The organism is Marinobacter pelagius (assembly GCF_003315345.1).
In the GTDB taxonomy this organism is placed as follows: Bacteria; Pseudomonadota; Gammaproteobacteria; order Pseudomonadales; family Oleiphilaceae; genus Marinobacter; species Marinobacter pelagius_A.
In genome coordinates, this window is the sequence record NZ_QNRO01000020.1 from 1 (window position 1) to 82,595 (window position 82,595).

At 58.2% G+C, this 82,595-nt stretch carries 70 protein-coding genes, 4 tRNA genes and 2 pseudogenes; 20 read left to right on the forward strand and 56 right to left on the reverse strand.

The window, feature by feature from the left end; all coding sequences use genetic code 11:
- The first annotated feature begins 113 nt into the window (after window positions 1-113).
- Entirely contained in the window at window positions 114-479 is a 366-nt protein-coding gene (merD, locus tag DET50_RS15155) for a mercury resistance co-regulator MerD (RefSeq protein WP_003465059.1), read from the forward strand.
- Window positions 476-712, forward strand: coding sequence for a broad-spectrum mercury transporter MerE (merE, locus tag DET50_RS15160; protein ID WP_001087809.1), 237 nt, complete (start codon window positions 476-478; stop codon window positions 710-712). The genes merD and merE overlap by 4 nt, the downstream gene beginning before the upstream one ends.
- Before the next feature lie 52 nt (window positions 713-764).
- Here merE and DET50_RS15165 read toward each other — a convergent pair whose 3' ends face one another.
- The 12 genes and pseudogenes from DET50_RS15165 to DET50_RS15220 form a co-directional block, all read right to left on the reverse strand.
- Window positions 765-1,379: a recombinase family protein gene (locus tag DET50_RS15165; protein ID WP_000904941.1), complete on the reverse strand. Its 615-nt coding sequence runs from the start codon at window positions 1,377-1,379 to the stop codon at window positions 765-767.
- Between the two features lie 60 nt (window positions 1,380-1,439).
- Entirely contained in the window at window positions 1,440-2,657 is a 1,218-nt protein-coding gene (locus DET50_RS15170) for a TniQ family protein (RefSeq protein ID WP_003465063.1), read from the reverse strand.
- Window positions 2,654-3,562 carry a TniB family NTP-binding protein gene (locus tag DET50_RS15175; RefSeq protein WP_003465065.1) on the reverse strand — a complete coding sequence of 303 codons (909 nt, stop codon included), beginning with the start codon at window positions 3,560-3,562 and terminating at the stop codon, window positions 2,654-2,656. Before DET50_RS15175 ends, DET50_RS15170 begins: the two co-directional genes overlap by 4 nt.
- A 2-nt stretch (window positions 3,563-3,564) precedes the next feature.
- Window positions 3,565-5,244, reverse strand: coding sequence for a Mu transposase C-terminal domain-containing protein (locus tag DET50_RS15180; protein ID WP_003465068.1), 1,680 nt, complete (start codon window positions 5,242-5,244; stop codon window positions 3,565-3,567).
- A gap of 342 nt (window positions 5,245-5,586) precedes the next feature.
- Entirely contained in the window at window positions 5,587-6,462 is an 876-nt protein-coding gene (ttcA, locus tag DET50_RS15185) for a tRNA 2-thiocytidine(32) synthetase TtcA (protein ID WP_113863609.1), read from the reverse strand.
- Window positions 6,462-6,875 (reverse strand): hypothetical protein, encoded by a 414-nt coding sequence (locus DET50_RS15190; protein WP_113863610.1) that lies wholly within the window; start codon window positions 6,873-6,875, stop codon window positions 6,462-6,464. Before DET50_RS15190 ends, ttcA begins: the two co-directional genes overlap by 1 nt.
- 166 nt (window positions 6,876-7,041) lie before the next feature.
- Window positions 7,042-7,371, reverse strand: coding sequence for an ATP-binding domain-containing protein (locus tag DET50_RS19655; protein WP_309472657.1), 330 nt, complete (start codon window positions 7,369-7,371; stop codon window positions 7,042-7,044).
- 276 nt (window positions 7,372-7,647) lie between these two features.
- Window positions 7,648-7,902, reverse strand: coding sequence for a VPA1267 family protein (locus DET50_RS19660; RefSeq protein WP_258546139.1), 255 nt, complete (start codon window positions 7,900-7,902; stop codon window positions 7,648-7,650).
- Window positions 7,899-10,295 carry a hypothetical protein gene (locus DET50_RS19365; protein WP_147252221.1) on the reverse strand — a complete coding sequence of 799 codons (2,397 nt, stop codon included), beginning with the start codon at window positions 10,293-10,295 and terminating at the stop codon, window positions 7,899-7,901. The genes DET50_RS19660 and DET50_RS19365 overlap by 4 nt, the downstream gene beginning before the upstream one ends.
- Window positions 10,282-11,955, reverse strand: coding sequence for a hypothetical protein (locus tag DET50_RS15210; protein ID WP_113863612.1), 1,674 nt, complete (start codon window positions 11,953-11,955; stop codon window positions 10,282-10,284). Before DET50_RS15210 ends, DET50_RS19365 begins: the two co-directional genes overlap by 14 nt.
- Entirely contained in the window at window positions 11,939-13,204 is a 1,266-nt protein-coding gene (locus DET50_RS15215) for a site-specific integrase (RefSeq protein ID WP_113863613.1), read from the reverse strand. Before DET50_RS15215 ends, DET50_RS15210 begins: the two co-directional genes overlap by 17 nt.
- A 164-nt stretch (window positions 13,205-13,368) precedes the next feature.
- Window positions 13,369-13,551: pseudogene (locus DET50_RS15220) on the reverse strand (tRNA 2-thiocytidine(32) synthetase TtcA); the annotation flags it as partial.
- Between the two features lie 154 nt (window positions 13,552-13,705).
- Between DET50_RS15220 and DET50_RS15225 the strand changes: the two are divergent.
- Window positions 13,706-14,362, forward strand: a complete 657-nt coding sequence (locus DET50_RS15225) for a DNA-J related domain-containing protein (RefSeq protein ID WP_113863614.1) — start codon at window positions 13,706-13,708, stop codon at window positions 14,360-14,362.
- A gap of 24 nt (window positions 14,363-14,386) precedes the next feature.
- Entirely contained in the window at window positions 14,387-15,409 is a 1,023-nt protein-coding gene (locus DET50_RS15230) for a polysaccharide deacetylase family protein (RefSeq protein ID WP_113863615.1), read from the forward strand.
- A gap of 12 nt (window positions 15,410-15,421) precedes the next feature.
- Here the strand turns inward: DET50_RS15230 and DET50_RS15235 are convergent, their stop codons facing one another.
- From DET50_RS15235 to DET50_RS19665, 10 genes and pseudogenes are all read right to left on the reverse strand, one after another.
- Complete coding sequence (locus tag DET50_RS15235; RefSeq protein WP_113863616.1) at window positions 15,422-16,471, reverse strand: MalM family protein; 1,050 nt, start codon at window positions 16,469-16,471, stop codon at window positions 15,422-15,424.
- Between the two features lie 31 nt (window positions 16,472-16,502).
- Entirely contained in the window at window positions 16,503-18,128 is a 1,626-nt protein-coding gene (locus DET50_RS15240; protein ID WP_113863617.1) for an OmpP1/FadL family transporter, read from the reverse strand.
- Window positions 18,129-18,166: 38 nt separating this feature from the next.
- On the reverse strand, window positions 18,167-19,177 hold the full coding sequence (locus tag DET50_RS15245; RefSeq protein WP_113863618.1) for a transporter: 1,011 nt from the start codon (window positions 19,175-19,177) through the stop codon (window positions 18,167-18,169).
- A 56-nt stretch (window positions 19,178-19,233) separates the two neighbouring features.
- Window positions 19,234-20,034, reverse strand: coding sequence for a C39 family peptidase (locus DET50_RS15250; RefSeq protein ID WP_113863619.1), 801 nt, complete (start codon window positions 20,032-20,034; stop codon window positions 19,234-19,236).
- A 241-nt stretch (window positions 20,035-20,275) separates the two neighbouring features.
- Window positions 20,276-21,739, reverse strand: coding sequence for an SLC13 family permease (locus DET50_RS15255; RefSeq protein WP_113863620.1), 1,464 nt, complete (start codon window positions 21,737-21,739; stop codon window positions 20,276-20,278).
- Between the two features lie 47 nt (window positions 21,740-21,786).
- Window positions 21,787-22,401, reverse strand: coding sequence for a DUF2238 domain-containing protein (locus DET50_RS15260; RefSeq protein WP_113863621.1), 615 nt, complete (start codon window positions 22,399-22,401; stop codon window positions 21,787-21,789).
- A gap of 65 nt (window positions 22,402-22,466) precedes the next feature.
- Window positions 22,467-22,703 (reverse strand): hypothetical protein, encoded by a 237-nt coding sequence (locus tag DET50_RS15265; RefSeq protein ID WP_113863622.1) that lies wholly within the window; start codon window positions 22,701-22,703, stop codon window positions 22,467-22,469.
- A 77-nt stretch (window positions 22,704-22,780) separates the two neighbouring features.
- Window positions 22,781-23,995: an efflux RND transporter periplasmic adaptor subunit gene (locus DET50_RS15270; protein WP_113863623.1), complete on the reverse strand. Its 1,215-nt coding sequence runs from the start codon at window positions 23,993-23,995 to the stop codon at window positions 22,781-22,783.
- Window positions 23,996-24,039: 44 nt separating this feature from the next.
- Window positions 24,040-26,415 (reverse strand): ABC transporter permease, encoded by a 2,376-nt coding sequence (locus tag DET50_RS15275; protein ID WP_113863624.1) that lies wholly within the window; start codon window positions 26,413-26,415, stop codon window positions 24,040-24,042.
- Window positions 26,406-26,507: pseudogene (locus DET50_RS19665) on the reverse strand (TraR/DksA C4-type zinc finger protein); the annotation flags it as partial. The gene DET50_RS15275 and the pseudogene DET50_RS19665, both read right to left, overlap by 10 nt.
- A 158-nt stretch (window positions 26,508-26,665) precedes the next feature.
- On the opposite strand from DET50_RS19665, the gene DET50_RS15285 reads away from it, so the two are divergent.
- Complete coding sequence (locus DET50_RS15285; protein ID WP_113863625.1) at window positions 26,666-26,998, forward strand: phasin family protein; 333 nt, start codon at window positions 26,666-26,668, stop codon at window positions 26,996-26,998.
- A 9-nt stretch (window positions 26,999-27,007) separates the two neighbouring features.
- Window positions 27,008-28,810 carry a PHA/PHB synthase family protein gene (locus tag DET50_RS15290; RefSeq protein ID WP_113863626.1) on the forward strand — a complete coding sequence of 601 codons (1,803 nt, stop codon included), beginning with the start codon at window positions 27,008-27,010 and terminating at the stop codon, window positions 28,808-28,810.
- Window positions 28,811-28,907: 97 nt separating this feature from the next.
- Here DET50_RS15290 and DET50_RS15295 read toward each other — a convergent pair whose 3' ends face one another.
- The 3 genes from DET50_RS15295 to DET50_RS15305 all read right to left on the reverse strand — a co-directional run bounded on the left by DET50_RS15295 (window position 28,908) and on the right by DET50_RS15305 (window position 31,284).
- A complete protein-coding gene (locus tag DET50_RS15295) occupies window positions 28,908-29,618 on the reverse strand; it encodes an ABC transporter ATP-binding protein (protein ID WP_113863627.1) in 711 nt (236 codons plus the stop codon).
- Between the two features lie 32 nt (window positions 29,619-29,650).
- Window positions 29,651-29,971 (reverse strand): TraR/DksA family transcriptional regulator, encoded by a 321-nt coding sequence (locus DET50_RS15300; RefSeq protein ID WP_113863628.1) that lies wholly within the window; start codon window positions 29,969-29,971, stop codon window positions 29,651-29,653.
- Between the two features lie 188 nt (window positions 29,972-30,159).
- Window positions 30,160-31,284 carry an esterase/lipase family protein gene (locus DET50_RS15305; protein WP_113863629.1) on the reverse strand — a complete coding sequence of 375 codons (1,125 nt, stop codon included), beginning with the start codon at window positions 31,282-31,284 and terminating at the stop codon, window positions 30,160-30,162.
- Window positions 31,285-31,548: 264 nt separating this feature from the next.
- On the opposite strand from DET50_RS15305, the gene DET50_RS15310 reads away from it, so the two are divergent.
- From DET50_RS15310 to glpD, 4 genes are all read left to right on the forward strand, one after another.
- Window positions 31,549-32,586, forward strand: a complete 1,038-nt coding sequence (locus DET50_RS15310; RefSeq protein WP_147252222.1) for a hypothetical protein — start codon at window positions 31,549-31,551, stop codon at window positions 32,584-32,586.
- Between the two features lie 115 nt (window positions 32,587-32,701).
- Window positions 32,702-33,586, forward strand: coding sequence for an aldo/keto reductase (locus DET50_RS15315; RefSeq protein ID WP_258546140.1), 885 nt, complete (start codon window positions 32,702-32,704; stop codon window positions 33,584-33,586).
- A 178-nt stretch (window positions 33,587-33,764) separates the two neighbouring features.
- A complete protein-coding gene (locus DET50_RS15320; protein ID WP_113863631.1) occupies window positions 33,765-35,015 on the forward strand; it encodes a substrate-binding protein in 1,251 nt (416 codons plus the stop codon).
- Between the two features lie 183 nt (window positions 35,016-35,198).
- The gene (gene glpD / locus DET50_RS15325; RefSeq protein ID WP_113863632.1) at window positions 35,199-36,740 is read left to right on the forward strand and encodes a glycerol-3-phosphate dehydrogenase; all 1,542 of its coding nucleotides are present in this window, start codon (window positions 35,199-35,201) and stop codon (window positions 36,738-36,740) included.
- Here the strand turns inward: glpD and DET50_RS15330 are convergent.
- Genes DET50_RS15330 through edd form a run of 3 tightly spaced genes read right to left on the reverse strand, consistent with a single transcriptional unit; the run spans window position 36,734 to window position 40,154 of the window.
- On the reverse strand, window positions 36,734-37,345 hold the full coding sequence (locus tag DET50_RS15330) for a uracil-DNA glycosylase family protein (protein ID WP_113863633.1): 612 nt from the start codon (window positions 37,343-37,345) through the stop codon (window positions 36,734-36,736). The genes glpD and DET50_RS15330 overlap by 7 nt on opposite strands.
- A 26-nt stretch (window positions 37,346-37,371) precedes the next feature.
- Complete coding sequence (locus DET50_RS15335) at window positions 37,372-38,337, reverse strand: glucokinase (RefSeq protein WP_113863634.1); 966 nt, start codon at window positions 38,335-38,337, stop codon at window positions 37,372-37,374.
- Window positions 38,334-40,154: a phosphogluconate dehydratase gene (edd, locus tag DET50_RS15340; protein ID WP_113863635.1), complete on the reverse strand. Its 1,821-nt coding sequence runs from the start codon at window positions 40,152-40,154 to the stop codon at window positions 38,334-38,336. The genes DET50_RS15335 and edd overlap by 4 nt, the downstream gene beginning before the upstream one ends.
- A 167-nt stretch (window positions 40,155-40,321) precedes the next feature.
- Between edd and gap the strand changes: the two genes are divergently transcribed.
- Window positions 40,322-41,326: a type I glyceraldehyde-3-phosphate dehydrogenase gene (gene gap / locus DET50_RS15345; RefSeq protein WP_113863636.1), complete on the forward strand. Its 1,005-nt coding sequence runs from the start codon at window positions 40,322-40,324 to the stop codon at window positions 41,324-41,326.
- Window positions 41,327-41,348: 22 nt separating this feature from the next.
- A complete protein-coding gene (gene pyk / locus DET50_RS15350; protein WP_113863637.1) occupies window positions 41,349-42,797 on the forward strand; it encodes a pyruvate kinase in 1,449 nt (482 codons plus the stop codon).
- 63 nt (window positions 42,798-42,860) lie between these two features.
- On the opposite strand, the gene DET50_RS15355 is transcribed toward pyk, so the two are convergent.
- From DET50_RS15355 to zwf, 3 genes are read right to left on the reverse strand one after another with little or no spacing between them, the layout of a single operon-like run.
- Window positions 42,861-43,508 (reverse strand): bifunctional 4-hydroxy-2-oxoglutarate aldolase/2-dehydro-3-deoxy-phosphogluconate aldolase, encoded by a 648-nt coding sequence (locus tag DET50_RS15355; protein WP_113863638.1) that lies wholly within the window; start codon window positions 43,506-43,508, stop codon window positions 42,861-42,863.
- A 42-nt stretch (window positions 43,509-43,550) separates the two neighbouring features.
- A complete protein-coding gene (gene pgl, locus DET50_RS15360) occupies window positions 43,551-44,264 on the reverse strand; it encodes a 6-phosphogluconolactonase (protein ID WP_113863666.1) in 714 nt (237 codons plus the stop codon).
- Entirely contained in the window at window positions 44,257-45,732 is a 1,476-nt protein-coding gene (gene zwf / locus DET50_RS15365) for a glucose-6-phosphate dehydrogenase (RefSeq protein WP_113863639.1), read from the reverse strand. The genes pgl and zwf overlap by 8 nt, the downstream gene beginning before the upstream one ends.
- A gap of 216 nt (window positions 45,733-45,948) precedes the next feature.
- Here zwf and DET50_RS15370 point away from each other — a divergent pair, with 216 nt between their 5' ends.
- Window positions 45,949-46,821, forward strand: coding sequence for a MurR/RpiR family transcriptional regulator (locus DET50_RS15370; RefSeq protein WP_113863640.1), 873 nt, complete (start codon window positions 45,949-45,951; stop codon window positions 46,819-46,821).
- Window positions 46,822-46,945: 124 nt separating this feature from the next.
- Here DET50_RS15370 and DET50_RS15375 read toward each other — a convergent pair whose 3' ends face one another.
- The 10 genes from DET50_RS15375 to DET50_RS15420 all read right to left on the reverse strand — a co-directional run bounded on the left by DET50_RS15375 (window position 46,946) and on the right by DET50_RS15420 (window position 56,238).
- A complete protein-coding gene (locus DET50_RS15375; RefSeq protein WP_113863641.1) occupies window positions 46,946-48,799 on the reverse strand; it encodes a SurA N-terminal domain-containing protein in 1,854 nt (617 codons plus the stop codon).
- 126 nt (window positions 48,800-48,925) lie between these two features.
- Complete coding sequence (locus DET50_RS15380; RefSeq protein ID WP_008174603.1) at window positions 48,926-49,198, reverse strand: HU family DNA-binding protein; 273 nt, start codon at window positions 49,196-49,198, stop codon at window positions 48,926-48,928.
- A 238-nt stretch (window positions 49,199-49,436) separates the two neighbouring features.
- Window positions 49,437-51,854, reverse strand: coding sequence for an endopeptidase La (gene lon, locus DET50_RS15385; protein ID WP_113863642.1), 2,418 nt, complete (start codon window positions 51,852-51,854; stop codon window positions 49,437-49,439).
- A gap of 173 nt (window positions 51,855-52,027) precedes the next feature.
- The gene (gene clpX, locus DET50_RS15390) at window positions 52,028-53,311 is read right to left on the reverse strand and encodes an ATP-dependent Clp protease ATP-binding subunit ClpX (protein ID WP_113863643.1); all 1,284 of its coding nucleotides are present in this window, start codon (window positions 53,309-53,311) and stop codon (window positions 52,028-52,030) included.
- 76 nt (window positions 53,312-53,387) lie between these two features.
- Window positions 53,388-54,023: an ATP-dependent Clp endopeptidase proteolytic subunit ClpP gene (clpP, locus tag DET50_RS15395; protein ID WP_092000058.1), complete on the reverse strand. Its 636-nt coding sequence runs from the start codon at window positions 54,021-54,023 to the stop codon at window positions 53,388-53,390.
- Window positions 54,024-54,194: 171 nt separating this feature from the next.
- Complete coding sequence (tig, locus tag DET50_RS15400) at window positions 54,195-55,499, reverse strand: trigger factor (RefSeq protein WP_113863644.1); 1,305 nt, start codon at window positions 55,497-55,499, stop codon at window positions 54,195-54,197.
- A gap of 219 nt (window positions 55,500-55,718) precedes the next feature.
- Window positions 55,719-55,803, reverse strand: a tRNA-Leu gene (locus tag DET50_RS15405).
- A gap of 75 nt (window positions 55,804-55,878) precedes the next feature.
- A tRNA-His gene (locus DET50_RS15410) sits at window positions 55,879-55,954 on the reverse strand.
- 98 nt (window positions 55,955-56,052) lie between these two features.
- Window positions 56,053-56,129 (reverse strand) — tRNA-Arg (locus DET50_RS15415).
- 32 nt (window positions 56,130-56,161) lie between these two features.
- A tRNA-Pro gene (locus DET50_RS15420) sits at window positions 56,162-56,238 on the reverse strand.
- Between the two features lie 219 nt (window positions 56,239-56,457).
- Here DET50_RS15420 and folD point away from each other — a divergent pair.
- Window positions 56,458-57,315, forward strand: a complete 858-nt coding sequence (gene folD, locus DET50_RS15425) for a bifunctional methylenetetrahydrofolate dehydrogenase/methenyltetrahydrofolate cyclohydrolase FolD (RefSeq protein WP_113863645.1) — start codon at window positions 56,458-56,460, stop codon at window positions 57,313-57,315.
- 83 nt (window positions 57,316-57,398) lie between these two features.
- Here folD and DET50_RS15430 read toward each other — a convergent pair whose 3' ends face one another.
- The 3 genes from DET50_RS15430 to DET50_RS15440 all read right to left on the reverse strand — a co-directional run bounded on the left by DET50_RS15430 (window position 57,399) and on the right by DET50_RS15440 (window position 62,706).
- Window positions 57,399-59,579, reverse strand: coding sequence for a malate synthase G (locus tag DET50_RS15430; RefSeq protein WP_113863646.1), 2,181 nt, complete (start codon window positions 59,577-59,579; stop codon window positions 57,399-57,401).
- 62 nt (window positions 59,580-59,641) lie between these two features.
- Window positions 59,642-61,030: a cysteine--tRNA ligase gene (gene cysS, locus DET50_RS15435; protein WP_113863647.1), complete on the reverse strand. Its 1,389-nt coding sequence runs from the start codon at window positions 61,028-61,030 to the stop codon at window positions 59,642-59,644.
- Window positions 61,027-62,706 carry a glutamine--tRNA ligase/YqeY domain fusion protein gene (locus tag DET50_RS15440; RefSeq protein WP_113863648.1) on the reverse strand — a complete coding sequence of 560 codons (1,680 nt, stop codon included), beginning with the start codon at window positions 62,704-62,706 and terminating at the stop codon, window positions 61,027-61,029. The genes cysS and DET50_RS15440 overlap by 4 nt, the downstream gene beginning before the upstream one ends.
- A gap of 136 nt (window positions 62,707-62,842) precedes the next feature.
- On the opposite strand from DET50_RS15440, the gene DET50_RS15445 reads away from it, so the two are divergent.
- Together DET50_RS15445 and lpxH are read left to right on the forward strand one after the other, a co-directional pair.
- On the forward strand, window positions 62,843-63,343 hold the full coding sequence (locus tag DET50_RS15445; RefSeq protein ID WP_113863649.1) for a peptidylprolyl isomerase: 501 nt from the start codon (window positions 62,843-62,845) through the stop codon (window positions 63,341-63,343).
- Window positions 63,340-64,065, forward strand: coding sequence for a UDP-2,3-diacylglucosamine diphosphatase (gene lpxH / locus DET50_RS15450; protein WP_113863650.1), 726 nt, complete (start codon window positions 63,340-63,342; stop codon window positions 64,063-64,065). Before DET50_RS15445 ends, lpxH begins: the two co-directional genes overlap by 4 nt.
- Here the strand turns inward: lpxH and DET50_RS15455 are convergent.
- Window positions 64,060-64,956 (reverse strand): hypothetical protein, encoded by an 897-nt coding sequence (locus DET50_RS15455; RefSeq protein WP_113863651.1) that lies wholly within the window; start codon window positions 64,954-64,956, stop codon window positions 64,060-64,062. The genes lpxH and DET50_RS15455 overlap by 6 nt on opposite strands.
- A complete protein-coding gene (locus DET50_RS15460; RefSeq protein ID WP_113863652.1) occupies window positions 64,932-65,483 on the reverse strand; it encodes a peroxiredoxin in 552 nt (183 codons plus the stop codon). The genes DET50_RS15455 and DET50_RS15460 overlap by 25 nt, the downstream gene beginning before the upstream one ends.
- A gap of 285 nt (window positions 65,484-65,768) precedes the next feature.
- Between DET50_RS15460 and DET50_RS15465 the strand changes: the two genes are divergently transcribed.
- Window positions 65,769-66,332 carry an outer membrane beta-barrel protein gene (locus DET50_RS15465; RefSeq protein ID WP_181799996.1) on the forward strand — a complete coding sequence of 188 codons (564 nt, stop codon included), beginning with the start codon at window positions 65,769-65,771 and terminating at the stop codon, window positions 66,330-66,332.
- Between the two features lie 52 nt (window positions 66,333-66,384).
- On the opposite strand, the gene DET50_RS15470 is transcribed toward DET50_RS15465, so the two are convergent.
- From DET50_RS15470 to DET50_RS15485, 4 genes are read right to left on the reverse strand one after another with little or no spacing between them, the layout of a single operon-like run.
- Entirely contained in the window at window positions 66,385-66,777 is a 393-nt protein-coding gene (locus DET50_RS15470) for an acyl-CoA thioesterase (protein ID WP_113863654.1), read from the reverse strand.
- Window positions 66,778-66,809: 32 nt separating this feature from the next.
- Window positions 66,810-68,018, reverse strand: a complete 1,209-nt coding sequence (locus DET50_RS15475; RefSeq protein ID WP_113863655.1) for an ABC transporter permease — start codon at window positions 68,016-68,018, stop codon at window positions 66,810-66,812.
- Complete coding sequence (locus DET50_RS15480) at window positions 68,015-68,761, reverse strand: ABC transporter ATP-binding protein (RefSeq protein ID WP_113863656.1); 747 nt, start codon at window positions 68,759-68,761, stop codon at window positions 68,015-68,017. Before DET50_RS15480 ends, DET50_RS15475 begins: the two co-directional genes overlap by 4 nt.
- On the reverse strand, window positions 68,758-70,008 hold the full coding sequence (locus tag DET50_RS15485) for an efflux RND transporter periplasmic adaptor subunit (protein ID WP_181799997.1): 1,251 nt from the start codon (window positions 70,006-70,008) through the stop codon (window positions 68,758-68,760). Before DET50_RS15485 ends, DET50_RS15480 begins: the two co-directional genes overlap by 4 nt.
- Before the next feature lie 355 nt (window positions 70,009-70,363).
- Here DET50_RS15485 and DET50_RS15490 point away from each other — a divergent pair, with 355 nt between their 5' ends.
- A complete protein-coding gene (locus DET50_RS15490; RefSeq protein ID WP_113863658.1) occupies window positions 70,364-71,242 on the forward strand; it encodes an ion transporter in 879 nt (292 codons plus the stop codon).
- A gap of 44 nt (window positions 71,243-71,286) precedes the next feature.
- On the opposite strand, the gene DET50_RS15495 is transcribed toward DET50_RS15490, so the two are convergent.
- Window positions 71,287-72,057, reverse strand: a complete 771-nt coding sequence (locus tag DET50_RS15495) for a ferredoxin--NADP reductase (RefSeq protein WP_092000112.1) — start codon at window positions 72,055-72,057, stop codon at window positions 71,287-71,289.
- 142 nt (window positions 72,058-72,199) lie between these two features.
- Here DET50_RS15495 and DET50_RS15500 point away from each other — a divergent pair, with 142 nt between their 5' ends.
- Window positions 72,200-73,084: a LysR family transcriptional regulator gene (locus DET50_RS15500; protein WP_113863659.1), complete on the forward strand. Its 885-nt coding sequence runs from the start codon at window positions 72,200-72,202 to the stop codon at window positions 73,082-73,084.
- A gap of 104 nt (window positions 73,085-73,188) precedes the next feature.
- Here DET50_RS15500 and DET50_RS15505 read toward each other — a convergent pair whose 3' ends face one another.
- Window positions 73,189-73,794 (reverse strand): MiaE family protein, encoded by a 606-nt coding sequence (locus tag DET50_RS15505; protein WP_113863660.1) that lies wholly within the window; start codon window positions 73,792-73,794, stop codon window positions 73,189-73,191.
- A 258-nt stretch (window positions 73,795-74,052) separates the two neighbouring features.
- Here DET50_RS15505 and acnB point away from each other — a divergent pair, with 258 nt between their 5' ends.
- Window positions 74,053-76,647: a bifunctional aconitate hydratase 2/2-methylisocitrate dehydratase gene (acnB, locus tag DET50_RS15510; RefSeq protein ID WP_113863667.1), complete on the forward strand. Its 2,595-nt coding sequence runs from the start codon at window positions 74,053-74,055 to the stop codon at window positions 76,645-76,647.
- A gap of 81 nt (window positions 76,648-76,728) precedes the next feature.
- On the opposite strand, the gene DET50_RS15515 is transcribed toward acnB, so the two are convergent.
- The 4 genes from DET50_RS15515 to putP all read right to left on the reverse strand — a co-directional run bounded on the left by DET50_RS15515 (window position 76,729) and on the right by putP (window position 82,330).
- Window positions 76,729-77,475, reverse strand: coding sequence for a sulfite exporter TauE/SafE family protein (locus tag DET50_RS15515; protein WP_113863661.1), 747 nt, complete (start codon window positions 77,473-77,475; stop codon window positions 76,729-76,731).
- A 13-nt stretch (window positions 77,476-77,488) separates the two neighbouring features.
- Window positions 77,489-79,639: a TRAP transporter permease gene (locus tag DET50_RS15520; RefSeq protein ID WP_113863662.1), complete on the reverse strand. Its 2,151-nt coding sequence runs from the start codon at window positions 79,637-79,639 to the stop codon at window positions 77,489-77,491.
- Window positions 79,640-79,641: 2 nt separating this feature from the next.
- On the reverse strand, window positions 79,642-80,652 hold the full coding sequence (locus DET50_RS15525; protein WP_113863663.1) for a TAXI family TRAP transporter solute-binding subunit: 1,011 nt from the start codon (window positions 80,650-80,652) through the stop codon (window positions 79,642-79,644).
- Between the two features lie 187 nt (window positions 80,653-80,839).
- Complete coding sequence (gene putP, locus DET50_RS15530) at window positions 80,840-82,330, reverse strand: sodium/proline symporter PutP (protein WP_404932750.1); 1,491 nt, start codon at window positions 82,328-82,330, stop codon at window positions 80,840-80,842.
- Window positions 82,331-82,595 lie beyond the last annotated feature (265 nt).

Below are 82,595 nucleotides of genomic sequence, written 5' to 3' on the forward strand. Positions count from 1 at the left end.
GGAACTCAACTACGGAGTCGATCTATCAACCATCTGAGGGTGGTATCAGATTGATGGGGTGAAGGTGCCCCATCAACCATTAAATCCGTATACCCAAAAAAAGGAGGTTTTCAATGAGCGCCTACACCGTGTCCCGGCTGGCCCTTGATGCCGGGGTGAGCGTGCATATCGTGCGCGACTACCTGCTGCGCGGATTGCTGCGTCCGGTGGCGTGCACCCCGGGCGGCTATGGCCTGTTCGATGATGCCGCCTTGCAACGGCTGTGCTTCGTGCGGGCGGCCTTCGAGGCGGGCATCGGCCTGGACGCGCTGGCGCGGCTGTGCCGGGCGCTGGATGCTGCGGACGGCGATGAAGCGGCCGCGCAGCTTGCCGTTCTGCGCCAGTTCGTCGAGCGTCGGCGCGAAGCGTTGGCCGATCTGGAGGTGCAGTTGGCCACCATGCCGACCGAGCCGGCACAGCACGCGGAGAGTCTGCCATGAACAGCCCCGAGCGCTTGCCGTCCGAGACGCACAAACCGATCACCGGCTACCTGTGGGGCGCGCTGGCCGTGCTCACCTGTCCCTGCCATTTGCCGATTCTCGCCATTGTGCTGGCCGGCACGACGGCCGGCGCGTTCATCGGAGAGTACTGGGGTATCGCAGCCCTCACGCTGACCGGTTTGTTCGTCCTGTCTGTGACACGACTGCTGCGGGCCTTCAAAGATCGATCATGAGCGCTTCCCATTGAGACAAACCACGCTGTCGCTACGTTGCCTCATGCCGGCATCAAATTCGGCTGAGTAGCTTCTCGCCATCTGGACGTAGCTCACCCTTGGGTGAAACATGCCGATACAGGGTCTGCCGCGTGACGCCAAGTTCCTGGCACAGGTCGCCGACCTTGGTCTCTGGCTGACCCATTGCCGCCATCGCCAGCCGCAGCTTGGCGGCGGTCATCTTGAACGGCCGGCCGCCTTTCCGCCCGCGCGCGCGGGCCGAGGCTAGGCCGGCAATCGTGCGCTCCGCGATCAACTCGCGCTCGAACTCGGCCAGGGCGGCGAAGATGCCAAAGACCAGCTTGCCGGCGGCGGTCGTGGTGTCGATGGCCGCGCCGTGCCCGGTTAATACCTTCAAGCCGATGCCGCGCCCAGTCAGGTCGTGCACGGTGTTGATGAGATGTCGCAGGTCGCGTCCGAGCCGATCCAGTTTCCACACGACCAGTGTGTCGCCAGTTCGCAACGCCTTCAGGCAGCTCGTCAAGCCGGGCCGATCCTCGCGCATGCCGGATGCCTGGTCCTCGTAAAGATGTACTGGATCGACCCCGGCGGCAATCAGCGCGTCGCGCTGCAAATCGGTAGCCTGGGAGCCGTCCGCCTTCGATACCCGCATGTAGCCTATCAGCATGTCGTACCTGTCACATATACGTTCGATTATGTGACAGTGTGAGCCAGAAAGTTCTCGCCGTCAAAAACTGTCACTTAACCCGTCATTTAGTCTAAGACCTGCAAACGGCCATTCAGGCTCGTAATGTGACAAAAACTCCGGCGGGATGCCCTCCTTGGTGAACGTGGCGCGCAAACGTTCCAGGGATTCGGGGTCGCGTCGCCCGTAGGACGCCAGTGTGAACAGCAAGCGGGCCGTCTCCGGGTTGTGTCGCGCTTCAATGATGGCCTCATCGATGGCCTGGGCTGCTCGTTGCCAGTGGTTGATGGGTTCCGGCTTCGGCACCTTCGCCGGCAGGCCGTTGGTGAAACCAGTGTGCGGCTCCGTCTGAAACAGCGCGGCCTGTTCCCCGCGCGGGATCAGCGCCTTTGACTCGATCAGCGTGATGGCGGTGGCCGCCGCCTCCAGCATCTGCCACTGCACCGCCGGGGCCAGAATCTCGTAGGGACGCCACAGACTCTGCCCGGCGCGCAGCGGATGGCCGCAGCGCTCCCAGACATGGCGGATGCTCGCCGAGCAACTGCCGCAGTGCGAGAGCGGCGTGTTCAGCTCATCAAGCAGGGTGCGCAGCAGCCGGAACCACAAGCCGGCGTGGACACGCCGACGCGGCAGCTCCACAAAACCCGTCGTCAGCGCCTGCCAGGTGCGCCGGTCCATGCAGGCGATTGCGTCATCGGCAGGGCGCGGCGCAGCATCGGCGATTTCCCACTGAAGATACCGGCCGGGCATGCCCCAGTAGGACTCCAGCCAGCAGCCATGCTGCGGGCAGCTCAGCATCAAGGGGAGCTGCCAGACGAGTAGCACAGCTTGATTCGTTGGATCGTTCAGACACTGCGGACACGCCCGGCGAATCGTCTGGCTCGGTAGCCAGGCACGCCAGCGAGTGATGGACCGCACCTTGCGGGTGCGCTTGGGCAGGAGCACCGCGCATTGGAATGTATAGGTTTCCAAGGCTGCTGGTACCGAATCGTCGAGACTGTCGAGCAGCCACGGCACCCAGCCTGCAAGACTCATGCTGCGCAACCGCTCCAGCTCGACGCCACTGCGCTGGCAGAGCGCCGTCAGCAACGACAAGGATGGTGCGGTATCCAGGTCATCAAGTTGGCTGTGACCAAGATCGTGGGCCAGCAGCTCGTGCACGTCCATCTGGTAGCAGGCGGCGACCCGGTTGAGCCATGAGGACAGGGCTTCGCCTTCCTTGGGTGCCGGATGCAGCGGCCAGCGCGGCGCGGACTTCACATCAGTTCCCGCTCGAACTGTCGCCGCCGCTCACTGGGGCCGATGTAGTCGGCCATGCTGAGCGTGCGGTGGTTGATCGCTTCCTCGCCACTCTCCACGGCGGCGACGGCCGCCGCCACCAGCAGATGTGCAAGCTCGCCGATGGTGCCTTCGCTCCGGGTGAGCAGGTAGCGGGCCATGTCCAGCGTGGCAATCGGGGATGGCCGCCGTAGCGGGAGTGACGCCGCGAAGCTGGCCAGCAGCGAGCAGCAGTCCTCATTGGCCTCCCACGGCGGCAGCAGCATCGGCTCGAAGCGGTTTTCCAACTGATCGTCCGAACGGATGGCCAGGTACGCCTCGCGCGTGCCGACCCCGACCAGGGGGATACGCAGCTCGTTGCCGAGGAAGCGCAGCAGGTTGAGGAACTCGCGCCGGTTAACGCTGTTGCCAGCCAGTACATTGTGCAGTTCGTCGATCACCAGCATGCGCACGCCGACCTTGCGCAGCAGGGCCAGCGCCAGTTGCTCCATTTCCGGCAGCCGTGGGCGCGGGCGCAGCGGCGCGCCCATCGCAGCCAGCAGCGCGACATAGAAGCGGATCACCGATGGCTCTGACGGCATCTGCACGACCAGCACCGGGATATGTTCTTGGTCAGCGTCGGTGCCGACCGGGTGCGCCCGCCGGAATTTCTCGACGATCATCGACTTGCCGTTGTTGGTGGGGCCGACCAGCAGCAGGTTTGGCATGCGTTGCTTGTTCGGCCACGCATACAGAGTTTCCAGCCGGTTCAGCGCCTCGACCGCGCGCGGGTAGCCGATCCAGCGGTCGGCGCGAATGCGCTGGATGCGCTCGTCTGCCGGCAGCCTGGCCAAACCCTGTGCCGCTGGCAGCAGGTGGGACAGGTCAATGACGGGATATTCGTCCACGGCTACCACTCCTCGATCTGATCGAACGGTTTGGCCGGCGGCAGGTTGTCTGCCTGCGGGTCAGCCATGTCCACATCCGGCGGTATGGGCTTGGCCGGTGGCTCCGACGTCTTGAGGTGCTGGCGGCGATCAGCGTCGCGCCGCGCCTTGCGCGTGGCCTTCTGGGCGGTGGTCACGATCTCGCGCATCTGCCCGATCATGCGGAACAGCGCCGACTCGTCCACCTGCTCGCGCCCGAGCTGACGCAATTTGGCCAGCGCCTGGCGTTGTTCCCAGAGGGTGACGGCCGGATGGGACAAGGTGCGGTAGTGGATCTCCAGATAGTGCTGACCTTCCGGTTCCAGTACCCAGATGCGGCTGATGTCGCGCGGATCGCGCCGGATCAGGAAGGCGGGCAAGCGCTCGCGCCGGGCAATCCACGGCTTGAGGGCGTCGGCGTAGTAGTGGATGTGGTCGATGACAAAGCCGGTGCGGGTCAGGGTGCGGCGGATCACCGGCAGGAAATCGACCAAAAACGCGGTGGGGCGGGTAACGACGGCCGGGACGCCAACGCGCTCCACGGCCTCGGCCCAGCGCGCGGCCGGCGGCTGGAGCAGGCCGTTGTGCACGGAGCCGTGATAGGTGCCTACCGCCAACGCGAGCCAGCGCTCCAGCTCGCGCAGCGTCAGGGTGGCCATCTTCTCGGAATCGTACTCGCCGCGCTGGCCGGGATTGGAGAAGGTCGTCCCCGGTAATTCGTCGTGGATCATCTGCATCGCCGTGCCGATGATCCGTTCCACGATGCCGCCGTAGTGCGGCTGGCCTGGTGGGCGATAGTCCAGCCGGATGCCATGCTGTTCGCAGCCACGGCGCAGCGCTTCGCTTTTGAACTCGGCCGCGTTGTCCAGATAGAGCAGCCTGGGCTTGCCGCTCATCGGCCAGTCCATTTCCACATTCAGCCCTTCCAGCCAGGGCCGCTTGTCGCAGGCGGCATGCGCGAGGCATAGGCCGACCGAGACGGCGGACGGCGCTTCCAGCGTGACCACCATGCCGAGTACGCAGCGCGTGAACACGTCGATGGCGAGGGTCAAATATGGGCGGCCAATCGGTTGCCGGTCGCGCTCGTCGACCACGATCAGGTCGATGACGGTGTGGTCGATCTGCACCTGTTCCAGCGGCATGGTGACTTCGGGCGGAATGCCACCCGCGCCTTGCAAGGGACGGGCAGCGTCCTGCCCGCCCCGGCTGCGGGCTATTTTCGCCGGGTGTAGTCCGGCAATCCGCTGGGCCACGGTGTTGCGCGCCGGCACCGGCAGCTTCTGGGTTTTGCACGCCTGCGCGACTTCGCGGTGGAACGCCGCCAGGCTGCGTTTCTGCTTGGTCAGGAAGCGCTTTTGCAGCAGCTCGCGGATGATGCGCTCGACCGGTTCCGGCAAGCGCCCCTTGCCTTTGCCGCCGCCGGATCGGCCGGGCGTCAGGTCTGTTACCAGGCCAGTACCCTGCCGGGCGCGACGGATCAGGACATATACCTGTCGCCGGGACAGGCCCAGCGCTTGGGCTGCCTCATCGGCGGCTTCATGCCCGACCACCTCAAGCGCTGCCAGTGGCCCGATGATTTCCGTCCGGTGCCGGGCTTGCGCCCATGCCTCGTCGGGCAGGGTGGCCACGCCTTGCGCGGCAATCGGTGGAGTGTCTGATGTCATGCCCAAACCTCGCTTTGGTGCACACGAGTATTGAGCATAGTCGAGATTGGTGCAGACGACTCCTGATATTGGGCTGTCAGGAGCCGTATGCACACCAGGCGTTACATCCAGTCAGATGGTGCGGTCGTCTTCTGAAAACGACATTTGGGCGTGGCGGATGAAGCGTCCAACAAACGACCCTTTCTTTTATTCAGGGGCAATTCCCGGTTGAGACGGAACCTAAAATATATTCAAATTGCACCGGTTTTCTTTGGGAACCCAAAGCCTTAATCAGTCGCGTATCAAAAGACGCCTAACCCCGCCTCCACTTCCGTCTTGGCAAGCGCAGCACTGGCCGACTGTCTAGCCGTTGGTGACATCCAAAAGCTTGATTAGGTTTGATGATGAAATTTCGACACTCCCATATTCGTATGGTCTTCTATCATCAGCTCTATCTAGCTTGAGGTTTGAAAAGTCGAACATGGAGGAGTCGGCAAGCTGGCTAGGACTCACGTTACAGATACTGTTGAAAATGCTTTCCACTCGCTTTGGGTGAGATTTATCCCATTCGGCCAGCATACCTTTAACCATTTTGCGTTGTAGATTTTCCTGGGAGCCACACAAGTTACACGGAATGATAGGATAGCTCTTCATCTCAGCGTACCGTTCGATATCCTTCTCGCGGCAATACGCCAAGGGCCGTATAACAATATTTCGCCCATCATCGCTTAATAATTTTGGCGGCATGGCTTTAAGCCTGCCATTATTGAACATGTTCATAAGAAGAGTCTCGACAATGTCATCCATGTGATGACCAAGCGCAATTTTCGTTGCACTTATCTCTTCTGCAAATTCGTAAAGCGAGCCGCGACGTAATCTCGAACAAAGGGCGCAAGTGGTTTTCCCTTCTGGAACCTTTTGCATGACGATCGAGTAAGTGTCCTTATCTATGACGTAATAATCGATACCTCTACTTTCGAGATATTGAGGTAGCACATGCTCAGGGAAGCCAGGCTGCTTTTGATCCAGATTTACGGCAATCACCTCGAAATGAATCGGAGCAACTTTTTTGAGGTGCAGCAACAAGTCCAAAAGCACGAAACTGTCTTTCCCCCCCGATATTGCACACAAAATGACATCGCCATCCTCAATCATATTGAAATTGTGGATAGCCTTTGACGCTAGACCGCGTAGACGCTTTTCTAGCTTCAACTGATTTTTCGAAAACTGCTCTTTCATTAGATTTGATCTTCCGGTCTATTAGAAATCAGTAAGTCAATGTTGCCCTTGAGAGATGGGATTTCCGCAGCATTCTGGAGGATTCGTTGCAAAAACCTTTTTTGCTCGTTTATCGTTTTCCGTGCGATCTCAAGCTCTGTTTCAAGCCTCCGCACCTTATCCGCGAGTTCCACGCCAGAACCCGTTATCACTCGCTCAGGTTTGTTATCACCACAACGCAACATTTCTTTTTTTTGTTTATACGCGGTGTAGATCCCAACATAATCCTCAAGTGTTTGCCGGGTTACTCTAATGCCAAGCTCTATCTCTATCCGTTGAACTAGAGCGTTCCACGTGAGCTTTCCTTCCCACAGTCGTATCATTCGTTCAATACTGAACTGAATATTTTCAGTTATTTTTAATCTTGCAGGCATCTTTCTCTTAACCCTAGCTCTGTTCAACCTGAATCCAAGAAAATAACAGCCTAGACTCTGCCCTCTCTCGCTACGCTCGATTAACCCTAGGTATTTAAGGACCAGCGATGATAGTTTAACATCAAGGTGGGGTACAGGCTGAGGAGCCGATGGCCGCGACCGGCGATTAGGGGTATCTTACGCTAACATCAGCCAACCCCCGAGCCCCTTTCCCCTCTAGGAGATAGTCTTTCAATTCACTCGCTCGCCTGTTGGCATTGCTCACTGACTTCGTAATCGAAGCAAAATCGGTGGCTTTTCCCACGATATGAACTTCGGCCTCTGCGCGAGTAACGGCGGTGTAGAGCCTTGCATGGCCTGAGATACGAACATTTTGGAGCGCGACCACGACTCTAGGGAACTGACTACCTTGGGCTTTGTGCAGCGTTATAGCGTCACCAAGCTCCATGCAGTCGAAGATTTTTTCCGTGATGGGAATTTGCTCCCTGGTATCCATCTTCACCACCCCATAGTTGTCCTGGTCGCCCTGTTAGCCTCGTTCGGTCGAGGACAAAACCCAAAGTGACCCATTCTGGTGCCAATGTTGTAGTTGTTCTTGGTGAAAAGAATCGGGTCTGTCAGCATCTAAAAGACCTGACCACAACGCTTGGGCCTCGCTCCCAGGATTGCCACCCGAGTTTTCAGCTCAGTATTTTCCTGCTCCAACACGGAGTGTCGCTTCGACTCCAAAGAGCGCTCATTGGCGATGGTGTCGTATAGCTTGGGAGCATACTTATGATTTTGTGTGGTCTCCCTCAGCAGTGGGATAACACCGATCACGCAACTCCTGAACAAGTGTCTCAAGGGCCGCTGTGATGGCCGGATTGTGGCGCAAAGCGCTCTTGCCTATGCCACTCGCCATTGCGACCTCACCCCAATTTAGCTGACCTCGATGAATAATTTGCTTGAAGTCGTCGTCTGTTTGCGTGGCCGCCCAGCCCTGAAAGGCTGTGAGATTTTGCTGTGATTTTTGTGCCCCGTTCTTCAATTATTTCCCACGCCAAATGAAGCAAGAATAGACTTCATGCTCTCTGGAACCCCTGCACTTTTTGTTTCCTCGGTCTCCTCTAATTCTTGCAAAAGCACTTTTTCAGAGGGCAACCTCGTAGCCTGTCGCAAAACCGCTTTTGTATCTTTGTCAGTGATGAAGATATGTCGACGATCGGCTGAAATTCGAACCAAATCGCCAAATTTACCTGTTCTCAAAATCTCAATTAACTGCCCCATCAACGAAACACCAATGGAGTGCGTTATCCACCATTTTTTTCGCGCTTCGGAGAAGAATTGCCCACGTTCACCGGTCATTCGGTGAAGGCGCACAACCTGGAACTCATAATCCTTTTCTAACAACTCGATGGCTTTCAGATCACCACAGACATAGCAAGAACTCTCACATCCAAAGCATCCGCTTAAAAAGTCATTAATGTAATTACAAGGAGTAACACTTAATTCCTGAACACAAACCCCGGTACTTGTCGTGCTGGCGGGAAGCCCCCCTTCATTTGTAAGAGTCTTTGCGGATATGACACGGATGTCCCTGACATCTTCGTCAAGATCCAATGTGGAGATTAACCTTTCTGCCTTCTCCTCCTCGGTGGTGTGAACGTATTCCAAGGTTTGCTTGATACTCGTTCTTCCAGACCAAGACGCGATAACAGAGAGAGGAATCCCGCCTTTTTCGGCATTGGTATTCGCAAAATGTCGGAGCGAATGAAGCCTCAAATGTTGCATCCCGTAGCCATACTTATAAAAGATGTTACGTATATTAGGACGAAACCTATTTCCACCTGAACCAAGCGATGTTACGAAATGCACTTTTACTTTGTTCAACGGAAAAATTATAAACTCACACCCCATATTATGCTTTGGCGATGGAAAACCATGTTTTGAGAAAGCAATACAAAAAAGAGCTTTTTCTATATCAATACTCTTATCACCATCGCAATAATCGAAAGGAAAATTACCAAACACGCTACGTTGATACCGCACAATGGAATCTTGTATCGTTCCTGCCTCTACAACAACATTATCTGAATCAAGGCCAATCTGCTTGCGCATCGTTTCATTAATACCAGAAATATTAAGCAACTGTAAGACAGTATGAGAGCTTTGAACACTGCTATCTTTCTTAATAAAAACTGTATTGTTAATAACACAATCTTCCGGATCAATATCGCAAATAAACTTCTCAACGATTAAATCTGACCTATTAGTATATCGCTTTAATTCAGGAATCCAGCGTCTCCTAAAGCGATAGCGTCTGGGGTGTCCAGGATCGTTAACCTTGACGTCCTGTTGTGGATTCTTTATTACTCCCACTTTATGGTCTACGGGATAAAAACCAAGCGCGTAGGCAACAGAGAAGAGATTGGGTTTTTTTGAGAAATCTATTCGCGACTTTATTTTTCTATCAACAACAAATCCTTTAAGGATAGCCTCCCACCCACAAGAGGTATCCTTATAAAATCTCAACAAATGTCGTTCCGGCTTAAACTGATAATTAAGAAACGCTACTGCTTTGCTGACTTCCGGAGCAAGCACACTTAATATATGGTTTTGATTATCTGAAAAACCTTTGCTCCCAGGCCAATCGAGGTAGGAAACGGGCTTACCAGATTCCGAGTGAACCGTTTTAACCAACTGGTTCGGCAGTAAAGGTACTTCAGCATTCGTTCTATTAGGCGAAGCTAGCCCCAGAACTGCAACCGTAATAGAGACTGCATCAGGAACATCTATGGACTCTCCTTCTTTCAAGCGCCCCTGATCATCTACCCCTGAAAAGACCGTGTTAAATATACCGCCAAGAGCATGGATTAAAGACTCAGGAGTCATTTTTAGAACGCCCGCACTGCGTTCCGTGACGCTATCTGCACTTCTTTGTCGGTCTTTATGGGTTGGTCTTCGACCAGAGGGTATAAGCCTGTGTTTACGCGCGAAATCCCAGAACTTATTCGATTCTTTTATATCATCCCAGAATTTAATTGGAACCCTCTCTATTCCGCCCAGGCGGTCCGCTTCGGTGAGTATTTTGGACGCTACCACGACGCGATATTGCTTGCTGTTATTAACGATTGAAAGATTTTGAACATCGATTGCATAAATCTTCAAAAGTTTTTCGTGCTCGACTGACAGTAATTTACCTGAATCAATATTTTCCCTTTTGCAGAACCGATCTTTGGTCAGCCTCTTCTTTCCTTCGACATGAGCTATAAATATATATCTGTGCAATGTTCCTAGCGTGGGATCTTTAAAATACCAAACAAGATCTACCCAAGTTGCTGGTGTGTGCTTGTCAGGACTGAATACTGTGCGAGCAGACTCAAGAGAATAAGACTCAATAAGACTCTGGAGCCGTTGCCTATATGTATTAATTGCATGCATTAGAATCACCGAGCGGATACTTGCGATTTTTCATTTCATCACAAATTTCGATTGTAGCTCGAATGTATCTTATCGCTTTATCCAGTCTTTTTATCGATCCGTCGTTAGTGGAAGTTTGTCCACTATATTCAATTATAAAATCGCGCTTCGCTTGAGCCTTTTCCAGTTCAGCATGATGATCAGCTTCCAGTAGAGGACGGAAACTTACGCAACCATAACAAGGAATAGGTCGAACCATGCGAAGCTTGTGATCACATGTGTTGCAATTTGACTCTTTTTCAACACCTACAGCCTCACCCAATTCGTTCTCTATTGCTATATCATCATTTTCTACGAATGGCTTCGGCTCAAAGGCTTTTCGTAAAAGGGCATTAGCTGCATAGTGTTCATCAATAAACTGTCGTTCCTTTAAGCCTAGTTGTAAGTATTTCCTGGCCGCGACAGTCGTTACGTTTGTAATTTTTGCTATTTCGCCTAAAGGCTTTTCCGAAAGAGCTGCATTACACAGCCATGTGTGCCTTAACCTATTATTGGTACCAACAACAAAATCCTGTCTGTCGGAGCTTCCTTTTCCGTAGACCCGAGCCGCGGAAGAAATAGTTTGTTCGCCCACATGAAAAGCCTGAGTATTAGCGTTGTGTAACTCTTTGACGATATCTTTATCCGCCCAGTCAGCAAGAAAGAGTTCAACATCAGGTATTAGTGGGCAATTAATTAACACACGTTGGATCCCGTCCTCCGTTATCTTAGACCCTGACTTTTTTATCGCAAGCCTTAATCCGTTTTCGAATAACATCCTGTATTTTAATAAAATTTTGGAGAATTCCGGCGTAACTGGAATTGACCATTTTTCGGGGTATGCACGAAAAGTAGACTCGGCGCCGCCTTGCTTAACTTTGAAACTTCTTATATGAAGATGGTCAACACCCATATAAATTGGCGGTTGATGGCCGTCTGAAAAAGAGTGACCTACAGGTAAGATGTCACGCCATTTCAGCATTGCAATTTGAGCTGGCCTTCTAGCAATTTGAGCCATCAATCGATAGGCTACGATTTTTCTTATTGATATAAAGCGCAGTTCAGATCTAGCTTGAGTTGAAAAATACTCCAGGTCATTTATTGGCGAATCTGGGATCTGATTACAATAGTGCCTGAGATTCTCTAATATTGAATCCAATTCATAATCACTCAGACGCCCTTTCGTGGAGTGAAGAGCGGAGAATTCGTTTTTATACTGATAGTTCTCAACCTCAAACAAGTACGGTTTTAGTGTCTGATTTTGTAAGGTATTAACACAAGTATTTAGGAAGCCTCGCAAAGTCTTTTTAACTGGTTCTTTCAACCCGATCCATAAATGCTTAAATTCGTCAATTGACATTGACTCTTTATCAAAAACTTCGCGCAAAGCAAAAACTTTGGTGCACACTGACTTTGCTGCCTGAACCTCACTTATATGGATCAGTCCTTCCATTATTGCGAAACGAAGCTCTGACTCATGACTCAATTCGTGAAGCCAGGTAAGATCTACCGTTCTTCCTTTTCCGGTGATAGCCAGTTTCCACTTGGTTGATGAGGTATCGACAAGAAGCCCGGCCTGAGATGTAAAGCTGCTTGGAAGCTCTTCAACTACAGCTGCCCCGCCTTTATTTTTTTGTTCCATCCACTTTTTCCTGATGCTCGAGCATTAGATTGATAGCTGCCATTTGCTCAAATTTGTCGTTATAGATCCGCCCCATATCTGACTCGGGATGCCACCCCATTGCATTTCGTCGCATATCCTCCATAAAATCTCGGTCCAGGCCCTTCTCGCGGCCTTTCTCACTAAAACGTTCGTTCCATTTGTGCCTTAATAAGTGTGGATTAATATCAAAACCAGTTTTCCGAGACACTTTCGCTGAAATGTAATTGACCATTTCTCTTGTAAGCGGTTGACCAGCTGTTTTTTTGCTATCCTTTTCAGCCACAAACAGGAAGTCATGCTGTCGGGCTTTCTCGAAATTGTTCCTTACATGCTGCACGTAAAACGAGATTTCCCCCATCAGTTCCGGCTTGATTCCCGAAAAATGAGATCGTCCCGATTTTTTGTTAGGCTTGTTTAACCTCGAATCAGTAGGATCATCAGGGGTAGAGTAAACCCTGATCAGTGTTCCAGAACCATGGAACAAGCAGTCTGAAATCTTGATTTTGCAAATTTCACTCCTTCTCATTCCTGTTTGATTCATGATGGATAGGATTAGGTAATTTCGGAACTTACTGGCTTTAAAGGGGTTATCTTTACTTGAAGGCTTAATCACTTCCAGGAAACGTTCGTAATACTCATCAGGTATAACTTTCTCCGACAGTTCAACAGAAGAGAAAGTTGTTTTCGTAGCTTTGGCTGACTTATATCGCTCTTTTGCCTTCAAGCGTGCCACGAGCCTATCTTTTCTGTATCTCAGTTCCTGTGAGGCTCGGTCACCGTGGAAATAGTCTGTGAGGTAGGTGATGTACTTCCTGAGAGTTCTAACCCGACCAGCTGTAGTTTCCACATCTACTTTGTTGTTTGTAAATTGAGACGCTGCCACGGCGTTGCGAAATTTTTTGCTATCTAACCTTATTGAAATCACTGATATTTTTTCACGAATCTCAAATGAGTCTCTTCTTAACCTCATGACTCCATAGAAAGAACTGATTTCAGAGGGCGTAAGAAACTCCCCAGATGCTACTCGACCTTCCACATCGATTGAAACTGAATCGAAGTAATCCAGTGTGAGTTTTAGTTCCTGAGCTACACGCAGTTTTGTGGAGAAGCTTGCACTCAAAAACTCATCGTAAATGAACGCATTGGCAAGCGCCCTCACGGGAATCTCATGCTCACCGACTAATGCAACAAATCGTTTCGCACCAACCTTATATTGACTCACCTTCATAGTTTACAATTCTTTTTAGGCAATTAAGTTTTGCACTTAAAGATAGCAAACTTTACAAAGTAAGCAAAAATATAATGGAAATCTGACTTGAAAGACTAAGTTGGCGGGAGCTAGCGACTAGCGATACTCGATTTGATTGGTTACAAAGTGGTTTTTGAACACAACTTGCCACCGGACAGGCAGCACATAACCTTGTCACCGGCTTCAATCATCGAGAAATCAGCAATCGCCTGCCCCATTTCACGGCGCAAACGTTTCTGCAGTTTGTTCAGCTCCAGTTTCTGGCGCCGATCCTGCTCGGAAGCGGGCAACTGGTCAGCGGATTTGGCGATCATAGCTTCGGACATAAAAACCACGTTCGTAAGGTCAATGAGGGTGCGATTATACGCATCACCGAGTATCAGGGACAGGATACCGGATAAGGAGATACTGCAACCCGCGGTCACACGGAGGCTCCCGGAGACCTTCCCTGAAGCCGCACTCTCCCCTACCATAGCCTCCATGACAGATACCGCCCTGACCGATCACAAGGACACCGAAGCGTCGCATCGTTTGCTCGATCACCAGGTCCAGCACCTGCTCGTGGCAGTGGAGCACGAACTGCGCAAGGCGCCCCGGGGCACCAGTGAACTGGCGCTGATCCGCGCACTCCAGGCGCCTCCCTGGGAACTGATCGGCGAGGTCAGCTTCCGCGACCCTGAAAGCCTCTATCCCGTTCACTTTCTGCTGTTCCACGTGCTCTACCGGCTCCGGGACCAACTGGCCGGGACCGGGGAGAGCCTGGAAATCTCGCCGCTGGAAATCCGGCTGAAACCACAAACGGTCGTTTCCGGCACCGGCCCGCCGGATCAGGAAGACGGGCTACGCCGCTTCTATCTTGATCTGGACCAGTACCGGATGTCCGGAGACCGCATCCGCAGAATGATGGATGACTTCTGGGCAAGGCGCCCTACATGCTCTCCGGAGTCGTCCGAGCTGCTACGGGCGGCAGAGGTACTCGGTTTCGACTCCCTACCGGGCGATTTTGCCACCGTCAAAAGTCGCTTCCGACGGTTCATTATGGCCGTGCATCCCGACCGCGGGGGCGACACCGCCTCAGTGCAGGAACTCAACCAGGCCTTCTCCGTGCTCAAATCCCACTTCCGGCTGTCGGCCTGATCCACCGCAAGACCAGAGGAATCCATGCTGACCAAAAATCTTGTCTTCGCCTTGCTCACGTTTACGCTCAGCACATCGGTGCAGGCCGATCTGGTGGTATTGCAATACCACCACGTGAGCGATGCCACACCTCCGTCCACCAGCACCTCAGTTTCCCTGTTTGAGGGGCAATTGCAGATGATCGAGGACCTCGGGCTGGAAGTTGTTCCATTGCTGGCCGGAACCCGGGACGCCCGGGAAGAGAGCAGGAAAGAAAATACCGTTGCCCTGACCTTCGATGATGCCTACGAATCCGTTTATACCACCGCAGCACCGATGCTGGCGGACCGGGGCTACCCTTATACGGTTTTCGTCAACACCAACGCCGTCGGCCGCACCGGTTACATGACCTGGGATCAGCTGGAAGAACTGGCGAGCCGCGAAGGTGTGACCCTGGCCAACCACAGTACCGATCACGGGCACCTTGCCCGGAAACCCGATGAACCGGCAGATCAGTGGCAACAGCGGATCGAACACAGCCTGGATGGCGCCCAACGGGAGCTGAAGCAACGACTGGGGGTCGACACCCCGATGTTTGCCTACCCATACGGGGAATTCGATTCCACGCTGGAGGAGCAAATCTCGGACCAGGGGTGGTACGGCTATAGCCAGCATTCCGGGCCCATTGGCGTCCATTCCGCCCCGACCCGGCTGCCACGGTTTCCCATGGCCAATGCCTACGGACAGCTCGGTAGCCTGAAGAACAAATTGCTCAGCCGCGCCTTTCCCGTCGAGACTGCCGACCTCCCGGATGGCGTCATCACCAGCAATCCGCCGGTGCTCGAATTTGCCTTGCCGGAGACCATGACCCCTGACCGGCTCACCTGTTTCGCCTCAGGCATGGGAAGGATCGAGATCGAAACTGTTGAGGATGGAATGGTCAGAGTCCAGGCGCCGGAAGCGTTCAGCAGCCGCCGCTTTCGCTACAACTGCACCCATCCCGCCGGCGATGGCCGGTTCTACTGGCTGTCCCAGCCCTGGCTGGACCTGAGCCAGCCGGAGAACTGAGCAGCAACCTGGCTAATCCTCGACAACCAGTTCGAGCCCAAGCTCGCCGGTGCTGACGTGGGGGATGGATTGCGGGCCCTGCCCGGTTTCCAGCACAGTCTGGCCATCGAGGTCCTGGGCGCGGGTGAAGATGACCATCCAGCGTTCACCCCGGGCCGGGAAAGCCGGGATCCAGGCCTGCAGATAGGCGCGGGAATGCCAGCTTTCGGGTTCAAACCCCATTGCCATGTCGGTCACCACCCGGACAGGCCGCAGCTCCTCATCCAGGAAGGCCAGTGACGGCACAAACAGTCCATCGCGGGCAAAAGAGCGCAGTCTGAAGACAAAATCCGGGTACTGCCGGGCATCGGGCAAGGCAACAAGGGCGAAGGGGCTGGTTCCGGTGGCAAAATCATGGCGCTCCGACGCGTCACTGATATCCACTTCAAACTCGCGGCCACTGATCCAGGAGTGGCGATCCCGTGTGCTGAGGTTCTGACAACAGCTGCCGGCAAACTGGCTGAAAAAGCTGGCTTCCTCTTCCACGCCCAGAATGGCCATGGCGTCCGGATCGTAACCCTCCACGGGCGTCTCAGGTACCGGAGCGGCACCGGGCTGATGGATGGAGGCAGGGGTGATTTCAACGGGCGGCTGCACCCGCCCTTTCTGGATATCGGTGCGGGTATCCGGCGTGTAGTAGCTCACCCGGATGTTGCCTTCGGCATCCCGCCAGGTGAAATAGGGCCGGCGCTCCCCGGGCCGGACATAGCCGTCGCGGGCCAGTTGTTCGGCGTCGGGATAGTTTTCCAGGGTATATTCCTCCTCCGGCTGGAGCGCCGGAGGCGTGGCCGGCTCCTCCTGGCCGGACGAATCCTCGGGCGCTGCCGCTGACCCGGCTTCGCTATCCCTGGCCCCGTCGGATGTTTTTTCCGGAATCGGCGAATAACGCACCTGTCCCTGCTCATCCACCCAGGTGAAGTAACCCTCCCGCTCACTGACCGGCGCACCGCCAACCTGGCACCCGGCCAGTACGGCGATGGCAGCAGCAACAATCGGAATCCGGTACCAGGGTCTTCGGGTCACAGGGCTTACCTTTCGGTGTCCACACGGTTAATCAGAATTTCGTACGGAAACTCAGACCGGCCATCACAACGCGCAGCGAGGTCTTGATGTCGAGACCGGCGTAAGGGTTGTAGATGATATTGGTGATGTTATCGCAGTTCACGTTACAGCTGGTATCCGCCGGAATGGTCTCGATGGAGTGCAGGTAACTGAGATTCATGTCGATCTCGGTATCCTTGTCCCACTGGTAGCCCAGGCCCACGCTGTACAGGTTCGCACCACCGAACGGCGCCATCACCTGACGCTGATCGTCGGGAATAACCGAATCCCGGATCTCAACGCCGGCTCGCAGGTCCAGCCGTGAAGAGACATGCAGCTCGGCACCGAAGGCCCAGTTCCACTGACTCTTGAAGCCCAGCGGCAGGCGCAGGGTGTTGGGTGTGGCGTTGTCCGGCGACAGAATCCGCGCGGCATTCAGGAACTCCAGATTCCGGTCGAAACGGAACACGAACGCATCCCACTGGGCGTAGTCAGTCCAGCCGATGTCGGCATTGAGAGTGAGCTTCGGGTGGACATCCACACTGATGCCGGTCTGGAAATGCTGGGGATAGACCAGATCCATGCTGACGTTACCGGCCTCCCGGGGCGCACCGGATGGCAGGCTGAGAATCGCCGAGGTGATCGCCCCCAGGACCGAGCCGTTGACACTCTGCCAGAATCCCGACCAGTCGTCGGTATACTCGATCTCGAAGGTGCCCTTCATGTTCATTTCGGCTTCGGAGGTGTAACTCGCCCCCCAACTGAACCAGTCCGTGGGCTCCCACATCACCCCCAGGGCATAGGTGGGTGACAGGGTCTCCTGAACGTTGATATTCAAAGCACCGATATCGTCCCAGGGCCCGACATTACCGCCACACAACGCCAGCCAGGGCTGGAGGGGCTCGTCCCCGCTCTCGCAGTTGAAGGCGTCCTGCAATATTTCGGCAACCCCGAGCAGCATGTTCGGTGCCCGCATGTACTGGTCGGCGGCAATCCCCATATGGGACAGATGGATTCCGGCACCCACCGACCATTCGTCATTGATCTCGTAGCCAACCGTCGGCGACAGATAGGTCGTCCGCTGCAACGCGGTGGCCTGGGGCTGATAGCGGCCCGGGTCGTCCTTGTCACGATAGAAGCCGGCCGCCAGGGGCAGGTAGAAGGCGTTGGCAAAGGTAAGTTTAGACCCCGGCGGGTTGACACTGATTCCGGCCGAGGGCGCGATGGCCGGCCCCGGGGGTGCCCTGAGAATCCCGTAACCGGGCAGGTACAGGGCAACGTTATTGGTATGACTGTGGGTATTGGCGACCGGATCACGCTGTTCACCGGTCAACGGATCCGTTTCCAGGCCATCGATACCGAAGATCTCATAGCCTTCCGGGGCCGTGAAATCGGCATCAATGTCCAGGTAGACGCTCATCAGGTTCACTTCGAGCTGACGACCGTCCAGCCTGGTAAGGCCCGCCGGATTATAATGGATGGCCATCACGCCCGGCGGATCGGCCGTGACCGCATTGCCCAGTGCCAGCGCCTTGGGGTGAATAGTCAGATTCTGAGCCAACTGGGCCTGGGCGCCAAACGAGATGGTCGTGGCAATTACCGCCCCGAGAATCTGCCGTTTATGGCTGTTATGTCCCATGAATTCCTTCCCTTCCCGTGGTTCGTGGACCGCAATACTCACTCTTTGAGGCCAGAGAAGTTGATGGGCAGGGATACCCCGATAGAGAAGTCGGGCGCGTCTTCGGTAAGGCCGATGCCCAGACTGGTATTCACGATGGTGGTATCACTGACCCGGGTACCAAGCGACATGCTCAGGAAACCGGTCATCTGGTCCTGGGCCACGGCCTGTTCACCGTTTGAGAAGGTCAGGATGGTTTCGTCGCTATAGCTCAACTGGGCAGAGATGCTCAGGGAGATGTCGTAGGAAAGCGAGTAGGCAAAACCGGCTGAACCGGACAGACCGAATCCGGGCTCGACCTCAACCAGCAATCGGGCGCCCCGCACCTGGTTCAGATCCTCGGCCGGCAGGTTGTAGTTGGCACTGACCGACCCGAAAATCACAACCGGATCCAGTACCTTGGAGAGGCTCACACCGCCACCTGCGGAATAGTATCCGCTGCCCGTGGACAGCTGTTCCTTGATGTCGATTTCGTAGGGGCTGACCCCGGTCTTGGTGGTCAGTGTGCCGAAAAAGGTGGTCGACATCTTGCCCGGCACATAGGCGAATGGCTGCCAGCGACCGGTGAAGGAGACGTCACCGAAATCGTAGATGCTCAGCTCATCCTGGGTATCATATTTGACCACCAGGGGGATACGGGTGCCGATGGTCAGGTTATCCAGCAGACCGTAATCGTAGGAAAAGGCATTGGTGAAGTCATGGGTGGCCGACGGCACCACATCCAGATTGCGCACCGAACCATTGGTGATCGCCAGGTCCAGGCGCTGGTCCGCGGTGTAGGAATAGTCAAACGAGTAGTTCAGCGAGTGGGTGCCCTTCTTCTGCAGAGAGTAGTTCTTCTCGGCAGCCTGAAACACTTCTTCCAGCTGTTTGGAGGCGTCTTCATCGCCCTCCTGCCTGGCCAGCGCTTCCCGCGCCTGGTCCACGCTTTCCTCCTGTGCCAGCACTGTGCCTGGAAACAGCGCTGTGGCGGAAACAAGGATAAAACCTCGCACAAACCAACGATTCATCCTGACTCCCTTATTTTATTTGTAGTGATTCTGTGCCGGGCCTTGCGCCCGGAGAATTAGTTACGGCGGTAATGCAATTGTTTTCGGGTGTTTTCGACACTACCGTCCGGATTGTTTTTCTGGCGTTCGAGCAAGTTGTTGATGCGTCTCTCCGTGGCTTCGTGGAACACCGGAATTCGTTCCAGAGCCAGCAGGGTCATTGTCTGGTCATCGATGAAGCGCAGGTCTTCCTCTTTCAGCTCGAGGTTATCGAGGGGTTTATCGCTACCGGGAAAGACAATGAACAGCACGTTGTCGTCCCACTTCTCCTCGAACTGAGCGAGGGTGAAAGAGATGTTGCCCACCGAGGGGTCCGCCAGGTAAACCCGGCCATCCCGGATGGTGCGCAGCACTACGAAGTGCTTGAAACCGGCGTGATGGATCGGAACGATGGCCGGGTGATCCAGGTCGGCCAGATCCTCGATGGTCGCCCGGAAGCCGCCGGACGGATAACCCAGCGCCGTCACCAACCTTTTCATGTCCAGCATGGAAAAGGCGCGGCGCTGAACGATCCTTTCACTTTCGCCGTAATGCAGCAGCCCTTCCATCACCTGCCGTTCCGACAGGGTACGGCCGAGGTAGTAATTCAGCACGGTGGTCAGGGCCGCACTGCCGCAGCTGTAGTCGTAGGCCTGCCGGACGATGTTTCGGTACTTCTGCTCAACCAGGGGCTCTATCCGGAAATCCGAGCGCAGCTTTACGGGACTTGCATCCACGTCCTGCTCGATCACAATGGAGCCTTTCTCGAACGGCTCGACCAAGGTTGCTTCCTGCACCATGGCGAATGTAAGAATGGATCCGGCGAGCACCAGCAGCATGTCAGATGAAGTCCCTGTTTTTATGACCCGCAGCAAGCATCGGGTTACATGTTGTTACGGTAAGATACCGAAATACCGGGCCCCTTAAAGATAACTGTGCCTCAAATCTGCCTCTGCAGAAGCTTCCTTGAAGTAACGTCTTGAGACCTGGTTCATGGCAGGAACAGCAACGCCCCCGGAGGCCGATGAGCCTTCCAGGGGGTGCTCAGCAAGGTTCAGGGGGAAAGCATCCCCCGGATTGTCAGAGGGTAAAGACGATCCCCAGCAGGGCGTAACACAACAGCGTCACCACCACGATGCCCATCAGGTTGAGGGCGAAGCCGGCACTGATCATGTCGCCGATCTTCATGTCGCCACTGGAAAACACGATGGCATTGGGCGGCGTTGCCACCGGCATCATGAATGCGCAGCTGGCGGCAATGGCGGCCGGCACGGTGAGCAACAGCGGTGACACGCCCTGAGACATGGCCAGCGCCCCCAGCAGCGGCAAGAAAGCCGCAGCCGTGGCGGTGTTGCTGGTCACCTCGGTCAGGAAGATGATCACCCCTGCGACAATGGCAATCAGTAGCAGCGTCGGCAGCGTCCCGGCGGCACCCAGGGAGCCGGCAATCCACTCGGCGAGGCCCGAACTGCTGATAACACCCGCCATTGCCAGGCCGCCACCGAACAGCAGCAGAACACCCCAGGGAATGCCCTTGGCGGTCTCCCAGTCCATCAGGAACTGGCGTTCCCGGGTATCTACCGGTATCAGGAACATGGCAATCGCCGCCGCAATTGCAATGCCGGTATCGCTGAGCCAGGGCATCGGCCCGTCGGATAGCAGGGGCCGGAATATCCAGGTGGCTGCGGTGATCAGGAACACCGCCCCGATCAGTTTCTCGCCTTTGCCCAGCGGCCCCAGTGCTGCCAGCTCGTCGCGGATGAGGTCACCGCTGTCGCCCTGATGGGCCAGACCGAAATCACGTCGGGTCAGCCACCACCACGCAAGCGCCAGCATGACGACCGTCACCGGCACCCCTATCAACATCCATTGGGCAAAACCCACCGAGATGCCCTGATTTTCGCTCAGGTAGGCCGCCAGCAAGGCGTTCGGCGGTGTCCCGATCAGGGTTGCGATACCACCGATACTGGCGGAGTATGCGATGGCCAGTAACAGCGCCGTGGCGTAACGCCGAACACCGTCGGGGTTGGAACCGTCGGCCATGGCAATCACGGAGAGGCCTATGGGCAGCATCATGATCGCAGTGGCGGTGTTACTCACCCACATGCTGAGAAATGCGGTGGCAAGCATGAACCCGGCGATCTGGCGCTTCGGCTTGTCGCCGACCGCTTTCAGGGTCAACAGGGCAATGCGACGGTGCAGGTTCCAGCGCTGCATGGTCAGGCCGAGGGTGAAGCCACCGAGAAACAGGAAAATAATCGGATGGGCATAGGGCGATGTGGCCGCCGAAACCGACCCCAACCCCAGCGCTGGCACCAGCACGATGGGCAGCATCGCCGTGGCGGGGATCGGAATGGCCTCGGTGCTCCACCAGGTGGCCATCAACAGCATAAGGCCAAGAGCAGCCCAGGCTTCCTGGCCCATGGTTTCAGGGGCCGGGAAAAACAACGTCATCAACAGAAACAAGGCACCGACCACCAGGCCAATCAACTGACTTTTCGGCAGTCCCCGGGACTGGTTCGCGCCGTTTCGGGATTCAGACATAACAACAGGTTTCCGTCAGGTTCAATACAGGTCAGTTTCAATCGGGTTCAGGAGGCCACACGGGCAAGCTGCCGGTCATGGACACGGCCAAGCAGCACCAGCGCCAGAATGGCGCCGGACAGGGCCCAGGCCATATCCGACTGGGTATCCCAGACATAACCCTGGGTACCCAGGAAGGCCTCGGCCGCCTCATCACTCAGCAGCGCCACCCACCATTCGATCAACTCGTACAATGCACTGACGGCAAGACAGAAGCAGACGATGAAGAACGAGGACCAGCCGGACCGGGCGAAGACCTCCAGCCTGAGGACCACCTCGCGGGCAATCATCGCCGGGATGAAGCCCTGGGCAAGGTGCCCGAGTTTGTCGTAATTGTTGCGCTCCCAGCCAAACCAGTCGCCCAAGTGATTGAACAGGGGCACTTCAGCATAGGTGTAGTGACCACCCACCATCAGGATGACGGCATGCACCAGGATCAGCCAGTAAGCCAGTGAGGTCAGGGGAAAGCGGAAATAGCACCAGGCAACAAGTATGAAGCCGATGGCGGCGGGCAGCACTTCCAGGACCCAGGTCGCCCGGTCCTTGGGGCCAATACCCGACCAGACGAATACTGCCAGAAAGATTCCCACCCAGGCCAGAACAGCCATCGGTTTCTGCGCCATACACTGCACTCTCTTGTCGGTATTTTCGGGTTTATGGTCGCATTGTACGCCCGCAGCCTTAAAAATCAGTGCTGCCCGGCCCGCTCCAGTGACATCACCGGCTCATCCTGCTGCTGGCTCTCGTATACCAGTTTCAGGAATCGCAATGGCAGATTATAGAAGGCCATGTTTCGAATGTGGGCGCCGGCAACGGCGACAGCGTGGATTCGGCCATCACGGATGCCAGCATCCGCGATGCGGGACGGATTCGGGCTGCCATCAAAATAGCGGCCTCCCACAATCAGGGTATCGTACTGACTCACGGCAGGGGCTCCTGTCCTGTTCTTGTTGTTGATCCCAGCCTAGCCCACAACGTGACAACCAATCATCTTTTGTCTTGTCAGCGGGCACGGATCCGGACACCCTCCTCCAGTTGCCGGTCCGGGTGCCTTACCACCCGGTCGCCAACTTTCAGGCCATCGAGAATCCGGGTTTTCAGCCCGTTGCTCTGGCCGGTCTGCACCGGCTGACGATGGACGGTATCGTCCCGGGCAAGGAAGACCCAGCTCTGGCCTTCGGAGCTGAAAATGGCGGATGACGGGGCCCATAGCACGTCTTCGTCAGACCAGAGTATGAAGCTGGCATCCACCCGGTAGCCGTCACCGAGGGATTGCCACTGCTCGATAGGACTGGTGATATCTGCCACCACCTGCACCCGTTGCTCCTCTACCCCCAGGGCAGAAATATCCTCGAACCCTACCGGCTCTACTCGCCGGACCACACCCTTCAGCTCCGGCCCGCCCCAGCCGCTGAAGCGAACTTCTATGCCGGGCTGCAGTTTCACCGCGTCAAAGCTGAGCACGTCAATGACCACCTCCAGGGCCGCCGGGTCTCCGACCTCGGCAATGGGACTCCCCGCCTGAATCACACCTTCACTCTTGCGCACGACCGAAAGCACTGCACCGGCGACCGGAGACGTCACCGCCACCCGCTCCTTCGGCTGTTCACCACTGCTGTGGGCGGCTGACACTTCCAGTCGGGTACGCGCCGCTGCCAGCTCGTGGGCCATCACTTCCTGATCAAAGCGGGCGGAGCGCAGAATGGCCTGTGCCCGATCCGCTGTGGCTCTCGCCTGTTCAATCTCCTCCTCGGAGACAAAGCCGTTTTCACTCCTGGACCGCAGTGACTCAAGGCGCTCCAGCTCCTGGCGGGCAAAACGGGCCTCGGCCTCAGCCGCCTCAACCTTCTGCTGCGACGAATGCAGCGCAGACCGGGCCGATTCCACTTTCGCCTCGGCTTCAGCCCGGCTTCTGGCATCCAGGATGGCCGAGGGCATCGGATCCACTTCGGTCAGGGTCTGCCCTGTTTTTACAGAGTCACCCACGTCAGGCAAGACCCGGTGCAGATAGCCGGAGACCGGTGCCGAAATCAGGTACCGGTCCTTGACCCGGGCCTTGCCCTCCTCGGTGATGGAGACCTCCAGCGGTCCGCGACTGACCTTCGCCAGATCCACCCAGACCGGATCGGGCCGGAAGGCAAAGGCGATCGCTGCCACCGCCAGCACCGCTACCAATCCCCAGAACAGCCATTTTCCCGACAACCGTTTATTGCTCACAGCACCCCGCCCGAACGTTGATCCATCTGATGTTCTCCTGATTATTATTCACGGGTTTTGAGGACCGCTATCAGGTCCAGGTTGCGCAGACGCCACCAGGCGATCACACCCGAAGCGATAGCAGAAACCACAACCACCGCCGAAGAAATCGCCAGTGTCTGCGCAGTGATGGTCAGCGGCACCCGGTAGAGCTCGGTCTGCATTGCCGTAATAATGGCCCAGGACAAACCATACCCCGCAAGCCAGCCCAGCGGGATTCCCAGCACCAGCATCACCGCCACTTCCGCCAGCAGAATATGATTCACCTCATTATGGGTGTATCCCAGGACCCGCAGGCTTGCCAGCTCCCGGCCTTTCTCCGCCAGGGAAATCCGCACGGTGTTGTAGACCACGCCGAAGGCAATGATGCCGCCCAGCATGCTGATGAAAAGGGTAAACGTCAGGAAGGTTTTTGCCAGTGTTTCGTAAAAACTGTCGAGCATCCCCTGACGAATACTGATGCCGAGTATGCGGGGCGTTTCCCGCAGTTCGCGGTAGGTTTCCTGAGCTCGCAGGGGGTCAATGTTCAGCAGAATCTGATTGACCAGTTGCCCCTCACCCAGCGCACGGTTCAGGGACGCCAGCCGCATGTAGGCCCCCACCCCGAGGAACTCGCTGGTGATACCGGCAACCGGCAATTCGACGCGGCGGCGATCGCCCTCGAGAATTTCGATCTCAAGCGTCTGACCCGTGCTCACATCCAGTCGTCTGGCCAGAAAATCCGTCAACAGCAGCCCGGCCTCCGGCAGGGAAACCGGCTCCAGTTCCTTGTCGATCACAAACTGGAGGCTGGCCTGATCAGGCATGCCGGTGATTGCGCCGCGCCATTCCCTGTGCCCGTTCACCAGCCGAGCGGTTACCACCCGACGTCCCTCCGCGTAACGGATACCCGGCTGCCTCTGCAGGTCATACACCGCCGGTGAATTGACCGGGTCAATCAGGGTAGCGGTGACATCCTGTTGCTGGACCCGGGCAAATTGCGAATGCACCATCAGGGATACTGCATCGAACTGGAAATTCCCCACCAGGACGATGGCGGAGGCCATGGCAATGCCGCTGACCGACAGTAGCGTTCGCCCCGGTCGCCGAAACAGTTGCCGGACCACCATCCGGGAGGGTTGGCTGAAACCGCGGGGCGCGAAAAACCGTTCAGCGGCGGTAACCCGAAAGCGGGCCGGGCCCTCGGGACGCATGCCCTCGGCGGGCGGCAGTGCGGCAGCGCGTCGGATAGCCTGCCAGCCCCCCAGCCAGGCCACCAGCAGGGTAACGACCGCAAGCAGCAGGAGCCAGGCCGGATCCAGCCGGAACAGCAGCGACGGGAACCGGTAGTAATCCATGTAGATCTCACCCATGGCCCGGCCCGCCCAGACACCCAGGGCCACTCCCAGCAACAGGCCGATCACCGAAATGGTCAGGACCAGCTGGCTGTAGTGCCAGCCAATCTGCACGTTGCTGTACCCGAAGGCCTTGAGTATGGCAATGATGTCCCGCTGGGTGCTGATCAATCGGTTGATGACCACATTGAGCAGGAACATGGCCACTGTCATGAAGATCGCCGGGAAAACCGTTGCCATGGTGCGGAGCTGGGCAAGCTCATCGTCCAGCATCTGGTGGGAGAAATGATCCTCACGCCCGTAGGCGCCGGTACCACCATAGCGGTCCAGCACCCGATCCAGGCTGTCGATAACCGATGCCACCGGCACCCCGGGCTCGACCCGGGCAACCAGGCTGTTGAAGGCCCCTTTCATGTCCATGGCCGCCGCCAGTGCTTCCCGTCCCATCCAAAGCACGCCATAACGCGGGTAATCCGGCAACATGCTTCCCGGGGCAAGCACATAGATGAATTCCGGCGCCTCCGCGATGCCGGTAATCGTCAGCTGCTGGCGCCGGCCGTTGATGATCCCGGTAAACCGGTCACCGGGTTCCAGCTGATGGGCCTCGGCAAAGCCCTGGATCACCACCACTTCATGGCCCCGGCCCGCCTGCGGCAGACGGCCTCGGCGCAGGAACAACTGGTTCACCTCGGGTTGGCCCTGTTCGGGCAATGACACCAAGCGGGCGGACACCGGATCTTCGAACCCCGGCATCTCCAGTTTTGCGCCCCCTTCCACCCGTGCACTGAAACGGGAAATCCCGGGAATGGCGGCAATCTGCTCGGTGACATGCAGGGGTGCCCGCTTGAGCGAGGCAAACACTTCGGCAAACTGGTAATCGTCGTAATACACCGCGCGCGTGGACACCAGGGACGAATAGTTGACGAGGGACAGCACACACACCGCCACACCACCAGCAATCACGAGCGCAATGGCCAGCACCTGACCCCGCATCTGCCAGAGCTCCCGGCGAATCTTGGTGTTGAGTGAGGGGGTGGTCAGGGCCATGGCGTCATCAGGTCACCGGCGTATTCCACACAAAGCGTGGTGTATGGCAGCACCTGCAATCTGCGCGGATCGATTTCTTCCCCGCAGGATTCGCATTCATCACCGACTCAATCGTTGATGCGATCCAGGAGAAATAAACACTTACAGTAAAGCATAAGCTGAACCCGGGATTGATGCTTGTCAAAATTGCGTCATCACCGCTCAGGCAGAATAGAGCTTCATTCAACCTGTATGCAAAGGAACTGTAACCATGACCAACGATCTGTTTGAAAAAGCCAACCGTCTGAATGAAACCCTCTTCGAGCAGTTTGGCAAGGCCGCGGAAATGCAGATGAACGCCTTCCGTCGTTATGCGGATGTCACCATGGAGCAGGCAAAAAAAGTGTCCGAAGTCCGTGATCTGGAGAGTCTGAAAAGGCTGACCGGAGACCAGGCGGAAACCCTGAAATCCCTGAGTGAGCAGTTCACCGCTGACTGGAAAGCCTGGCAGGACTACTTCAGCGAAAGCCGCGAGCAGATCCAGAAGGTGTTCGAGAAAGAGCCGGAAGAAACAGCCAAACCCGGCCCGAAAGCCGCCAAGTAAGGGAAAACCATGTTCGGTCTGGATACTCTCGGTAAGGCTGTCGGTCAGCTCGTTAACGGTTTCGAAACCAACGTTCGTCAGGGCCAGCAGCAACTGGAGAAATTGCTTGGAGATACTGGCGTTCTGGATGATGCAACCCTCTCCACGATAACGGAAATGTCGGATGCCTACCGGACGATGGCAGAGGACCTGCTACTCCACCCGCTGCGGTTCGCTGGAGCCGAGCTGGATCTGGCTCGCAAGCATGCCGCGCTGGGGTATTACACCCTCGCCCGGCTGGTGGGCAGGGATAAACCGCCCGTAGTCGAACCGGAACCCGACGACCGACGCTTCCAGGCCGAAGACTGGCGCAAACACCTGCCTTTCGATGTTCTCCATCAGGCCTATCTGATCAATTCCCGCACGTTCCTGGACTGGGTAGCTGCCATGGAAGGGATGCCGCAGGCAGGGCGGGACCAGATGCTGTTCTATGCCCGGCAACTGACCAGTGCGCTGTCGCCCTCGAATTTCCCGGCTACTAATCCGGAGGTGCTCCGGATTACCTGGGAACGTAAAGGGATGAACCTGGTAGACGGTGGTCGGCAGCTGATCGAAGACCTGCGTCAGAACCCGTCCCTCTTCAACGTTGGAATGACCGACCGCTCCGCTTTTGAGGTGGGACGTAACCTGGCAACCAGTCCCGGCAAGGTGGTGTTCCAGAACGAGCTGATGCAGCTGATCCAGTATTCGCCGACAACGGAAACCGTCAGCAAACGCCCGTTGCTGATTGTTCCTCCCTGGATCAACAAGTATTACATCCTGGACCTGACCGCCAGGAACTCCTTTATCCAGTGGCTGGTGAACCAGGGCCAGACCGTGTTCATTATTTCCTGGCGCAATCCTGGCCCTTCGCTCCGGGACAAAGGCTGGGAAGACTATATGGAGCTGGGGCCACTGGCTGCCATGGAGGCGGTCACCGAAGCCACCGGCGAAAAACAGATGAATGCGATCGGTTACTGTATCGGTGGCACCCTGTTGGGCTCAACGCTGGCCTGGCTCAAGAAAAAACGCCGCAACCCGGTGGTCAGCGCGACCTATCTGACCACCCTGCTGGACTTCTCGGACCCGGGCGGCATCGGTGTCTTTATCAACGACCATTCAATCCGGGGTATTGAACGGATGCTTGAGCGCAAGGGCTATCTCGATGGCCGAGCCATGGCGTTCACCTTCAATCTGCTGCGGGAAAACGAGTTGTTCTGGTCGTTCTGGACCAATAACTACCTGAAAGGCCAGAAGCCGGCGGCTTTTGACCTGCTTTACTGGAACACCGATGGCACCAACCTGCCGGCCAGGATGCACAGTTTTTATCTGCGGCAGATGTACCTGAACAACCGGCTGGTGCAGCCGGATTCCCTGAACCTGCTCGGTGAATCCATCAACCTGTCCGAAATCGATGTGCCCTCTTTTTTCCTGTCTGCCCGGCAGGATCATATCGCCAAATGGAAAACCACGTACAAGGGAGCCCTGGCCCACGGTGGCGATGTCCGCTTTGTGCTCTCCGGCTCCGGGCACATCGCCGGCGTGATCAATCCGCCCTACAAGGAAAAATACGGTTACTGGACCAATGACACCCTGGTGCCGGACGCTGACGCCTGGTTTGAAGGTTCGGAACATCATTCCGGGTCATGGTGGCCGTATTGGCTGGAATGGATTGCTGCGTTCACTGAAGAGACGGTTCCTGCCCGCACCCCGGGGGACGGAAATCTGCCCGTGCTTGAAGAGGCACCCGGCAGTTATGTCAAAGTCAAAGCTGCGGACGCTGCGAAGTTGTGAATACCGGAAAGTCCATGGGGCGGCGAGGCAGGTCGGGCGAAATCTGTTCTGGTCGTTCAGCTCTGCTGTTGCTGAGGAGGTAGTCAGAGCCATGGTGTCACCAGGTCAGTGTCTTCGGGTCCTGCCGTTCGGCATTGCGGGACTCGCCGCTGATCCTGCCGTCAGACATGGTGATCACCCGGTCTCCCATACCGGCGATAGAGGCATTGTGGGTAATGATGACGGTGGTGGTCCCGGTTTCCCGGTTGGCCTTGTCCAGGGCTTCCAGCACCAGCACGCCGGTGGCCGAATCCAGCGCTCCCGTGGGCTCATCGCAAAGCAGCACCTGCGGGCGCTTGGCGATGGCCCGGGCAATGGCCACCCGTTGCTGCTCCCCACCGGAAAGCTGGGCGGGAAAGTGGTCCATCCGGGATTTAAGCCCGACCAGGCCCAACGCTTCGTCGGGCGCCATGGGGTCTGAGGCGATCTCGGTGACTGCCGCGACGTTTTCCCTCGCCGTGAGGCTCGGAATCAGGTTATAGAACTGGAATACGAACCCGACATGCTCCCGGCGGTAGCGGGTCAGCTCGGCATCACTGGCACCGCTCAGGTCATGATCCCGGTAACGCACCTCACCGGCGGTAGGTACATCCAGTCCGCCCAGAATATTGAGCAGGGTGGATTTACCGGAGCCGGAAGCACCCAGCATGACGACGAGCTCACCGGCATAGAGATCCAGGTCGATGCCCCGGAGCGCATGCACCTGTACCTCACCCTGGTCGTAAACCTTGGTCACACCCCGGGTGTGGAAGACCGCTTCCTTGCTCACAGTTGGAATACCTGCCTCTGCTTCCGGGTGATTCAATCGCCGGCGCAGTCGACACAAAGCGTGGTGTACGGCAGTACCTGCAATCTGCGCGGATCGATGTCTTCCCCGCAGGATTCGCACTCATCGCCGACACCATTATTGATGCGCTCCAGGGCATGCTCGATCTGGACGAGCTCGGCACGGGCCTCCGATTCCAGAGAGTCGACCACTTCATCGTTCTGGGTCTGGGTCGCCTGTTCTTCAAAGTCTTTGTCCAGGGCGCCGTCTTCTCGGTTCTGGTGGGCGTGGTATCGATTCAGGCGAGCCTGAACGTCGGCTTTCAGGGCTTCCAGTTCGGATTTACGGTCAGTCATGGCGGGTTACTACTCCTTTGAGCTTCCATGGGACATTAACGCCTACCCTAAAGCATAAGCTGAACCCCGGATTGATGCCTGTCAAAATTCCCGTCCGACAAACGACTGAACGTTGCCCCCCAAACTAATTCTGACCCGGCCCCCTGGCGAGGTCCGGGTCAGATTCATCTCCGCGTTGATTTCTGACTTCAGTCGCCCCGATCCGCGATGTAATCGGTAATGGCGGCATAGAACTCCATCTCGTCGAAGTTGTCCGGGCCCACGCCAATGACATCCATATGATCCTGGTTGATCACGTAGCTGGACGACGTCATCTGGGTACTGTTCGGATGGTTGATGTCGCTGACATAACCCAATCCACGCTGCTCCCAGGCATAATCCAGACAGCCCCAGCACTCATAGAACTGCATCCTGTAGCCCTGCTGCTGGCTGTTGATGCCAACCAGACCATCGTCATCCCTGTCACCGCCGTAGCCATCGCCCTGGCCGGCTGCACCGTCGCCGTTGCAGTCGTCGTAGCAGTAGCCGTCACCATCGATGTTGTAGATCAGTTCGGACAACAGCCACAGGGCCGGATTCACCCCGCTGCCATTCTGCGCCGTCATCATGGACACCGAGTTGGCAACGTAACTCGTGCTGGAAGGATACTTCTGGTTGAAGGCCTTCATGCCGGTGGTCACGCCATCGTTGGGATCGTAGTCGTTGTAAACCAGCTGCTTGGCACCGGCGATGGCGTCGTTGCCACTTCCGTAGACCACGTTGCCGTAGTAGTTGGCCAGGGTTTCAGTGATCGAGTTGATGTAGTGATCCAGAACATACTTGGCGACCGGTGATCCCCGGTGCGGCGATGAAACACTGACATGGGTCTGAACAACTCGGTAACCCTTGCGTTCCCGCAGCAGGCGAGCAGCCTTGCGGGAATCGATACCGCCCTGGGAATGAGACACGATATTCACATGACTGGCACCGGAGGTGGCCATGTAGCTTTCGATGTTGTTTGCCAGCTGATAGCCGCGTACCTCGGAGCTCTGGAACGGAGTCACCGAGGAGACAAAACTGCGCTGGTCATCATTGATGTCGCCGTTGCAGTTCGCTTCCAGGAACTTGTCACAGGGGTCGAGTACATAGGTGCCGTAGTCGTCGCCCCAGTAATCGTATCCGAGGATGTCATCGAACCCGGCCATGCCGTGAGCAAAAACCACCGGGTATTGGGTACGGTTGGCATCCCTTGCCAGGGTCGCAGGGGCGATCACCATCCCGGTGACCAGGAGCATGACTGCGCCCACCCTTGTCAGGGCACTTTCGTTCTTCATGGTATTAGCCTCTTGTTTTTTTTGTGAGCCTGACCACGGTACTGCTACCTGATCCACCCGGACACAGGTAACCGGGGCGCCTAAAAAACAGGCAGCCCATTTCTAGCCCATATCCTTTTGTCCCGTTGTGAGAAATGTCACATCTGCAACAAATAGGTGATACCTTCTCATTTTTTTGTAGTGGCTCACACTGCAAACAACCGGAGCCTGATAGGTTTGAAACCGGTTCATGACAACAACTCAAAACAACAAATGGTGACCGGTGTGAAAGTAAAGCCAATCCCGGTGCTGATAATCGGCTCGGCACTGATCGCGGTCGCGGCCTATCAGTGGGCCGGGAGTGAGATGACCATAGCCACCACCCCGGATGTATCCTCGCCACAGGAAATCAGGAAGTCGGAACCGGAAACGGCTCCAACACTGGCTACTCCGACACAGGAAGAGCCTGCCGTGAATGATGACCTTGAGGCCTTTCGGGAACGTTTGATGGCCCGGTTCGAGGGCCAGCTTGATCATCCCGGGGGGCAGGTAAGGTTGCTGGGCGAATTGATGCGGTATCTCAACCAGTTCGATCCGGAGCACTGGCGAGAAAGCCTGTCGGCGCTGCTGCTAAGCTGGTTTCCGGATCGTGGCGAGGAGCTTCTGAACAGGGCCGAAGCGATGATCGCCTACCAGGATTTCATGGAACAGCAGCAGTACACCCTGCGATCCATGGGGCCGGACGAACGCCGGGACTTCATCTGGGCCAAACGCCGGGAACTGTTCGGTGATGCCGCCGATGACATCTGGCAATCGGAGCTGCGTAATTATTCCCTGAGCCAGTCACTCAAGAACCTGGACCAACAGCCCGGCCCCACCCTCGCCAAGGCCGAGGCCTACACCCGGGCCATTCAGGACGCCTACGGCGACGAGGCTGCCCGTGTCATGGAGCGACGGCGCCAGGAACTGACCGATCGCTTTCTTTCCCTTACCTCCGTTCAGCAGTCATTACACGAGCAGGCGCCGGAACAGCGTTATGAAACGCTGCGCGGGATCCGCCAGCAACTCGGCATGGAAGAGCAGGCCCTTGATCGCTGGGATCAGCTTGACCGGAGCCGGGACAACCGCTGGTCCCAGGGTGAGAACTATGAAACCAAGCGGCAGGCCATCGTTGAAAAATACCAACCGGGACCCGAGCGGGAAGAAGCTCTGGACAGCCTGAGCCAGGACATTTTCGGAGACGAAATGGCGGCGATTATCCGGGACGAGGAGGCAGCCGGCTATTTTCGATTTCAGGAAAGCCGCATTTACGGTCAAAACTAGAGGAAAAGACCCCGGCCCGACATGAACCAGTCAGCTATTGAATCCAGCGAAATGTGTGGCAACCTTGAGCCTTTGCGCAAGCTCGCGTGGTCATCGCCTTCGGGAGGAAATAATCATGACTTCACAGGCCACCGGTTATCTGGCCAACACACCGCTGATACTCGGGATGATGCGTCTGCTGGATCATCCGCAACTGCATGCTCCCAAAACCCTGGCGGCATGGATTGAAAGCCAGCTCGAGCGCGGCCTGGATGTTTTCGATCACGCCGACATCTATGGCGACGGTGAGTGCGAACGCCTGTTCGGCGAGGCTCTGGCAGCCTATCCGGGCCTGCGTGACAAGATCCGGATCGTTACCAAGACGGGGATCGTGCTGGCCCATCAAGACACCAGTCAGTGGCAGACCAAACACTACCGGGCCGAGGCGAAACACGTATCCGGGGCCATCGACCGGGCTCTGGGGCGACTCCGGGTTGAGCAGGTGGACACCTTCCTGATCCATCGCCCGGATCCGCTGATGGACGCCGAGCCCGTGGCCAGGGTGCTGGAAGAAGCGGTCAGTGCCGGGAAGGTCCGCCACATCGGGGTGTCCAATTTCCGCCCGGAACAGTGGCGGTGGCTGCAGAAAAACACCGACCTGCCACTGGTCTGCAACCAGGCCGAATTGTCACTGACTCACGCTGAGCCTTTGTTTGACGGCACCCATGAGGCCCAGCTCAGCGACCGCTTGCGCTGGCTGGCCTGGTCCCCCCTGGGCGGCGGCAAGCTGGCCGGGCACCTGCCCGAAGATCTGCTGGAAACTGCCCGGGAACACACGGGGCTGTCTGAAACCTCGCTGGCGATTGCCTGGATCAGTCAGATTCCGGGACAGCCGATCCCGGTGCTTGGGAGCATGAACGACGACCGGATCAAGGCGGCGCTGGAGGGCTGCAACTCGGTTTTGCCACGCACCCTGTGGTTCGCACTGCTTGAAGCGGTTCGTGGCCGGCGGGTGCCCTGACCCGGACCGATCACCAATATTTGATATACATCAACCGCCTACAAACTGTTACGGAATTTTCCACCTTAGTCCCATTGTTGGCTTTATGATCTGCGTTGACACTTACGTGCGCGTAAAAACAACAATCAGAAATCATCTTTCACCGTACCGGTGATATTGCTTCTGGAGGCCAACTTCCATGACTTTGAGAAAAGTCCTGTTTTCGGCGTGCCTGCTCATGCTGGCAAGCTCTACTGTCTATGCTGAAACCCTAAAGATCGGGCTGAACTACCCTCAGACCGGGCGCTACAAGGACCAGGGGCTGCAACAGCGGCTCGGCGCCTTTCTGGCCGTGGATGAAATCAACAAGGCCGGCGGCGTGATGGGACAGCCGCTGGAGCTGGTCATCCGCAACACCCGGGGCGAACCCAAGCAGGGGGCGGAAAACACCGCCGAACTGATTGACCGGGAAGGCGCGAAGATGGTGTTCGGTGGCGTATCCAGTGCCGTAGCCATTGCCTCGGGCAAGGCTGCCCGCGACCGGGATACGATCTACTTCGGCACCCTCACCTACTCCAATGCCACTACTGGCGCCGAAGGCCACGAGTACATGTTCCGTGAGCCCTACAACGCCTGGATGACCGCCAAGGCGTTGAGTCAGTACCTCAGCCGTAACCATGCCAATGAAGAGTACTTCTACATCACCGCCGATTACACTTGGGGCTGGTCCGTCGAGGAATCCGTGCGCAAGTTCTCAGGCACCGAGGACACCAACGCTCACCAGGGCGTGAAGACCCCGTTCCCCCGCGCGCTGATCTCGGATTTCCGCAGCGCCTTGGAGCAGGCCATGGCCAGTGACGCCAAGGTCCTGATGCTGGTGCTGTTCGGTGATGACATGGTCCGGGCCCTGAACGTGGCTTACGAGATGGGCGTTCTCGATAAAATGCAGGTTGTGGTGCCGAACCTGACCCTGGGCATGGCACGGCAGGTTGGCCCGACCATCATGTCCGGTATCGTCGGTGCATCACCCTGGGTCTGGAACCTGCCGTACGAGAAGAACTATGCCCGTGGCAAGGAATTTGTCGAAGCCTTCTCCCAACGCTACGAGATGCGCCCGTCCACCTCTGCCGCCTCGGCCTACAGCATCATTTACCAGTACAAGGACGCCGTGGAGCGTGCGGGTACTACCGACAGCAAATCCGTCATCCGGACCCTCGAGGGGCACCGCTACAGCCTGCTGAAAGACGAGCAGTACTGGCGCGAGTTTGACCACCAGAATGTCCAGACCGTGCACGTGGTGAAGATCAAGGACCGGAACACCATTGTGGCGGATGAGTACAGCTCGGATTACTTCGATATCATTGACTCCATGCCCGGAGACGAGGCCGCCCAGACCCGCGAGGAATGGGAAGAGCGCCGCCGGGAGGCCGGCAAACCCACCAGCCTCTGAATCCGGGACTGATTCTTTCCCCGCAACACCTCATCGGACGGAGCACCAGCTCCGTCCGATGCTCCCGCACTCCCCCCCCCCGCTCGATATTCCGTTAAGTCGTTAAAAAGCTGCAGAACACTTCCCGAACCACTAAACTCGTTGCAGGTAAGATAGGTTCAAAACGCAGGAGGCTCCGGAATAATGACAAGGAAGCAGGATGACTTCGATGTGGTGGTCGTTGGCGGTGGCGTCAACGGTACCGGCATCGCCATGGACGCCGCCGGCCGGGGGCTGACGGTCCTGCTGTGCGAAATGAACGACCTTGCCTCGGCAACGTCGTCCTCCAGCAGCAAGCTCATCCACGGCGGGCTGCGGTATCTTGAACACTACGAATTCCGCCTGGTGCGCGAAGCCCTGGCAGAGCGCGAAGCCCTGCTGCGGAACTCGCCCCACATCATGTGGCCCATGCGCTTTCGCCTGCCCCACCGGCCCCACCTGCGCCCGGCCTGGATGATCCGTACCGGACTCTTCCTGTACGACCACCTGGCCAAGCGGGAACTGCTGCCGGGCTCCCGCGCCATCAGCTTCGATGTCAGCGATCCGCTCAAACCGGAGATCACCCGCGGCTTCGAATACTCCGATGGCTGGGTGGATGACGCCCGGCTGGTGGTCCTGACCGCTCGCAAGGCACAACAATGCGGTGCCACCATTCTGCCCCGGACCGAATGTGTCAGGGCAGACCGGGGTGCTGACCACTGGAACGTCATCCTCCGCAACACCCTCGATGGAAGTGAGCGCACGGTCACCGCCAGGGTGGTGGTCAACGCCACCGGCCCCTGGGTCAGCCGGCTGTTCCGGGAAACCCTGTCGATGCAGGCGCCGAAAATGATCCGCATGGTCAAGGGCAGCCACATCGTGGTGCCCCGGCTCAACAAGGACACGGAGGCCTACATCCTGCAGAACGAAGACGACCGCATCGTGTTCGTCATCCCTTACGAGGACAAGTTCTCGCTGGTGGGCACAACGGATGTGGATTACGAGGGTGATCCCCGGGAGGCGAAAATTTCCCCGGAGGAAACACGCTACCTCCTGAAAATCGTCGATGATTATTTCAAGCGGCAGCTGTCGCCCGAGGACGTCGTCTGGTCCTATTCCGGGGTGCGGCCGTTGATGGACGACGAGCAGGGAGACGCCCAGAAGGCATCAAGGGACTATTCCTTCGAGGTGAACCGCGAGAAGGACCAGGCTCCCCTGATTTCCGTCTTCGGAGGCAAGATCACGACCTACCGGAAGCTGGCCGAGGCGGCTACCGACAAGCTGTGCCAGTTCTTCCCGGATGTTGGAAAACCCTGGACCCGGAACGCGGTGTTGCCAGGTGGTGACTTCGACAATCACGAATCCCTCAGCCGAAAACTCCAGTCCGACTTCCCCTGGCTGGCACCGGACATTATCAGCCGTTATGTGCGGACCTACGGCACGGCCGCCTACCGCTTCCTCAGTGACTGCCGTTCCATGGAAGACCTCGGGGTATGCTTCAGCGGAAACCTCTACCGGGTCGAGGTGGACTACCTGGTCCGGGAAGAATGGGCCATGACATCAGAGGATATTCTCTGGCGCCGGACCAAACAGGGCCTGTTTGCCAGCGAAGCGGATGTCCAGGTACTGGAACAGTACCTGAGCCAACAACGGCAGGAACAGCAAGTGACGCAGACGTCAGACCAGCCGGTACCTGCCGGTCACTGACCGTCATCGCTGCCGAGCACCTCGGCAATCCGTGCCTGCATCGCCGGCACCACCTCCTGCTCGAACCACGGGTTGTTCCTCAACCAGCGATTATTGCGGGGGCTGGGGTGCGGCATGGGGATGATCTCGGGCCAGTGTTGCTGCCAGGCCCGGACATTCTCCGTGACTGACCGTTTTCGGCTGCCAAGGTGCCAGGCATGGGCGTATTGCCCGATCAGGAGGGTGAGCCGGATGTCCGGCAGGCGGGCCAGAAGAGCTTGCCGCCAGGCGTCAGCACACTCCGGGCGCGGCGGCAGATCGCCGGATTTGCCGGTGCCCGGATAGCAAAAGCCCATGGGCAGGATCGCCATTTTCTGTTCGTCGTAGAAGGTATCCCGGGTCACTCCCATCCATTGCCGGAGCCGGTCCCCGCTGGGATCATTGAACGGCAGGCCGGTTTCGTGGACCTGCCGCCCTGGCGCCTGGCCGACTACCAGAAGCCGCGATGATTCGCTCAACTGGATCACCGGCCGGGGGCCCAGTGGCAGGACATCCTTACAGATGGTGCAGGCACGCACTCGCCTGACCAGCTCATCAAATGACAATCTGTCCAGATCCTCCGCCATGTCAGCCGCCTGTTATCCGAATAGGGTCAGACCTCCGGGTTACCCAACGCCTCGGCGGCCCCGAGCAAGCCGGTGTAGGGCTCCGTCACCACGTATACCGGCGTGTATTCGAGTAACGGCCGCATACGGCCCTTATCCTCGAATCCGTTACGGAACGGGCTCTCCAGAAAGAAGTCCAGGAATCTCGGCAGTATGCCTCCGCACAGATACACCCCGCCCAGGCTGCCCAGGGTCAGAACGCCGTTGCCTGCGGTACGGCCCAGGATCTCACAGAAATGCCGGAGCGTTTCCCGCGCCAGGAGTTCGTTGTCACCCGTGGCTGCCGCCGTGATTTTCTCCGGAGCATCCAGCGGGGCAGTAACCCCCCTTATCTCGGCGTGGGCCTGGTAGAGGTTGAGCAGGCCCTGACCGCACAGGATCCGCTCCACCGAAACCCGTCCGAAGCGGGCCTTGAGAATACGGAGAATGTCCATCTCGAGATCATCCGTGGGGGCAAAATCTACGTGGCCGCCCTCGGTCATCAGCGGCACCCATCCCTTCTTGATCGGTACAAGCCCTGACACCCCCAGACCGGTACCCGGCCCCATCACCAGGCGCGGCCGGCGTGGATCGCCCGGGCCACCGCACACGTGCACCAGGTTGGCCTCGGACACGTGGGGCACACCAAGTGCCATGGCGGTAAAATCATTGATCACCTTGAAGGCGGACCAGCCGAACTGCTGGCGAACTTCTTCGGTATCAAACCGCCAGTGGTTGTTGGTCATCCGTATCTGCGTGCCTCGAACCGGCGAGGCCACAGCCAGGCAGGCCTGGCTGACGGATTGGACACCGACCTTCTGCAGGTAGTCAACGACCGCCTGATCAAGGTTATCGTAATCGCCGCAGGCCAGAACTTCGATGGCCTGCGGCCGGACATCGCCCTGCTCCACCAGGGCGAAACGCGCGTTGGTACCCCCGATATCGCCAACCAGGGAATAGTGTTTTGCCGTCATGCGTCGTGGTTCCAGAAAAAGCTTGCGCCCTCTTCGGGGGTGCTGGCCGAGCGGCGCAACCAGCCAAACAACTCCCGTCCATAGCCGTAATGATACGCGGACAGGTCCGCTTTTGCAGACTCCCGGGCAGAGAATTCCTGCTCATCCACCCGGATTGACAGAGAGCCCTGCTCGGCATCGAGACAAATCACGTCGCCGTCACGAACCCGCGCGAGCGCTCCGCCATCCAGGGCTTCGGGGTATACGTGGATGGCCGCAGGCACCTTGCCGGAGGCGCCGGACATACGGCCGTCGGTCACCAGGCCAACCTTGTAACCGCGATCCTGAAGCACACCAAGATAAGGCGTCAACTTGTGCAGCTCGGGCATGCCGTTGGCTTTCGGGCCCTGGAACCGGACCACCACGATGCAGTCCCTGTCCAGCTCACCCGCGTCGAAAGCGGCTTTCAGATCATTCTGATCGTTGAAGACCACCGCCGGTGCCTCGATCCGGTGATGCTCCGGTGCCACTGCCGACACCTTGATGACACCGCGGCCCAGGTTACCGTCCAGGACCTTGAGCCCGCCATTCGGCGCGAAGGGTTCGGAGGCGCTGCTGAGCACTTCCGGCCACTGGCTTTTCTCGACCGCCGGCTTCCAGACCAGCTTGTCGCCATCCAGCTCCGGCATCTGTGCATAACGTTCCAGGCCGTGGCCCACCACCGTCTCGACGTCGTTGTGCAGGTAGCCCCCATTCAGCAGTTCGCGGATCAGGTAGGGCGTGCCACCGGCCTCGTGGAAGGCATTCACGTCTTCCTGGCCGTTCGGATAGATCCGCGTCATCGACGGCACCACGGAGGACAGCTCCGCATAGTCGTTCCAGTCGATGATGATCCCGGCGGCACGAGCAATGGCGATCCAGTGAATGGTGTGGTTGGTGGAGCCACCGGTCACCAGTAGTGCCACCAGGGCGTTGACGATGGATTTCTCGTCCACCATGTCACCCAGGCCCAGCTCGCCACCATGGGGCTTGGAAAGGCGGATCACCTGTTCCGTGGCCGCCCGGGTGAGCGCATCCCGCAGGGGCGTTCCGGGATTGACGAACGCGGCTCCGGGCAGATGCAGGCCCATCACCTCCACCAGCAGCTGGTTGCTGTTGGCGGTGCCATAGAAAGTACAGGTGCCGGGGCTGTGATAGGACTTGCTCTCGGCTTCCAGCAACTCGTCCTTACCGACTTTCCCCTCGGCATACAACTGACGGATCCGCTGCTTTTCCTTGTTGGGCAGACCGGAGGGCATGGGGCCCGCCGGCACCAGGACGGTAGGCAGGTAACCAAAGCTCAGCGAGCCGATCAGCAACCCCGGAACAATCTTGTCACAGATACCGAGCAGCAAGGTGGCATCGAACATGTTGTGGCTGAGCGCCACGGCGGTGCTCATGGCAATGGTGTCCCGGGAGAAAAGACTGAGCTCCATGCCGGGCTGACCCTGGGTCACGCCATCACACATGGCCGGCGTACCACCGGCAAACTGGGCCACCGAGCCCATGCCATGCGCAGCCTCGCGAATGATATCCGGGAACTTTTCATAGGGCTGGTGGGCCGAAAGCATATCGTTGTAGGCAGACACCATGGCCACGTTGGCCTTGTTCATGAACTTGAGGGTGTCCTTATCGGCCTGACTGCAGGCGGCGAAGCCGTGGGCGAGATTGCCGCAGGACAGGGAGCTTCGATGCGGTGACTGCGCTTTCAGGGCATTCATCCGGTCCAGGTAGTCCTGCCGGGTGGCGCGACTGCGCTCGATGATTCGCTGGGTGACCTTGTCAATGGTGGGATGCATGGCGAACTCCATTGCTTCATATATACGGTTGTCATTTATGGATGTAATTTTACTTACTTTTTTTGATCATTCCACCCAACAACGTTCATTTATCATTTTTTTGTTGTTATATTTACTACATCTCAAGGAGCAATCGAACAACAAACAGACAGAACAGGAGTCAAAACATGACTATCCGCATCGCTATCAACGGTTTCGGCCGCATTGGCCGCAACGTGCTCCGCGCACTTTATGAAAATAACTACCGGAATCAACTGCAGGTAGTGGCCATCAATGACCTCGGTGACGCGGAAACCAACGCCCATCTCCTCAAATACGACAGCGTACACGGGCGCTTTGACGGCGTCGTCAGCCACGACGCAGAATCCCTGACCGTGAACGGTGACCGGATTGCCATAACCGCTATCCGCAACCCGGAAGAACTGCCCTGGAAGGACTTCCACGTGGACGTGGTCTTTGAATGCACCGGGCTGTTCACCAACCGGGACAAGGCCGCAGCCCACCTGAGCGCCGGTGCCCGCAAAGTGATTATCTCGGCTCCCTCTCCCGATGCCGATGCCACAGTGGTTTATGGCGTGAACCACAACATCCTCGAAGCCGGGCATGATGTGATTTCCAATGCATCCTGCACCACCAACTGTCTGGCACCCGTCGCAGAGGCCCTGCACAAGGCCGTCGGTATCGAGAGTGGCCTGATGACCACGATCCACTCCTACACCAATGACCAGAAACTCAGCGACGTGTACCACAGCGATCTGTACCGGGCCCGTTCCGCCACCCAATCCATGATCCCTACCAAAACCGGCGCCGCAGCTGCTATTGGTAAGGTGATTCCGGAACTCGATGGTAAACTGGACGGGCTGGCGGTCCGCGTTCCTACCATCAATGTATCACTGGTGGATTTCGGCTTCATTGCCGGCCGGGACACCTCGGCTGAAGAGATCAACGAAGCGGTGCGCTCGGCAGCAGAAAGTAACCCGATTCTGGGCTTCAACACCGAAAAACTGGTCAGCATCGATTTCAACCATAACGCGCTATCGAGCGTGTTTGACGCAAATCATACCCGGGTGCTTGGCCGTCATGTAAAAGTCATGGCCTGGTATGACAATGAGTGGGGCTTCTCCAACCGGATGCTCGACAACGCCATCGCACTCGTCAAAGCCAGTCAGTAACCGAAACAAAGGAACAGATACCATGCTCAGGCGTACCAAGATTGTCGCCACCCTAGGCCCTGCCACGGATACCCCGGAAGCCCTGGCCTCCATTATCAAGGCCGGCGTTGACGTGACCCGACTCAATTTCTCCCATGGCAGCGCCGATGAGCATATCGCCCGGGCCCGCCGGGTTCGCGAAGCGGCGGCCTCACAGGGGCGCTTCGTCGCCCTGCTGGCGGACCTGCAGGGACCAAAGCTGCGCATTGCCCGCTTTTCCGACAACAAGGTGTTCCTGGAAGCGGGCCAGAGATTCGTACTCGATGCCGCCATGGACAAGGAGGCAGGCACCTCCGAGCGGGTCGGCATTGACTACGAGCAGCTGATCTCGGATGTCGCCCCCGGCGATATCCTGGTGCTGGACGATGGCCGCATCGAAATGGAAGTGGAATCGGTAGACGATCACAGCATTACCTCTACGGTACTGATCGGCGGCCCGCTGTCGAACAACAAGGGGCTGAACAAGCGCGGCGGCGGCCTGTCCGCCGAGGCCCTGACCGAGAAGGACAAGCAGGACATCGTCACTGCCGCCAAACTGGGCGCGGATTACGTGGCTGTCTCCTTTGTACGCACCGCCGAAGACATGCACATCGCCCGCAGGTTGCTGAGCGAGGCCGGCTCCGATGCCGGCCTGGTCGCCAAGATCGAGCGCGCCGAACTGGCCCATGACGAAGCCGCGCTGGATGCGGTGATCGAGGCCTCCGATGCGGTCATGGTGGCTCGTGGCGATCTGGCAGTGGAAATCGGCGACGCCGAGCTGGTGGGTGTACAGAAACACATCATCAACCGGGCACGGTCCCTGAACCGGGTCGTCATTACCGCCACCCAGATGATGGAGTCCATGATCACCAGCCCGATGCCGACCCGCGCCGAGGTATCGGATGTGGCCAACGCCGTCATGGATTACACCGATGCGGTCATGCTCTCGGCCGAGACCGCGGTGGGCGACTACCCCACCGAGGCCGTCGAGGCCATGGTGCGAATCTGCCTGGGGGCGGAAAAACACCCTTCCATGCACCAGTCCAAGCACCGGATCCACGAAAGCATGGAACATGTCGACGAGGCGATTGCCCTGTCCGCCATGTACGCCGCCAACCACCTGAACGGCGTAACGGCGATCATCTGCATGACCGAAACCGGGGCCACCCCGCGACTGATGTCCCGTATCAAGTCGAGCCTGCCGATATTCGCCTTCTCCCGCCACCACACCACCCAGCACCGGGTGGTACTGTTCCGGGGCGTCCAGACGGTGCCCTTCGATTCCGCCAGGATTCCGAACGAACAGACCAACGCCCTGGCCGTGGCCCAGCTGGTCGAGCGAGGCGTGGTCAATGACGGGGATCTGGTGGTGATCACCAAGGGTGATTACGTCAATGCCCAGGGTGGCACCAACACCATGAAGATCGTGCGGGTCGGATCAGACATTCGCTGATCACCCGCAGACACAAAAAAGCCCACCTGGACACGGTGGGCTTTTTAGTGGGCCAGCTCCAACTCAGAGGCCGGCCAGACTCTGCCGGGCAATGTCGGTCACCCTGCCCCAGTCCTTTTCTGCGATCGCATCAGCCGGTGTCAGCCAGGAGCCACCAACCGCCTTCACGTTATCCAGGGCCAGATAATCCTTGGCCGTCATGCGATTGATCCCGCCGGTCGGGCAGAACATCACATCCGGGAAGGGGCCGGCGAATGCTTTCAATGCCGGCCGGCCTCCGGCCACCTCGGCCGGGAAGAACTTGAATTCCCGGTAGCCAAACGCGTAGCCCATCATCAGCTCGGAGACGGTGGCAATCCCGGGCAGAAGCGGCGCCTGGGAGGTAACACCAAACTCCAGGATTGCCTCGGTCACACCCGGCGTGATTACGAACTGGGCGCCCGCCGATTCCACCTGACGGTACTGGGCAATACTGGTGACCGTCCCGGCCCCCACCCAGGCATCAGGAATAGCCTTGCGTACTTGCTCGATGGCGCGCACCCCGTGCTCGGTGCGCAGGGTAATTTCCAGCACCCGGATTCCGCCGTCCACCAGTGCCTGGCAAAGTGGAATGGCATCGTCCGGGTCGTTGATCGCAATAACGGGCACCAGGGGGCAAGCATTGAGAACGGCCTGAACCCTGTCCCGGTGATAGTCCGATAGTTGATTCATCTGTTATCTCCAGAATTCTTGCAAGACGGGATGTCAGAGCCGTCACGGGCTCCAGAAAATTTGCAGCCCCGATTTCAGAAAGCCTCGAATCGGCATGGCCATCACCTCATCCGGCTTTGAGACAGCCTTTTCCAGCGTCTCCAGCTTGTCCGCACCCTTGAGGTGCAAGGCGGTGAAGCGGGCTTCCGCCAGCACCGGGTAGGTCAGCGTGATCCGCCGCTGGGCTTGTGAGGGCGGCGTCATGGGGGCCACTATCTCGGGATTGGAAGTGTCCATGGCCCGCGGTAGTTCCGGCGCGTCCGGGAACAGCGAGGCAGTATGGCCATCGTTCCCCATCCCCAGGATCAGCACATCGATCGGCAGGGCCAGAGCCCGCAGCTCACGCTTGACGGCCTCAAGCCCCTCCTCCGGTGTTTCGCCCGGCTGCTTCAGGGACAGGAACCGCGCCCCGGCGGCGTAATTCTGAAGCAGATGCTCCTTGACCAGGGTGGTGTTGCTCGCCGGATCGCCTTCCGGGACCCAGCGCTCATCAGCCAAGAGGACATCCACCCGGCTCCAGTCCAGCGGCTTCTCCGACAAGACCCGGAAAAAAGGCAAAGGCGTGGAGCCGCCGGAAACCACCAGACTCGCCCGTGGCGCCTCTGCCAGGCGCTGCTCCAGAAACCGGCTCACCGCGTCTGCCAGCGACACGGCGACTTCCTCCGGCGTTTCACCGAAGCAGGACTGGACTCCTTCTGGAAACTCGATCTCAGGCATCTTCATACCAGCTCCTCCCGTCCCTGGTGATCATGGCAATGGAGGCGACCGGCCCCCAGGTACCGGCGGCGTAGCGCTTGGGGGGCTCGCCACTGTCCTTCCAGTTGCGGATGACCTGGTCCACCCAGCGCCAGGCGTACTCCACCTCGTCCCGACGGACAAACAGGTACTGGTTGCCCTTCATGACCTCCCAGAGCAGGCGCTCATAGGCATCCGGGATCCGGTCGGTTTCGAAGGTCTCGGAAAAGGTCAGCTCCAACGGGCCCTGGCGCAGGCGCATGCCTTTGTCCAGACCCTGATCCTTGGTAAGGATCTTCAGGGACATACCCTCATCGGGCTGCAGCCGGATGATGAGCTTGTTGTTGGCCAGGTGCTTCTGGTCCGGATCGAAGATGTAGTGTGGCGCCGGCTTGAAGTGGATGATGATCTGGGAGAGCTTCTCCGGCAGCCGTTTGCCTGTTCGGATATAGAAGGGAACACCGGACCAGCGCCAGTTCTCGATCTCGGCCTTGAGGGCCACAAAGGTTTCCGTGTCACTGCCCTTATTGGCGCCTTCTTCTTCCAGGTAGCCGGGCACCGGCGTGCCGTCACTGGTACCGGCAGTGTACTGGCCGCGGACCACGTAGCTTTCCATGATATCCGGGGTAATCTGTCTGAGCGCCTTGAGTACCTTGACCTTCTCGTCCCGGATGCTGTCTGCGGACAGGTCCGCCGGAGGATCCATGGCGATCAGGCACAGCAGCTGGAGCAGGTGATTCTGGACCATATCCCGGATCTGCCCGGCCTGGTCGAAATAACCCCAGCGCCCCTCGATACCCACGCTCTCGGCAACCGTGATTTCCACGTGAGAAATGTGATTCTGATCCCACTGGGAAGCAAACAGGTTGTTGGCAAAACGCAGGGCAATCAGGTTCTGAACCGTTTCCTTGCCCAGGTAATGATCGATCCGGAACAACTGGTTCTCGTTGTACACCGCGCCGAGCTCGTCGTTGATGACTTTCGACGACTCAAGATCATGGCCGATCGGTTTCTCGACCACCACGCGGGTCTTTTCATTGCAGCAGCTGGCCGCTTTCAGATTCCGGGCAATGACGCCGTACATCGAGGGAGGCGTCGCCATGTAGACAATGAGCTCGTTGGCCGGAGTATCTCGCCAGTCTTTCAGGGCTACGTAGCCTTCCGGATCATTGAAATCCAGCAGCTGATAATCCACCCGCTCCAGGAAACGGTTGGCAACGTCAGCGTCGAACTCCGCGTCCTTTACATGGTGCTTCAGCTTGTCGAACAGCTGTTTACGAACGGTCGGCGTATCCGCCTCGGTACGGGCAATTGCCAGCACCCGGCTTCCCTCCGCCAGCAATCCGGCCCGCTCCAGCTGATAAAGTGCCGGGAACAGCTTGCGCTGGGCAAGATCCCCCAGGGCGCCGAACAGCATAAGGTCACAACGGGTATTGATATTATTGACCATTGGTTCCTTCTCTCTGGTATTGGACAGCAGTCACAGCTTTAGCAACTCCGACCACCTATGTAGTAATTTTAAACAAATAATGACAGCTGAAAATCGTTTTTCCAAGGAAAAATTGGCTTAAATGATATTTTTACTACCCCAATCCCGGACGAAAAGCGGTATAATCACCACGATTTTCTTATAACCATTGCACCAGATGCAGGGAGTATCGACACCATGGCCGCGAACCAGTCGCACCGTGACGACAATCTGCTTGAAGATATACAGGCCCGGCTGGACAACCTGAATAAATCCGAGCGCAAGGTGGCCGAGGCCATCCTCCGGGATCCCAGCGCTGCCACCCGCTACAGCATCGCGGCCCTGGCCCGGGCCGCCGACGTCAGCGAGCCCACGGTGAACCGCTTCTGTCGCGGCTTCTCCGCCACCGGCTTCCCGGACTTCAAGATCCGCCTGGCCCAGAGCATCGCCACCGGCACGCCCTACGTCGGCCAGAACGTGGAACCCGACGACACCGTTGCCGAGTTTGCCGACAAGATCATGCTCAGCACCATTGCCAGTCTGGACAAGGCACGCCAGTCCCTGGACCCCAAGGCCCTGGCAACCGCTATCGACTACCTGATCCAGGCCAAGCAGATCAACTTTTTCGGAATGGGCGGCTCCGCCTCTGTGGCCCTGGATGCCCAGCACAAGTTCTTCCGCTTCAACATTCCGGTCATGTCCTATGATGACGCCCTGATGCAACGCATGGTGGCCGCCGGCTCCCAGGTGGGCGATGTGATCGTACTGATCTCCTACACCGGCCGGACCAAGGAAACCGTCGAGATCGCCAAGGTTGCCCGGGAGAATGGTGCCACCGTGATCGGCATCACAAATCCGGAATCCCCCCTGGCGGAGTGCTGCACCGTGGTCCTGGGAGTCACCGCACCGGAAGATACCGAGGTGTACATGCCCATGTCGTCGCGGATCATCCACCTGACCGTGATCGACATCCTGGCCACCGGCGTCACTCTCAAGCGGGGCGCGGATTTCCTCGGCCATCTCAAGAAGATAAAAGAAAGCCTCAAGGCGACCCGTTTCCCCCAGAGCTGAACGTCCAGCCAACCATTTTCAAGTTAGCAGACCCAGACGTTACAGGAGCATTAACCTCGAATGCCGGGCACAAAAAAAGGGGAGCCAAACCACTGGCTCCCCTTTTTTTGTTTCAGTACCGGTATTACGGGCGCTCGACTTCCGCCTGGTCCCGCAGGTACTGCTGGTACGCGGTGTATTCGCGCTGGCCTTCCAGTGATGCCAGGAACTGACGGAGTTGCTCGAACTCCTGGCTATCCCGGTCAGCCTCGCCGGAATTGACCGCATCAAGGGCCACCACAGCGGCCTGCCGGGCATTCACGGTGCTGCCATAGCTGACGCCCCCGTCATCCGGACGCGGCAGGGAGAAGGCTGTCTGCATGACCGCCGGAGCAATGCCCCCGGCGTTACGACCCTGCCCCTCATAGGACTGCCATTGGCCCACTTCAATGGCTTCTGCAGGCTCACCCTGTTCAAGGCTCGCGATGATCGTATCAGCTCGCTCAGCCAGTGCCCCACGGGTTTCCTGCGCCACAAGACGCTCACGGATCTGGTCGCGAACTTCGGCCAGGGGCAGCTGCTGCGCCTCCCGATGCTCACGGACTCGGGCAACCACAGACAGGTTGTCGCCGACATCGATCAGTTCGGTGTTGTAACCACCGTTAAGAACATCATCAGAGTACAACTGCCGCACCAGACCGGCATGGTCAAACGGTGCCGGGCCGCCATCGCGGGTTATACCGCTGATCTCCCGAACTTCCAGCCCCAGCTCTTCGGCAGGGCCGGCAAGGTCATCGGCAGCGTAGGCCGAATCCGCCAATTGCGAGCGCACTTCAGCGAAGCGCTCTTCAGCTTTTTGCCGGGCCAACTCGCTACGCAGCTGCTCTTCCAGCTCTGCCAACGGCGGTACCTCGGAACGACGAATATCGTCAAGTTTGATCAGGTGAACGCCAAAACTGGTTTCCACCGGCTCGGAGACCTCCCCCTCTTCCAGGGCGAACAGAGCCTCTTCAAAGGCCTCGTCATAGACACCTCGGCCAGCATAGCCAAGGTCACCACCTTCCTCTGCGGTGACGGTATCAATGGAGTATTCCTCGGCCAGCGCCGCAAAGGATTCGCCCGCGGCCAGACGCTCCTGAATGGTCGCCATGGTCTCAGCGGAGTTCTCACCATCCTCGATCAGGATATGGGAAGCACGACGCTCCTCCCGTGCCAGATCATCGGAACGCTCCTCGTAGTATGCCTGCAGCTCCTCGTCGGTGACTTCGGTGCTGTCAGCAAGGGAACCAAGCGAGAGCGCGATATAGGCGGCATCAATCTGTTCCGGCTGCTGGAAGGAACTTGCGTTCTCCTCGTAGAATGCCTCGATCTCCGCGTCGGTAACCTCTACCTGGTCGGCAACCGCGCTGGCAGGAACGGTCAGCACCCGGAAGTCACGGGTCTGGTTCTGGATCTGCAGCAGCTGGGCAGCATTCTCCTGGGTGGATATGCCACTTTGCACGATACCCGCACGAATCTGGTTAACCACATACTGTTTGCGCATGGCTTCGCGGAATTCGCCCACACCCATGCCCATGTTGCGTACCGTTGCCACAAACCGGTCCCGGTTGAACTTGCCGTCCACCTGGAACTGCGGCATCTGCGTGATCAGCGCATCGATGTCAGCGTCAGAAAGAGCCAGGCCCTGGTTGGCAGCATCCTGGGTCAGCACCGATTCCTGGATCAGGGATTCCAGGACATCTTTGCGGATCTGATCCTCATTCAGCAGGGACGGATCCGGAGTTTCCATCTGAGACAGGCGACGCTGGCTTTCAAGCTGCACCAGGCGGAGAAACTCGCGCTCGGTAATATCTTCGCCATTGACCGTGGCTACCTCCGGCTCACCGGAGAAACCGCCGATGATGGCGTCCATTCCCCAAATGGAGAGGGATACAATCAGCAGCCCGATGATGATCTTGGCAATGGTGCCCTGGGCATTTTCCCGAATATCTTGAAGCATGTTACTCCCGAATCCCCGTCGAGGTCGTGCAGTGTTGTTACAACGTAAAAAGGCGCACCCTGTCCGGAATGCGCCTTCAATTCTTCTGGGCGGCTGGCACGAGGCTGGCCGCCGGAGAAAGAACCGTTACTTGACGGCGTCTTTCAGGGCCTTGCCTGCCTTGAAACCAGGCACTTTGGAGGCCGGAATCTTGATCTCGGCACCAGTCTGCGGGTTACGACCGGTACGAGCAGCACGCTCTTTGACAGAGAAAGTACCAAAGCCGATCAGGGTAACCTGATCACCTTTTTTGAGGGCACCGGTGATGGAGTTGGTCATTGCGTCCAGAGCACGGCCAGCGGCGGCTTTGGAGATATCTGCGGACTCTGCAATTGCATCGATAAGTTCGGACTTGTTCACACTAAACCCCTTCGATTTCAGGTTGAAGATGTTATAGGTTGGTTTATTTTTTCGCGGACGTTCTCGACTATCGCATAAGCGTTCCGAGAATTCCATTCTTCAGTTTTATTATTCCTTGCGGCTGTTAACCGGTGTTCGGAATAGGCACTTACTGCGCGGGAGCCCTTGGTATTGGCTGCTTCACGGCGAAACAGTTATACCAACGGGCTCTCAGGCATGTCAACAACTCATCAAGCCTTTAATGTGTATTTATGCGCTCGGCAGCATCGCCTTCTTCGTCCCGGGGTTTCCCGGAACCGGTTTCACCGGACGCCGATTCGGCATGAGCCTCGGGCGGATAAGCCAGGGCAATATCCAGCACCTCATCGATCCACTTGACCGGCCGGATCTCCAGCGACTCCTTGATATTCTCCGGTATCTCCTTGAGATCCCGGACATTTTCATCGGGGATCACAACGGTCTTGATGCCGCCCCGATGGGCTGCCAGCAACTTCTCCTTGAGACCACCGATCGCCAGCACACGGCCCCGCAGGGTGATCTCACCAGTCATTGCCACGTCGGCCCGGACGGGAATCCGGGTCAGAGCGGAGACCAGCCCGGTGCACATGCCGATACCCGCACTCGGGCCATCCTTCGGCGTGGCACCCTCGGGCACGTGAATGTGCAGGTCATGCTTCTCGTGGAAGTCAGCGGGAATACCCAGGCCTGCCGCGCGGCTGCGAACCACGGTGAGGGCGGTCTGGATGGACTCCTGCATGACATCACCCAGTGAGCCGGTCTTCACCACGCGGCCCTTGCCCGGTGTCAGGGCACATTCGATGGTCAGCAGCTCACCGCCCACCTGGGTCCAGGCAAGGCCGGTCACCTGGCCGATCTGATCGCTTTCCTCGGCAAGACCATACTTGAACTTCTTGACCCCGGAATAGTCTTCCAGCATCTCCGGTGTCAGCGTTATCGACGCCTTTTCACCGGCTTCCACGTGCTCTCTGACCACCTTGCGGCAGATCTTCGCGATTTCACGCTCGAGGCCACGGACACCGGCTTCCCGGGTGTAATAGCGGATCAGGTCGCGCAGGGTCTCTTCCGGTATCTTCAGCTCGTCCTTACGCAGACCGTTGGCCTTGATCTGCTTCGGCAGCAGGTAACGCAGGGCGATATTCACCTTCTCATCCTCGGTGTAACCCGGGATGCGAATGATCTCCATCCGGTCCAGCAGGGCCGGCGGGATGTTCATCGAGTTGGAGGTACACACGAACATCACGTCCGAGAGGTCGTAATCCACCTCGAGGTAGTGATCGTTGAAGGTGTGATTCTGCTCCGGGTCCAACACCTCCAGCAATGCGGAGGCGGGATCGCCACGATGGTCCATGCCCATCTTGTCAATCTCGTCGAACAGGAACAGCGGGTTCTTGACCCCAACCTTGGACAGCTTCTGGAGCAGCTTGCCCGGCAACGCGCCAATATAGGTCTTGCGGTGGCCGCGAATCTCGGCCTCATCCCGCACACCACCCAGGGCCATCCGGGTATATTTGCGGTTGGTCGCCCTGGCAATAGACTGACCGAGCGAGGTTTTACCCACCCCGGGAGGCCCTACCAGGCATAGCACCGGCCCTTTGACCTTCTTCACGCGGCTCTGGACGGCCAGGTATTCGAGAATGCGCTTCTTCACCTCGTCCAGACCGTAATGGTCGCGATCGAGGATCTCACGGGCTTTCTCGATGTCATGGCGAACCCGGCTGCGCTTCTTCCATGGCACCGCCAGCATCCAGTCGATGTAGCCACGCACCACGGTCGCCTCGGCGGACATGGGTGACATCATCTTGAGCTTGTTGAGCTCCGCCTCGGTCTTCTTGCGGGCCTCTTCCGGGAGTCCGGCTTCCTCGAGTTTCTTCTCGAGCTCTTCAAAATCGTTATTGCCTTCACCGAGCTGGCCCATCTCTTTCTGGATGGCCTTCATCTGCTCGTTCAGGTAATACTCCCGCTGGCTGCGCTCCATCTGCTTTTTGACGCGGCCACGGATGCGCTTCTCAACCTCGATCAGGTCGATTTCGCCATCCAGCTTGCCCAGCAGCAGGTCCACGCGCTTGCGCACGTCCAATGCTTCCAGCAATTCCTGCTTCTCGGGAATGCGCATCTCGAGGTGTGCCGCCATGGTGTCAGCCAGGCGCTCCACCTCGTTGATGCCGGTCAGGGAGTTGGAGACCTCGGACGGCACCTTCTTGGAGAGCTTCACAAACTTCTCGAACTCGTCCATCAGGGTCTTGACCAGCACTTCCTCTTCCCGGGCGGGAAGGGATTCCTCTTCCAGAAGCATGGCGCTGCCGGTGAGGTAATCGGCCTCGTTGATGTTACTTATGGAGGCCCGGGCGTTGCCCTCTACGAGTACTTTCACGGTACCGTCAGGAAGCCGCAGCATCTGCAGGACAGTCGCCAGGGTGCCCATTTCGAACACATCGCCGGCGCCGGGTTCGTCGGTGGACGCATCACGCTGGGCCACCAGCAGGATTTCCTTGCTGCCCTCCATAGCCGCTTCCAGTGCCTGGATGGATTTTTCGCGGCCGACAAACAGGGGCACTACCATGTGCGGGAACACCACAACGTCCCGCAACGGGAGCAGCGGGTATTCTTGCACGGTATCTTCGGGTATCAGGGTCATAGGACTTCCTCTGACGGTATTTCTTTCAGCATATCACCCTTCATTGGGGCGCTGATTAAAATTGCAATCTTTTTACGGGGGAAAAACGGATTGGGATTCGAGTTCACGTGGAGGTGAAAATGGGGTCAGATGAAGGCCTTCATCTGACCCCGGGTTCAGGGGTGAAGGTAGGGTCAGTCCTCGGGCACAGCCTTGGCGTGGTCGCTGCTGGCGTAGATCTTGAACGGCTCGGAATCGCCGCTGATCACGCTCTCGTCGATGACCACCTTGGTGACGTCATGCTCGGACGGGATCTGGTACATGGTATCCAGTAGCGTGGCTTCCATGATGGAACGCAGGCCCCGGGCACCGGTCTTGCGCTCCATGGCCTTGCGGGCCACTGCACGCAGGGCGTCTTCCCGGAAATCCAGCTCAACCCCTTCCATATCAAACAGCTTCTGGTACTGCTTGGTCAGGGCGTTCTTGGGCTGGGTCAGAATCTGTACCAGGGCATCTTCGTCCAGCTCGGTCAGCGTGGCCACCACCGGCAGACGACCGACAAACTCGGGAATCAGGCCGAATTTCACCAGATCCTCGGTTTCGACATCCTTGATGACATCGCCGGCACTCTTGGCATCGTTCTGGCTCTTCACCGTGGCGGAGAAGCCAATGGAGCTGCGCTCGGAACGTTCCTGGATCACCTTCTCCAGACCGGCAAAGGCACCACCACAGATGAACAGCATGTTCGTGGTGTCCACCTGCAGGAATTCCTGCTGCGGATGCTTGCGTCCGCCCTGGGGAGGAACCGAGGCAACGGTGCCTTCGATCAGCTTGAGCAGCGCCTGCTGCACGCCCTCACCGGATACATCCCGGGTGATGGAGGGGTTGTCCGACTTGCGGGAGATCTTGTCGATCTCATCGATGTAGACAATGCCGCGCTGGGCCTTGTCCACGTCGTAGTCGCACTTCTGCAGCAGCTTCTGGATGATGTTCTCGACGTCCTCACCCACGTAACCGGCTTCGGTCAGCGTGGTGGCATCGGCGATTGTGAACGGAACATTCAGCATGCGGGCCAGGGTCTCGGCGAGCAGGGTCTTACCGCTACCGGTCGGGCCGATCAGCAGGATATTACTCTTGCCCAGCTCGACGTCGTTCTTGCCCTCGCCATAGCGCAGCCGCTTGTAGTGGTTGTAAACCGCGACGGACAGCACCACCTTCGCACGATCCTGGCCAATGACATACTCATCCAGAGTTTCCCGGATTTCCGCAGGTGATGGCAGGCGATCACTCGCCTCCTCCTGGGAATTCTCCTGGATTTCTTCCCGGATGATGTCATTGCAAAGATCTACGCACTCGTCGCAGATGAACACCGAGGGCCCTGCAATGAGCTTACGGACTTCATGCTGGCTCTTTCCACAAAACGAGCAGTACAGCAACTTGCCGTTATCGTCGCCTCTGCCGTTTCTTTCATCTGCCATTGAATTACCTCTGTTCGTCAACTGCCGGCGTTACTGGCAGGTACGCCGGCCAAGGTTGATGCGATTACTTTCAGTATTATGTATTCGGTACGCGCTTATCAAGTACCGAATCGATCAGGCCGTACTCTTTGGCCTGGTCCGGATCCATGAAATAGTCGCGGTCCGTGTCCTTCGAGATGGTCTCCAGATCCTGGCCAGTATGCTTGGCCAGAAGGGAGTTCAGGGTGTGACGGATCTTCAGGATCTCACGGGTGTGGATCTCGATGTCCGTTGCCTGGCCCTGATAACCACCCAGCGGCTGGTGAATCATCACACGGGAGTGCGGCAGGCACGCCCGCTTGCCCTCGGCACCACCCGCCAGCAGGAAGGCGCCCATGCTGGCCGCCTGACCGATACACAGGGTCGCGACGTCCGGCTTGATGAACTGCATGGTGTCATAGATGGACATGCCGGCAGTCACGGAGCCACCCGGGCTATTGATATAAAGGTGGATGTCCTTGTCCGGGTTCTCGGATTCCAGGAACAGCAACTGGGCCACGATCAGGTTCGCCATGTGGTCTTCGACCGGCCCGACCATGAAAATCACCCGTTCCTTGAGCAAGCGGGAATAGATATCGAAAGAACGCTCGCCACGGGCAGTCTGCTCGATAACGATTGGCACCAGGCCGGAATTGGTAACCATTGCGGGACCATCAATTGGTTTCTGCGTCATGTGCGCCTGAACTCCTTATGGACAATGGATCGTGGACTCGCCCCACGACATTTTCTGATGTCTTTACACACCTTACTGTGCCACCAGTCGGCCCAGATGAAAACAGCCGGACAAGCCGGCTGTTTTCTGGTTCGGCCAACGCGACCGGCCTCGCGAACCGGTCACGGCTGATCAGCGCTGTGGCTGACCCGCAGCAACGGCCTCTTCGTACTTCATCTTCTTCTCTTTGACCTTGGCCTGTTCCAGCACATGGTCAACAACCGCATCTTCCAGTACGGAAGACTCGATCTGGGACTTCTGATCCGGGTTGCTGTTGAAGTGTGCAACAACTTCCTCAGGCTGTTCATACGTAGAAGCGATCTCCTGGATCTTTTCCTCTACCTTGGCCTGATCGGCTTTCAGATCGTTCTTCTTGACCACTTCCTGGAACAGCAGGCCGGTCTTGACGCGACGCTTGGCCTGTTCCTCGAAGATTTCCTTCGGCAGCTGCTGGAAATCAACCTGGCCACCGAAACGCTGCACCGCGTCCTGGCGCAGGCGATCGATTTCCTGGTCCACCAGGGCCGCCGGAACGTCCAGCTCGGTGGTTTCCAGCAGGCCGTCGACCACGTCGTTCTTGACCTTGTTGGATACCGCCTGCTTCAGCTCGCGCTCCATGTTCTTCTTCACTTCCTCACGGAAAGCGGCTTCGTCTTCGGCTTCGATACCGAACTTCTGGAAGAACTCGGCATCCAGCTCAGGCAGCTGCGGCTCTTCAACCTTGTGAATCGTGATCTGGAACTTGGCCGGCTTACCCGCCAGGTCTTCGTTCTGGTAGTCCTCTGGGAAGGTCACTTCGATTTCCAGCTCTTCGCCGGCCTTGCCGCCAACGATGCCCTTCTCGAAGCCCGGGATCATCTGGCCGGAACCCAGGGTCAGGCGATGACCTTCGGCGGAACCGCCCTCGAATTCTTCACCGTCGATGAAGCCCTTGAAGTCGATGGTCACAACGTCCTTGTTCTTGGACTTGCGCTTGACTTCCTTCATGGTGGCCTGCTGACGACGCAGGTTATCGATCATGGTGTCGATATCCTTGCCGGTCACTTCGGACTGGGGCTTTTCGATTTCGATCTTGCTCAGATCGCCCAGCTCGATTTCCGGCAGCACTTCGAAGGTAGCCACGAATTCGAGGTCCTTGCCCTCTTCCATGGTCTTCGGCTCGAACTGCGGCCAGCCTGCCGGGTTGATGTCCTGCTCCTGCAGTGCCTTGATGTAGTTGTCGCGCATAACCTCGCCAACAACTTCCTGGCGGATGCTGTCACCGAAACGACGCTTGACCACGCTCATGGGCACCTTGCCAGGGCGGAAGCCGTTCAGGCGCACAGTCCGAGCAGTTTCCTGCAGGCGTTTCTGGACCGCCTGGTCGATTTCCTGGGCGGGCACACCAATCGTCATGCGACGCTCGATGTTGGAGGTCGTTTCAACAGACACTTGCATGGAAGATCCTCAAATTACAGGTTCGGTATGTGAATGAAATCTATAACAAAAGTCCATTTCCAGGTACTTCGCCCCGGAAGGACTGAAAATTAAAAGCCGGTAGTTTATCACGGTTTGCACCGCCGAGAGAATCACCTGTATGGCACGGGCTCGGAGGCGCGGATCACAGCTTTTCAGATCAGCCGAAGATATGGGGATGAAAAACAAAAAAGAAAGGGGTGGTGCGAGCGGAGAGACTCGAACTCTCACGGGTTGCCCCACTGGAACCTAAATCCAGCGCGTCTACCAGTTCCGCCACGCTCGCATACACAACGCTGAACGGAGGTCGAAAACCCTACCAAAGTTCAGGCTTTGCGGAAAATCACTTCAGGGGGAAAAGTGGGGTGGACGAAGGGGTTCGAACCCTCGACCGCAGGAGTCACAATCCTGAGCTCTACCAGCTGAGCTACGTCCACCACATTGGGAATTGCCTTGCGGCATTTTCGACATTTTCGTCGAAATTGCAACCTTGCTGATCACGGTGACCCCGGAACCGTCCTTACCGACGGCTTTATGGCGCGCCCGGCAGGACTCGAACCTGCGACCCACGGCTTAGAAGGCCGTTGCTCTATCCAGCTGAGCTACGGGCGCCTGACCGTTCGCCCACCTGAACACACAGAAAATGGTCGGGGTAGAGAGATTCGAACTCCCGACATCCTGCTCCCAAAGCAGGCGCGCTACCAGACTGCGCTATACCCCGTCTGTCTGAACAACTAGTGCCTCAGCAAAGTTGGCGCGCATATTACCGGCGCCGGGCGGTGCCGTCAACACGCATTCTAAAAAACCGATGGAATAGGCACTGAAGAAGACCCTGCCCATGATGAAAAGTTCCCCTCCCCTGGTCCAATTGGAGTTCGGGCGGAAGCATGAGACAATTGCCGGCCTTCATTTATCGATGCCCAACCGACAAGACGGAAACATGAGCGCCAAACTGATTAACGGAAAAGAAATTGCCGCCCAGGTGCGACAGCAGGTCGCCGCCGGTGTTGAAGCCCGAAAGCAGAAGGGCCTGCGTGCACCTGGCCTGGCGGTGGTACTGGTCGGCAACGATCCGGCCTCCCAGGTTTACGTTGGCAACAAGGTCAAGGCTTGCGAGGAGGCCGGCATCCTGTCCCTGTCCTACGACCTGCCGGCAGACACCTCCCAGGAAGCCCTGGAAGCCCTGGTGGACGAACTCAACGAGAATCCTGCCGTAGATGGCATCCTGGTCCAGCTACCACTGCCGGAGCACCTGGACGCGGATCCGATCCTGATCAAGATTCGCCCGGACAAAGACGTGGATGGCTTCCACCCCTATAACATCGGCCGCCTGATGCAGCGCAAACCAACACTGCGCCCGTGCACACCGGCAGGCATCATTACCCTGCTCGATTCGATCGACACACCTTACAAGGGCCAGCACGCGGTGATTGTGGGCGCCTCCAATATCGTGGGCCGCCCCATGAGCATGGAACTGCTGTTAAAGGGTGCCACCACCACCGTGTGTCACCGATTCACACCGGACCTGGCCAAATTTGTGGGCGAGGCGGACATCCTGATTGCCGCCGTGGGCAAACCCGGACTGGTCAAGGGCGAGTGGATCAAGCCTGGCGCCACCGTCATTGATGTCGGTATCAACCGGATGGAAGACGGCAAGCTGAAAGGAGATGTGGAGTTTGAGGCTGCGGCCGAGCGGGCGGCGTTCATTACGCCGGTGCCCGGGGGTGTGGGGCCGATGACGATTGCTACGTTGTTGCAGAATACGCTTTATGCAGCGGATGTGCTGCACCGGGTCTGACCCCGCATGGGGTCAGACCCCATTTTCAGCCTTCAACAAAAAACCCGCGGGAAACCGCGGGTTTTTTGTGTCTAGCGAGAGACTTACTGGCCGTACTTGGCCTTCGCCTTCTGACGGTACTCGTGCAGAAGTGGCTCGGTGTAGCCGTTCGGCTGCTCGCAGCCCTTGAGGACCAGCGCCATCGCCGCTTCGAACGCGACGCTGTCATCGAAGTTCGGGGCCATGTTGCGGTAGGCCGGGTCGCCAGCGTTCTGCTTGTCGACCACGGCCGCCATGCGCTTCATGGTTTCCTCGATCTGCGCTTCGGTGCAGATGCCGTGATGCAGCCAGTTGGCCAGCAGCTGGGAGGAGATCCGCAGGGTGGCACGGTCTTCCATCAGGCCGACGTTGTTGATGTCGGGCACCTTGGAGCAGCCCACGCCCTGATCGATCCAGCGCACCACGTAGCCCAGGATACCCTGTGCGTTGTTGTCGAGCTCCTGCTGGATGTCCTCGGCGCTCAGGGAGGACGGATCCTCCATCACCGGCACGGTCAGGATGTCTTCCAGAGCGGCGCGCTCACGCTTGGCCAGCTCTTTCTGCACATCGAACACGTTTACCTGGTGGTAATGGGTGGCGTGCAGGGTCGCGGCGGTCGGAGACGGAACCCACGCGGTGTTGGCACCGGCCTTCGGGTGGCCGATCTTGGCTTCGAGCATGCCCGCCATCAGGTCCGGCATGGCCCACATACCTTTACCAATCTGGGCAACACCGGAGAAACCGGTTTCCAGGCCGATGTCCACGTTCCACTGCTCGTAGGCGTTGATCCAGGTCGCCTGCTTCATCGGGCCCTTGCGGATGAACGGACCCAGCTCCATGGAGGTGTGGATCTCGTCACCGGTGCGGTCCAGGAACCCGGTGTTGATGAACACCGCACGCTCTTTGGCCGCGTGGATACAGGCCTTCAGGTTGACGGTGGTACGACGCTCTTCGTCCATGATACCGACCTTCAGGGTGAAGCGCGGCAGACCCAGTGCATCCTCGACGCGACCGAAGAATTCGTTGGTGAACGCCACCTCTTCCGGGCCGTGCTGCTTGGGCTTGACGATATAGACAGAGCCCTTGGTGCTGTTCTGGAACTGGCTGTTGCCCTTGAGATCATGGATGGCGATCAGCGAGGAGATCAGGCCGTCCATCAAACCCTCGGGGATCTCGTTACCGTCGCTCAGCAGGATGGCCGGGTTGGTCATCAGGTGGCCGACGTTACGGATGAACATCAGGCTGCGACCCTTCAGCGCCAGCTCGCTGCCGTCAGCGGCGGTGTAGGTGCGATCCGCGTTCATCTTGCGGGTCATCTGCTTGCCGCCTTTCTCGAAGGTTTCCTCGAGGTCACCCTTCATCAGGCCGAGCCAGTTGCGGTAGGCCAGGGCCTTGTCGTCGGCATCCACGGCGGCAACGGAATCTTCGCAATCCATGATGGTGGTCAGTGCGGACTCCATCAGGACATCCTTCACATGGGCACCGTCGTCCTTGCCGATCGGATGGCTGGCATCGATCTGAATCTCGAAGTGCATGCCGTTCTTGACCAGCAGCACGCCGGTGGGGGCATCTGCGGCACCGGTGTAGCCCACGAATCCGGACTCGTCTTTCAGGCCGGTGGCCTCGCCGTTCTGCAGCTTGACGACCAGCTTGCCGCCGTCAACGGAATATTTGGCGGCGTCCTTGTGGCTTCCGGAAGCCAGCGGCGCGGAGCTGTCCAGCAGATTGCGGGCCCACTCGATAACCTTGGCGCCACGAACCGGGTTGTAACCCGGGCCCTTGTCGGCACCGCCTTCCTCGGAGATCGCGTCAGTGCCGTACAGGGCATCGTACAGGCTGCCCCAGCGGGCGTTCGCCGCGTTCAGGGCGAAGCGGGCGTTCATGATCGGAACCACCAGCTGCGGGCCGGCCATGGTAGCCACTTCCGGATCAACGTTGGAGGTGGAGATCTTGAAATCAGCCGGCTCTTCCACGAGGTAGCCGATGTCCTTCAGGAACGCCTTGTATTCGGCCATGTCCAGCTTCTGACCCTTGTGGTCACGGTTCCAGCTGTCCATTTTCTCCTGGATCGCGTCACGCTTTGCCAGCAGTTCGCGGTTGCGCGGGGCCAGTTCGTTCACGATCTTGTCGAACTCTGCCCAGAATTTGTCAGGATCGACTCCGGTACCCGGAATCGCTTCGTTGTTTACGAAATCATACAGATTCTTCGCGACCTGAATGCCGCCAATTTGTACGCGTTCTGTCATCGTTGTCTGCCTCAATGCGTTTGAATTCCCGACTCACAGTCAGTCGGAGCCTGGATCCCTGTTTACCCGCGGCGCCAGGTCGTGCCTTCCCTGGAGTCATCCAGAATAATGCCCTTCTCCGCGAGTTCGTCGCGAATCCGGTCAGCCTCGGCAAAATTCTTTGCCTTGCGGGCGTCAGCCCGGGCCTGAATCAGAGACTCAATCTCCTCGGCCGTCAGCTCACCCCCGGTATCGGCCTGGAAAAAGGCCTCCGGGTCCTGCTGCAGCAGCCCGAGCACCGCTCCCAGACGAACAAGGACGGAAGCACTTTTCTTCGCTTCTTCCTCGTGACCGTCACGACGATACTGATTGATCTCGTTCGCCACACCGTGCAACACAGCAATCGCCCCGGCGGTATTGAAGTCATCGTCCATGACTTCAATAAATCGGCGGTCATGCTCCGTTTCGGGCACATCCGCCTCTTTTGCCGGAACTATGCCTCGCAGGGCGTGATAAAGCTTGGTCAGCGTTCGCCCTGCCTCGGCCACGTTGTCCTCCGAGTAGTCGACCTGGCTGCGGTAGTGGCTCGATACCAGGAAGTAACGCACGACTTCGGCCGGATATTTGTCCAGAATCTCGCGGATTGTGAAGAAGTTCCCCAGGGATTTGGACATCTTCTCCTTGTTCACGCGAATGGCGCCAGCGTGCATCCAAGTATGAACGAACTTGTGCCCGGTAGCGCACTCCGACTGGGCGATTTCGTTTTCATGATGCGGAAACAGAAGGTCCGGACCGCCGCCGTGGATATCAAAGGTATCGCCCAGGCACTGGGTCGACATGGCGGAACATTCGATATGCCATCCGGGACGACCATCGCCCCAGGGCGACGGCCAGCTGACCTCCCCCGGCTTGGCGGCTTTCCACAGAGCAAAGTCCGCCGGGCTGCGCTTGGCCTCCTGCACATCGACCCGGGCACCGGCCACCAGGTCGTCCAGCTTTTTCTTGCTCAGCTTGCCGTAATCCGGGAACGACTCCACCGCGAAGTAAACGTCGCCGTTATCCGCGGCGTAGGCATGACCACTGGAAACCAGCCTGTGGATCATGGCAATGATCTCGTCAATGTAGGCGGTGGCACGGGGCTCCTCGTTCGGAGAGAGTACGCCGAGTTTGGCCTCATCCTCGTGCATGGCCCGGATCATTCGCCCGGTCAGGTCCGAGTAGACCTCGCCATTCTCATCGGCCCGGCGCAGGATCTTGTCGTCAATATCGGTGATGTTACGAACGTAGTGAACGTCGTAGCCCCGATGACGCAGGTACCGGGTGATCACATCGAACGCCACCAGCACCCGGGCGTGGCCCAGGTGGCAGTAGTCATACACGGTCATGCCGCAGACATACATGCGCACCTTGCCCGGTTCAATGGGCCGGAACTCTTCCTTTTGCTGCGTGAGCGTGTTGTAGATTCGGATCACTTGCCCCCCTTACCCCAGGAATCCCGCAGAGTGACGGTACGGTTGAACACCGGGTGACCGGCGGCGGTGGTCTGCTCCTGATCACAGAAGAAATAGCCTTCCCGCTCGAACTGGTACGGCAGGTCCGTGCGCGGGTCCGCCAGCCCCTTTTCGACGCGGGCGCCTTTGAGCACCACCAGGGATTCCGGGTTCAGATGGTCAATGAAATCGCCATCCTTGTCGCTGTCCGGCGACTCATGGTTGAACAGACGATCGTAAACGTTGATGTCCGCCTCGACACTGTCAGCCGCCGAGACCCAATGGACCACGCCGTTGGGCTTGTAGCCTTCCGGATTCACACCCAGGGTATTCGGATCGTACTCACACTTGAGTTCAACGATCTCACCACTGTCGTCACGGATAACCTCCCGGCAGGTCATGACATACCCGCCACGCAGGCGTACCGCCTGGTCCGGTGCCAGTCGCTTCCACTTGCGCGGCGGCTCCTCGGCGAAATCTTCCCGGTCGATATACAGAACCTGGCTCCAGGTGACTTCCCGCTCGCCCATGTCCGGGTTCTGCGGATGCACCGGCAAAACCAGGGTTTCGGTCTTGTCTGCCGGATAGTTGGTCAGGGTCACCTTCAGCGGGCGCATGACGCACATGGCACGTGGGGCACGGGTGTTCAGATCCTCCCGGATGGCATGCTCCAGCATTCCCACATCCACGGTGCCGCCGGCCTTGTTCACGCCGATCATGTCGCAGAAGCTGCGGATGGACTCCGGCGTGTATCCGCGGCGGCGCATACCGGAAATGGTGGGCATGCGCGGGTCATTCCACCCATCCACGTAACCCTCGTCCACCAGACGCTTGAGCTTGCGCTTGGAGGTGATGGTGTAGTTCAGGTTCAGCCGGGCAAATTCGATCTGGCGCGGATGACACGGAACGGAAATGTTGTCCAGCACCCAGTCATACAGTGGCCTGTGGTCCTCGAACTCCAGGGTACACAGGGAGTGGGTAATCCCCTCCAGGGCATCGGAGATCGGGTGGGTATAGTCGTACATCGGGTAGATGCACCACTTGTCACCGGTCTGGTGGTGCTCGGCGTAACGGATCCGGTACAGGATCGGATCCCGAAGATTGATGTTCGGAGACGCCATGTCAATTTTCGCCCGCAGCACCAATTCACCGTTCTGGTACTTGCCGTCCCGCATGTCACGGAACAGCTGCAGGTTTTCATCCACCGGGCGGTCGCGGTACGGGCTATTGCGGCCGGGTTCCTTCAGGGAGCCCCGGTACTCGGCCATCTCGTCCGCGGACAACGCACAGACATAGGCCTTGCCGTTGCGGATCAGCTCCTCGGCAAAGTCGTAGAGGGCATCGAAGTAGTCGGAGGCATACCGCACCTCACCGGCCCATTCGTAACCAAGCCACTGCACATCCGCCTTGATGGCATCGATGTACTCCTGGTTTTCCTTCTCCGGGTTGGTGTCGTCAAACCGCAGGTTGCACTCGCCACCAAAGGTCTCGGCAATACCGAAATTCAGGCAGATGGACTTGGCATGACCAATGTGCAGATAGCCGTTCGGCTCCGGCGGAAAACGGGTGACGACCTTGCCGGTGTGCTCACCTTTGGCAATGGCATCTTCGATCAGGCTCTGGATAAAGTTGTGGGCTTTCTTCGACTCGGCGCTCATACAATCTCTGTTGGACAGGGGTTGAATCTTAAACCGCGTATTATACTCACAAATCCTTTCCGGACTCATGCATAGCGCAAAACTCTTGAGTACAATAGCGCCCTGAAACCTCTATAAACCTGTACAGGAAACCCTGATGATTCTGCTGCAAACGAATTTCGGTGATATCAAGCTCGAACTGGACTACGACAAGGCCCCGGAAACCGCCAAAAACTTTGAACAGTATGTTCGTGACGGTTTCTACGACGGACTGATCTTTCACCGGGTAATCAGCAATTTCATGATTCAGGGTGGCGGCTTCGAGCCGGGCATGACCCCGCGCAAGACCCGGGAGCCGATCCAGAACGAAGCGGACAACGGCCTCAGCAACATGGTTGGCACCATCGCCATGGCCCGTACCATGGACCCGCATTCCGCCACAGCCCAGTTCTTCATCAACGTGGAGAACAACGGCTTCCTGGACCACACCGCCAAGAATGCCGAGGGCTGGGGTTACTGCGTATTCGGCAAGGTGGTTGATGGCATGGAGACCGTCAACAAGATCCGTGCCGTACGCACCACCATGCGCGCCGGCCACCAGGACGTTCCCGCCGAGGACGTGATCATCGAGAAAGCCGAGGTTCTGGAGGACGCGTGACCACGCTGTTTATCTCCGATCTACACCTGGAGGAGTCGCGTCCGGACATCACGGAGGCGTTTCTGGCCTTTCTGAAGGACAAGGCCATGGGTGTGGAGCGTTTGTACATCCTGGGGGATTTCTTCGAGGCCTGGATCGGCGACGACGAGCGCACGCCCCTGCAGGAAACCGTTGCCGCTGCCCTGAAGGAAGTGAGCGAGACCGGTACCGACATCTTCCTGATGCACGGTAACCGGGACTTCCTGATCGGTGAGGATTTCTGTAACCGTGCCGGAGCCACCCTGCTGGATGATCCCACGGTGGTGGATCTTTATGGCACCCCCACCCTGCTGATGCACGGCGACAGCCTGTGTACCGCCGACGTGGAGTACCAGAAGTTCCGCGCCAACATGCGCAACCCGCAGTGGCAGCAGATGATCCTCGCCCGCCCCCTTGAGGACCGCCAGCAGATGGCCCGGCAGTTACGGGAAATCTCCATGGCGAAGAACCAGGGCAAGGCCGAAACGATCATGGATGTCACGCCCGAAGAAGTTGTAAAAGAGATGGAGGCCCACGGTGTCCAGCGCCTGATCCACGGCCATACCCACCGTCCGGCCGTCCACGAACTGCAGGCCAACGGCCAGGATGCCCGCCGGATCGTCCTGGGTGACTGGGATCAGTACGTCTGGTGGCTGGAAGTGGAGCCGGGCAAGGAGCCGGAGCTGAACAAGGCCCCGCTATGAGGCCGGGACTTCGGACGGCTCGCGATAGGTCTCGAGCCGTCTGAGCCAGCCCGGCAGCCAGCGCTCACGCTCGATCGGATTCTCGGCATTCTCTGCACGGCGGGTGAGTACGTCTCCGGCCGCAGATCGGAAAGCGTCCAGCGCAGCCTGCTCCTGTTCGGGATTCATCTCCAGCAGAACCTGCAACAGGCCCCAGCCTTCGCCGTCGTAACGCTCGGATTCGGCCAGCCCCTCGCCCTTGAAATTGACGTAGTCCATGAGCGCGTAGACCCCACCAGGCGTCGCACTCAGCTGCGCCAGATATTCCGTAACCCGCTCCCGATGCTGCTCAGGCGCTGCGGCAATTACTTTATCCAGCGATTCTCTGGCCCTGCGGAAAATGAATTCGGCCTGAAGCCCCTGGGAACCGGCCAGAAATTCCCGGAGTTCCGCAACACGGGTGGAATCCTCCGCCTCCATGAAAGCTTCCCGATCCGGCCAGGGTGCATCAAACGGCTCAAGATTCACCAGCCAGTCCGGCACCGATGCCTGGTGCTGCGTCATATACTGGATCAGCTTGGGGAAACTCTCGACAAAGCGTCCATCCACCCCTTCCGGGTACCAGATGAAGTGCCCGATCCCCAATGACGGGAACGCCTCTCCCTCGTTCCAGTGCACCAGGCACTGCAACTTGCCCGCGCACTCGTTCTGGAAAATCTTCTGGCCTACCCAGTCCATCTCGGCAGGTTTGAGAGCCAGGGAAATATCCGCGCCGGATGCAGGCGCGGCAGCTTCGGGTTCCTCAGCTGGCGGGCTGGATTCAGCGATCACCTCCTTTTCCTGGCCGGCATCACAACCGGCCAGGATGAGGGAAGAGAGAAGCAGAATCAGCGGGAAGAATCCTTTAACCAATCAATCACCTCATAGACATGATCATCCGGCGGAAACACCGGATAGAACACCTTCTGGATTTCGCCATCTTTGGCAATGAGCGTCACCCGCTTGTTCAGGGTGACGCCTTCAACTGTAAAAAGCGGAAGCTCCAGCGCCTGTGCCAGCGCCAGGTTCTCATCACTGAGCAGTTCGAACGAAATACCCAGTCGATCGACGGCCTCTTGCTGATAGTCAGAATCCTGGGTACTTACACCAAAGACCTGTACGCCCAGGTCAGTCAGCTCCCGATGATGATCCCGGAAGGCGCAGGCCTGGGGCGTGCAGCCCAAGGCTCCCGGAATTTGAGCCCACCCATCCGGGGATGGCCGGTCCGGGCGCCCGGTGCGGGGATAGAAGTAAAGCACCACTGTGCCCGCCAGTCCGCCGACATTTATCGGGCGGCCCTCAGAACTGGTCAGCGTGACATTCGGCAGGACCTGTCCTTTCAGGTGATCACAGGCACCGTCGTCCACTGGCGCCGGGGTATTCTCGGGGATTCTTGTCATGGTTGTTGTCTCCTGTGGCATGAACCCGGTTATACCACGGTGGCCGACGTTTGGTTCAGCAAACGTCATTATGAAGCACCCGCCTGCCAGGGGTAATGACCACCCGCTTAACATTCCTTCAGATTCCCGGGGTTCCCGCGTCAGTTAGCGAGCGTCATTTCTGTGAGCCATTTCAAAATGTTACGAATGTATTACCGATTTATGTCGTTTGCTTATATAAAGTCTGCGCTCCGGCACCGGTCCCGCCCGGTCCGGACGTCAAAAATCAAAATTAAAGGATGTAGTATGAAGAACGCATTGATTTGCTCGGCTCTATGCGCTGCCCTGGCTTCCGGCGTTGCCCACGCAGACAACCACGGCACCTCCGGTTCCAACGGCCTGACCACCAACGATCTGGTTGCAAACGGTTATGCCGAAGCGCGCCTGGGCTTTGCCGATATGGGTCTGAGTGATGATGCAATTGTGGTTGCAGGCACCTTCGGCACTGCCTTGGACCAGATCCTCCCAGGCCTCGGCGCGGAAGCAGAGCTGACGTTGACGGCTGCGGATGCCGAAACCAGCTATTTTGGACAAACACTCGAAGCCAGCTACTTCGGCCTCGGTGGCTACGCCACCTACACTTTGAGCCTGGATCAACAGGTCAAGGGGCTGGAACTGCTGGGCAGGGCCGGTCTGGTTTACGTGGATGCTGAAGTTGACACTGCATTCGGCTCCGCCAGCGATTCAAGCATCGAACTCGGCGTGGGCATTGGTGCCCGCTACAACCTGCAAAACAACCTGGCCATCGTCGGCCGCTTCGACACCTACGACATTGATGTCCTGAGCATCGGTGCCACCTACCGGTTCTGATCAGTCTCCGGAACCGTCGGGCCCTGCTTCAGACAGGGCCCTGAATACCCCGTCATTCCATAACGTGCTCGGCCAGCTTCGCCTTGATTTCGTCCGGAATCGGAACCGACTTCTCATGCTCATAGTCGAAATGAATCAGCACTGAGACACCGCGAGCAATCTTCTTCCCGTCCTGCCAGGCTTCCTGGATCACCCGAAACGAGCTGTTGCCAATCTCACCGACACCGGTGCGAATCTCCACGGGCATGTGCCAGTAGCTCTGCGCCAGCAGATCAATTTCCAGGCGGGCCAGGATCAGAGGCCAGGTTTTCACTTCCAGCGTTGGGTGGAAGATCCGGAAGATCGGTGTACGGCCCTGCTCGAACCAGACCGGCAATGACGTGTTGCTGATATGGCCCAGGGCGTCGGTATCGCTGAACCTGGGCTCAATCTCGATTGTGAACATCCTCGTTTCCTGTCTTTATGTCTCTGTGCGGGTTATTCGTGCCGCAGCGCATCGATGGGGTTGAGCAAGGCGGCTTTACGCGCAGGAAAATACCCGAAGATGACGCCGATCGCCACGGAAAAGGAAAAACCCACGGCCATCACGGTCGGCGAGATCACGAAAGGCATGTTCAGCTGCGAGGTGACCAACCAGGTACCACCCACGCCGATAACAAGACCGATGAGGCCGCCGAGCGTGGACAGAGCAATGGATTCCACCAGGAACTGGGTGAGCACATCCCGGGCCCGGGCCCCGATGGCCAGCCTTATTCCGATTTCCCGGGTACGTTCGGTGACCGACACCAGCATGATGTTCATGATACCGATACCGCCCACCAGCAGACTGACAGCCGCAATGGCGCCCAGCAGGATGGTCAGGGTATTGGTGGTACTTTCCAGGGCCTGAGCGATGTCCTGGGTATCCCGCACATAGAAATCATTAGCGCCACCGTTGACCGGATTCCGGCGCTGGCGCAACAGGGACTCTATCTGGTCCTGCACCAGTCCTGTGGTGCCGTCGACCAACGCGGACACGTAGATTGCGCTGACATCCAGCTCACCCACCAGCCGGCGCTGAACAGCCTTGACCGGCATGAGAATGGTCTTGTCACGGTCCTGGCCCATGGACTCGCCTTTTTCTTCCAGCACACCAATGACCCTGCAAGCCGTTCTCCCGACCCGGATGTTCGCTCCCAGTGCTTCCTGCCCGAGGAACATCTCCTCAATCAGGGTCTTGCCGATAATGCACACCGCCGCTCCTGAAGACAGTTCGCCGCCCTCAAACTCGCGGCCGTAATCCAGGTAATGGTTCCGCACGGAGAAGTACTCGTTGGTGGTACCGATCACCGGTACGGTATCGTTGGCATTACCGACAACCATCGTGGCGCTGGTGGTCAGCGCGGGGGCTACCAGGATTCCGTCCACCTCGTTGCGGATGGCTTCGACATCGGCCAGTTCAAAGTTTTCTGCAGTAGTACGCAGGCCGCCGGGGCCCCGTTGAGCGGTCCCCGGCATGACAAACAACAGGTTGGAGCCGATGCTGGCAATCTGCTCGGTCACGCTGCGGGTCGCAGACTGCCCCAGATGCACCATGGCCACCACACTGGCCACTCCAATGATGATACCCAGGGTGGTGAGAAACGAACGCAGTTTGTTGCGGGCAATGGCCTGCACCGACATGCCCAGGGTATCCAGGGCTCTCATGGGATTACCTCCGCTGGCGAGCCGTCCCGGATCAGCTTGCCATCGGTGAAAAACAGCACGCGATCCGCATACCGAGCGATATCCGGCTCATGGGTCACCATCAGAATGGTGATGCCCTTCTGTTCGCGGATGGATACAAGCTCCTTCATGATCTCCTCGGCCATGACAGTGTCCAGGTTGCCCGTGGGCTCATCCGCCAGCAAAACCGGTGGTTCGGTCACCAGGGCACGGGCAATCGCCACCCTCTGTTGCTGACCCCCGGAAAGCTGGGCAGAGATCGAATGGGCCCGATCGGCCAGGCCAACGGTGGCAAGGGCTTGCATGGCCAGCTCATGACGCCGGGCTGGCCGGACTCCCTCGTAAATCAGCGGCAGTTCAACGTTACTCAGGGCACTGGTGCGAGGCAGCAGGTTGAAGCTCTGGAACACGAAGCCCATGAAATTACGACGCAGCAGGGCCAGCTCATCCCGGTCGAGGCCACCGACCTCAACACCCCGGAACCGGTATTCCCCGGAGGTGGGCACATCCAGGCAACCCAGAATGTTCATGCAGGTGGACTTGCCGGAGCCCGAAGGCCCCATGATGGCGACGAACTCGCCTGAACGGATACTCAGGCTGACACCATCCAGGGCACGAACCTCCGTCGCACCGCTGCCATAGATCTTGTAGATGTCGCGCATCTCGACCACGTACGGCGGGGGCCGCGATGTGGCCGACCTACCGACATTACTCCCTTCAGTCATGGTTGCTCCGCCACCTGCATGCCGGTAATCACCGCATCGCCCTCTGCCAGCTCGTCACCGGGCAGTTCCGTGTATCGGCCATCGGAGGCTCCCGTTTGCACCACCACTCGGGAAGGTTCCCCATCACGCAGCACCCATACCGTGTTGGAGGGTCCGACCCGGTTTCCGCCGGCGCGCGCTCCGGGATGACTGAAAAGCCCGCCACCGCGGCTATCCGTCGCCGGCGGGGTAAAACGGAACGCCATATTCGGAATCCTCAGGACGTCCTCTCGCCGGCCGGTTTCGATGGTCGCGGTGGCCGTCATGCCCGGCTTGAGCAAACCGTCGCTGTTGTCCACGGAAAGCACGGTGGTGTAGGTAACCACGTTGTTCTCGACAGCCGGGTAAAGGTGAACCTTGAGTACTTCGGCAGAAAACTCCCGGCCGGACCACGCATCCACGGTAAAGGTTGCCGACTGCCCGGCCTCCACCAGCCCGACATCCGCCTCGTCCATGGATACATGCAGCTCCATGGCATTCAGATCCTCTGCCAGCAGGAACAACACCGGGGTCTGGAAGCTGGCAGCCACGGTATTGCCGGGTTCGATGCTTCGCTGCAGAACCACACCATTGATTGGCGAGGTAATCACCGCTTTTTCCAGCCGGGTCCGGGCCTGAAGAACCGAGGCCTCCGCCTGCCTCACCGAGGCACGGGCATAGGCCAGTTTGGCTTCAGCCCGCTTGCGGGCGGCCATGGCAGCATCCAGTTCTGCCTGGGCCGTAGTGCCCCGCTCACGCAACGCACTGATCCTGCGCTCATCCACCTGCGCTTCCTGCAGCGTCGCCCCGGCCTCTGCCACCGAAGCCCGTGACAGGGCAAGCTGGGCTTCGGCCTGTTCAAGCGCCACTTCCAGCTCATCAGTATCGAACAGAGCCAGTACCTCGCCTTCGGTCACCTGGTCATTCTCGTCCACCAGAACGCGGGTGATCAGACCCGATATCTCAGCCCCCACCGTAACCTCGCTCTTGGGTTCAAGGCTGCCAGTAGCCGTTGCCGTCAGCACCATGTCGCCCCGGTCCAGGACATGGGTCTGCCACTGCACTTCACCATCATCCGGCCATAGCCACCAGGCAACAAACGCCAACAGTGCTGCGAGCACCAGCAGCCATATCAGCCGCCCGGCCCTCCCCCGCTTGCGCTCCGAGCGGATAACCCGATTGACCTCGTCCGCCATCTCCTGCCGGGACGTCTCGTTTCCCTGTTGCATCAGATTCTCCTTCCAAACCGGCATACATTTACCACGGACATCAGAATATCAATATGCAACAAGGCTCCGCTGCAGGGCCAATGAAAAACCAGGAGAATCAGAATTGCTGACAGGAAGAAGGAACGTGTTTGATATCCCCGAGGTCGCCAATGTCCAGATCCGGCAAGCATGGCCACGAAGAGCTGATTTCCAGTACGGCAGAGTTGGCAAAAAGCCGGACAGCAGCGGCGCGTGTCATTGAAACTCCCCTCATGAAGGACTCTCTGGGGGCGAAAGAATATTGACGGGGAAACACACTGCTCTCTAGAGTTTAGACAAGTTACAACATCTGCCAATGAAAGGGAGTCTTCAAGAGATGCCACCCCCCAATCTTGAACCCGCCGAAATCGGTTTTCGTACACGGCTTTTCAAGTTGCTTTTTGAGTCCGACAGTCGTGCGGCCCGGGCTTTCGATATCGCACTGGTCATTCTGATCTTCCTCAGTGTTGGCATCATCATGCTCGACAGCATTGAAAGCTACCATCAACGCTTCGGTGACCTGTTTTTCTATATAGAATGGGCCATCACCATTGCTTTCACGATCGAACTCGCGCTCAGGATCTATTGCCTCCAAAAGCCCTGGCTCTACCTGAAAAGTTTCTATGGCGTTATCGACGTGCTGGCGATCATGCCGTCGTGGCTAACCCTGATCATACCGGGCTCCCAGACGCTGATTGTCGTCCGACTGCTGCGTGCGCTCAGGTTGTTCCGGGTTCTGGACATGATGGTTCTGGAGGGGGAAAAACGGCTCCTGCTGGACGCGATGATCCGAAGCAGGCATCAGATCCTGCTGTTCCTGTTCAGTGTTCTGCTCCTTGTAACGATTTTCTCGTCCCTTCTTTATCTGATCGAACCGGCGGAGGCCGGATTCACCAGCATTCCAACCGCTATCTACTGGGGCATTGTCACGCTGACCACCGTCGGTTATGGCGACATAACGCCTGTTACCCCTCTCGGACAATTCATATCGGTGGCAATAATGCTGTCCGGTTATTCGATCATTGCCCTGCCAGTGGGGATCTTCTCCGCCGAGGTGATCCGGGCCCTGCGTGAGGAGCGCTACTCCCATGAGGCCTGCCCCGGCTGTGGCAGGGATCATCATGAAAGAGATGCCCGGTACTGCAAATTCTGCGGAACCTGGCTCGATGAAGACACCATTGATCCGCGCAACAGAAGAAAAAGCCCCGAGGCCTGAGACCCCGGGGCTTTCGTGGGCGAGTTTGCTGAACCGGGAGCTTATTACTGCTCCACAAACGCTCGCTCGATTACATAATGGCCCATGTCGCCGCCCCGGGCCTCACGGAATCCCATTTTATCCAGGATCGCACAGGTGTCCTTGAGCATGCTCGGGCTGCCGCAGATCATGAAACGGTCGGTGTCAGGATTGAAATCCGGAAGTCCCAGATCCCGCGTGATCTTGCCGGATTCCATAGCGTCAGTCAGGCGACCCTCGTTACGGAACGGCTCGCGGGTGACGGTCGGGTAGTACAACAAATTGCCCTTGACCATCTCTCCAAAGAATTCGTTCTCCGGCAGCTCCTCAATCTCCTTCTGATAGGCCAGCTCGGAGATATAGCGCACACCGTGGGTCAGGATCACCTTATCAAAGGCCTCGTAGACTTCCGGATCCTTGATGATGCTCATGAACGGCGCCAGGCCGGTACCTGTGCTGATCAGCCACAGGTTCTTGCCCGGCAGCAGGTTGTCCAGCACAAGCGTTCCGGTCGGCTTCTTGCTGAGCAGGATCTCGTCGCCCGGCTTGATCTGTTGCAGGCGCGAGGTCAGCGGGCCGTCCGGTACCTTGATGGAGAAGAACTCCAGCTCTTCCTCGTAATTGGCGCTGGCGATACTGTAGGCGCGCATCAGCGGCTTGCCGTCGGTCTCGAGGCCAATCATCACGAAATGACCGTTCTTGAACCGGAAGCCCGGATCGCGACTGGTCTTGAAGCTGAACAGGGTGTCGTTCCAGTGGTGGACGCTGGTGACCGTTTCTTTCATCAGGTTGCTCATGTAAACCTCGTACCTGCGCTCAAGCAAAAAGCGTGAATCGTCTGAATATCAATTGCCTGAAGTTTAACCCACGTTTAACCTATCGATGAAATGGGATATACCCATAACCTTATTCGACAAAATCGATTTATGGCGCTTCCTTATGAAATTCAGTTTCCGTCAGCTTGAGGTCTTCCTCGCCGCTGCCCACTTCCAGAACATCACCCGGGCCGCCGATTCCCTCGCCATGTCCCAATCCGCGGCCAGCAGCGCCCTGAAGGAGCTGGAAAGCCAGTTCGATATTCAGCTCTTTGACCGGGTTGGCAAACGCCTTCAACTCAACGAACTCGGGCGCCTGTACCGGCCCAAGGTGGAATCGGTGCTTGCCCAGGCCGGGGAACTGGAACAGGCCTTCAGTAAACATTCAGAAGTAGGCGCCCTCAAGGTCGGCGCCACATTGACTATCGGTAACTATCTGGCCGTCGGCGTCATGGCCCAATACATGAATACCCCTACCCGGCCTCGGGTCTCCCTGGAGGTGGCCAACACCAGCACCATTGCCCGGCGGGTGAAGGATTTCGAGCTGGATATCGGTCTGATCGAAGGGGAACTGCAGTCCTCCGAGCTGGAGATGATCCCCTGGCGGGAAGACGAGCTGGTGGTGTTCTGCTCCCCTACCCACCCATTGGCCAGCAAGGGCAAACTGACCGACGACGATCTGCGGGAAGCCACCTGGATCATGCGCGAACAGGGCTCCGGCACCCGCCAGAGCTTCGAACGCGGCATGCACGGCCTGCTGCCGGATCTGAATGTGTTGCTGGAACTGGAGCACACCGAAGCGATCAAGCGGGCGGTGGAAGCGGACCTGGGCATCGGTTGCCTGTCACAGGTGGTCCTGGTCGATGCCTTCCGCCGTGGCAGTCTGGTGCCGCTGGAAGTGCCGGAGCACCGGCGGTTTGACCGGCAATTTTACTTCATCCTGCACAAGCAGAAGTACCGGAGTGCGGGGATTGATGCGTGGATGGAGCTTTGTCGGGGGTTGGAGTGAAGATAAAGACGGGGTCAGATGAAAGCTTTCATCAGACCCCAATTTGGGGCCGAACTCGGGGTCTGAAGAAAGCCTTCTTCTGACCCCTCCTTGGGTTGAACCCCCTAGCCCACCGGCCCACTATGGAAGCGAAATTCACTGTCCGGCGCCTCGATCAACTCCTTCTCGATCGCCAGAAACTCCCCCAGCCGCTCATCCACGGGCCCGCCATTGGCCTGCACCGCCAGCTTCAGGTAATCCTGGTAATGCCGCGCTTCGGACTTCAACAGGCCGTTATAAAAATCCGCCAGCTTGTCATCCAGGAACGGCGCCAGTGCGGCAAAACGCTCGCAGGAGCGGGCCTCGATAATCGCACCGACAATCAGCACATCCACCAGCCGCTCAGGATCCTCAGTGCGCACGGCCTGCCGAAGCCCGGCGGCATACCGTGCAGGCGAGAGGTGGCCATAGTCCACGCCGCGCTTGTTCATGATCGCCAGCACCTGTTCGAAATGGCGTAACTCTTCCCGCGCCAGCCGGGACATCTTGTTCAGCAGGTCGCTGTTGTCCACATAACGGTACATCAGGCTCAGCGCCGTTGAAGCCGCTTTTTTCTCGCAATGGGCATGATCGATCAGCAGCAGGTCCTGGTTGGCCAGAGCGTTGTCGATCCACTTCTGGGGGGTGCGGCACGGGAGGAAATCGTGAATCTCTTGCAGGGCGTCAGTCATATCGGATTTTGGGGCTGAAAATTGGGGAGGCCGGAGTATAACGCACCTAGCAGACTTCTCCGACCTCTGTCCAACTTAACTTTGTAAGGGGTTTCCTATAGAATGCAGCGCCAGTTTAGGGAGTCTCTGAATAAACCCTGAATACCCCGACCCAAGATTTCAGGCATTATTCAGAGGCTCCCGTGGCCTTTTCGCCATAAAACTCCCGCCAGGCATGATGCCTACCGCGGGACATTCCAACTGATGAGGGTCCATATCGTGTTAGAAGCCTATCGTGAACACGTTGCCGAACGTGAAGCCCTGGGTATCCCCCCCAAGCCCCTGAACGCCGAGCAGACCGCAGCCCTGGTTGAGCTGCTGAAGAACCCGCCGGCGGGTGAAGAGGAAACCCTGGTATACCTGCTGGAAAACCGCATTCCGCCGGGCGTGGACGAAGCTGCCTACGTCAAGGCCGCCTTCCTGTCCGCCATCGCCAAAGGCGAAGCTACCTCCCCGCTGATCAGCAAGGAATACGCTGTAAAACTGCTGGGCATGATGCAGGGTGGTTACAACATCGAGACTCTGGTTGGACTGCTGGACGACAGTGAACTGGCCGAACTGGCTGGTGAGCAGCTGAAGAAAACCCTGCTGATGTTCGACGCCTTCAACGACGTGAAGGAAAAGATGGACGCCGGCAACGCCGTCGCCAAGTCTGTTGTTGAGTCCTGGGCCAACGCCGAGTGGTTCACCAACAAGAAGAAGGTTCCCGAGAGTACCAAGATGGTGGTGTTCAAGGTTACCGGCGAAACCAACACCGACGACCTGTCCCCGGCTCCGGATGCCTGGTCCCGCCCGGACATCCCGCTCCACGCCCGCGCTGCCTACAAGATGGAACGCGACGGCCTGAAGCCGGAAGAGCCCGGCGTAACTGGCCCGATGAGCCAGATCGACGAAATCAAATCCAAGGGCCTGCCAGTTGCCTTCGTAGGTGACGTGGTCGGTACCGGTTCTTCCCGTAAGTCTGCCACCAACTCTGTTCTGTGGTTCTTCGGTGAAGACATCCCGGGTGTGCCGAACAAGCGTGCCGGCGGTGTCTGCATTGGTAACAAGGTTGCCCCGATCTTCTTCAACACCATGGAAGATGCCGGCGCCCTGGTCTTCGAAGCCCCGGTCGACGACATGAACATGGGCGACGTGATCGAGATCCGCCCGTACGAAGGCAAGATCCTGAACGAAGCCGGCGAGACCATCTCCGAGTTCAAGTTCAAGTCCGACGTGATCCTGGACGAAGTGCAGGCCGGCGGCCGTATCCCGCTGATCATCGGTCGTGGCCTGACCAACAAGGCTCGCCAGGCCCTGGGCATGGGCGCCACTGACATCTTCCGTCTGCCGAAGGATCCGGAAGCCGGCACCAAAGGCTTCACCCTGGCACAGAAGATGGTCGGCAAGGCCTGTGGCCTCGAAGAAGGCAAAGGCGTTCGTCCGAACACCTACTGCGAGCCGCACATGACCACCGTCGGCTCCCAGGACACCACTGGCCCGATGACCCGTGACGAGCTGAAAGACCTGGCGTGTCTGGGCTTCCAGGCCGATCTGGTCATGCAGTCCTTCTGTCACACCGCTGCGTATCCGAAGCCGGTTGACGTTGAAATGCAGCACACCATGCCGGACTTCATCCGTACCCGTGGCGGTGTTTCCCTGCGTCCGGGCGACGGTATCATCCACTCCTGGCTGAACCGCATGCTGCTGCCGGACACCGTCGGTACCGGTGGTGACTCCCACACCCGCTTCCCGATGGGCATCTCCTTCCCGGCCGGTTCCGGTCTGGTAGCCTTCGCTGCTGCCACCGGTGTTATGCCGCTGGACATGCCGGAATCTGTTCTGGTTCGCTTCAAGGGCGAGATGCAGCCGGGTATCACCCTGCGTGACCTGGTACACGCGATCCCGCTGTACGGCATCAAGCAGGGCATGCTGACCGTCGAGAAGAAGGGCAAGATCAACGAATTCTCCGGTCGCATCCTGGAAATCGAAGGTCTGGAACACCTGACCGTCGAGCAGGCATTCGAACTGTCTGACGCCTCTGCCGAGCGCTCCGCGGCCGGTTGTACCATCAACCTGTCTGAAGAGTCCGTGGCCGAGTACCTGCGCTCCAACATCACCATGCTGCGCTGGATGATTGCCGAAGGTTATGGTGATCCGCGTACCCTGGAGCGTCGCGCCCAGCAGATGGAAGAGTGGCTGAACGATCCGAAGCTGATGCGTGCCGACAAGGACGCGGAATACGCCCACGTGATCGAGATCGATCTGGCCGACATCAAAGAGCCGATTGTTTGCTGCCCGAACGACCCGGACGACGCCAAGTTCCTGTCCGAAGTCGCTGGCGACAAGGTGGACGAAGTATTCATCGGTTCCTGCATGACCAACATCGGTCACTTCCGGGCCGCTGGTAAGCTGCTGGAGCAGCACAAGGGCGCCCTGAGCACCCGTCTGTGGATGTCTCCGCCCACCAAGATGGACCAGCAGCAGCTGATGGAAGAAGGTTACTTCAACACCTACGGCACCGCCGGTGTTCGCACCGAAATGCCGGGCTGCTCCCTGTGCATGGGTAACCAGGCACGTGTGGCTCCGAAGTCGACCGTTCTGTCCACCTCCACCCGTAACTTCCCGAACCGCCTGGGTGATGGTGCCAACGTGTACCTGACCTCCGCGGAACTGGCAGCTGTGGGCGCGGTACTGGGCAAACTCCCGACTCCGCAGGAGTACATGGAGTACGCCAAGGACCTGAACAGCATGTCGAAAGAGATCTACCGTTATCTCAACTTCGACCAGATGGAGGAGTACACCAAGAAGGCGTCCGAGGCCAGCGTTGCCTAAGTCGCTTTTGGAGTAACCTCCAGCAAAAACGCCAGCTCTCGGGCTGGCGTTTTTTTATGCTCCCTTCCCCGCTCCCTGGCATCAGTAAAGGATCAGTCGTACCAGGATCGCCGCCACCATGACCAGCGTCAGCCATTTCACCCATTGAGCGCCCCGGCTGCTCAGATTGACCTTGACCGCCAGGAAGGCTCCCACGATGTTCCCCAATGCCAGTGTCAGACCCATCCCCCACCGCACCTGATCGTTGAGTGCGAAAATCAGCAATGCCGGCAGGGTATAGAGCAGGATGATCGACACCTTGAACACATTCACCTGGGGCAGGTCGATTTTCAGGATCCGGTACAGCACCACCAGGAACAGTGCCCCGACCCCGACCTGGATAAACCCGCCATAGAGACCGATCAGAAACATCGCCAGGTAGATGACCGGCCCGAGCCGGTCCGTGGTGAGTGGCCGGGTATCCAGTTTTGGCTGCGGCAACAGCATGAACACCGATACGCCGATCATGGCAAGGATGAGCACCAGCTCGAAAACGGCATCCGGGACCCAGGTGGCGATCCAGGCCCCGAACAGGGAACCAATGACGGCAGGTACCGCGAGGTAAAGGCTGACCCTCAGGTTACCGTGCCCCATACGGCGGAAACCGCTGACCGCAGTGATGCTCTGGAGGGTTATTGCCACCCGGTTCGTGCCATTGGCCACCTGGGGTGGAAGCCCCAGGAACATCAGCAACGGCAGGGTCAGCATGGAACCGCCGGCCGACAGCACATTGATAAACCCGGCGATGCCTCCGATGGCCAGAAGAGCCAGCACTTCCGAAATGGTCATGGACGCAGCTCCGTCATGCTTTTGCCGTGGCCGGCACGATTCCCCGGCCCTGGCGGCTGCTCCAGACAAACACCAGTACGAAAATTACCAGGCCGGCGGCATCCAGCATCACCTGACCATGGGGCCATAGCATCAACGCGCCGATCGGGAACATCACCAGCCGCACTACCGGGTTCAGCGGATGCTCCAGATACCCCTCCAGGCCCGCAATGATGGCGTAGATGCCAAACAGCGCGAAACAGAACACCCGGATCATCTCGGTGAAGTCGCCGGTAATCAGCGGCGAATAGGCAAACAGCAACGGCACGATATACAGGCCCTTGGCCAGCTTCCAGGCGGTAAACCCGGTGCGCATCTGCGGTGTGCCGGCAATGGCTGCGGCGGCAAAGGCAGTCAGGCAAACCGGCGGGGTGACGTTGGAATCCTGGGACAGCCAGAAAATGATCATGTGTGCCGCCACCAGAGCCATGGACAGGGTCGCCGGTGACAGCGCCTGTTCCAGCAACTGGCTGCTGAAGGTGTCCGGTACCACTGCCAGCAATTCCATGGCGGTCGCGCGATCCATTGGCGCATTAAGCAGTTCCATCTTGTCCGGTGCCGCCAGCATGAAAATAGCCTTGGCCTGCTCGGGCAGGTTGCCGGCCATCACCATTTCCAGCAACTGGCTCTGGGCAATCAGCTGGTAGATCGCCGGAGCCGACAAAGTCGCCAGGACAATATAGGCGGCTGTCACCGGCAACCCCATACCCAGGATCAGCGAGGCCAGGGCCACCAGGACAATGGTCACCAGCAGGCTGCCACCGGCCCAGTTGGTAATCATCAGCGAGAAGGTATTGCCGATACCGGTGGTGGAGACCACCATCACGATCAGTCCGACGGTAATCAGCAGGATGGCGGTGGTCATGATGTTCCGCGTGCCCATGGCCAGGGCATCGAGAATATCCCGGAAGCCCATGGGGTGCTTCGACAACCACGAAGCCACGATTACTGACAGGATAGCGATACCAGCCGCGTAAGTCGGGGTAAAGCCATAGATAAGCGCCGCCACCAGAACCACCAGTGGAAGCAGGAAGTGCCAGCCGTCCTTGAGCACCTCGGCCAGTCGCGGTGCCTGATCGTCCTCGAGCTTGACCGCATGGCTACGCTTGGCCTCGATACGCACGAACATGGCAACTGACAGGAAGTACAACAACGCCGGCAACGCCGCCACGCCAATAATCGTCAGGTAGGACACCTGGGTATAAGAGGCCATGATGAATGCGCCAGCCCCCATGACCGGTGGCATCAGTTGCCCACCGGTGGAGGCAGCTGCCTCGACTCCTGCCGCAAACCGGGCCGGAAAGCCGGCCTTGCGCATCAGAGGGATGGTAATAACCCCGGTGGAAACCGTATTGGCCACGCTGGAACCGGACACCGAGCCCATCAGGCCGGACGAGAACACCGCGACAAACCCCGGCCCGCCGACAAACCGCCCGGCGGCACAACGGGCCAGTTCGATAATGAAATCCCCTGCCCCGGACTTCACCAGGAACGCCCCGAACAGGATGAACATGAACACGTAGGTCCAGGAGATGCGCGCAATGGAGCCGAGCATGCCCTGGCCGCCGATGTAGGAGCGGAACAACACCGTTTCCCAGGTCAGGCCCGGGAAATTGAAGATGCCGTCAACGTACTGCCCCCACCAGGCGACATAGGTCAGTGCGACAATGCAGAGTGCGGGAATGAACCAGCCGACCGTCCGGCGCGCGAACTCCAGAACCAGCACCACCGCTGTAACGGAAACCAGCCAGTCCGTGGTGTTGAAATTGACGCCACGCTCGTACAGGGCCGTCTCGAACGCGATCAGATAGAACGCGCACGCCAACGCCGCCAGACCGAGGACAACATCAATCCCGAGCACCAGCCGTTGCCCGGTTGCGGAACGGACCCGCAACATCGGCGTGGTCAGGGTGCAGATCAGACCGAACAACCCGAAGTGCAGCGCCGAAGTCCAGAGCTCGGACAATGTGGAGATGGTATTGAAATACAGGTGGATCAGTGAGGTCACAATCGCCAGGCCAAAAATCACCGGCCCCAGAAGCCGGTGATCGAGCCGTTCGCTGGCCCCACTGACACTTTCGTCACGGATCCCCTCGGGGGATCCGTTCTTTTCCGTTTCAGCCACGGTTATTTCGCGATCAGTCGATCAGGAATGGTCAGACCCTGCTCCTGGTAGAAACGGGCCGCGCCCGGATGCAGCGGCATGGGCAAGCCGGCAATCGCCTTCTCCAGCGCCATGGCCTTGGTTGCCGGGTGGATGTTGTTCAGGAACGGCAGGTTGGCGTAGATGGTCTTGGTGATCTCGTACACATCTTCCTCCGACACATCGGCCCTCACAGCCAGAATGTTCGGCTGGGCGATGGTATTGATGTCCTCTTCCTGGTTCGGATAGGTCCCGGCGGGAATGTTGTACGGGCTCCAGAGCTCAAAATCGCTGTTAACCTTGGCGAGCTGTTCTTCGGTGAAATTCAGGGTGGTAATTTCATCACCCATGTTGGCATAGGCACGGGTGACCGCCGAGGCCGGCACGCCCGCCGGGATGTTCATGCCATCGATGTTGCCATTCTGCAGGGCGTCGGCACTCGGACCATAACCCAGATAGGCCATATCCATCTTCTCCAGCTCTACGCCCAGATTGCCAAGGATGAAACGGCCCGAGCCTTCGGTCCCGGAATTACGAGCACCGATGGAGAAGGTCTCACCGTACAGGTTGGTAATATCCTCAATGGTACCCGTCTCCGCCAGCTCATTCCGAATCACAAAGTGCTCCACGTTCTGCCACAGCATGGAGACCGAACGCAGGTTCTTGTAGGCCTTGGGAACCGGGCCGGTGCCGTTCCAGGCATAGGCACCGTAGAGACCCTGAAGAATACCGAACTGGATCTGGCCCTCGTCCATGAGTTTCAGGTTCTCACCGGAGCCGGCGGAGCTGATGGCAGAAACGGAAATGCCAGTCTTCGGCTCAAGCTTCACCTTGATCAGCGTGGAGATGGCGACACCTACCGGATAATAGGTTCCACCGGTCGTGGCCGTACCCATAACATAGTTGCCCTCGGCGTGAGCCGTGAGCGGAGAAAAGGAAACCGCTGCGGCTGCGGCCAGCCCCATGGCGGATTTCAGGAAGTTTCGCTTGTTCATAAACCGTTGCCCCTTTTGGTTATTTTTACTGGTCAGGTGGACTTTAACCTTCTCAACATAGTCGTTAGATCATCCGGTTTCCACCCCCAAGGCAAACATAACTTTCTGTTACGGCACAAAAAAGCCCCCGGCACTGGTGCCGGGGGCTTGTTGTATCCGGGATTATCTCCCGGCCACAGTCACTGCCTTACGGCAGGTTGTGGTACCGCGCCTTGATGGCCTTGTCGAAGCCGGCCAGGATATCGGCATGCGGCTTGTCGCCGATCTTGGACACGACCACGATGGCGATGGTGGCGAAGATGAAGCCCGGGATAATCTCATAGAGATCCAGGATACCACCGGACATGTTGCCCCAGACTACAACGGTCACACCGCCAACGATGATACCGGCGATAGCACCCGCCTTGGTCATTTCACGCCAGAACAGGGAAAGGATCAGGGCCGGACCGAAGGCGGCACCGAAGCCTGCCCAGGCGTAGGACACCAGTTCCAGAACCTTGCTGTCCGGGTTCAGGCCCAGGATACAGGCGATGATCGCAATACCGACTACGGCAAAGCGACCTACCCACACCAGCTCGGCCTGGGACGCGTCCTTGCGGAAAATCGCCTTGTAGAAGTCCTCGGCCAGGGCGGAGGAGGAAACCAGCAGCTGGGAGTCCGCAGTACTCATGATGGCGGCCAGGATGGCAGCCAGCAGGATACCGGCAATCACCGGATGGAACAGGGCATCGACCAGGAGCATGAAGGCACGCTCGCCGTCTTCCAGCGGGGTTTCGAAGTAGCCGATGGCTGCAAAACCAACCAGCAGCGCACCCACCAGACCCAGGCCACTCCAGATCACGGCGATGCGGCGGGCAGTAGGTACGTCATCTTCGCTACGGATGGCTTTGAAGCGGGCCAGGATGTGCGGCTGACCGAAGTAACCCAGACCCCAACCCAACAGGGACAGGATCGCCAGGAAACCCAGGGGCTTACCGTCAGTACCACTAAAGGCACTCATCAGTTCCGGATTCTTGGCTTCCATGGCGCCCATGGTTTCGCCCCAGCCGCCGGCCACATTGATGGCCATGATCGGCACCAGCAACAGAGCAGCGAACATCAGCAGGCCCTGCACCACGTCAGTCCAGGAAACCGCCAGGAAGCCACCGAAGAAGGTGTAGGAAACCACCGCGATGGTACCGACGACAACGGCAACGGTGTAATCCAGGCCGAACACGGTTTCAAACAGCTTGCCGCCTGCAACCAGACCGGAGCTGGTGTAGAACAGGAAGAACAGCAGGATGAAGAACGCACACACAACGCGGAGGATCCGGCTGGTGTCGTTGAATCGGTTCTCGAAGAACGACGGCAGCGTGAGCGAGTCACCGGCAGCGAGCGAGTAGGTGCGCAGGCGGCTGGCAACAAACAGCCAGTTCAGCCAGGTACCGACCAGCAGGCCGACGGCAATCCAGATGGCCTCGAAACCGGCGGCGTAGGCATAGCCAGGCAGACCCAGCAGCAACCAGCCACTCATATCGGAGGCACCAGCACTCAGTGCAGAAGGCAGCGGGCCGAGGGAACGGCCGCCGAGTATGTAATCAGAGAGGTTGGAAGTACGCTTCCAGGCCACATAACCGATGCCCAGCATCAGCAGGATGTAGGCGATAAAAGTTATCGTGACCCCTACGTTATTTCCTATCATTTCGGTTTTCTCCCCGTGCGCTTTTTGGGTTGCTTGTTGTTGACTTGCAACGGCTCTCCTTCTGCACCCTGGGTCCAGGATGAGAGGGACAACCCTGATCCGGGCACGTCACCGCCCGAATTCAGTGAGACATCCATGTCTTCTGTTCTTATTGATCCTTATACCTTTTCGGGTATCCGGAATTTCTGGTTGATAAAATGCCAAAGATGTAAAGAAGAAAATCTTTCTCAGCGGATTATCTGATTGATCCTCTTCAGCCTAC

Bases quoted from the DNA above. Each gene is read 5' to 3' on its own strand.
- merD (WP_003465059.1), top strand. From the start codon at position 114: ATGAGCGCCTACACCGTGTCCCGGCTGGCCCTTGATGCCGGGGTGAGC.
- merE (WP_001087809.1), top strand. From the start codon at position 476: ATGAACAGCCCCGAGCGCTTGCCGTCCGAGACGCACAAACCGATCACC.
- DET50_RS15165 (WP_000904941.1), bottom strand. From the start codon at position 1,379: ATGCTGATAGGCTACATGCGGGTATCGAAGGCGGACGGCTCCCAGGCT.
- DET50_RS15180 (WP_003465068.1), bottom strand. From the start codon at position 5,244: ATGACATCAGACACTCCACCGATTGCCGCGCAAGGCGTGGCCACCCTG.
- ttcA (WP_113863609.1), bottom strand. From the start codon at position 6,462: ATGAAAGAGCAGTTTTCGAAAAATCAGTTGAAGCTAGAAAAGCGTCTA.
- DET50_RS15190 (WP_113863610.1), bottom strand. From the start codon at position 6,875: ATGCCTGCAAGATTAAAAATAACTGAAAATATTCAGTTCAGTATTGAA.
- DET50_RS19655 (WP_309472657.1), bottom strand. From the start codon at position 7,371: ATGGATACCAGGGAGCAAATTCCCATCACGGAAAAAATCTTCGACTGC.
- DET50_RS19365 (WP_147252221.1), bottom strand. From the start codon at position 10,295: ATGCATGCAATTAATACATATAGGCAACGGCTCCAGAGTCTTATTGAG.
- DET50_RS15210 (WP_113863612.1), bottom strand. From the start codon at position 11,955: ATGGAACAAAAAAATAAAGGCGGGGCAGCTGTAGTTGAAGAGCTTCCA.
- DET50_RS15215 (WP_113863613.1), bottom strand. From the start codon at position 13,204: ATGAAGGTGAGTCAATATAAGGTTGGTGCGAAACGATTTGTTGCATTA.
- DET50_RS15225 (WP_113863614.1), top strand. From the start codon at position 13,706: ATGACAGATACCGCCCTGACCGATCACAAGGACACCGAAGCGTCGCAT.
- DET50_RS15230 (WP_113863615.1), top strand. From the start codon at position 14,387: ATGCTGACCAAAAATCTTGTCTTCGCCTTGCTCACGTTTACGCTCAGC.
- DET50_RS15240 (WP_113863617.1), bottom strand. From the start codon at position 18,128: ATGGGACATAACAGCCATAAACGGCAGATTCTCGGGGCGGTAATTGCC.
- DET50_RS15245 (WP_113863618.1), bottom strand. From the start codon at position 19,177: ATGAATCGTTGGTTTGTGCGAGGTTTTATCCTTGTTTCCGCCACAGCG.
- DET50_RS15250 (WP_113863619.1), bottom strand. From the start codon at position 20,034: ATGCTGCTGGTGCTCGCCGGATCCATTCTTACATTCGCCATGGTGCAG.
- DET50_RS15255 (WP_113863620.1), bottom strand. From the start codon at position 21,739: ATGTCTGAATCCCGAAACGGCGCGAACCAGTCCCGGGGACTGCCGAAA.
- DET50_RS15260 (WP_113863621.1), bottom strand. From the start codon at position 22,401: ATGGCGCAGAAACCGATGGCTGTTCTGGCCTGGGTGGGAATCTTTCTG.
- DET50_RS15275 (WP_113863624.1), bottom strand. From the start codon at position 26,415: ATGGCCCTGACCACCCCCTCACTCAACACCAAGATTCGCCGGGAGCTC.
- DET50_RS15285 (WP_113863625.1), top strand. From the start codon at position 26,666: ATGACCAACGATCTGTTTGAAAAAGCCAACCGTCTGAATGAAACCCTC.
- DET50_RS15290 (WP_113863626.1), top strand. From the start codon at position 27,008: ATGTTCGGTCTGGATACTCTCGGTAAGGCTGTCGGTCAGCTCGTTAAC.
- DET50_RS15300 (WP_113863628.1), bottom strand. From the start codon at position 29,971: ATGACTGACCGTAAATCCGAACTGGAAGCCCTGAAAGCCGACGTTCAG.
- DET50_RS15305 (WP_113863629.1), bottom strand. From the start codon at position 31,284: ATGAAGAACGAAAGTGCCCTGACAAGGGTGGGCGCAGTCATGCTCCTG.
- DET50_RS15315 (WP_258546140.1), top strand. From the start codon at position 32,702: ATGACTTCACAGGCCACCGGTTATCTGGCCAACACACCGCTGATACTC.
- DET50_RS15320 (WP_113863631.1), top strand. From the start codon at position 33,765: ATGACTTTGAGAAAAGTCCTGTTTTCGGCGTGCCTGCTCATGCTGGCA.
- glpD (WP_113863632.1), top strand. From the start codon at position 35,199: ATGACAAGGAAGCAGGATGACTTCGATGTGGTGGTCGTTGGCGGTGGC.
- DET50_RS15330 (WP_113863633.1), bottom strand. From the start codon at position 37,345: ATGGCGGAGGATCTGGACAGATTGTCATTTGATGAGCTGGTCAGGCGA.
- DET50_RS15335 (WP_113863634.1), bottom strand. From the start codon at position 38,337: ATGACGGCAAAACACTATTCCCTGGTTGGCGATATCGGGGGTACCAAC.
- edd (WP_113863635.1), bottom strand. From the start codon at position 40,154: ATGCATCCCACCATTGACAAGGTCACCCAGCGAATCATCGAGCGCAGT.
- gap (WP_113863636.1), top strand. From the start codon at position 40,322: ATGACTATCCGCATCGCTATCAACGGTTTCGGCCGCATTGGCCGCAAC.
- pyk (WP_113863637.1), top strand. From the start codon at position 41,349: ATGCTCAGGCGTACCAAGATTGTCGCCACCCTAGGCCCTGCCACGGAT.
- DET50_RS15355 (WP_113863638.1), bottom strand. From the start codon at position 43,508: ATGAATCAACTATCGGACTATCACCGGGACAGGGTTCAGGCCGTTCTC.
- pgl (WP_113863666.1), bottom strand. From the start codon at position 44,264: ATGCCTGAGATCGAGTTTCCAGAAGGAGTCCAGTCCTGCTTCGGTGAA.
- zwf (WP_113863639.1), bottom strand. From the start codon at position 45,732: ATGGTCAATAATATCAATACCCGTTGTGACCTTATGCTGTTCGGCGCC.
- DET50_RS15370 (WP_113863640.1), top strand. From the start codon at position 45,949: ATGGCCGCGAACCAGTCGCACCGTGACGACAATCTGCTTGAAGATATA.
- DET50_RS15375 (WP_113863641.1), bottom strand. From the start codon at position 48,799: ATGCTTCAAGATATTCGGGAAAATGCCCAGGGCACCATTGCCAAGATC.
- lon (WP_113863642.1), bottom strand. From the start codon at position 51,854: ATGACCCTGATACCCGAAGATACCGTGCAAGAATACCCGCTGCTCCCG.
- clpX (WP_113863643.1), bottom strand. From the start codon at position 53,311: ATGGCAGATGAAAGAAACGGCAGAGGCGACGATAACGGCAAGTTGCTG.
- clpP (WP_092000058.1), bottom strand. From the start codon at position 54,023: ATGACGCAGAAACCAATTGATGGTCCCGCAATGGTTACCAATTCCGGC.
- tig (WP_113863644.1), bottom strand. From the start codon at position 55,499: ATGCAAGTGTCTGTTGAAACGACCTCCAACATCGAGCGTCGCATGACG.
- folD (WP_113863645.1), top strand. From the start codon at position 56,458: ATGAGCGCCAAACTGATTAACGGAAAAGAAATTGCCGCCCAGGTGCGA.
- DET50_RS15430 (WP_113863646.1), bottom strand. From the start codon at position 59,579: ATGACAGAACGCGTACAAATTGGCGGCATTCAGGTCGCGAAGAATCTG.
- DET50_RS15440 (WP_113863648.1), bottom strand. From the start codon at position 62,706: ATGAGCGCCGAGTCGAAGAAAGCCCACAACTTTATCCAGAGCCTGATC.
- DET50_RS15445 (WP_113863649.1), top strand. From the start codon at position 62,843: ATGATTCTGCTGCAAACGAATTTCGGTGATATCAAGCTCGAACTGGAC.
- DET50_RS15460 (WP_113863652.1), bottom strand. From the start codon at position 65,483: ATGACAAGAATCCCCGAGAATACCCCGGCGCCAGTGGACGACGGTGCC.
- DET50_RS15465 (WP_181799996.1), top strand. From the start codon at position 65,769: ATGAAGAACGCATTGATTTGCTCGGCTCTATGCGCTGCCCTGGCTTCC.
- DET50_RS15470 (WP_113863654.1), bottom strand. From the start codon at position 66,777: ATGTTCACAATCGAGATTGAGCCCAGGTTCAGCGATACCGACGCCCTG.
- DET50_RS15475 (WP_113863655.1), bottom strand. From the start codon at position 68,018: ATGAGAGCCCTGGATACCCTGGGCATGTCGGTGCAGGCCATTGCCCGC.
- DET50_RS15480 (WP_113863656.1), bottom strand. From the start codon at position 68,761: ATGACTGAAGGGAGTAATGTCGGTAGGTCGGCCACATCGCGGCCCCCG.
- DET50_RS15485 (WP_181799997.1), bottom strand. From the start codon at position 70,008: ATGCAACAGGGAAACGAGACGTCCCGGCAGGAGATGGCGGACGAGGTC.
- DET50_RS15490 (WP_113863658.1), top strand. From the start codon at position 70,364: ATGCCACCCCCCAATCTTGAACCCGCCGAAATCGGTTTTCGTACACGG.
- DET50_RS15495 (WP_092000112.1), bottom strand. From the start codon at position 72,057: ATGAGCAACCTGATGAAAGAAACGGTCACCAGCGTCCACCACTGGAAC.
- DET50_RS15500 (WP_113863659.1), top strand. From the start codon at position 72,200: ATGAAATTCAGTTTCCGTCAGCTTGAGGTCTTCCTCGCCGCTGCCCAC.
- DET50_RS15505 (WP_113863660.1), bottom strand. From the start codon at position 73,794: ATGACTGACGCCCTGCAAGAGATTCACGATTTCCTCCCGTGCCGCACC.
- DET50_RS15515 (WP_113863661.1), bottom strand. From the start codon at position 77,475: ATGACCATTTCGGAAGTGCTGGCTCTTCTGGCCATCGGAGGCATCGCC.
- DET50_RS15525 (WP_113863663.1), bottom strand. From the start codon at position 80,652: ATGAACAAGCGAAACTTCCTGAAATCCGCCATGGGGCTGGCCGCAGCC.